This is a genomic window from Allocatenococcus thiocycli (assembly GCF_921292965.1).
GTDB classification, from domain to species: domain Bacteria; phylum Pseudomonadota; class Gammaproteobacteria; order Enterobacterales; family Vibrionaceae; genus Vibrio; species Vibrio natriegens.
Map to the genome: position 1 here is coordinate 115343 of NZ_CAKLCK010000041.1, position 97626 is coordinate 212968.

Here is a 97626-nt window from a genome sequence, read left to right on the forward strand (position 1 = left end):
GCGTTCTCGCTGATGGTCAGTTCTATCGTGTCGGTGGTCACTCGCCAATCAGTGTCGATGTCCGTATCGTTGCCGCAACTCACCAAAACCTGGAAAGACTGGTACATGAGGGTGATTTCCGTGAGGACTTGTTCCACCGCTTGAACGTTATTCGGGTACAAATTCCAGCACTTCGTGAACGTAAGCAAGACATAGAGAAACTGACTCAGCACTTCCTGCTGCGTGCCGCAGACGAGCTTGGCGTTGAAACCAAAACACTGCATCCTTCTACCGTAGAAATTCTCAACCGATTGGACTGGCCGGGCAACGTGCGTCAGTTGGAGAACATTTGTCGTTGGTTGACCGTTATGGCTAGCGGTAGTGAAGTATTACCCAACGACCTGCCTTCAGAACTGCTGCAAGAAAAGAAAACTATCTCAGACTCTACGCAAGGCAGCTGGCAAGAACAATTGGCGGACTGGGCACGTCAATCATTAGCAGCAGGCGATAAAGAACTGCTTTCTTACGCATTACCAGAATTTGAACGCATTTTATTGGAAGCTGCGTTAGAACACACTAAAGGTCACAAGCAAGATGCCGCTAAAGTATTAGGCTGGGGACGTAATACGCTCACCAGAAAATTAAAGGAGTTGTACTGACACTTTGATTAATAATACAGCATAGCTGTCATCTAGTATTAATAAACGTATCAGTACAATATGGCGCACCACCCTTTTGTGATTAGACAATGTCTACTGCTACGACTCAAATTACACTACGTACCGCTGTACTCATCCCATTTGTGATGATTTTCTTATTGGCTATCAGTGTAATGGTCTATGTCCAAAAGCAGAACTACGAAACGGTGGTGACCGATATCAGTGATAAACAACTGTCGGTTTTGACCGAGAGTGTCCACGAGCATCTTAACTGTTTTCTAAATGAGCCTCTGGCTGCCGTGACAACACTCGCCCATAGTGTGAATCATCACAACCTCTTCCACCCTATCGATTCCCATGAGATCCAAACCTACTTACTGAGCACGTTTGAGACCCTTTCAGAGTCTATCCCACAGCTGGATGTGATAGCCTTTGGCTCTGAAAGTGGCGACTTTACCGGTTTTCGTCTGGAGCCTTCTGGCAACTACACTTTAATGCTTCAAAGCCAACAAACCGGTGGTGATCTGGTAATCTACGAAACCAGTCTGATCAGTGACGATATTCGTTCAGTCATTACTTCTTATGACCCGCGCAACCGCCCTTGGTACCAACCGGTAGCCACAAACCAAAGACCAATGTGGTCAGAAATTTATAGTAACTCTGATGAACGCCAAGAGATTACTTTGTCAGCGATGGCACCAGTGTATCTTAAACAAGAGTTGGCGGGAGTATTGGTCGCCGATGTCCGGCTGAATACCTTTAACAAGTTTCTACGCGAAGTAGCACAAAAGACAAAAGCCTCTGTCTTTATCATGGATCAGGAGCATCGCTTGGTCGCACACTCCGAATCCGGCAGTGTCATATCGTGGGGCACACGCTTCTCCGATAAAGGACAGCGTTTATTGGCCTCTGAGAGCACCAATCCAATCATTCAATCCAGCGCCACTCGGGTCCGCTCATTCGATCTTTCCCACACCACGCAAACTTTTACCTTTGTCTTTGACCACAACGGACAACGTATCTTCAGCCGACTCACACCCTATGAAGACCCCAACGGGATTAAATGGTTTATCGGTACCTCTATCTCTGAGGCAGAATTGCTCGGTGTGCTGCCAGACAGTCAGGAAAAAAGCTGGCTTGTGGGCATCATTGTCAGCTTAATCGGCATTGCGATCTGCTGGGTCATTTTCAATCGCATCACAAAGCCAATTAATACCACTGCTGCTGCTGCACTCCAGTTGGCTAAGGGCGATTGGAACAGCAGCTTGCCCAAGCCGGACTATGTGTATGAGACCACGGTGCTTGTTCAGGCATTTAATGAAATGACCGCAAATTTAAAAGCATCATTTACCGCATTACGAGAGCAGTTGGTTTATGACTCACTTACACGTTTATACAGCCGCCAAGGGTTAGTAGAAATGTGTACTCAGCAACGCTGCCTCTGCAACGGAACGCTATTTTTGCTCGGCATCAACCGATTTAGGGACATAAATGACAGTGTCGGCCACCACAATGGCGATCAACTACTGATAGACATAGCGGAAAGGCTGAAACAACAATTTCAAGATGATACTTTGCTGGCCAGGATCGGTGGAGACGAGTTCGCCATTTTTGTATCCAATGTACACAACAGCAATGACGTTCGGCTCATAGAGCGTCGTTTACAGCAACTCTTTGCGACTCCGTTCATCACGCAAGAAGAAGCCGTCATCATGAAAATCTCGCTTGGTATTGTGCAAAGCAAGCAAGGCGAAGATATGTCTTTATGGTTACGTAATGCGAGCATTGCACTGAGTTACGCCAAACAAGATTCTCTCACAAATGTTTGCCATTACAGCCCTGAACTCGCCAGTGCCTCTAAATTCCGCACTCAGATGCTGACTAAGATTCAAACCGGAGTGGAAAACCGAGAGTTCATTCCGCATTATCAGCCGATTATCGACTTGGCAACTGGCAATACCTGTGGTGCCGAAGCTCTGGCGCGCTGGCAGAGTGAGTCAGACATGGTTTCACCGTTGGATTTTATTCCCATCGCAGAAGAGAGCGGGATGATCAAAGCGATTGGTCAACAGATTCTGTTACAAGCCTGTCGCGATACCTACAACGCCATAGAAAATAAGCAGTGGCCATCAGACTTCCAACTGCATGTAAATATCTCGGTTAACCAAATTTCCTGTCCGGACTTTGTCGATAGCGTCACGCGTGTGCTGACAATAACTAAACTCCCAGCCAGTAACCTGACTCTGGAGATCACTGAATCACGCATCATCGATAGCGGCCCGACAACGCTAGATAACATGACAAAACTACGCGATATGGGTATAGGCATCGCGATAGATGATTTCGGTACAGGCTACTCGTCTCTGGGCTATCTGCATACCCTGCCCTTTACATGTCTGAAAATCGATCGCACGTTCGTAAACCAATTAAACCAAGAGAATCTAGAGCGTTCTGTAGTTGCAGCCGTGCTTAATATAACGGCAGGGCTTAAAACCAGCGTTGTAGCTGAAGGGGTAGAAAACGCCTCTCAAGCCCAACTGCTTCGTTCAATAGGCTGCCATCAGGTGCAGGGATTTTATTACAGCCGACCTATGCCACTGGAAGAATGGCCAACACATTTAGTTAACATGGAGTAGAAAAGAGCGAGAATCGTTGAATTCCTGGTCACGCTCTACTGACAATCAACCAAACTGTTAATTATACTTAATTGCAAATCTTCCCAATGTATTGTCACAGATGATGTTTGGGCCTTGTTCCAGTTCATAACTATCCGGATCAACACAATGATAACTAAGAACCTTCCTCTTACCGATTTGCATCGCCACCTTGACGGCAACATCCGTACCCAGACCATTCTAGATCTTGGCCAAAAATTTGGGATGACTCTGCCTGCGTACGACGTTGAATCTCTTACGCCACACGTTCAGATTGTCGAAGCAGAGCCTTCTCTCGTTGCTTTCCTTTCAAAGCTTGATTGGGGCGTAGCGGTACTGGGTGATCTAGACGCGTGTCGTCGTGTTGCGTATGAAAACGTGGAAGATGCGCTGAATGCTCAAATTGATTACGCGGAATTGCGTTTCTCGCCTTACTACATGGCAATGAAGCACAACCTGCCAGTAGCCGGTGTCGTTGAAGCGGTCGTCGATGGTGTTCAGGCTGGTATGCGTGATTTCGGTGTCAAAGCTAATCTGATTGGCATCATGAGCCGTACATTCGGTATCGATGCTTGCCAGCAGGAATTAGACGGTATCCTTAGTCAGAAAGACCACATTGTGGCAGTTGACCTTGCAGGTGACGAGCTAGGTCAACCAGGTGATCGTTTTGTTTCTCACTTTAAACAAGTGCGAGACGCGGGTCTTCACGTGACGGTTCACGCTGGCGAGGCTGCTGGTGCAGAAAGTATGTGGCAAGCAATCAACACGTTAGGTGCAACGCGTATCGGTCACGGTGTGAAAGCGATTGAAGATCCAAAATTGATGGATTACCTAGCAGAAAACCGCATTGGTATTGAATCTTGCCTGACATCGAACATTCAGACCAGCACCGTTGCTTCTCTTGCGAATCACCCGCTAAAACAGTTCCTTGAACATGGTGTTCTTGCATGTCTAAACACCGATGACCCAGCGGTTGAAGGTATTGAACTGCCTTACGAATACGAAGTTGCAGCACCAGCTGCAGGTTTAAGCCAAGAACAGATTCGCCAAGCGCAAATCAATGGCCTTGAGTTGGCATTCTTGTCAGACTCTGAAAAAGCAGAGCTGAAAGAAAAAGTTAAACATCGCGTTTAATTCCGCGAAAAATCATAAAAAAATGCCAGCATTTGCTGGCATTTTTTTATTCGGAATCTCTCGAATTCTAAATCACTCGAGAGAACTGCTGCTGACGAGCCTTTGCACGGAGGTACTTATCGAAACTCATACAGATGTTACGGATAAGCAGGCGACCGCGTAAAGTGACACGAATTTCGTTGTCATCCACTTCGACCAGCTCATCATTAATGAAGGTTTGTAACAGCTCCAAGTCTTCTTTGAAGTACTGATTAAACTTAACCTTAAACTCCGACTCAATGGCTTTTTTATCCAGTTTAAAGTTACAGATCAGTTGCTTAATTACTTCGCGGCGTAGTAAGTCATCCGCATCCAGCGAGACGCCTTTCCAAAGCGCATGACGCAGGTCATTCACCTGAGCGTAGTATTTCTTCAACTCTTTTTGGTTTTGCGCGTAGGCGTCACCAATCATCGAAATCGCCGACACGCCAAAGCCAACTAAGTCACACTCACCCTGTGTGGTATAACCCTGGAAGTTGCGATGCAACACACCTTCTCGCTGGGCAACCGCAAGTTCATCATCAGGTTTAGCAAAGTGATCCATACCGATAAACTGGTAACCCGCATCGGTTAACGTTGCGATGGTATCTTGCAAAATCGCCATCTTTTCTTCGACTTGAGGCAGGTCTTCATCTTTAATCTTACGCTGAGCGGCAAACAGTTGCGGCATGTGGGCGTAGTTAAATACCGACAGACGACCCGGCGACATTTCAAGTACTTGTTCCAATGTCTTAGCAAAAGACTCTTTGGTCTGCTTCGGTAAGCCGTAGATTAAATCCAGGTTTGTCGAGCGGAAGCCCAAGTCTTTCGCACGTGCCACCATATCAAAAATGAACGTTTCATCCTGCTCACGGTTAACCAGTTTCTGCACTTCTTTGTTAAAGTCCTGAACACCGATACTTAAGCGGTTAAAACCTTCGCTGCGCAGGTGATCCAGCATAGTGAGCTCAATTTCTCGCGGGTCAACTTCAATGCTGATTTCGGCATCATCACTGAAGAAAAATTCCTGGCGAAGCAGGTTCATCACACGTGTGATCTGTTTTTCAGATAGGAACGTTGGTGTACCACCACCAAAATGCAGTTGCGTTACGGTTCTGCCCACCAGCAAAGAGGCACGTTGACGAATTTCGTGCTCTAGAACATCGAGGTACTCATCGGCTTTATGCGAGTGACGAGTAATCACCTTATTACAACCACAGTAGTAACAAAGCTTGTGACAGAACGGAATATGGATGTATAACGATAACGGCCGATCAGGGTACTGAGCACATGCCATATCATAATCAGAGATAGTAAATGCTTCGTGAAACTCCAATGCTGTCGGGTACGACGTATAGCGAGGACCGGAATAGTTGTACTTATCCAATACTGCTTGATCCCAAACGATTTGTTGTTTCGATTCAGTGTGTTGATTCGACATGGTGGTACTTTCCGTTAAATGTTAGGGCAACGAAAGCCGTCACCCAATATTCAGAGCTGCTTATTTTGCCACACGACAAAGATAACCGCGGTAATACCTTTTGGCTTTTTAATTATAAAACCAAAGAAGTGCTAGCGTGATCACGATAACCCCAGCTGCCACAAGAGCATAACTGGGGTGAAATTACTGACTCAAGCAATCAAGTAACGTTCTGGTGACTAGATCATCTGAATATTAATTTGATTATTCAGTGGCTGGACGTTTTTCTTCAACAATTCGAGCTCTTTAACGATCGACTCGGTTAAGCGACTTTCCGCTTTCTGACGAGTCAGATTCTGCTGCATACGCTCTTTTTTGGCTAGTTGCTGGCGATCTTCACCGCGCGCCATATCTTTCACAATATGGTAAAGCTCAGAAATTGCAGGATACGTTTTGTCGAAATCAATGCGGTCTTCACCCTGAACATAATCCATGATGCAGTAGACACGAATACTGATTTCCGACAAATCGCACTGGCCTTGAATGCCTGCCTGACACAAGGTATGCACGTTCTCAAAAATGTTGGCGTTACGTTTATCAATCGCCAGTTTTTGATGCTTCAGCTGCAATTCCTTTTGCTTTTTCAATTGAAGCAGAAGGTAACCTGCATAAGAAGCCAGAGCGATAATGATCACCGCCCCTGCAATTGCTAATAAGGTTACGTTCATCGCTTAATTATCCTTTGTAGTCGTCAAAGTTGATATCATCAAAATCCGCAAGAAGATCATCGTCATTACGAGAACCTTTCGCAGCAGGAGCAGTAAAGTCCTCTTCTTCTTCAGGTTCTAACAGACCAAGTTGGTCCATCAACTTCTCGATGCGATCCAGCTTCTCGTCTACGTATTTTTGTAGACCAGTACCCAGATTCTCACCTGCTTCGATACGATCCAACAACACATTCAATTGTGCATCGTTTTCCAGCATCTCCAGCTCTTGTTCTGCAGACAGACGACGCTCTTGCTTGGTCATCTTCTTCGCTGGCTCAACAATCAGAGGGATCTTCTTCTTGCTGCCTAAACGTGGGTCACGATTTTGTGCAGCGGCGCGTTGCTTCTGCTCATTCGCGTCTGAATTACGGTTACCCGTTTTCAAACCTTTGCGCTTTTTCGCACGCTTACGTAAACGGCCTTCCACGTCTGATTCAGTACGGTTACGAGTGACAATAATATCAGGTGCGCCTGCGGCACCCGGCTTTCTAGATTTTTTACTACGGCTCATTACTGGGTCTTCCTCAGTAAAATTACATCATTACCAATAAATTCAAGTTCGAGCTTATCCCGCTCAGCTAGGAACTGGAACGTCTCACGGCTAAAAAACACCACATGCGTTGGGTCGTTCTTATAATGCCACGATTTGAAAGCCTCTGCGTCGATGACCATTTTTGTCATCAGGCCAATCCAGCCCCCTGGCTTAACTAAATTCAACCATTGCTTCCACACCATATCTGGGTGGTAGAGGTGTTCAATCACCTCTGTTGCTGTCATGAAGTCATACTGCTTTTCTAGCACCGATGTATCAGGGTGGTAATAAAGATCATATAACGCCATGCTGTGGCCCGTTTCTTCTAACATCAGAGAAAGTGTCGGGCCCGGACCACAACCAAAGTCGATTCCGTTCGATTGTGGAGAAATTCGCTCTGTCATTGGATCAGTTATTCGCGACAAAAAGCGTCTGTATCCCATATCTTCGGGATTGTTCTCATGCAAATCATAGTGAGCTTTTTCGGTATCTGCATCCAAACGTTGGTCTGGATTTACAAACACCAAACGGCACTGTTCACATTGAAGATACTCGCGACGCTTATCTTCAAAATAATGGTGAGTGTGCTGATTGTGGCATAAAGGACAGGTATGCATGCTGACTTCCTCAAACAGGGATGCGAAACATACCAGAAACTGAACTCAGATTGGAGTGTTACTGAACATTTTTTCAGCAGTTTTTACTAAAAAACTCTGATTCTGATGCGACATCATCTCCTGAGAGAATTTCGACGTCGAATTTATTGTGAAAGAAATAAAAAAAGCGACAGTTAAACTGCCGCTTCCTAATGCCATCTTATGTGGCGAAACTGTGTTGCACGCATTGAGTGCACCAATAATCCTTTTGTTTTTCGAGCTTTCCTTGCCAAAAAGTGTTGTTTTTCATCTTCCTGATGAATTTTGGCTATCCATTAACTTCCTGTCTTCTGGGCAACTTCCTGTGCCTGATCCTTTTCACTGTCTTAACCGTCAGACGAGATGACCATCCTTATCCGGCAGGCTCCCTGCCTACCCAAGTCCTTTTGCAACAACCAAGCATCCCTAGCTTGAATCCCTGAGACCGAAACCTTGGTCTAAATTTCCCTTTGCTCACCCCCCTGTGAACAGCTTCTACTTTACGCCGATCAAACCTTGCGACAAGCCGAGCACAGAAAAAAACTACAGAATTTTTCCTGTTACCAACAAAAGATATTACTAATCATAATCTTAAGGTTAACCGAAGAGAAAAAGGAAACAACAAGTATGGCAAATGTCTTACAAGCTACCGAGCTAGATATCTATTTAGCCACTTACCTCTGGTGTGAGCTAAGTCACCAACAAAAATGCCCCGACGAATTCGCCGGGGCATTTTTGAATAACATTGCTCGAACTATGTAGGGTTATCAGTTATCAGTGCAGACCGCCAACATATTGCGACAGAACTTCAATATCTTCATCTGTCATCTTCTTCGCGATATCACGCATCATGGCATTCATATCGTTACCACGGCTACCATCACGGAATTTAGTAAGCTGAGCTTTGATGTAGTCAGCATGCTGACCAGAAATTTTAGGGAAACCTGAAAGCTCAGTACCGTTACCACGAGCACCGTGACATGCAATACATGCAGTTAGACCACGCTCAGCATCACCAGCGGTGTAAAGCACTTTGCCTTTCTCAACAACGTTTTCAGGTGTTGAGTTCTCTGACGTTGGCAGAGACGCAAAGTATGCGGATAGATCTGCGATGTCTTCATCACTTAGCGGCATTGCCATACCACTCATGACGGGATCGTAACGACCTTGCTTACCACCGCTTGTCATACCTAACTTAAGATCTTGCAACTGTTTTTCAAGATACTTAGCGTGTTGACCAGCGAGTTTAGGGTACATTGCGATTGCACTGTTGCCATCTGCACCATGACAGGCGACACAGGTTTGTGATTTTGCTTTACCAGCCTCAATACTACCTTGGGCCCATACTGAGCAGCTGGCTAAAACACTCAAAATTAGCGCTAATTTCTTCATGACATTCCATTATAATTATCAAGCTTCCAGTACCACGGAATGTGAACATACCGTGTACACTCATGGTACAATAGGCGACCTCATGCCGAGCACGGTTATTTTACACAATTTCACAAAAAAGTAATCAATCGACTACACAAAGTCGAGATGGAGTTAACAGTGAGCGTAAAAATTCATTACCAAAATACGCATTTCATCACCAGCGCACCCGATATTCGCCACTTGCCGGAGGACGAAGGTGTCGAGATTGCGTTTGCAGGACGCTCAAACGCTGGTAAATCGAGTGCACTTAACCGTCTGACTAACCAAAAAAGCTTAGCCAAGACATCAAAGACACCGGGTCGTACCCAGTTGATCAACCTTTTCAAGGTAGAAGAAGGTTGTCATATCGTCGATCTACCGGGATACGGCTTTGCTCAAGTCCCAGTTGAGATGAAGAACAAATGGCAGAAATCTTTGGGCGAATACCTTCAGAAACGCGAGTGTCTAAAAGGCTTAGTGGTTCTGATGGACATCCGTCACCCAATGAAAGATCTCGACCAGCAAATGATTTTCTGGGCTATCGACAGCCGTATTCCAGTGCAAGTGCTGCTGACCAAAGCAGACAAACTGAAAAGCGGTGCCCGTAAACAGACGCTACTGAAAATTCGTAAGCAAGTTGAAACTTTCGGTGGTGATGTAGACGTGGACGTATTTTCGTCTCTGAAAGGTTTAGGTGTTGATCAGCTGCGTACCAAACTGGACACCTGGTTTGCGCCTGCACTGGCACATCTGATTGAAGAAGACGAATTAGAAACGCCAGAGAGCAATGAAGAATAATTAACAATTCTTGTTAAATTTTTGCGATAGCCCTGCCAACCCGTTGGTGGGGCTTTTGTTTATCTAACGAATAAGAAAGGAAATGACAGAAATAAAAATCCCCACCTTCCTGGCAGGGATAACGGGAGAGAAAACTTGGTAGTTGTTATTATGCTGTAAAGCATTACTGAACTATCAAATGATTTCAATAGCATAAAAAGCCTTCAAATTTCCCCACTATAGTCTCCCTGCCATATTCAATTACAATAAAAATGATAAAATTCAAAAACTTAAAATAAATACAACTGTGATTATTACCGACTTAGTTTCTGTGGAGAAAAAATCAGAATGTGACTGGCGTAAATTTACAGGACGTAGAGAACGGCTAAATGCAGAAAAAAGTCAGGTTTTGTAAGGAGTTAAAGAAAGGGGGAGGTTGATGGAAAAGCCAAAAAAACAATAAGTAATTGTTCTTTAACATATTTTTTCTTTGGCCCAATAAAAAACGCCCCAGTCAAAAACTGACTGGGGCGGCTGAATCAGCCTAATCCAATAACGTGAAACAAAAGGTCTGAAAGATAGAACATCTTACCTCTGTACCCTACGAGTATTAATGTACAACAATTGGTCAGAATTGCAAAGAATTTTTGTAGTTTTTTTTCATTAAAGTTTTATTAAATGACAGCAAACCTAAGACTGCTATGTCTTTTTTAATCGTAAAAAAAAGCCAGCGTTTGTGCGCTGGCTCATAATAAATTAGACAAATCGATTTAAAAATGACTAGTGAGCCTGATCCCAGTTGTCACCATGGCCAGCTTCTGCAACAAGAGGCACTTTCAGCTCTGCTGCAGATTCCATCAATTTCTGTACTTTACTTTCAATTTCGGACAATGATGACTCTTCAACCTCAAATACCAGTTCATCGTGTACTTGCATCAAAAGTTTCACTCGACCGTCACCTTCAGCCTGAATCCATTGGTCAACAAGTAACATCGCTTTCTTGATGATGTCTGCCGCTGTACCTTGCATTGGCGCATTGATCGCCGCACGTTCTGCTGCTTTACGACGCATCCCGTTACGAGATTTAATCTCTGGTAGGTGCAAACGACGACCAAAGATGGTTTCAACATAACCTTGATCGGCTGCAGCACTGCGCGTGTCTTCCATATACTGCATCACACCTGGGTAACGCTCGAAGTACTTATCCATGTAGGTTTGTGCTTCTCCACGTGGGATACCTAACTGTTTCGCTAAGCCGAACGCACTCATACCATAGATAAGACCGAAGTTAACCGCTTTCGCTCGGCGACGCTGTTCACTAGAGACTTGATCAATACCCACGCCCATGATTTCAGCGGCAGTGGCTGCGTGAATGTCTTTACCATCGCGGAATGCATCAAGCAGAGCCTGGTCGCCAGAAAGGTGAGCCATAATGCGCAGTTCGATTTGTGAATAGTCGACCGCCAGAATTTTGTAACCCGTCGGTGCAACAAATGCCTGGCGAATACGGCGTCCTTCTTCATTACGAATTGGAATATTTTGCAGGTTTGGATCGGTTGATGACAAACGACCAGTCGCCGTTACCGCTTGATGGTAAGACGTATGTACGCGTCCTGTGGTTGGATTAATCATCTTCGGCAGTTTATCGGTGTAAGTCGATTTCAGCTTTGCCAGACCACGGTATTCAAGAATCAGTTTTGGTAATGGGTAGTCTAGAGCCAATTCTTGCAGGACTTCTTCGTTGGTCGAAGGCGTGCCAGATGGTGTCTTTTTCACTACCGGTAAACCCATTTTCTCAAACAGGATAGCTTGTAACTGCTTTGGTGAGTTCATGTTGAACTCTTGCTCTGCAATTTCGTAAGCTTTTTTCTCAAGCTCTTCAAGGCGAGCGGCGATTTCTACCGACTGAGCGCCCAGCTTCATGTCATCAATCAATACCCCAGTGCGCTCGATACGAGAAAGCACAGGAACAAGCGGCATTTCGATATCTTCGTACACCGATTTCAGCTTTTCGTCTTGCTCAATATTGGCAAACAGACGGTTGTGCAGACGAAGCGTCACATCTGCATCTTCTGCTGCGTATGGGGACGCTTGATCGAGTTCAATTTGATTAAAAGTAAGCTGCTTTTTACCTTTACCTGCAACTTGCTCAAAGGAGATGCAGCTATGCTGAAGGAAACGTAGCGCTAAGCTGTCCATATCATGTTTGCCGCCTACGCTGTTGTATACGTAAGAAGCCAGCATGGTATCGTGCTTAATACCTTTCATCTCAATGCCGTAGCGAGCTAAAACAGATGCATCGTATTTCAGGTTCTGGCCGACTTTCGCTTGCGACTCATCTTCTAAGATAGGTTTTAACTGCTCTAACACCCAGTCGCGGTCTAGCTGCTGCGGTGCATCAAGGTAGTCATGAGCAACAGGGACATAAGCTGCGATGCCTTCGTCTACCGCAAACGAGAGACCAACCAGATTCGCTACCATGTAGTCGAGGCTGTCCGTTTCCGTATCGAAAGCAAACAATTCAGAGGCTTTTAGTTTTTCTAACCAAGCATTAAAAGACGCTTCGTCTAAAATGGTTTCGTACTGACTGCGATCAATCGTCACTGCTGACGTTTCCATCTCAGCATGAGAAGAAGCTGATGATGCGCGTGCAGACCCAGCCATTTCGACCGCTTCTACAGCGCCTGAGCCGCCTTCTAACAGCTCATTGAGCCAAGACTTAAACGTCAGTTGACCATATAACTTGATCAGCTCGTCTTTGCTTGGTTCTGCTTTGAGCAGTGATTCCGGCGTTTCTTCCAGTTCAACATCGAGCTTAATAGTGGCAAGTTCGTACGACAGCATTGCATTTTCTTTGTTGTCGACTAGCTTCTTCGCCATGGTTTTTGAACCACGGAAACCCAGTGGAGCAATATCATCTAAGTTTTCGTAAAGCTTCGTCAGGCCACCGATACCTTGCAACAACGCAGTTGCAGTTTTATCACCCACGCCCGGTACACCCGGAATGTTGTCGACTTTATCGCCCATTAACGCCAGGTAATCGATGATCAACTCCGGTGGAATACCGAACTTTTCAATCACACCTTCACGATCCATCACAACATTGGTCATGGTGTTGATCAGGGTGATATTGTCATCCACCAACTGCGCCATGTCTTTATCACCGGTACTGATCAATACTGGCATGCCTTTTTGTGATGCCTGATAAGCCAAAGTACCAATGACGTCATCCGCTTCTACGCCAGGAACACAAATTAAAGGCAAGCCCATTGCGCGAATCACATTATGTAACGGCTCGATTTGGCAACGAAGATCATCCGGCATTGGCGGACGATTCGCTTTGTATTCTGGATACATATCGTCACGGAAGGTTTTACCCTTCGCATCAAAAACCACTGCAATACGATCAGACGCAAACTGACGCATCATACTGCGTAGCATGTTTACTACACCGTAGACGGCATTAGTTGGTATTTCACCATTACTCATTGTGCCTGGGTAGGCGTGAAAAGCGCGATATAGATAAGAAGAACCGTCGATAAGAATCAGCGGATTTTCAGGAATACTTGCCATAATTGTCTGTATCCAAGTCAGTACTTAATAGATCTGCTTAGGATGCCATGACTACTGATCCGAATCTATCTTGTTCGCTCGATCCAGATCGCGTAAATATTTCGAGCTGATACACTAAAACTCAACCCCTCCTGTGGATAACTCTGTTTATATTATTTATCCACTGGTTATACAAGATTACAAAACAAAGAAAATAACCAAGTTAAGTTACTAATAATATTAAATAATTTTATTTTAAGATGAAAAGATCAACGATCCAAAAATGATCATCAAATGTGGAAAAGTTATGAATCGTGGCGTCAAATGAAATCGTAGAAAAGAAAAAAGCGACCCAATTGGGTCGCCTAGCAGAAGTGGTAAAGCAATTTTTTATCAAGCTGCTTAACCAAGAAGCTATAAATTACACTGGAAGCAATGTGAGCAATGTCGTGTCAAAAAGAGTTCGTGCAAGTTCTTGGAAACTGTTTCATCACCTTCTCAACACCAGTTAATCAACTTCTGTTAATCAACAACTATTAATAAGTAAATCAACGTCCTTGTGAACCATTCCTCATTCCCTAAGACAGGATTAATAATAATGATTCTCATTTAACTGTCAACAATTAAATGAGAAAAAATCTCATTTAATTTCACATTGCTTTAATGAAGTGTACTCTAGATTCGCGAAGATTAACGTTTTCATCAAATTTTTCAATGAGATAACCATTTCGCAATAACAATCTAAGCATAGCTGGGAATTGGTTACGAGACTTCACTTTAAGGGTTTTATAACCTTGCTCAGCCACCCACTCTTCTTGGGCCTCTAACAGCATTTGTGCAACCCCTTCATTACGAGCCTGAGGAGCTACGCCACCAAACCAGCTGTAAAAAGTATCATCATCCAATTCATAACCAATTTTGAAGCCTAAAATCGAACCGTTCTTCTCAGCCACTAGAATTAAGCTGTTTTTATCGCCGAGACGCTGTGCCATAGACTCCATTGTTTCTCCATTGGCAAACTCTTTTACGTGAGTTACCACCTGAAGTGCCTCTTCCAACGTGCCTTCACGAATCAGCATTGTCATTGTTCTCTCCCCAGAAATTTAATACCCAAGCACCTTGGACTGCTGCTATGTAAATAAGCCATATTTGATCCGCCAGAGGTTACTTGGGTATATACAGACGAACAACTATTGTCGGTCTGGTTTTTCTCACTAAGCGATAATTACTCTTCTGTCGCTTCCTGAGACATATTTAGATATTGAGCCGCTTGAGCGTTTTCTTCCGCTAACCACTCCGCCACATCTTTGGCAAAGTAAGTCAGGATGCCATCAGCGCCCGCACGTTTGAAACATAGCAATGATTCCATCACCGTTTCACGCTCTTTTAACCAACCATTTAGAATCGCTGCTTTATGCATCGAGTACTCACCCGACACTTGGTAAGCAAATGTCGGCACCTGCAACTCAGTCTTCACACGGCGTACCACATCCAGATAAGGCATCCCCGGCTTAACCATTACAGAATCGGCACCTTCATTGATATCCAGCGCGACTTCGTGAATCGCCTCATCAATATTCGCCGGATCCATTTGGTAGTTTTTCTTGTTGCCACCTTTAAGGTTAGACGAAGAACCGACCGCATCACGGAATGGCCCGTAGTAGTTCGAAGCGTATTTCGCAGAGTAAGCCATGATTTGAGTATGAATATGGCCTGCTTCTTCTAGCGCTTCACGGATTTTACCAATACGTCCATCCATCATGTCTGATGGCGCAACAATATCAGCACCCGCTTCTGCGTGAGACAACGCCTGTTTAACCAACACTTCAGTAGTTTCATCATTCATTACATAGCCGTCTTCATCAATGATGCCGTCTTGGCCATGCGTGGTAAATGGATCCAGCGCAACGTCGGTAATAACACCGATTTGAGGGATATGCTCTTTAAGAGAACGCACTGCACGCTGAACTAAACCTTCTGGGTTATAGGCTTCGGTCGCACATAAGCTTTTCGCATCCTGGTTTACGACAGGGAAAAGCGCGATTGCAGGTACACCTAGATTTGCAAGGTATTGCGCTTCTTCTAGCATTAAATCAATAGACAAACGCTCTACACCCGGCATGGACTCTACGCTTTCACGACGATCTTTGCCCATCAAAATGAACATTGGGTAAATCAAATCATTAACAGAAAGTTGGTTCTCAGCCACTAGACGGCGGCTAAAGTCATGCTTACGTAAGCGACGCATACGGCGTGCAGGGAATGGACCTTGAATTGATACAGACACCATTTTCTCCTTGTCTGGACGGTTATGATGATCAAATCATCTGGTGGATAAAATCATATCACTCTTGATGCACCTTGCGGGTGACAATCTGGAAAAAGGCGCGGAAAAAAACTGAAAATGACCCCGCCCTCACACTCAAGTATACTTCTCACAAGACCTAAAAAACGAAGCACAGAGACGAACCATGATCGATACCCACGCGCACATATACGCCAGCGAATTTGATAATGACCGCGATGAAGTAGTAAAACGCGCGCTAGAACAAGGCATTAATAAGATTCTGCTGCCAAACATCGATCTGGAGTCGATTGAGCCGATGCTGCAAACCGAACAGGCTTATCCTGAAGTATGCCATTCGATGATGGGCCTTCACCCATGCTATGTGGATGATAATGTTGAACAAACGCTGGAAATCATTCGCGGCTGGTTTGAGAAGCATAATTTCATCGCTGTGGGAGAAATTGGTATCGATCTGTACTGGGATAAAACCTACCGAACTGAGCAGGAAATGGCATTTATTACCCAACTTAACTGGGCAAAAGAGATGGACTTACCTGTTGTGATCCACACTCGTGATTCCATCGAAGAAACATTAACTCTGCTACGCCAGGAGCAAGATGGCCGCTTGCGTGGCGTATTTCATTGTTTTGGTGGCAGTTTAGAAGAAGCAAAAGCGATTAACGAGTTGGGCTTCCACCTCGGCTTAGGTGGCGTATCAACGTTTAAAAATGGTGGGATGGACAAAGTTATCCCTCACCTCGATATGCAGTGGGTCATACTGGAAACTGACTGCCCTTACTTAGCGCCAGTCCCACATCGCGGGAAACGCAACGAGCCAGCCTACACTTCTCTCGTTGCCCAGCGTATTGCTGAACTGAGAGACTTAACCATTGAAGAAGTAGACACAGTGACGACAGCGAATGCCGAATCTTTGTTTAATTTACCTTCAACTCAATAAGTTACTCAGCAACAAACTAAAAACTTTGCGATAGCTATTGCTACACTGATACAAAGTTGTTCAAAAATCAGCATGACGTACAAGGAAGTACTTATGGATTTGGAGCGTATCTATTTTGTTATCAGCATTCTCGCAGGGATTGTTTTCTTATATACCCTGATAGCAAAGCGCATCGAAAATTCCGCAATATCTGGACCGATAGTTTATGTCGCTCTGGGATTGCTGCTAGGTGAATATGGTCTGGGGATAATCGGATTATCAGCAGAAGCCAATGACTTAAGACTGCTAGCCGACCTGACGCTGGCTTTAATTCTTTTCTCAGATGCCGCTCACTCCAATCTCACCGTATTAAAACAAAAAGCCGTTTATCCAGTCCGAATGCTCATGTTTGGACTGCCAGGCGCGATTATCTTGGGAACATTCGTCGCGGTTATTCTGTTTGACGTATTGTCGGTTATAGAAGCTGCCATCCTCGCTACTATGCTCGCGGCAACCGACGCGGCACTGGGCAAAGCCGTCATATCAAACCCGAAGGTACCGACTCCCGTAAGCGAAGGACTCAATGTAGAGAGCGGACTTAATGATGGTCTGTGCGTCCCAATCCTGTTGCTTCTCATCGCCGTAGAAACCAGTACTACACATGCTGACATCAGTACGCATCATGCTTTGATGGTGTTTGCTGAAGAGCTGGGTATAGGCACATTGGTTGGATTGTCGCTAGCCTACATTGGCGCCAAGCTACTCTACTGGAGCGCGAAGAAAAAATGGCTCAGTGAAATTTGGGTTCAGCTGACAGTGGGCGCTATTGCCCTTACCAGCTTCGGTTTAGCGCAAACTCTACACGGCAGTGGCTACATTGCGGCATTCACAGGTGGGCTTCTGTTTGGTCATCTTGCTTCTCGCCATACTCACAAACTGGTATTGACCACAGAGAGCCTCGCAGAGCTATTAGCCATGCTGACTTGGATTCTTTTTGGCGCGGCTGTTGTGGGGCAAGTTCTCGGGCTTTTCTCCATCAACATGATGGTATACGCCCTCATCAGTTTAACGCTGATTCGAATGATCCCTATCTATCTCTCATTTATCGGCACTTCCGTACCCGCCCGTCACCGTTGGTTCATGGGATGGTTTGGTCCGAGAGGTTTAGCGAGTATTGTATTTACCATCATCGTCTTAGATGCGGAGTTACCAGGGGGACGCTTTATTGCATTAACCGTAGCTTGCACCGTAATACTAAGCCTTGTTTTACATGGCATCACGGCAAGGGCACTGTCAGAGCGTATTGGAGCCGATTAGCATTAACAGAAAAGAAAAAGCGGCTCTATTGAGCCGCTTTTTTACTGATAATTTTACGAACCAAAGACTACTCTTCTGCTTCGTCTTCCTCATCTTTACGTGTGTAGAAACGCGCAAACAGCAAACCGACTTCAAACAGCAAACACATGGGAATAGCCAGCAGAGTCTGCGAAATCATGTCAGGTGGCGTCAACACCATACCAACAACAAACGCTGCCACGATGATGTATGGGCGTTTTTGCTTTAGATCTTGTGGTGTCGTTGCACCCGTCCAGCACAGTAGAATGATCGCGACCGGTACTTCAAAAGCAATACCAAACGCCATAAACAGCGCCAGTACAAAATCCAGATAGCTGGAAATGTCAGTGGCAAACTCTACACCACCAAGCGAAATCGCGGTGAAGAAGCCAAACACGAGCGGAAATACAACAAAATACGCAAACGCCACACCGCAGTAGAACAGCAAAGAGCTGGAAAACAGCAACGGCATGATCAAACGACGTTCGTGCTTGTATAAGCCCGGTGCCACAAATGCCCACACCTGATACAAAATAAATGGCACGGCAACAAATACCGACGCAATCAGAGTCAGTTTAAGTGGCGTAAAAAATGGTGACGCAACATCAGTTGCAATCATCGTCGCCCCTTCAGGCAGACGTTCTACCAAAGGTGCTGAGATAAACTCGTAAATATGGTTAGAGAAATAAACTAGCCCGACAAACACCACCAACACTGCCAATATTGAACGCAGTAGTCGGTTGCGAAGCTCCAACAAGTGACTAATTAAAGGTTGTGTCTGCTCGACGGTAGACATGGCAAACCTCTTTGTAAAAACCAGATCAAAAAGGAGCTACTTATCCTAGCAGCTCCTCCTAATGAGACTATTCGGCTTTTTTATCTGCCGCTGTAACCTTGATATCTTCCGCTTTCTCTACCGACTCAACGACAGGCTCTGCTTTCACAGGTTTAGCGTCGGACTCAGTTTTTTCCGCGTAAGGGCGGTTTACAGATTGCGCAGCTTGTTTAAGTTCTTCCACAGAAGACTTCAATTCAGGGGATAAATCTTTCATCCCCATTTGCTCAGCTTTGCGCAAGTTCTCTTGCAGCTCTTGGACTTTCAGCTCGTGTGACAATTCGTCTTTGACGCTATTTGCCATACTCTTAGCGGCACCGACAAAGCGGGACACGCTACGAATAGCATGAGGCAAACGCTCCGGTCCAAGAACGACCAGACCAACAACAGATATTAATACCAGTTCCCAAAAACCGATATCAAACACGTTTTACGCCTGCTCTTTGTCTTTTTTCGTTTCAGGTGCAGCTTCTTTTTGTTGCTGCGTCTCTAAACTTTTTGGCTCGAAGTCTGCGTCTTTAGCGTCTTTAGCATTTTTCGCAGCATCTTCGTCATCGCTCATTGCTTTTTTGAAGCCCTTAACGGCACCGCCTAGATCACCACCGATACCACGTAGCTTCTTGGTTCCGAATAGTAATACAACAATTACAGCAATGATTAGAAGTTGCCAAACACTGATACCACCCATTCTTTTTACCTCGGGTCTTTAAACAAAATGTATTTCAAGAGTTTACCGTCTATCGACGATAAGCTCGCCAACTAAACAGCCAGAATGTGACACCTGCAATCCCACAGGCGAACGATAGCTGCTCATAAGCGTTATCCACCAATATTGCCGAGCATACGACTAAAGTGGCGCCAACACCAAATAAAAACTTACCTGTCGCCTGCTGTCGCTTACTTTGACGGTAGCCCTGATAAAGCTGATCCATACGTTGGTTCATCGCCTTACCTTGTTTGAGACTATCATAAAGCAGCTCTGGCAATTCCGGTAACTTCTCCGCCCAAAATGGTGCGCGATCTTTAATGGCATTCACTAAAGCTTGCGGACCGACTTGGTTCATCATCCATTCTTCAAGGAACGGTTTTGCGGTTTCCCACAAATCAAGCTGCGGATAAAGTTGTCTGCCAAGCCCTTCCACGTACAGCAAGGTTTTTTGCAGCAATACCAGTTGAGGTTGAACCTCCATATTGAAACGACGTGCAGTATTGAACAGATTCAATAGCACGTGACCAAAGGAGATTTCACACAGTGGCTTAGCGAAAATTGGCTCACAAACAATGCGAATCGCAAACTCAAATTCGTCAACATTGGTATCTGCTGGCACCCAACCTGAGTCCACGTGCAATTCCGCCACTCGACGATAATCACGATTGAAGAACGCAAGGAAGTTTTCCGCCAGATAACGTTTGTCTTCACTATTAAGTGTACCAACGATCCCACAATCTAACCCAATCCACGTTGGGTTTTCCGGGTGATCAGGTTTAACGAACACATTACCGGGATGCATATCGGCATGAAAGAAGCTGTCTCTGAACACCTGAGTGAAGAACACACTCACGCCGCGTTCAGCCAGCAGTTTCATATTGGTGCCATTTGCTATCAAGCCTTCTATATCAGAAACTTGAAAGCCATATATTCGCTCAGAAACCATGACAGTTTCATTACTGAAGTCAGGAAAAACTTCAGGAACGTATAATTCTTCGCTATCTTCGAAATTTCGACGCAATTGAATCGCGTTAGCCGCCTCACGACGCAGGTCGAGTTCATCGAGAAGCGTTTTCTCGTATTCACGAACAACTTCGACCGGTTTTAAACGACGTGCTTCAGGCATTGCCCCCGCGACTATACGTGCCATTCGGTGCATCAGTTTTAGATCGGAATCAATAACTGGACGAATATCTGGGCGAATGACCTTTAATACCACTTCTTGGTTAGTGTCTTTGAGTCGTGCAGTGTGCACCTGAGCAATAGACGCAGAGGCCAGTGGTTTAATATCAAACTCGGTAAACCAGTTTTCGAGCGGACCACCTAACGCCTTTTCCATTTGCTGTTTTGCCAGTTCACCATCAAATGGGGCAACCTGGTCCTGAAGCAACGCAAGGGGATCGGCGATATGAGGGGGGAATAAGTCACGGCGGGTCGACATCATCTGACCGAACTTGATCCAAACCGGACCCAGCTCTTGTAACGCTAAACGAAGTCGCTCACCTAGAGGCTTCTCGGGGTGTTTATTTTTAATCCAGAACAGGCTTTTGCGCATCCAAAGCGGCGCTTTCGTCAGTTGATGCTCCGGCAACAACTCATCCAGCCCATATTCCAGTTGTACTTTAACGATGTGATATAAGCGCTTTATTTCTGCTGGAGTCATGGTTTCTCCAACGCAGGCTTATCCGCATCTAATTTATCAAGCAGAGCATTCAGACGAGCTTCCACTCGTGATGCCTGACTGCGTACTTCGTCCACTTGATCGCAAAAATGCGCGACTTCGAGCGGCGCTGGCGCGAATTTCCACTCTTCTGTCACCACCTGCGCTAGATGTCGCTGGTGTTTTTCTGCTTGAGAAACGAAAAAGTTACCGACGTTTTTTGAACCCTGCACGACCGTATGGGCTACGACATCTCCAGTCACTCGCGACAGCCATTCTTCAATGTCTGGTTTGCAATCTACCATCAACTGAGAGAATTTTTGTGCCAGTTGAATATCGCCTTCCAACTCAAGCTTATCTTGCTTGATAAGACGGGTGATGTTGGCTTGATCTCGCAGTTCCGGCAACACACTCTGGTTGAGAGACAAATAACAGTCAGGATGACCTTCATAGTTACCCAAAACATCAATCTGCTGACTGAAAACAAAGGTCAGCGTCTTATTGATTTCTTTCAGGTGAACTTGAATAACCTGGCCTTTCAGACGTGCTAAACGACGACCCAGAGCAGGATCGTCTTTAATCAGTGTGTTCAGCGACGTTTCAATGACGGCAGTAATAAGAGGTTCAAATGGCATGCCGTTAACCCTTAGAATTTGTAGCCGCGGTGCAGCGCCACAATACCACCCGTTAGGTTGTAGTATTTGGTGTTTTCGAAGCCCGCTTCTTGCATCATGCCTTCCAGAGTGTCTTGATCTGGGTGCATGCGGATAGATTCTGCTAGGTAACGGTAACTTTCTGCATCGTTCGCGACCAATTCGCCCATTTTTGGCAACAGGTGGAACGAGTATGCGTCATAAATTTTCGATAATGGTTCGATGACTGGTTTCGAAAATTCCAGTACCAATAGACGGCCACCCGGCTTAAGAACGCGGAACATCGAACGCAGCGCTTTGTCTTTATCCGTTACGTTACGCAGACAGAAGCTGATAGTAATCACATCAAAATAATCATCTGGGAACGGCAGTTCTTCTGCGTTCGCCTGAACGTAATGCACATTGCCCACAATACCATTATCGCGCAGCTTATCGCGGCCGACATTCAGCATTGAGTTGTTGATATCCGCCAGAATCACATGGCCCTGATCGCCGACGATTCGCGAGAATTTTGCTGTCAGGTCACCAGTACCACCGCCAAGATCCAGAATGCGCTGCCCCGGGCGAGCACCACTACAATCGATAGTGAAACGCTTCCACAGACGGTGAACGCCTCCCGACATCAGGTCATTCATGATGTCGTACTTTGCTGCCACGGAGTGAAAAACTTCGGCAACTTTAGTTACTTTTTCTTCTTTCGCCACGGTAGTGAAACCAAAGTGGGTGGTTTCGTTCTCTAATGCATTATTGGATTGCAAGCTTGTGTCCGTCATTCTAATTCCTCTTAGGCAGCACGTTTCACTGCTGGGCGGTTGCTGACAAATAGAGTCGCCCAATGTACTGCGGGCGATTAGTTTACTTTATCCTCAGCCGGATGTCTTTCAACTAACGATTCATTTTCGGAAAATGCTTCACTCTGTGCCAGTTGTGCAAGATCAGAGGAAATTGGGCGCTTAATCTCGACACCAAGTTGCTTGAAGCTTTCTGCCTGTCGAATCACATTACCGCGACCTGTGGCAAGTTTGTTCATCGCGCCTTGATACGTTTGATTGGCTTTATCCAGCGCCCCGCCCAAACCTTCCATATCATCAATAAACAAACGTAGTTTGTCGTAAAGTTTGGTCGCTCGCTCTGCAATCAGTTTCGCGTTTTCATTCTGACGTTCATTTCGCCATAAATTATCAATGGTACGCAGCGCCACCAGCAAGGTAGTCGGGCTAACCAAAATGATGTTCTGCTCCATCGCGTCTTTAACCAAACTCGGATCAGCCTGAATAGCGACCTGAAAAGCGGGTTCCACCGGAATAAACATCAAAACGTAGTCGAGGCTTTGGATGCCTTTGAGTTTGTGATAATCCTTCATGCTTAAGCCCTTGATGTGCGCACGCAGCGCAATAAGATGGGCATTCAACGCTTGATCTCGCTGTGCATCGGTTTCCGCGTTGAAGTAACGCTCATACGCCACCAAAGCCATTTTCGAGTCGACTACAACTTGCTTATTTTGCGGAAGGTGAACAATCACATCAGGTTGATAACGCTTACCTGCTTCATTTTGCAAATTCACTTGCGTCTCGTATTCGTGCCCTTCTCGCAAACCAGATTCTGCCAGCACACGGGCAAGAACCACTTCGCCCCAGTTGCCTTGCTGCTTGTTGTCGCCTTTCAAAGCTTGGGTCAGGTTCACCGCTTCACGCGTCATTTGCTCGTTTAAACGTTGCAGATTTTTTAGCTCATGCACCAGTGTATAACGCTCTTTGGCTTCCTGACTAAAGCTGTCATTGACTTGTTTTTTGAAGCCATCCAATTGCTCTCTTAGCGGAGAAAGCAAGCCTTCTAAGCTCTGACGATTTTGCAGATCCACCTTCGCGGTTTTCTCTTCAAACAGCTGGTTGGCAAGATGCTCAAATTGCTGCTTCAAACGTACTTCTGCTTGTTCCAGTATTTGCAGCTTTTCCGCATTCGACTGATTTACTTGCTCATGGCGCGCTTGCTGCTCTCGTAATTGGGTTTCCAAACGCGATTTTTGCTCACGCATTTTCCCGAGCTCATCGAAATACTGCTGACGCTCTTGTTTGACGGCTTCGAAATAACGAAGCTTTTCCATTGCTGCCATCAACTTGCCGTGTGACTGACGCACTTCAAATGCCGCTTTATCGCGCTCGTCATCCAGTTCATCCAGCTCTTGTTGCGCTTCAGCCAGACGCTGACCCACTTGCTCAAGCTGTTGTTGGTGAAGCTGTTTTTCAGCAGAAAGTTGCTGTTCTAGAAGCTGAGTTTGAGTGATAAAGCGCTGTTTTACCCACCAACCGACCGCCGCTCCGCTGGCTGCAGCGGCACATAGAGTAGAGAGAATGAGAGATTGATGCTCAAGAATCCATTGCATAATAGCGAGTTAGCCTGTGTTTTATATCTATAACAATGGTATTTAGACACTGGATAAATGTCCAGTTTGTTGGATGAAAAATCCTCGCATACACTACCTGCTCAAAATAATATCCTTTGGCTCGCTCAAAATCTTATCGCCGAGCCTTTGAACACGATACAGAGGCATCATGAATGAGCGTCGCGCCCTAGGATTTGGGCTCTCAGCAGTATTACTTTGGTCGACAGTGGCGACCGCATTTAAACTCACATTAGCCGAGTTCACTCCTATTCAGATGCTGTGTATTGCCAGCATCGTTTCTGCTATTGCTCTTATCATCGTATGTGGTGTCCAAGGTAAGTTAAATCAGCTCAGCGATACCTTTCTGTCGAATCCTTGGTATTACCTACTACTTGGCCTGATTAACCCATTAGCCTACTACCTGATCCTGTTTAAGGCTTATGACTTGCTCCCAGCCTCTCAGGCCCAGGCCATCAACTACAGCTGGGCTATCACGCTGACGCTCATGGCAGCGGTATTTCTCGGGCAGAAAATTCGTAGCAAAGACTGGATTGCTTGCGCGTTTAGTTACCTAGGTGTGATTGTGATTGCCACTCAGGGCAACGTGTTAGGTATGGATTTTGAGAGCCCGCTTGGCGTTGGTTTAGCTCTGCTCTCTACATTGCTATGGGCAGGATATTGGATTCTCAACACCAAAAACAAAGCGGATCCGGTCGTGGGCGTGTTACTTGGTTTTCTGGTTGCGATTCCTTTTACTGTTGCGTTAAGCATCTATGAAGGACAAAGCTGGAATACCATCTCGGCCCAAGGCTGGGCTGCGGTGACCTATGTGGGTCTTTTTGAGATGGGGATTACGTTCGTCCTTTGGCTAAGCGCGCTCAAGTCAACACAGAATACGGCTCGCATCAGTAACCTGATTTTCGCTTCCCCATTCATCTCCCTGATGTTACTGGCGACGATTATTGGTGAAGACATTCATCCCTCTACGCTGATCGGGCTGGTATTGATCATCAGTGGTCTGGTGATTCAGCAAGTCAAGTTTGGCAAAAAAGAGAAAACCGCCAATGCCTCTCACTAACAGATGTTATCAATTCGTATTTTTATGAACTGAAGCGTCTTCTACCGCTTGGAATTATTTTATGGTCGGATAGGATACAGCCAAAGCCCAATAGCCATCTCAGCTATATTTTTATAAACACATCATTGGGCGATTCAGGATACCGTACTAATTATGTTTCGCTTTGATATTCCATCTTCTTTATTAGCAGACTGGCAAGATGCCCTGCAACAGTGCTGTAATGCCAACCATGCACAGGGACAAGTCTACGCCTTCAATGACAACGAACAGTGGCAACACAGTGCGTTGTCGACCGCAGAGCAGAACCATGATGCGATTGTTGCCGAGATTGAGCAGATCACCGCTCAATTTACCCCTTTTCAATTAGAAACCGTCAACACAGCTTACGAGCAGCAGATCCTCAGCATCTGTCCGGTGTGGCTACCTAACGGTGATTTGTTTGCCGCGATTACGCTGACTTACACAAACGCACAAAGCCATCACGTGCCAGCGTGGCTGAGCGCCCTTGCGGGTCGGTTTAGTTTTGATGTGAGCCGACGTTACCAACAAGAACAACAACGCCATCTGCGGTATCAGCAAGATCAAAGTCAAATCCCAACATTACAAGAGTTTATCGACTGCCTTGAAGACCATATCTGGATCAAAGGCACCGATGGCCTGTATGCAATGACTAACCGAAGCGTCGAGCAAGCCTGGCAAAAAACCAATCAGGAAATCATTGGTAAAAATGATTTTGACCTTTTCAGCGAACAGCGCGCTGAAAAATTCATTCAAGCTGATATTACAGTGGTTGAAACTGGCAATCAGAATATTGTTGAAGAGTGCCGACAAATCGACTCGAACAATAATCCAACCTGGCTCGAAACCATTAAGTCTCCTGTACGCAATCAAGCAGGTGAGCTGATTGGTGTTATGGGCATGACGCGAAACATCACACGTAGAAAAACCATAGAAACCCAACTAACGTTGGCGTCGAAAATATTCAATAATTCGCAAGAAGGGATGATCATCACCGATCGTGATGCAAACATTATCGATATCAATCCTGCCTTTACGAACATCACAGGATACAGTGCAGAAGAAGTGATTGGTCATACACCGAAAATCCTTCACTCTGGACACCACGATAGCAGCTTCTATCTAAATTTATGGTCTGAGCTACAAGTTAAAGGACAGTGGAAAGGCGAGTTCATCAACCGCAAGAAAGATGGCAGCTTTTACCCTCAACTGGCCACCATCAGCGCGGTAATGGACGACAAAGATCAGCTGATCAACTATATCTGTGTGTTTGAAGACATTTCGGTGCGCAAAGCACATGAAGAAAAGCTGCAGCGAATGGCGTTTTATGACCCGTTGACCAATCTGCCAAATCGTACTCATTTACTTGGATTGCTCGAGCAGCACATCGAAACTGGTCAAAAGAGCCAGCAAAGCTTTGCGACCCTTTTCCTGGATATCGATCACTTTAAGCACATCAACGACAGTATGGGGCATTTTTGCGGTGATCAATTGCTGACCAAACTGGCAATACGTCTGCAAGACACCTTGCATCTCAATGCCCATGTCGCACGAATCAGCGGCGACGAATTTGTAATTATTCTTCCAGAGGCGCAAAGTGATGTCGCGCTGTCCGAAACGGTGGACAGCATCTTAGGTGTATTCCATCAACCGTTTAAGCTGACCAGTCACGAATCATTGCGTGTCTCAGCAAGTATCGGTATTGCCCTGTATCCAACCGATGGTCAAGACAGTGAAACACTGCTGAAAAATGCAGATACTGCCATGTACTTAGCGAAAAAGAATGGCCGTAACGGCTACGCTTTTTATTCACCGGATCTGACTCACAAGTCCATTTCCCACGTGCGAATTCAATCAGCGCTGCACGAGGCAATAGAGAAACAGCAACTGCGTTTGGAGTATCAACCCCAATATAACCTAGAGCAGAACTCTATTGTTGGCGTGGAGGCCCTGTTGCGCTGGCAGCACCCTGAATTTGGCTTAGTGTCCCCTGCTGATTTTATTCCAATTGCAGAAAAAACCGGGCTAATTCAAAGCATCGGCGATTGGGTTATCAGGCAGGCTTGTATTCAGGGCCACGCTTGGCTGGAGTCAGGAATTAATTTCGGCAAAATAGCCGTCAATGTATCCGCACTCCAACTGCAGCAATCGAACTTTATCGACCGGCTTCAGGTGATACTTCAAGAGACTGGTTTTTCCGCGCAGCATTTGGATATCGAAATCACCGAAAGCTTTTTGTTGATCGATCCACAACAGGCCATTGCGTCGTTAAATCAACTGCGAGAACTGGGTATTGAAATATCTTTGGATGATTTTGGTACTGGCTATTCCTCGCTTTCTTACTTGAAGGGCCTACCGATCAACAAGCTGAAGATCGACCGTTCATTTGTGAAAGATGTACCGAGTCATAGCGACAGCAATGCCATCGTTAATGCGATCATCGCTATGGGCAAAACCTTATCGCTTAAAGTCGTCGCAGAAGGGATTGAAACTCAAGAACAAGCACAATACCTGTCAGACAAAGGATGTATTTACGGGCAGGGATTTTTATTTAGCCCATCCGTTACTCCCAACAAGCTATTTCTATAGCGGACCGCCATCAACAGCAAAAGCCGAGTAAGAAATACTCGGCTTTATAACTGCGTCAGAAATTAAAAATCCAGCGTAAAAGAATATATTTGATAGCGATAGGTAATGGATACATGGTTTTCCACATACCGATAATCATCACCAGATAGCTCATTGGTAATGAGATCCCCATTAAATACGATGTGATGCTTTTTATATTTAGCCTCAGCATAAATACCAGTTGATAAACCCAGTTTGGAGTGATTAATTTTTCTCACCTTTCCGTAATTAGGGTGCTCTCGATTGGTGATTAAAAACTCGCCGTTATGATCCTGGTATCCCAACCCAGCCCCAACACCGACTCTATATTGCCAGCCCTCAGGTTTTTCTCGCCCAAATTGGTAGTAGATGATGGGAGTAAAATACAGAGATAAACCCTCTATTTTGGTGCCTTTATTTTTAATAACGCGGTTATTGTCAGCGCCGATGTAAAAATGACCCACTAACGCCGATTTAAAATTGACCCACCTGAGTCAAACTATCCGTTCGTAACATGGACAAAGCGGCGGATTATGATCAATCAGGAGCAACTAGTGGAAATACACGTTTTACATCAGCAAGGGTGCAGCATCCGCCGTATCGCAAAGGAGCTGGGGATCTCAAGGAATACCGTTCGTACTTATCTGCGAGATAGAAGCAAAGCACCCGTGTACCCCGAGCGTCAATCCCGACCAACTAAACTTCAGCCCTACCATGACTACTTGTGTACGCGGATTGAAGCCGCAAAGCCTTATTGGATACCCGCAACCGTCTTACTACGTGAGTTAAAATCACTTGGTTATGAAGGCGGTATAACGATGCTTAAGGAGTACATCAAACAGTACAAACCAAGTACGCCTGTCGACCCTGTCGTTCGGTTCGAGACATTGCCAGGTGAGCAGATGCAAGTGGACTTTACGACCATCACCCATTACGGAGTCCGTGTTAAAGCCTTCGTGGCAACGCTTGGTTATAGCAGAGCGACGTTCGTTCGCTTTAGTGAACGAGAGCGCCAAGAAGACTGGATAGAAGGTCTTGAAGAAGCGTTTGAATACTTCGGTGGCGTCCCCAAAGAAGTTCTGTTCGATAATGCGAAAGCCATCATGATAGAGCGTGATGCATACGGTGAAGGTGAGCACCGCTGGAACCCTGCACTGCTCACCGCAGCCAAGAAGTACAATTTTAAACCGAGAGCCTGTCGTCCATATCGCGCAAAGACCAAAGGAAAAGTGGAGCGATTTAACTCCTACTTGAAGAATAGTTTCGTCACTCCTCTTGCGGCGACACTCAAGCAACACGGACTTAAAATCACCGTCGATGTTCTTAATGGACATATCGGCGCATGGCTAGAAACCGTCGCTCACCAACGAACTCATGGTACGACAGGTGCAAAGCCTCAGGTTCTCTTAGATGAAGAGCGCTTTACACTTCAGTCGCTACCATCGCCGACACGCCCAGTCACACCACTAACAATAAGCGATAGTGTGATGCCACTTGAGAGCTTCCAGCACCCACTCTCGACGTATGATGCGTTGTTGGAGGTACGACCATGAACCTTCAAATGAGTCGTATCGAGGCTGCCTGTGCAACGCTGAAGTTACAAGCTATCGGTCAGGAGTGGCCGAGACTGGCAGAAGCAGCCAACAGTCGTGAACTGAGTCTAGCCGATTACTTAGAGTCACTTCTGAACGCTGAACTGGAAGCGCGAGCAGAACGCACAAGAGCCACACTGACTAAGTTCGCCAGCTTCCCAATGGAAAAAACGTTCGATGACTATGACTTCAAGTTCGCAACGGGTGCCCCAAGAAAACAGCTCAAGGAGTTAACAGGGTTAGCCTTCATTGAGCGAAAGGAAAACGTGGTATTACTCGGCCCAAGTGGCGTTGGTAAGAGCCACCTTGCAGTGAGCCTTGGCCAAATAGCGGTTCAAAAGGGCCTAAAGACACGGTTCATCACCGCAGCAGACTTGATGCTTCAGCTATCTACAGCAAAAGCTCAGGGTAAGCTTGAAAGCTACTTGAGACGAAGTGTACTCGCACCTAAGCTACTTATCGTCGATGAAATCGGCTACTTACCGTTCGGCAGAGAAGAGGCCAACTTGTTCTTTAACGTCATCGCCAAACGTTATGAGCAAGGCAGCATTATCGTGACCAGTAATTTGCCGTTCTCTCAATGGTCAAATGCGTTCGCCGATGATACAACGTTGACGGCGGCATTACTCGATAGACTTCTTCATCACTCGCACATTGTACAAATCAGCGGTGAAAGCTATCGATTAAGAGGAAAGAAAGCGGCTGGAACCATACCAGCGGTTCTAGAAAGTCTATCTGAAGGCAAAAGTTAATTGTATGGGTGGGTCAATTTTACTTCGGCGATAACGTCGATAAGTGGGTCAATTTTAAACTGGCGTTGACAGAGGCACTCCGATTCCAATTTCAAACTCTCTTGGGGGGTATTTACGAGTTGAACTTAAATAGTAAACTGATTTCGAAAATGCCTCTATCAACTGATTTATATGACTAAAATCAACTTTCTCACAGTCTAGACGAAAGTCTTTAACTGTCATTTCGACTTCCTCCGCAGAATCTTGGAGGATATATGTTCCAATAGGAGCGTCAGCATCAAGTGATTGCAAAAAAAGGTATGAACATCCAAATTGTTGAACCTCTATTTCCTGAATTACTTCAGCATCTAAGCCGTTCTGGAACACCTTGAATCTAACAGAAGAACCATCTTCCCAACTTAATGTAAAACTCATTCCAGGTTTGTTATTATGAGCAAGTTCTACATGGGATGCACCTCTAATCGACTCACTTGTATAGTCCAGTATCGACGATTGATACATGGGTACTTCACTTTTTTTAAAACTATCTGCAAGTAATAATACTGCTCGCAAGATCGAGCTTTTTCCTGAGTTGTTGTACCCGAAAAGCAAGGAAACAGGGGATATGTCCACTTGTTGGAAACTTTTAAATGCCTTGAAATTGCTTAATCCGATTCTTTTTAATGCCACCATAGTATCCCCGTTATTTTAGTTTTTATCTCAAAATATTAGTCAATAGCCACCGAGTCAGTAGACACTGTTGGTCTTCTCTCATATTGCTTCTCATACTCTACAGGTGACAATTGATCATTGGAACCATACCTACGTTTTATGTTGTAGAGCATCTAAAACATTCAAAGATATCCTTGCGAGTATCTTCTAGCGTAGAGTAGATTTTACATTTAATGATTTCTCTTTCCATAAACGATGCATGTGATTGCTCCCACAATATTCACCGTCATCACATAGCTCACTGTCTACTTTCGATAGCCAGAAATCCCAAATGAGGCTAGTCCGATGGGGGATTATCGGTACTTTGATCGCTGAGACAAAGACTTAAAGATACTAAGCATTCTCACCTGAATACGAAAACATTATTCCTTATAGCTACACCAGCAATAGTCTCAACAGCGACACCGTCTACTTCAATTCGCCTAAGTTCAGGTTATTCAAAGTAGGTGGGTTTGAGCCAAATAACTAAATCAAAAAACATCCAATAGCCTGTTTGTAGTAACAATAACTATCGTGCGCTCGCCAGCCAATTCTAATATCGTTAAAGCGATATGCAGTACCAACGTATATCGCTTTAACGATTACTTAATCGAAAATTCGACAGGGCTCCATGGTAAAGAGTTGCTATGATTGAAATCATACCCTTGTTCACGCATAACTTTTACCAGAGAAGATGACTCCAAAATAAAATCCTGACAAACATTGGATTCATCAAGCTCCTGATAATTGTCTTGGCTAACAAGACATTCATGGGAATTAGGGCATTTATCACAACTAAAATTATTTGGAACCATAATCATTTCATGAAGTTGGCCTCTAAATCCTATCGGTTGACGAATAATCATCATGTTTTCTAAGAGGTAGCCATATAACATTTCAACATCGTCACTGAAAGCTTTAACAAATAGCTCCGATTGCCCTAGATTAAAAGCACGCCTACTCCCCTCCTTATACCCCTCTTGCAACGCTCCAGCTAGAGAAAGCCAATCAACCTCACTGTATTCAGGCGTAATCGTTTCAAGTTCAAAAGCATATTCACGAATAAACCAGCCAAAGTCATTAAGGGTACAAAGTGTTGGTTTGACAGGAAAAATAATTCCTTGTTTCACTCGCTCGATGGGAGCCCCCATAGTGCCGGCAACGTTAAGCTCACCAATAGATTCACCCCTTAGGATACTGTTGAGTTGAACAATTGTATTCGACCGACCTTTAACCTTCAGTTGATTTAAAGGGGACGAGTGTTTGTCACAAAAAGTCCTCGAAATCCAGTCTCGATGAAAGTATCCAAAACCAAATTCAGCAATATATTCGGTAACACATTCCTGACAAAATCTAATCGGTATTTTTCGAGATAACTGACCGTAAACTTTGCGACCATAAAACGTTTTGCCTAGCGCTCCATAAAGCCAATTGTAGGTATAAACCAATGAGTCATTCTCAATCCTAATCATGCCAGCTTGAAGTAGCTTAGTAATCAAAAAATCGTCAGTCATATCGTTAAAAACAAAGCCAACCTCTTTGGCTAAACAAGGATCTTTATACCAATAGCCATCAGAAGATATGAGATCATGGTACGCATCTACCTCAAGCCCCCACAATGCAAGCCTTCGAAACATAAAACTATGTAGTGATTCATCTTTTAAGTAATCCATTTACTATAAAGCACCTCATTGCCAGACAATAAAACTTGTATTCAAAAAGCGACTAACCGTAGACACATAAATCAGTGCGATTTCACAGCATAAAATTCATAATAAGCCTCTAACGTTAACGGTAGTTTATCTTTTTTGGATGTTAGCCATCCGTGTGAACCAAGCATTCTATCCAGTTCAGTTCGAGAAATAATCCGATCAGATAACTCCAAAATTGCAGTTATCTGCTGTGATATTAGCTCATCCCTTTCATTCCAATTAACTCTATCAACACGCCTAACTTTTTGGGACTCAGGAAGGTGACTCTCCAGCCAATCAGGACAATGAAAATATAGCCAGAAAAAAGCTGCCTCACATGATTGCTTGATTTTCTGGCGATTTGAACTTGGGTGAAGTCGACAATAACGCAGTATTTTACATTGGTGGCGTCGTTTCAAAGAATCATATCTACACTTCTTCCGCCACGCTACGAGCCTATCAGTCGCAGTTATGATCTGTTCAACACTACCAATTGAAATGCCTATTGCCTGAGCAATAACTGCTCGGTGAAAGCCTTTATACGCCATATTAACAACCTTTCGTTGAACCTTAATTGTGATTTTATTAGGTTTCAGGTTCACGGGAATATTATTCTTCAAGGCAATACTCTTAACATAGCACCTGCTTTTTTTTATTCTTCTACTTACCGCCGCCATTGATAATCCAGCTTTCAATAAGCCACAGCACAGCTCTTCTTTATGTACTGAGGCACTCGAAACGCTCTGAAAGGAACCTTTAAGCTCATTAATTGGATCACAACAAGATAGATAAAACTCCAACATTAAGTGCTTGAAAGGGTGTTGTGGATACTGGCCCGATAGTAATGAAGATACAAAACGATAGTCTTTCTGTGACCGAAGAGACAAACCAGACTGTGTAAGAAAGAGCTCTTCTGATAGTTCAAATAAATCATTGGTGAGCTTCTTCCGTTTGATTCGACCACTTTTCGTCAAACTACCATTAGAATTTAATTTTCGTAAATAGCTGGTATTTAAGTCCTTAAGGCTTAAATTGTCAGGTTGTAGTGTTTGGACTTTATTCGCTACGAACGCTGAGAAATTATGTGCCAACTCACTACAATGATTAGTTGGATGACTTACATCGGGAAGCAAGTGATCATTGACATGGCTGCGAGTTGGTAGTTCATTGTGCACCAACCATATTTTATGCTTAGCGCAAGCTTCAACTCCAGGGACTTGATGAACAAGATGCCAATAAGCGGCACCATATTCATAAATATCGTCTTTTGCACATAAAGGACAATGCTTCACAGCTAAGCGTTCCTTACTACGAAAAGTAGATAGCTGACTAGCTCTTATGATGTCATTTGAACGTGAAGAAGTATTCTCGATGTCATTTCGATATTTAGGTAGATAATAGGAAAATAGTGGCCGAAGAGTTTGACGTAACAAAAGAGTTTTTGGCGATTCACTGGTGAATTGGGCGATAACGTCTAGATTAGACGTAAGGTAAGGGTGAATCGCAGCTCTTCCCTCACCCATAAGCTGTTGCTGAGCTTGCTTAGAGGACAGTTCACCAATGGCTAGATGACGGCATATACGGCTAAACAGAGACTCATCAGGTAGTACGGTTGGTAGTTGCATGATGAGCCTCACACCTAAAATTACTCTGGCTAAGTATAGGATAACTCTGAAAGTGGATCTTCTAATACAACATTTCGAGACTTTAAATAACGGATAGGGTTTTCAATACTAGCGGCCTGCTGAAACAAGTCAGGATCTTTAATTCGGCTAATCAAATCTACGGCTTCAACCAACTCAACAAGCTGAGGGGCAAATTCAGGGTGCTGAGGTTTTGTTATATCTCCGGTCCTATCGACAGTTTTAACCGCAGGTTTTTCCTTTCGTCGAGTATTGCGCTGGTTACCTCTAGGTAAAGAAATTATTGTTGATTTTAGTACATTTACTTCTTCAGTTTGTCTTGAAAGCCCACATGCAAGCGCATTACCCGCTTCTAACGTTGCTGGGGTAATTCGTTCATCGTCAGAGCCAATCACTAACCGTTGTGCCTCTCGATATGTTCGACTCGCCATATCAATATTGCCAACTGAGAGTGAGTGAAGCTTATCATTCAGGTCTTTCGTTAAATCTGTATAAACACTAGTCCACTGATAATTCCATAACTGCTCTACAAAAGCATTCCATGAGACACTATCTCTCTTTAATACAGACATTGTATGATGGTAACCACTTTCAGCCCTACGAGCAGCCTTAAGCTCTTTAATTAATGAGTCATCAAAGGGAGGATTAGCAACAAAGAAAATAGGCACGCCTAGTTTATTCATTAACCTATGTAAGAATTTCAATAGGTTGTTTTCTCCCCCAGTTCGCTTGAACTTAAGGTTCTGCATTTCATCAATGACAAGCATACCGAGAAAACTAGACTTCATACGCTGCTCTAACTGCCGAACTAAAGCACCTATTGTACCCGCTGGTTTTGTTTTTACTCTATCCAGAGTAAGATCCAGTGTTGACAGAATTTCTTCACACAGGTCCCTAACGCTTGAGTTGCTTGGACAATCCACTTTGACCCAAACAACTTGCTTCTTAAATTCTAATAATTGCCCTTTATAAGACCCATGTTCAATAACGTTCGGAAAATAGCCAAGCACTTGCTCAACCATTGAAGTTTTACCTACACCACTTTCACCGATTAAAGTAAGCCCATCTCCTTTCGGCTGAAAGAATCCTGTGCGAGGTTCAATATCAGGCCTTTCATCAACCAAATAGTGTAAGTATTGAGCGGTGGTTGGACTAAGTGGGTTTTTAGCGGAGTAACCCTTTTTTATAGCCCTTTCAACAGCTCTAAAACACGCTTGATAATCAGTTAGTGGCTGTCTAATCTCTTCAATACGATTCAAGTATTCATCGCGAACTAATGGATCTGGGTGATCAGCTATTTCTTCTGAATAGTCAGGGTAATTACTAAAAACTTCCATGACACTTTCCCAAGCTTTCTTAGCCGGTAGCGCTTCTATAAGGGGGTTCCCTCGATGCTCGGGCAGAATTGCATCCTGATATATAGCAGATTCAACTCTCATGCTCCGCCTCCATTCGTTCTTCTTTTTCTACCTTTTGGCAACGGAATAACCTTATTACCTACGAAGAAAGTATCAGGAGCATCATTGGTAACGGAAGTCTCAGGCTCTGGTGTAATCATATTTGTTGTCGCTTCTAATTCTTCCTTACGACGCCTTCGGATGTTTCGCGTCTTATCTCTAAAAGAGACTTTTTCCGCATTTTTACTTCTATTCTTGGCTTGTCTTGTTATGTCCTGCCGATGCTTATGAGCCTCTATTGAGGAAGTTGAGATTGGAGCCTGTTCCTTCTTAGTATCAAGCCAGTCTCTAATAAAGTCTGATTCAAACATAGATTTATCACTCAGCATTCGACTTCGAGGCAACAGATCACATCGGATAAATTCTTTGTTTTTATCAAATCGAACATAAATATAATTCGTTGTATTTTCATCAATTCGAGCGTCTAACCTCCAACGTCCTGATGACCTAGCGACAGATGCTAAATTAAGCTCTTCAACTTTTGAACACGAGTAATACATGCCATTAAAGTAAATTCCGCTTCGAGTCATGCTTACTTCTGCTGAAGGCAGCAATCTAGCTACAACTTCATCATAATTAGCTAACTGAAGTTCGTGCCGATGTTTTGAAAGGTGTATTTTCCAATAGTTCTGAGGGGTAGGAGACAGGTCATGCGCTATGAGTAAAGGGCTAGCAAAGGCTAAATCGTCAAGAATAGAGCGATTATGTTCTAGCACCGCTTTTATTATTTCAGCTGTAAGTTCTTTGAGTGTATAAATCGCGTATTTTCTAGGATCTCGGTCACCCCGAACAACCTGACCACCTCTTGTAGTACCTAGCAACTCATGGAGTACTTCTTTGTTGATGATGTCAAAGCGCTTCTCTACAACACCTTTACAATCGGGTCTATAGGGTGGAGTAAACGATAATTTTGTCATAGGAGTCAGTTTATTTTTTGGCTGTACCCCAATCATTTCTCCATTATCACAAACTAGTTCTTTAGGAATATGCGCACACGGCCACTCAGAGTCATCAATATCTATGCCGAAGCTCTTACAGTACGATGACTTAGGTAAGAAACTATTTGTCAGAGCCTGACGCGCAGCGCGCCACGAAGCATGATAAAGCGATACATGCATACCAACGATCATTCGGCTTGCTCTATCAGCTACAATATAAATCGTCGGTCGACCCAAAACATATTGAGCCCCTAGCTCAGACACAATATGTACATCCGCGACTGTTGCATCAATTTCGAAACAAGCACCGGGAAGATAACTTCGATCTGTAATGCTACCTAGAGCACTCCTTTTGTTTCTGAGGTAGTCACTCTCGGACGTTCGTTTCTTAATAATCTGCTCTTTACTAAATAGCTTTGTTCGCCAGTAACTAAACTGCTTTTTAGTTGGCACTAAAGGAGGCCTACTGCACGCTTTAGCCAAGTTTATCTCTTTCGAATAACTGTCTTTGAGCAAGTTTTCATAGGTTTTTGTCAGCGTCAACCCTGACTCTTTGAGGAAATACTTCTTTAATGCTTTTTTGAAGTTACGCTTATCATCATCACTCACAATAAACTTAGCTGCTCTATCAACAGCTATGGTTCTTGGTTGTTTCGGTGCTCCCAATGGTTTCGTTGTGGGTGTTCGGTCTAGCCCAGAACCTCCGCTGTTCGAGAATGCAGGTAACATAGCCATTCTATCCTGCCCATTTCGCCAATACTGGGTAAGTAACCTAGCTAAAGACTTACGGTCTACGCCAACTCCTTTTGCATATTTCGCAAGTTGAGAGGCACGTTTCTTAGTTGCATAATCAAAAATAAAGCAGCTATCAAATACAATACCTTTGATTAGGTCATAATTTTTATCTCGACGCCTAATATGACTATTTGGGATGTTTTCCTCGTCAACTAAAAGATAAGCTGGCAATTCATATTCTGCCTTTTGGGCTTTACTGCTAGAAACAAGTTCAATGAAACCTTCTAAAGAGACGGCAATAGGCCTTACCGTCGTGGAATTATCGCTTAGCGAGAATAAAATGACAGCCTCTACATCCTGCATGATATCCAACAGACGATAATTTCCTTCTTCAAGCAAGTTCGACTCATTCACATTCCATACACTGTTCCTAGCAAGCTCCATACACATTGCCTCCGCCGCTTTCTCGCACATACTTAATATCAATCAGTCCTGACTCAGCGATATTAGCCGATAGATTAACGTCAATATATTTGTCTGCTATGAGGTATCGAACCAACAACAATGCATCTTCATTCGATGTGATATTCATTGAGATGAGCTGTTCACAAAGGTTTTCAATAAAGTATTGTCCGACAGCTAAGACAGAGAGAGCGCAATTAACTTGGTCAGAAGAAAAGTTTATCGGGTTCTCACGAAAAGGGGATGTAGCCCAATGAATATTGCAGCTTTGAACTCTGGTTAATTCATTGCCCGTGAAGTAACTGAACTTAACTCCAAGTAGTTCCCAGCAAACTCTCTCGATATCTATTTTCTCGAGCACCCGTTGATTACTGGAATGATCTTCAGGTTTTATTGAAATTGCATGATATGTAGTGCCTTGAGGAGAATCTATTGTGAGCAACTGATCCGTTGTCATAATGATAGGTTCTTTCGTACTAGGATGTGTAGGGTGATCAACTCCGAGGGTTTTGGCGACTTTTTGCGTAAAGTTTAGAGGGAAAATAGGAAATTGTTCTCTGATATCAATCACTCTGCTTGAAAACTCAGCAAGGTAAAAATGCTCACTTTCAATCGAGGACATCATGTGATGCTCTCTTTGAGATTTCCTACCATAAATCAGTGAACGTGTTCCCTTTGACTTTACATCCTGAATACAGAGCCAAGGCTTGTAATCTGAACCTTGACCAATCCCATACTTATTCTTTAATGCTCGCTCGAAGTCTTTCCAAGACTCCAGTTTTCGTCCACGCCCCATGACCAGTCCAATCGCGTTCACCTTAATTCATCATAGTAATCAGAGTCATTGCGGGCAAACTTTATTGTCTCAAAATGCTCTTGTGGGCAAACTTTAGTGCTTGCGGACAAACTTTTTTGTCTCTGCACAAGACTACACCCACTGCCCGGCAACGAAACCTGAGCTCCAACACCACTGGAAGTTGTAGCCGCCTAACCAACCTGTCACGTCCATCACTTCGCCGATAAAGTACAATCCTTTGATAGTTTTGCACTCCATGGTTTTAGAAGAGAGATGGTCGGTATCCACACCGCCAAGCGTCACTTCCGCCGTGCGGTACCCTTCGGTTCCGTTCGGAGCCACGTTCCAGTTTTCTAAACGCGCGACAATATCAGCCAGCTCTTTCGGGTTAAATTGCTTCAGTGGCTTGTCGGTTAACTCTTTACGTTCGATCAACACTTCCACCAAGCGTTTTGGCAGGACTTTCGCTAGTGTATTCTTTAGTGATTGATTTGGGTGTTTTTCGCGGCTGCGTTCCAGAAGCACCGTAACATCTTCATTCGGCACCAAATTAATCGAAACCTTTTGCCCTGCTCGCCAGAATGAAGAGATTTGCAAAACAGACGGGCCAGACAAGCCTCGGTGAGTGAAAAGCAGTGCTTCTTTGAACATGGTGCCGTCTTCAGCCGTGATTTCTGCTGGCACGGCAATCCCAGACAGATCGGCGAAGTCCTCTTTGTCTTCTTTATGCAGCGTAAATGGCACTAAGCCTGCCGTCGTTGAGATGACTGGAAGCCCGAACTGCTCGGCAACTTTATAGCCAAAGGGAGTCGCACCCAATTTTGGCATCGATAGACCACCCGTTGCGATAACCAAAGAGTCACACTCAACCATGTCGGTATCAGCATGCAGTCGGAAGCCGCTGTCCGTTTTCTCGATCGAGTGAACATCGCACTGATAGCGCTGCTGAATATTCGGCATATCGCATTCCGCGAGTAACATTTTTACGATGTCTTTGGCGGTGAATGCATCCACACAGAACAGCTGCCCATGGTCACGTTCTTCAAACTCGATACCGTGCTTGCTGACCATCGCAATGAAATCCCAATTGGTGTATTGAGACAATGCCGATTTTACGAAATGAGGGTTTTGGCATAAGTAGTTATTTGCCGACACGTCATAGTTGGTGAAGTTACAACGGCCACCGCCAGAAATAAGAATTTTACGCCCAGGCTTTTTCGCGTGGTCGAGCACTAATACACTGCGGCCTCGCTTACCAGCTTCTGCAGCACACATCAAACCCGCAGCGCCTGCGCCAATTACTACTACATCAAACTTCTTACTCATCGGTAACTCTTAGGCTCTATCCAAAATCCAAAACAATAAAAAAAGGATGTGCTCAGTGCACATCCTTGCTTTGTTCGGGCGACATTCTACCGAGAAATGTTTTCCGGGAAAAGCGCTTAAATTCCAAGCGCCGAACGAAGGGCTTTGTTTATCCAACTTATAGAATAAAAGCCGCGAGCAACGTGACGCCAAGTAACGCAGTTGAAAGGACGAACAGCTCTCGTACGCGCTCACACTTACCCGTAAATATCTCATCATGGTGATGATGGTACTCTTTACTCTTGATGTAGTGAAACAAACGCACTTGTTTAGTGACATTTCCATGAGTAGTGAAAAACCCATTGCCATCCACTTGTTGATATAACAACGGATGGGCTTCACGCATGATGTGAATTAAAGAACGAAGAGCAGTCAGATACCGGACCATATTGACTCCGGTGACTACCATTAGCGCAAATAAGATTGTGTCTCCACTGATCATCTTTTCCTCCCTACATCTTCAACAATGCTCAAGAGAAAAAGACGATCACTGCTTTGTCTTTTAATCGCTACTTATCGCGCTGGGGAACGCTTTATGCAGCTGGAGCATCCATGATTGAAGATGAACCTTCTTTCGCCATTTGTGCTAGATCTTTATCGATGAAGAACAATGCCTTACCATCTTCACCAACAAGTTCGATCTTATCTAAGATCCCTTTAAACAACTTCTCTTCTTCGTGCTGTTCAGCCACGTACCACTGTAGGAAGTTAAATGTTGAGTAGTCTTGGCTTGTAAAAGCACCGTGTGCCAGCTTGTTGATTCTCTCAGTGATCATTTGTTCGTGTTCGTAAGTCTCACGGAAAACATCACCTAGGCTAGCAAAGTCATGCTTTGGTGCATCGATCGCGCCTAGAATTGGCAATGCGCCAGTTTCACTTACATAGGTGAAAAGGCGTTGCATGTGCTCCATCTCTTCTACTGCGTGCTTACGTAGAAATTCAGCAGCGCCTTCAAAACCTTTGTCTTCACACCAAGCACTCATTTGTAAGTATAGATTGGATGAGAAAAATTCTAGGTTAATTTGATCATTCAATTGATCGACCATAGTTTGAGACAGCATGTTAGCTCCTGTTTATATTCCTGCATTTCATACAACTATAACATGATTAACACATTAAGACTTTCTACCTAGAATATTGATATGAGATCACTTTAGCAAAATTTATTGGGGGTTAGTGCTAATCTGAAACTATACCCAAGTGACTTCAAGATACATTAAGTCAGAGCCTTAGCCCTGGGGTCAGTTCGAGGTTACTTGGGTATATGACCTTACAAGGAGATAGCAATATGAGTTACAAACACATACTTGTGGCAGTAGACCTGTCAGACGACAGTAAAGTGTTGATTAAGAAAGCCGTATCTCTGGCTAAACCTCTGGATGCGAAAGTCTCTTTCATTCACATCGATGTGAACTATGCCGAGCTCTACACCGGGCTTATCGATATCAACATGGCGGAAGCACAGCACCAAGCCATGGAAGCCTCGCGTACTCAACTCGCCAATTTTGCGGAATACGCAGAATATCCGATCACCCATACTTTAGTCGGTAGTGGTGATTTGAGTAATGAGCTTTGCGATACCATTCAGGACTTCAACATTGATTTGGTGGTTTGTGGTCATCATCAGGATTTCTGGAGTAAGATTCTGTCTGCGACACGCCAGCTAATTAATCGCTCACCCGTCGATATGCTGGTCATACCGCTAAAAGACTGATTGGCGCGTTAAGAAAACTTGGTTAGACTGCGGACATATTTGTTATTGATAAAAGTTCTCATCCATGGCTTATTTATCTGCAGTCACCCTGCTCTGGGCATTTTCATTTAGCCTGATCGGCGTATATCTCGCTGGTCAGGTTGATTCTTGGTTTTCGGTATTTATGCGTGTGGCGCTCGCCAGCATCGTATTTATTCCGTTTCTGAAATTCCGTGGCGTACCTAAATCGCTGATCGCCAAATTGATGATTGTCGGCGGCTTTCAGCTCGGTTTGATGTACTGCTTCTACTATCAGTCTTTCTTGCTCCTTTCGGTACCAGAAGTCCTGCTGTTCACGGTTTTCACCCCTATTTACGTCACGCTAATTTACGATTTTCTCAAAGGTCGTTTTTCGCCTTGGTATTTGGTCACGGCATTGATTGCGGTTGTGGGAGCTGCTTGGATTAAGTTTGCAGGCATCAATGAAAACTTCCTGCTCGGCTTTTTGGTCGTCCAGGGCGCGAACCTCTGTTTTGCCATCGGTCAAGTGGGTTACAAATACATCATGGAAAGTGAGCCAGTCGACCTGCCTCAGCATACCGTATTTGGTTACTTCTACTTGGGCGCATTGTGCGTGGCAACGGTCGCATTTGCATTGATGGGGAATGTAGACAAGCTGCCAGCCACCGCTACTCAGTGGGGCATTCTGACTTACCTTGGTTTGATCGCATCAGGCTTTGGTTATTTCGCATGGAACAAAGGCGCAACCTTAGTCAACGCAGGCGCACTTGCTGTAATGAATAACGCGCTGGTTCCGGCGGGCTTAATTGTAAACATTGTGATTTGGAACCGAGATGTCGACATTGTACGACTGGCCGTCGGCGGAGCCATCATTATGTTCTCGCTTTGGGTTAATGAAACCTGGGTGAAAAAACGCGTTGAGATGAGTTACGCAAATAAGTAACAAACCACAGACAATAAAAAACGCTCTCCAGTTGGAGAGCGTTTTTTTATTTATTCGATTAATGCACTTTCGCTTGCTGGCTTTCACTCATCACAGCCGTTAATGGCGTGGGCAACATCACTTCCAATTTGGCATTGCGTGCCTCTAACTTGCGCTGGCGTTTAAGCAGTTTTTGCTGCTTCTTGGCCAATTTAAGTAGCTTCTTCTGTTGCTTGTAATGCTTCTTCAGCGTCTTCTTGGCTTTCTTGAGTGATTTTTTGTCGGCTAAGTCAAATAGGTCTGGCGCTTTGAGAGCGACAGGCGGTGTCACTTGAGCAGCCAGTTTTTTCTCTTTTACTCTTTCGACCACACGTTTAACGATCGCCGCTTTTTCTGCGCTTTGCTTTGGCGTCACTGCAATAGGCTCTGCTGGAAGCGCTTCAGCCAGCAGACCACAGGCTTGCTGCTCGTGAAGTGGCTTATCTTGGCAAGCTTGTGGCGGAATAGCCGCGGGCTTGCACAACGTATTTTTAGAAGCAGAAGAACGCGCGCACGAGCGACAGACAAATTTTGGCGCGACCACCAAACGGTGGATATCACCCAGATTAGTTGCGATCTGTTTGCGATTCATTTTACATAAGCGTTTAGCCATACGACGACTCCAAATAGCTAATCATTATTTCATCGATGTGTGAAATAATAATAATTCTTACTTAGATATACCGTCAGTATGCCGAATTAGCAAGTGGAAAATGTCGTTCGTTGTCACGAAAGAAAAGCGGGATCACAGCGCGAAATTTCGCGCTATGAAGTGAAAGAGTTAGGAGTCAAAACCTTACGCCATTGAGGCTTTAACATAAACGTCGAAGCGGTTCTTTTTCGTCTCTATCGCCATACTTGGTTTTTCGTCATGCAACCAGTTGGCGTAATCCGGACGCTTCACCACAACACGCTTGGTAGCCAGTGTCATTGCAGGCTCTAGCAAATCATCCGCATCCAAATCAGCGCCAACCAAAGACTGAAATACACGCATCTCTTTTTTCACTAATGCGGATTTCTTTTTATTCTCCGGATGCGGGTACATAGGGTCGAGGTACACCACATCTGGCTTTACAAAATCACTGTCCTGCGCCAGTTTTTCTAGCGCATCATGGCTTGAAGCGTGAATCAACGACATTCGCTCCGAAACCCAAGCTCCAATTTCTGGGTCTTGTTTTGCGCGAGCCAAACCATCATCCAACAGCGCGGCAACCACAGGATGACGCTCTACCATCTGTACCTTGCAGCCCAGAGAAGCCAATACGAATGCATCTCGGCCTAAGCCAGCCGTTCCATCCAGAACCGTTGGCGTTGCGCCTTTGTTTAAGCCAGCCGCTTTTGCGATTGCCTGACCTTTGCCGCCACCGAATTTACGACGATGCCCGACCGCTCCACCAATCAAATCGACAAAAATCGCACCCAACTTAGGCTCATCCACTTTACGCAGCTCCAAACGTTCAGCAGTCAGAACTAAAGCAAAGTCACTGTCGTCAGAATGGGTCAACTGCCAGCGAGCAGCAAGCTCATCAAGATGGGACTGTTGAGACGGGTCTTCACAAATCAATTGCAGTTGCAAAAGGAGGCTCCAATAAAAAATCGCGATAACTGGCGCTGAGTTTACCTCACTACTGGCTTTCTTGCAGTAAATGCGAAGCCGGTTAAAATAAACCCATAACAAAGACCATGGAACAAATCGTATGAATACGAGCATGCCGAAACTCGATGACCTCGATCGCGCAATTTTAAAAACCCTGATGGCCGATGCCAGAACGCCTTATGCGGAAATGGCCAAGCAGTTCGATGTCAGCCCAGCCACGATTCACGTGCGGATTGAGAAAATGAAGTCGGCGGAGATCATCGAGGGAACCGAGGTCATCGTTAATACTAAGAAGCTTGGCTACGATGTGTGTTGTTTTATCGGTATCAACCTTAATGCGGCTCGTGACTATCACTCTGCACTAGAGAAGCTCAACGCACTCGATGAGGTGGTTGAAGCTTACTACACCACTGGTGCGTACAATATTTTCGTTAAGCTGATGTGTAAGTCGATTGAAGAGCTGCAATTTGTCCTGATCGATAAGTTGCAGGCGATTGATGAAGTTCAGTCCACCGAGACGTTAATCTCGTTGCAAAACCCTATCAACCGCAACGTAAACCCTTAATTAACTTTAATATCCAAAAAGTATTTCGCACAAAAAAGGCCAACCGGATGGTTGGCCTTTTTGTTAGTTTTTACGTTTATGCAGCAATGCCTGAATGGCGCAGAAGCGCATCAATTTGTGGTTCACGACCACGGAAGCGTTTAAACAGCTCCATCGGCTCTTCACTGCCGCCCATCTCAAGGATGTTATTCAGGAAGCTTTGGCCTGTGTCTTTGTTAAAGATGCCTTCTTCTTCAAAGCGTGAGAAAGCATCTGAAGACAACACTTCTGCCCACAAGTAGCTGTAGTAGCCTGCGCTGTAACCACCAGCAAAAATATGCGCGAAACTGTGCGAGAAACGCGCCCACTCTACCGCAGGAACAACCGCCACTTTCTGCTTCACTTCCGCTAGGGTTTCCAGCACACGCGCGCCCACTTCTGGGTCGTATTCCGTGTGAAGAGTGAAGTCGAACAAGCCGAACTCAAGCTGACGAAGAATGCCCATCGCCGACTGGAAGTTCTTCGCCGCCAGCATCTTGTCCAGCATTGCTTTTGGTAAAGGCTCACCCGTTTCGTAATGACCAGAAATAAACGCCAGCGCTTCTTCTTCCCAACACCAGTTTTCCAGGAACTGGCTAGGCAACTCAACCGCATCCCAAGGCACACCGTTGATGCCCGATACCGCACCAGTGTCCACTTGCGTCAGCATGTGGTGAATACCATGGCCGAACTCGTGGAATAACGTCACCACTTCATTGTGAGTAAACAGTGCAGGCTTATCGCCAACTGGACGGTTGAAGTTACAAGTCAGGTAAGCGACCGGCGTTTGCAGTTCGCCAGACAGCGTAATGCGACGACCACGGCAATCATCCATCCAAGCGCCACCACGTTTGTGTTCACGCGCGTACAGGTCCAGGTAGAAGCTGCCGCGCAGTGTGCCTTGTGCATCAAAGATATCGAAGAATCGAACCGATTCGTGCCAGGTATCCACACCTTCGCGCTCTTCGACTTTCATGCCAAACACACGGTTTAGGACTTCAAACAGACCACTTACGACCTTAGATTCTGGGAAGTAAGGACGCAGCTCTTCATCTGAGATTTGGAACAGGTGCTGTTTTTGCTTCTCGCTGTAGTATGCGATATCCCACACGTTTAGTTCTTCAACGCCAAACTCACTCTTCGTGAATTGACGTAGCTCTTCCACCTCACGCTCACCTTGAGGTTTAGCACGAGTGGCCAAATCGTTCAGGAAGCCTAACACCTGCTCTGGCGTTTCTGCCATTTTGGTTGCCAGCGACTTCTCACTAAAGGTGTTGAAGCCCAACATACGCGCAATTTCATGGCGCAGCTTCAGCTGTTCGATAATGATTTCAGTGTTATCCCACTGGCCTGCATTTGGACCACGATCTGACGCACGAGTCACGTACGCTTCGTACACTTCTCTGCGCAGTTCCTGATTGTCACAGTACGTCATCACTGGAAGGTAAGATGGAATATCCAGTGTGATCAGGTAGCCTTCCAGCTCTTTCGCTTCTGCCGCTGCTTTGGCTGCAGCCAAAGCAGACTCCGGCATACCTGCTAATTCTTTTTCATCAGTAATATGTTTGGTCCAGCCCATTGTCGCATCTAACACGTTGTTAGAGAATTTTGAGCTCAACTCGGACATACGCTTGCTGATTTCACCGTAGCGGTGCTGTTCGTCAGATGGCAGGCCGATACCTGACAACTCAAAATCACGCAGTGCATCAGTAATGGTTTTTTGCTGGGCACGAGTCAGCGTTGCAAATTCGTCGCTGGCTTTGATCGATTTGTACGCTTCGTACAGACCTTTGTGTTGACCCACCCACGTACCGTATTCCGATAAGATTGGCAGACAACTTTCGTACGCTTCACGCAGTGCTTCGCTGTTTACCACTGAATTCATGTGGCCGACAGGTGACCAGATACGGCTTAAGCGGTCATCCGTTTCTTCCATCGGTGCAATGATGCTTTCCCAAGTTGGATGCGTGCTTTCTTTTAACACCGCTTCAACTTTGGCGCGGCAATCCGCTATCGCCTGCTCCACCGCAGGTTTAATGTGTTCTGGTTTAATTTGCGAAAACGGAGGCAGGTCCGTAAACGTCAGAAGTGGATTAGACATGAATAATTCCTTTTGTGTTTTGGCTGTGTGACTACCTATAAAATAGGTTCACTCAAGGTACAGGAATGCCAACAACATGGATGGAGAGATATCCGTTCCCTTTCTCTATGCAGCGATGACCACTGTGATCAGCGAGAGCAACTCTGTCCTTGAGTTTCGTTATGCCTAAATGAGGCTAACTCTATTGGAGTACTGGCATTCACTTAGGTTCAATATGTTTACTAAGTATGGGTGACTTAAAGATATTTCAATAGTGATGAGTTCATTAGTTATGCAAAGCCGAAAGCATAGTCTGCATATTGGCTTTAGTTGGGTATATAATGCGCTTAATTATTTTATCTGACATCACAGACCACACTCAGTTACAGAGTGTTTCGAGAGTTTAATTTGTTAAGTTACCGCCACAGCTTCCACGCAGGCAACCATGCTGACGTGGTCAAACACATCGTTCAAAGCCTCATTCTTGATGCGCTGAAACAAAAAGATAAGCCATTCGTTTATCACGATACCCACTCGGGTGTGGGCCGTTACGATCTGACTCACGAGTGGTCTGAAAAAACGGGTGAATACAAACAAGGCATCGCTCGCATTTGGGATAACCCGAACATTCCTGAAGACATCAAAAGCTACATCGACTCTATCAAAGCACTGAACAATGGTGAGAACCTGCGTTACTACCCAGGTTCACCTCGAGTAGCTCGTGCCCAAATCCGCCCACAAGACCGCATGGTACTGACGGAACTTCACCCTGCCGACCATCCGCTATTGGAGCAAGAGTTCCATCGCGATCGTCAGGTGAGCATCTACAAAGAGGATGGCTTTCAGCGCCTAAAAGCGAGCCTACCGCCGCAAGAACGTCGTGGCTTGGTGCTGATTGACCCACCATACGAGCTAGCAAAAGAGTATCGTGATGTAGTACGCGCTATTCACCAGAGTCACAAGCGTTGGGCAACAGGCATCTACGCTATCTGGTATCCGGTGGTTAACCGCATCGACATTGATGACATGATCGAAGGATTGGAAGCGCTAGGGATTCGTAAGATTCTGCAAATTGAACTTGGCGTCTCTCCTGACACCAACGAGCGCGGCATGACCGCATCAGGCATGATTGTGATTAACCCCCCATGGAAACTGGAAAGCCAGATGAAAGAGATTCTGCCGTTCCTGCAAGAGGCGATTGCACCTGCGACTGGTCACTGGAAAGTCGACTGGATCGTACCAGAATAAGACGTTCTGCTTAGAAACCTCGAAGCGCAATGACGACCTCGTTGCGCTTTTCTTTTGCTCCTCGCAATCCATAAATCCTCATTTTTGTGCCTCTCATCGCTATTTGTCATAAGCATTGTCACTTTTTCCCATTTAGGTATTGGTCAGATTCGATTTATCATAGGCAGACTTCTTAACAAAATGTTGCGGCGATATTGAGTTAACATCTCATCACCCCAATGTATTTGTTAACCAGAAATTCATACGCTCTTGGAGAAAGTAATGGCGACTCATTTTGACTATATCTGTATCGGTGGCGGCAGTGGCGGCATCGCATCTGCAAACCGTGCAGCCATGTACGGCGCGAAAGTAGCGCTGATTGAAGCACAAGACCTTGGTGGCACCTGTGTAAACGTAGGTTGTGTACCAAAGAAAGTGATGTGGCATGGCGCGCAAATCGCAGAAGCAATGAACCTGTACGCGGAAGACTACGGGTTTGATGTCGACGTGAAAGGTTTCGACTGGAGCAAGCTGGTAGAGAGTCGTCAGGCGTACATTGGTCGTATTCACCAATCTTACGACCGTGTTCTAGGCAACAACAAAGTAAATGTAATCAAAGGATTTGCTAAGTTTGTTGACGAAAAAACCGTTGAAGTAAACGGTGAACACTACACGGCCGATCATATCCTGATCGCTGTTGGTGGCCGTCCAACTATTCCAAACATCCCGGGCGCAGAATACGGCATCGATTCAAACGGCTTCTTCGACCTGGCTGAGCAACCAAAACGTGTTGCGGTTGTTGGCGCTGGCTACATCGCGGTTGAAATCGCGGGCGTACTACACGCACTAGGTACCGAAACGCACCTGTTCGTACGTAAAGAATCGCCACTGCGCAGCTTCGATCCAATGATCATCGAAACGTTGGTTGAAGTGATGGACGCAGAAGGTCCAAAACTTCACACCCATTCTGTACCAAAAGAAATCATCAAAGAAGCAGATGGCACTCTGACTCTGCACCTGGAAAATGGTGAAAGCCAAAACGTTGACCAGCTAATCTGGGCAATCGGCCGTCACCCAACAACAGACGCTATCAACCTGGCATCAACTGGCGTTGCGACCAACGACAAAGGCTACATCAAGGTAGACGAATACCAAGAAACTAACGTGAAAGGCATCTACTGTGTAGGTGACATCATGGAAGGTGGTATCGAGCTAACACCAGTAGCAGTGAAAGCAGGTCGTCAGCTTTCTGAGCGCCTGTTCAACAACAAGCCAAACGCAAAAATGGATTACGACCTCGTTCCGACTGTCGTATTCAGCCACCCACCAATCGGCACCATCGGTCTGACTGAACCAGAAGCGATTGCGAAGTACGGCGAAGACAACGTGAAAGTGTACACATCAGGCTTCACAGCAATGTACACCGCCGTCACTAAGCACCGTCAGCCATGTAAAATGAAGCTGGTATGTGCTGGTGAAGAAGAAACGGTTGTTGGTCTACACGGCATCGGTTTCACGGTAGACGAAATGATTCAGGGCTTTGGCGTAGCAATGAAGATGGGTGCAACTAAAGCAGACTTCGACTCTGTTGTAGCAATCCACCCAACGGGCTCGGAAGAGTTCGTGACCATGCGTTAATCGCAAGCAAATCAATCACAAAGGGTCATCTTCGGATGGCCCTTTTTGTTTGCTCGCTTTCATTATTTACTTGGTATTCTCCAACAAAGAGCGGATAAACTCTGCCTTAATGGCACTCTCCTGCTTGTTATCGTGAATCAAACACAGATCCGCACGCAGTGATTCTTTGAGCTTAATAAAACGAATCCCACGCCAGTGATGTTGAGAGAAAGTCGATGGTACCAGCGTCACCGTATTGCTGTTCGCTACGTAAGCCATCAAGGTATTTGGCTCGACCACCTGCTTGCTGACGTTAGGTGAAAAGCCCAATTGCTGACAAGCATTGATAATAAAATTCGCCGATGCTGAATTAGCCAAACTCATAAAAGCAAATTCGCATTCCTTCAAATCTTGCAGACGCAGCAAAGCCTTATTCGCCAATTCATGTTGCTCAGACACCGCAACCACAAACACATCTTTCCCCAATGATACCGATTGATACGGATAAATATTGAGCGCATCAGCAAAGCGTACTATGCCTACATCAATTTTCTTCTCACTTAAATGCTTTTTCTGCGTCTCTGGATTCAGGTCGAAGATGTCCGCATGATAGCTACCATGCAAAGCATGAAAGCACTGTAAATGATGATCAAACCCACCCCAGAATGCGCTGCTGACCACACCGACACGCAATATGTTTCTCTGATTCAAGCCAACCTGCTGGACCTGATTGAGGGAGACATCCAGCGTCTGAAAAATCAGTCGGCATTTCGATTCCAGCAACAGCCCGGCCTCTGTCAGGGTGACATTTCTTGAGTCACGCTCGAACAGTTTTACATTGAGAACCTCTTCCAATTCCTTAATGCGATTGCTTAGTGGCGAATTGGTGATATTTAAATTCTCGGCAGCCTGAGTAAAGTGTTTGGTCTGGGCTACTTCGTAAAAATAACGCAGCATCTTCAATGTCACCCGATCAAATGAGTCATACTTCATAGGTAGAATCCTAGCGCATCTATTTATCCTCTTTTTGAGGATGATAGTAGCGAATAAAACAAAGATAACCAGCACAGAAAGTCACACAATGAAGCAAACATAACCATAAGGTGACGAACATGAATCACGATCCCGTAATCGGTGCATTAAAAACCATTCACGAACGCAAACCAAACTTTCAACCGAAAGCGGCATTTATTCTTGGCTCCGGCTTGGGAGTATTGGCAGACGAACTGCAAGACAAAGTAGTCATTCCATACCAAGAGCTAGAAGGCTTTCCGGTCAGCACTGTGCAAGGGCATTCTGGTGAACTGGTACTCGGCACAATGAATGGCGTCGACGTGGTTTGTATGAAAGGTCGTGGGCACTACTATGAGCACGGCTCAATGAAAGTGATGACCACACCGGTTCGCACTTTTAAGAAGCTGGGTTGTGAGTTTTTGTTGGTAACCAATGCCGCAGGTTCACTTCGCCCGGAGCGCATTGATGTCGGCTCATTGGTGGTATTTAGCGATCACATCAATACCATGCCGGAATCACCGATGGTTGGGCCGAATGACGATGAATACGGTCCGCGTTTCTTCAGCTTAGCCAATGCGTACGACAAAGACCTGCGAGCCGAAGCGTTTGAAGTCGGTAAAGCAAACAATATTCACCTTAACGAAGGCGTGTTCGTCTCTTACACCGGGCCAAACTTTGAGACGGCGGCAGAGATTCGCATGATGCAGGTGATTGGCGGCGATGTCGTGGGCATGTCCGTTGTGCCGGAAGTGATTTCTGCGGCGCATTGTGGTTTACCGGTATTAGCGGTGTGCGCGATTACCAATATGGCTGAAGGCTTAGGCGATGTAGAACTGTCTCACGAGCAAACTCTGAAGTGTGCCAAGTTGGCGGAAGCCGATTTCATCCACTTCATTAAGAGCTTTATGAAGCATCACTTCTAACGTGTCTTAACGCCGAAAAACAAAAGGGTCATCAAATATATTGATGACCCTTTTTCATATCCCGTATTAAAACGTTAGGGGGAGCTGTGGAGCAGTTTGAGTTTGTTAGTGCGAATTAGTTAACCGCGCGAACCAATTCAGCCAAGCCTTCCCAGTCGCCATCATCCATCAGTTTCGTTGGTACCATCCAGGTACCGCCACATGCGATCACCGACTTAAGTGAAAGGTAATCTTCTACGTTAGAAGGGCTAACACCACCCGTTGGCATAAAGTTTACTGGGTAAACCGCAGTCAGTGCTTTTAGCATGTTCACACCACCCGATGGTTCTGCCGGGAAAAACTTCAGAGTACGCAGGCCCATTTCCATCGCTTGCTCAACCAAGCTTGGGTTGTTCACACCCGGTACAATCGCGATATTACGCTGCTGACAGTATTTCACTGTCGTTGGGTTAAAGCCCGGGCTAACGATAAAGTCCGCACCCGCATCAATAGCAAGATCAACCTGCTCGGTCGTCAGTACTGTGCCTGCACCAATTAGCAGGTCTGGATACGCTTCGCGCATAATACGAATTGATTCTGCCGCCGCTTCTGTACGGAAAGTCACTTCGGCACATGGCAGGCCGTTTTCTACTAACACTTTCGCCAGTGGCAGTGCGTGAGCGACATCGTTAATAGCGATAACTGGGACGATTTTGATTTCTTTTAATCGTTGTTCAAGAGTTGTCATGGGTAACCTCTAAAGAATAAAGCTTAATGTTGCGACGATAATAAACGCGATACCGCCAAGTAACGTTTCCATTACCGTCCAAGTTTTTAATGTGGTTTTTTCATCCATCTCCAGCAAGCGAGAAACCAACCAGAAACCAGAGTCGTTGAAGTGTGAAAGCACTGTTGCACCACCAGCAATCGCAATCACGATAAAGCATAGATCAAGCTCGCTCAAACCCGTGGACGCAGCCACAACAGGCGAAATAAGAGCGGCAGTTGTCGTCAGTGCCACGGTTGCAGAGCCTTGGGCAACGCGCAGACAGGTTGAGATAACAAATGCCGCAACAATAACAGGCATACCAGTATTGGTTAATACACCAGCAAGTGCATCACCAATCCCACTTGAACGCAATACACCGCCGAACATGCCGCCTGCGCCTGTCACCAGAATAACACCACAAATCGGTGCCAGTGACTCACCACACAGTTTTTCTAGCTTCGCCATACCGTAGTCTTTAGCAAATACAACAAGACAAACCGTCAGCGTGATCAGTAGCGCTACCGGGGTTTTACCCAGCATACGCAGGAACGAAACCAGTGATGAATCGCCATCAATAACTCCAGCAACCGCAAGCGTGTTAAGAACCGTGTCTAAACAGATGAGCAAAACTGGCAGGATAAGCAGCGTCATTACCGTCGCAAATTTTGGCGCTTTGCTTTCATCTGCGAACGCATCACGGTCAAAGAATGCTGTGGAAAGTGGAATCTCAAACTTCTTACCAGCATAAAGGCCAAATAAGTAAGCGCCAAGATACCAAGTCGGAATCGCGACTAAAATACCGACCACTAACAGCAGGCCAATGTTGGCACCAAGAAAGTCTGCTGCGGCAACCGGACCTGGGTGCGGGGGAACAAACGCATGCATCACGGCAAACGCACCTGCGGCCGGTAAAGCGTATTTAAGTGGTGAGCCACCGAATCGAGCCGCGACGCTCAGGATGATTGGCATCATCACAACTAAACCCGCATCGAAAAAGATTGGGAAGCCAAACATCAACGACGCCACGCCGAGTGCAAGTGGTGCACGCTTTTCACCAAAGCGGCCAATCAAAGTGTCTGCCAGTACTTTCGCACCACCAGTCACTTCTAAAATTTTACCAATCATCGCACCAAGACCAACCAGCAAAGCAACCGAAGCTAACGTGCCTCCGAAGCCACTCATCATGGTGGGTACGACTTTGTCAGTCGATACGCCCGTGGCGATTGCTGTCCCCAAACTCACCATAGTCAGGGATGCAAAAGCATGGACTTTTAATTTAATGATTAGAACGAGTAACGCTGCAATAGCAAGGCCTGCAATCGTTAGTAAGTATGTAGGATCTGGGGCTTGGGCTAGCTGCTCCATAGGTTCACCTTTAAGAATTATAGTTTGTGTTTTGGTTCACATTTATTTAAGTTACCGGTAACATGTTACCGATAACATGAATAAGATAAACCCATATTTTAAAGTGAATTCAAAAATTGAGATCACGCGCAACTTTAGTTATGAGGATAAGTTATGGCTGGTAGTAGTGTCATCGTTATGGGCGTTTGTGCGAGTGGAAAAAGTACAATCGGCGAGCAACTAGCGAAAAAGCTAGGACGAAAATTCATTGATGGTGATGATCTTCACCCACGAGCGAACATCCAGAAAATGGCATCAGGCCAACCTCTGAACGATGACGATCGCAAGCCATGGCTAGAACGTATCCGTGATGCCGCATACAGCCTGGAAAGTAAAAACGAACACGGCGTGATCGTCTGTTCGGCTCTGAAAAAGATCTACCGCGATCAAATCCGAGAAGGCAACAACAACGTGACTTTCCTGTTTTTGGATGGCGACATGGAATTGATCCTTAACCGCATGCGTCTTCGTCAAGGCCACTTCATGAAAGAAAACATGGTGAAAAGCCAGTTTGAAACCCTTGAGCGCCCAGATAATGAACCGCAAACCCTAGTGGTAAGCATTGAAGGTGACATCAGTGGCGTTGTGGAGCGCTCTGCAGCAGAACTCTTAAAACAGCAACCGGTTGAGGAGGCATCATGACCCACTCCGTTATTCTCAATGTAACCGAACGTCTTATCGAACGAAGCCGTGAAGCTCGCGCCGAATTTTTAGCACATACCCGTATGCAGTCGGAAGCGGGTAAAGGTCGTACCGGTTTATCCTGTGGAAACCTAGCGCATGCGGTGGCTGCGTCATGTTCTTCCGAGAAAGAAAATATTCTCAACTTTACACAGTCTAATATCGCGCTCATCAGTGCCTACAATGACATGTTGAGTGCCCACCAGCCTTACCAAGAATACCCGACGCAAATTAAACAAGTACTGGCGCAATATGGGCACACCGCTCAAGTAGCAGGCTGCGTACCCGCCATGTGCGACGGCGTGACTCAAGGTCAGCCTGGCATGGATATGTCGCTATTTTCTCGTGACTTGATTGCTCAATCGACGGCGTTATCTCTGAGTCATAATGTTTTTGACGCTACCCTGCTGCTTGGTATCTGCGACAAAATCGCACCAGGACAACTAATGGGCGCGCTCTCTTACGCTCACCTGCCAACGGCCTTTGTACCTGCTGGTTTAATGGCAACCGGCATCAGCAACGAAGAAAAAGTCGATGTACGCCAAAAATACGCGGCTGGCGAAGTAGGCAAAGAAGCGCTATTGGACATGGAGTGCCGTGCTTATCACTCTCCTGGCACCTGCACTTTCTACGGCACCGCAAATACCAACCAACTGGTCTTTGAAGCCATGGGTCTAATGCTACCGGGCTCTGCGTTTATCCACCCGCATAGTGAACTGCGTAAAGCGCTAACAGACCACGCGGCACTGAAGATAGCGTCCATGACTGCAGGCTCCAGCAATTTCCGTCCTCTGGCTGAAGTGGTAACGGAAAAGAGTTTAATCAACGGTATCATTGCGCTGCTGGCATCTGGCGGCAGTACTAACCACACCATTCATATGGTCGCCGTCGCTCGCGCAGCAGGCATCTTGCTTACCTGGCAAGACATCAGTGACTTGTCTGAAGTGGTGCCTCTGCTTGCGCGTGTTTATCCAAACGGTCCGGCGGATATGAATGCATTTCAGGCCGCTGGCGGCGTTCCAGCCTTGTTGCATCGACTGAATGAATCCGAGCTACTGCACCGCGATGTAAAACCGGTTTTCGGAGAGTTCTCTGATCAGATGACGATTCCATCTTTGAACAATGGCCAGTTGGTATGGACAGCCTGTCAGCGAAGCCTAGATGGCGATGTCATCGCTGCCCCGGAAGCAGTATTCCAAAACACTGGTGGTACACGTGTTTTAGATGGCAATTTAGGTAAAGCGGTCGTGAAAGTCTCGGCAGTAAAAGAAGAACAACGCATTATCGAAGCACCTGCGGTCGTTTTCCAGTGCCAGCATGAAGTGGAAGCGGCATACAAACGCGGTGAGCTCAACAAAGACTGCATTGTCGTTGTAACGCACAACGGTCCAGCTGCAAACGGCATGCCAGAGCTGCATAAGTTGATGCCAATTTTAGGTAATGTGCAAAAAATGGGCTTTAAAGTGGCGCTGGTAACCGATGGTCGTTTATCTGGCGCATCCGGCAAAATTCCATCCGCTATCCATGTGTCTCCTGAGGCAATTCGCGGTGGTGCAATAGGTTTAGTCCGTGATGGTGATGTTATTCGCGTGGATTGCCAAACGGGTGAGCTGAACAACTTAACCGACACCAGTGGACGTGAAGTCATTCAGCTTGATACTGAGTCAACCCAGAAAACATGGGGACGTGGATTTTTCGAAGTGATCCGCCACAACGTTTCCAGTGCCGATCAGGGCGCGAGCTTTATTGTTTAGGGCGTAAAAATAGACAAGCGGAGTACTGTTCACTCCGCTTGTCTGTATTATTCAACAAAGTATTACACACTCTCACCCGCAGTAATGTCATAGCCCATATCGACCACTAACTCTGGCTGCTCTTCGCCTTTTAATCGCGCTATCAGCAGTTCTGCACTCTTCTTGCCAATCTCAAAACGTGGCGTATCCACACTGGTCAACTTCGGACTGATCGTCTGACCGATGTCTAATGCGTTATAGCCAACCACTGCCAGTTGCTCAGGGACGTTAATCCCACGCTGCTGGGCACTGAGTATCGTACCAATCGCGATATCATCGTTGGTACAGAACACACCGTCCAGATCAGGGTAAGTCTCCAATGCACGCTCAAGTAACTCATGCGCAAGAGAGAAGCTGGAGTGTTCGCCGGTTAATACGTGTTTCGCTTCTAAGCCTGCTTCCGACATCGCACGGCCATAGCCTTGCATACGTAGCTTAGTTCGCGTATCCAAACGAGCACCAAAGTAGACAATGGTACGCTTGCCAGAATCCAACATACGTTTTACTGCACTATACGATGCATCTTCGTGGTCCAAACCAACCGCCATATCAATGGGTTGTTCCGGCAATTCCATGGTCTCTACCACCGGTACACCGGCATTTTTGATCATCTGTAATGTACGCGGAGTATGGTTGCTTTCCGTTAAGATCAACCCATCCACTTGGTAGGAGAGCAGTGAGGCGATCTTGCGCTCTTCTTCTTCTACGTCATAGCTAAAGTGGGCCAAAAGCGTCTCATAGCCATTCGCTTTGGTGACCATCTCAATGCCCTGCACAAAAGAAGCAAAAATTTGGTTAGATAGCGAAGGAAGCAAAATACCGATCGCTTTACTGGAGGATTTGGACAACATCGCCGGAGCGCGGTTTTCTATATAACCCAGCTTTTCTATCGCAGCGGCGATTTTAACCCGAGTCTTTTCAGCAACGGATTCCGGATTACGCATGTAACGCGAAACCGTCATCTTTGTTACGCCAACCTGGTCAGCAACATCCTGTAATGTCGCACGTGTTTTCTTATTCTTTTGAGTCATAAATATGTGAATTATCAGCAATGTTACTAGTAACATTATGGCCAATATACGGCTTGCTCACAAGCTTAGTATAAATAATCCATAAAATCAGACCCTTATCGATCAAATAACAACCAAACTGTACAATTAACACTGTTATAAAGGCCAATAAACATATGAATTAATACCAATTTTTATATAAAATGACGCACCTAAAAAAGTAAGACATTAGGCACCGTGCAGTTAGGTTACAACGAAACCCAGGTTTATTATCATCTGCTTGATCTGGATGACTCTCAAAAGCAGCAATACCTTCAAGCATTACAAAAAAATCAACCTACGCTTTTTCAGCAGCTTATCCCTCTTTTATCGGACGAGATACCCGCAGAACACCTGACTGAATTACTTTATTTTGGCGCTCAGCAGGCAACAAGTCGGGACATTGATCTTAGCGGACAAGTTATTAGTAAATACCGCTTAACCCATGAATTGGGTCGTGGTGGCATGGGTGTCGTTTATGCAGCGGAACGTGCTGATGAAACGTTCGAACAAGATCTCGCGATAAAATTGATTCAAAGCAACTTGAGCAATGTGCTAGGACAACGTGCTCTATTCGATGAAGCCCAGCTTCTCGCTCGATTAAACCATCCTTACATCGCTAAAGTCTTTGATGGCGGCTTGCACAATGATTCGGTTTACATCGTGATGGAACGAGTATTTGGCCAAACCTTAAATAACTACCTGTCCGAAAATGAATTGGAAACAAACGAGAAATTGTTACTGTTTAAGCAGATTTGCCAAGCGATAGAACACGCTCACCAACATCAAGTTTTACATGCAGACCTTAAACCGGAAAATATTCTTATCGACCGCTGCCTACGTCCTAAGTTACTCGATTTTAACTTAACTCAAAAAGTACACTCGAATCGAGGTGACTCTCCGGCAACGCTGATCGCTTTCAGCCAGCACTTTGCCAGCCCGGAACAACAGTCGGGACAATGTCTGACCGAGCAAAGTGATGTTTATTCTTTGGGTAAAATTCTCGCCTTAATGTTTCCATCTCCAGCGATTTGGTCGGATATACATTGGGTGATAAAAAGTGCCACGTGCAACGCCATGACTCAGCGCTACCAGAACGTCACTGCCTTAAAAGCCGAGATAGAACGAATCCTTGAACGTCGCCCTATCAAGCAGAAGATGCATTGGCCTTTTTATAGAGCGCTTCGCTTAGTTCAGCGACGACCACTCGCGTCTGTATTATCCACTTTCATTGTGCTCTCAGGTTTGCTTTTTGGCGGCGCCATGATGCAAAAGAATATCCAGCTGCAACAAGAGAAAAAAGTAACTGAAAGCATTATGTACGAGCTTACCCGTCTTATCTTCCACGCAAAAGGTCAGAACATCGAGAAAATGCCTGTAAACGCCATGATGGAGTTAACACGAAGGCGGATATTGGCCAACCCAGAAATCCCCAAACAGGTAAAACAGAAAATGATATTGGCGATAATGACACCTGTACCTGAGAAGCACCTAACCAGCGCACCAAAGTGTCTTTCAAATTGTACATCTGAGTACAGTAGTGAGCAGTGAGGCTGAAGCAGGATGGATACACGTTTAGTGACACTAGGGTTATTGGCATGTGCTGCAGTGACAGCTTTAGCCACAGCACCATCTACCGCAAATCAAAACCAACTTATACCCGAACTCAAACAGGGCTATTTAGATGATCCAGCGAACATGCTAGATATTGATTGGTTTTCCAGTCAAGACGCCATTGAGCGTCTCAATGAGAGCCAGGCCTATATTGAAAAGCACTTCACATCCGATGAAATTATCTTCCAGCCACGCGGCACAACCTTCAAACACATCATCATCAAAAAGAAAGACTGGCAAGGTCGCGTCTGTGCGTATGATCTACGCTACCGTAATTACCCCGAATATCGCCCTCCCTTTACTGAGATAACATATACCATTACGGACGACGCTCTTATCCAGCATCCGAGTACAGGGGATCATTTTCAGGGCTGTTTTCTCTCTCTCAACCACCAAGTAGCCAAAGACATCATCGAGCCACTCAGTCACTTTTCTAATTGGCATAACTTGGTCGGTTGCTCACTAACAGGTTGTACAAGAGCCGATTTAAATGGATTCTCTATCGAAGACTTTGATGATAACGGTGACAGGGAATACCGTACTGCAGCCATGAACTTCGACTCACGTACCAAACTATTAATGGAGAAAGTACAAGGCTTGGGGTTCAGCGAATATATTCAACACAGTAATCGCGCCGAAATACTGTGGTTTACTTACCCACAGTCGGATGACCATTATATTAATTATCATGGTATCTGGCAGCAGACTCAATATCACGGTCAAACCATAACGCAATCCTGCCTACTAATAAGCCACCAGCAAGTATTGAGCCTACCACTGTCGACCAAAACCTGCCCAACAAACCCAAGTTTATACACAGTGGACGTTACTTGGGAATATGGCGATATGTGGTGGATTGATAACCCCACTCCCAAAGCAGACCTCGCACAAATGAATGTGATGGTTCGTTGGTCTCAGGCGCTCACAGACATTAACTACACAACCTGGGAATATCTGCCTGCAGGGAAAGCTTGGGAGCAAGGTATTTTATATCGCTACCAACAAGATGTTCATCGTAATCTAGATGGTTCTGACAGCATTGAAACCCACACAATTTCTGAATTTGTCAAAGTAAATAAGGATGTATAACGATGACAAAACCCAACGCACTGACTCAAATTATTCATCAATGGCAATCCGGCAACAAACAAGCCGAAAGTGAGTTGTATCAGTTCGCCTACCTGCAATTGCGCAAGATTTCCCAGCAAGAGCGAAAGAGAAACGCAGAAAAATACGGCCCTGAAAATAAAGTGTTAATCGATAGCGTCAACAGCACCACGGCATTGATTCACGATGCCTACCTAAAAATATCCAACTACAACAGACGTGATATTAAAACCAAACGTGATTTCTTTTTGATGGTAGCTAAAGTCATGCGCCAAATACTCATCGACCATGCACGCTCACACCAAGCTCAGAAACGACAACATTGCACTGTGATGAACGAAGAAGAAGATCGTTTCGAGCAACTGATCATCATGGATAAAACCCTAGACAGCTTCAGTATCCGTTACCCACGCCAGTCCAGCGCCTTAAAGCTCAAGTACTTGATGGGAATGAAAAGCCAAGAAATCAGCGAACTGCTCGAGTGCAGTGCGAGTTTGATTGAGAAAGATCTCAAATTCTCTCGCAGTTGGTTACAATCACGTCTGGCATTGAAATAAAAAAGCAAGTGGACATTGAACCAATATCTGCGTGCTAATCCCCATTGAACCCAATGAGTGGGAGAGCTCAAATTAAACCTAATCTACCTCCCACCATTAGTACACTCAGAATTTCCAAAGTGCTTGTAAGCCTGTGCTCCATGTCAGCATTTCGGATTCAGGCAGTGTGGCTTTGTAACTTTCAGTCACCTGCTCCTGACAAATACCATCGGTCATAGTCTTGCAGTATGAGGTACTTACAATGTGGGAATCCGATTCCAGACGTTTTTCAAATCCAATTAAGGCAAACCAACCTAAGTGCAAACCTTCAAAAACCTCATAGCTCACCGTACCCTCCAAACTGGTACGAATACTGTGGCTATCAAAATCGACATCACTAAACTGAGTAGAAGAGGTTTTGCTATATAAAGGAAAACCAATTAAGGCTTTACCGGAAACATGCCATTTATCATCGGCGAATAGCGTGCCATCATCATAAGCCAGTCCTATATCAGCAAACACACTCGTGTTGGTTTCCTCCCATGTGCCCTTAAAGAACTGATTACCCTGTTCGGTATAGTTTTTGACACTAAAACGAGTAAACGTTTGATACATTAATGAAGGGCCAGCGACCAAACGCCAGCGATTATCCAGCTTATAGTGCAGTAGGATATTGGTGGCAGTTTTCAGGTACTCCGCTTCGTTATTTTGAATAACTTGGCCGTTCCAACGCCACTCTTCCTCACCATTAACTGGTGAGAACGTTGCAAGTGCATCGATAGAAAAATCGAAGTCTTCATTAATACGGTATAAGCCACCAGAGTTAATCACCGGATTCAGTAAGTTCACACTGGAACTTGCTACGCCAGTTTCCTCATACACTACGTTCTCTAACCCGAGAGTAAAGTACGAATAGCCATACCGATCTTCCATCTCGCTCGCTGCCGCTGTCGAAGCCATACACATCAACGCAAAACCCACGCAAGTCTTCATTATTATTGTCCTTTTTATCCTTTTTCTGCGGCAGATAATAGCGTTGCGCTACACAATTCCAACCCTGTTATTGATAAAAAAAACAAAACATTTTTTACGGTTTTTTCGCTGTTTTTCGTACCTTGAAATGTCGCCATATTCACTGATACAAATCACCCACCTGTACCTAAAAAATGTTCACAAACAAAAACTTATTCCCTCAGAGTGATGAGAGTTTAATTCAAAGAAAGGATGTAGAAACACATGAAAAAACTTAGTTTACTAGCAGCGTCAGTGGCTATCGCCCTTACTGGATGTGGAGGCTCTGAGGGAGGCTCATCCGACAGCGGCACACCACCAACTCCGGGCGGCTTGATTATCACAGCTATTGATGGATACCTACAAAACGCTGAAGTCTGGGTAGATAAAGACGGTAACCTAAGCAATGGTTGTGAATTCAATACTGATGAAGTAACCGATGAAAATGGTCAAGCAACCATCAGTAAAGCTGACTATGCGGGTATGGATGTTTGTATCAAAGCAATCGCAGGAAAAACCATCGACAAAGACCGTGGTATTATCGCGTCTGACTTCGAACTTGCTTCTCCTTCAAGTGATGGTGACCAGGTGATCGTCAACCCAATGACCAATATGGTAATTGAAAAGGTTAAGACGCAGCTAGCCAGTGACTCAGCTCTAGATGTGGTGGAAGCGAAACAAGTGGCAGCTGATGAGGTTGTTGCTGCCGTAACACAATCGGGCTTAACCGCGAGCGCTGAGATGATTTTCGGTGATTATATCGCTAGCGCAGAAACCTCGAAAGATGCTAAAGCACTAAAAGTAATTGGTGAAACGCTAGTTGACCACCAAGATCAACCTGTTGAAAAGCAGCTAGAAATTACGACTAAAGTGGCGGAAAAAGCACAAGAGATTATCAGCAGTACCACACCTGAAGATATTGATAACTTCGCCCCAGTGGTTAATGTACCTAGCGATGGTGACGTCACTGTAGTGCAGAACAGCCGTCCTGTGGTAGAGACCGATCTACAACCTGTTACCATTCAACTTGGTGATACATTCTCCGCAATTAATGCCGCTGATTACTTCAGCGATGCGGAAGGCGATGCACTGACTTTCACCATGAGCGCTATTGGCGGTGAAAAAAATGGTATCGATATTGATGACCTTGGCATGATCACGGGTACACCAAAAGCGGCTGGCGAGTTTATCTACCAAATCTTTGCTGAAGATGCGAAAGGCTCACTCTCTTACCCTGCGACCTTGACAGTGACTATTGAAACGCCAAATACAGCGCCAACAGTCAATGACACCACAAAAACAGACCTTCAAGCAGAAGTGAACGGCTGGCAGTGGGTGAAAGGCGAGCAACCACAAGACACCCTTAATATTTCAGCGCTGTTTACCGATGCTGACTCAGATGTAATTACATACAAAGTGGAAACCTCACTGAGCAAAAATGGTGGTGTAGACACAGGCTTCCAGGTACTTATCGATGACAGCGGTACGATTTCATTCGACGGCCTAGTGCCATATGTTGCCAATGCAGGTGCTGAGCATATTTATGTGTACGCGAACGACGGGGTGAATTCTGAAGACGCTTTAGTTACCTTTGCGCTACCGAAAATCGCAGAGGGAACGGTGGTTGAGCCAACACTACACCCACTGGAAGGCAAAACTTGGTACCGTCTTGAATACGGTAGTGGCACAGAAACTGAGAGCTTTAACTATTCTCGTGTCTGGTGTGACACATTGAGCTTTAACAATGGTGAAGTCAGTGGTAACACACGCACTCTGAGCAACCTGACAGAATGTAGCGAAATTACTAGTGGAACAAATAGCTTCTACTTTGGTAGTTATGAAGCACAAGAAGATAAAATCCTTGCATCTTTTGTTGGTGATGAAGGTACAGAACGGGCTGAACTGACCATAAAAGATGCTGATGAAATTTCACAAGGTGCGAAAACGCTGTACTGGTATTTCCCTGAAAGCGGCGAAACAGAAATCTACACACTGTTCAGTGTAAAAGCCGATGCTGAAGCACGTATCCAGATTCAGTCAGACGATATCTCTGATAACCGTATGTTCCCAATGACGCTACCAACTGCAGTTGAAGGTGAATATGCAACGGGTAAAGCGTCTGTATCATTGCTAGAAAATAGCAACACCGGTGATAACGGCTCAATGGATGCGAACCTAATTCTAGAGTTTGATAATCAAGACTTTACCTGTGCTGACGTGAGTGAGTTTTACCGTAGTATGACGTTCACAGGGGAAGGACTGGGTTATGGTGTCGATTCTGTCGATGCTTACGCGGGTGGTTTTGAGTGCTACAACAAAGTTGAAAACAATATCACTCACGCAGCCATCGATTTCGACTTACCAGCATTAACTGTAGGCAACGTTTACAGCTTTGTAGGTAAAGTCAAAGAGAGCCAGGGAGCTTACATTGAAGCTGTTAAGTTCAATGTAACTTGGACTGGTTCTGGCGACAACGAGTAATCGTAAAAACAAAATAGCCCCGGATAACGGGGCTATTTCTTTAGTTCGCAAGATCACTTCACACACATCACATTCAGCAACGAAGTGCCGGTTAATTGATTCGGTTCGCGATCGGTAAACAAACCTTTCTTACCTTTGCCCCAATACGGGAGTTGTAGCGGCCAGTTATTTTTTTCCATCACTCCGGAAGATCTCAAGGTCTTGAACTCGTCCGAGCCTGACAACGACATCCCCAATTGCTGGCAAATCTGTGTTGCGCTTTTATAGTTGAGTCGGTTCCATGGTTTGCCATATTCCATGTAGAACTGGTTATTATTCTCTATCAGATATGGCACGACATAAGTTTTGCCCTGAAGTGCTGTTTTTAAGCGAACAACAATGCCATCTTGATTGGAGATTCTCTTTTCTTGCTGAGCTTTAGCGACGGGTTTCGCGTCAACGTGTTTAGCTGCGACAGGCTTTGGTTGAGAAGCCGTAGTTGAAGGTTTAAACGCATCAGTGTTAGGTCGCACATTCGGAGCCGTTGGTGTTGTCCCAACCATTGCCTTCTTCACTGCTTTGGGTTGTTTCGAAGCTGAGGACCCACCTTTGCCAACCACACGAATAAACGCTTCTCTATAGTTCGGTAAAGTTTTCACTCCACGTAAATCAGCCGCGGCTTTCACGGGATCGGTATACGGACCAATCAGACATCGATAGCCGTTAGGTTCAGATTTCATCCAAACATCCGTGGTAATTTGATTATAGAGGGGCTTGGATTTGGCCAGTGGCATCGGCTTAGGCAGCAAACCACATTGAATCCAGTAAAAATCACTGCCACCCTGCGGCACTTTCTTTCCCCATACTCCGGTTCCGATAGGGCAAGTTTGCTCAAGCCTTGGTAACTCTTTGGCGCTGGCCTGAGTCGCCTGACAAAGAAATTCTTCAGCCAACACGGCTGGAGAAAACTGAGCGCAACCCAAGACTAAACCTAGGCTGAGGCTTAATTGGATATGTCGAGATGAGTGTTGTGCCTTCTTCAATTCCATACGCTTCATTCTAAACTAGTGGGTAAGGTCATTATGGCGAAAGACCGCCAAAAATCGGTGAACAAGGAATAACTAGCAAAAAAAGAGCCGGAAATTCATCCGGCTCTTAGTTTAGGAAGGAATTAAGTGATTTAACAACACTTAATGTTTAGATTCTTAACCTTTATACAGTTTCGGGTTAAATACATCACGTAACCAGTCACCCAATAGGTTGATGACCAGTACCAATGTCACCAACACAATGCCAGGGAAAGCAGTAATCCACCAAGCGCCAGAGAAGATGTAGTTAAAGCCGATACTGATCAATGCACCCAGAGATGGCTGATCCACTGGCAGACCTAAGCCAAGGAATGACAGCGCCGCTTCCGACATGATCGCGTTTGCGACCTGAACTGTCGAGATAACCAAGATTGGTGACAAACAGTTAGGCAGAATATGACGGAACATAATACGTGGTGCTTTAAAGCCCATTACACGTGCTGCTTCTACGTACTCTTTCTTCTTCTCAGCCAGAACCGATGCACGGATAGTACGTGCGTACTGTGGCCATTCTGCCACACCGATGATCACCACCAGCATGACCACCGCATATTGGCTATAGAAGTCACTACCAAAGCTGGCTTTGAAAATCGCCGAAACGATGATAGCCACCATCATGGTTGAGAACGAAAGCTGAACATCTGCAAAACGCATTAGGAAGCTGTCAATACGGCCGCCGAAGTAGCCTGCTGACAGACCAATGATGATCCCAAGAATCAGCTGCAGACCCACTGCCAGAAAACCGATGGTCAAAGATAAGCGAGAACCGTAAAGAATCGTCGATAAAATGTCACGACCTTGCTCATCGGTACCCAAAACAAAGCGCTCATCGCCGTCTTCCATCCATGAAGGAGGAAGTTCCGAGTCCATAATGTCGATAGACGTTAAGTCATACGGATCGGTTGGTGCCAGAATAGGCGCAGCAAGTGCCAGCACCAAAAAGACCATGAATACCGTAAAACTCGCCATCGCAACTTTGTCACGCTTAAAGTAATACAAAAAGTCCGAGTTTTTAAAGCGCTCCCATGCAGAAGGAGCTGCCGCTGCATTTGATTGGCTCATGATTAAGCTCCTTTTCCAGTTAGGTTCACAGTTGGGTTGATGATGCCGTACAGCAAGTCAACGATGGTATTGGTTACCACGAAAATCAGACCAACAAAGATAACGTAGGCAGTGATTAGCGGTGTATCTACACGGTTAATCGCCTCTAGGAAAAGGAAACCCGTACCCGGCCATTGGAATACAGTTTCGGTTAGGATGGTGTATGCCACCATAGTACCAATTTGCACACCACCCACTGTCAGTACTGGCAGCATGGTATTTTTCAGTGCATGTTGGTAATAGATTTTTTGTAAGTTCAAGCCTTTCGCTTTTGCGAACTTGATGTACTCAGAGCTCAATACTTCCAGCATTTCTGAACGAACCAGACGAATGAACAGCGGCAACATGATAGAAGCCAGCGCAATACATGGCAGGATCAGGTGCTTGATACCATCAATGGTAAAGAAGCCAGATTCCCAACCAAGAAGGTTCGATGTTTCACCCCGCCCGTAGGAAGGCAGCCAACCGAGCTCAATGGAGAAGACGTACATCAGCATGATTGCGGTCAGGAAAACCGGAATCGAAATGCCGACACTACTCATCGCCATAACAAATTTGGTAAAGATACTTTTTGGGTGAATCGCGGAGTACACCCCAAGTGGTATTGAGAAAGCAATAATAATGAGCGTCGCGCCAAACACGAGCTCTAGCGTCGCCACCAGCTTGTCAAGAATGACATCAACCGCTGGGCGCTTGAAAAAGTATGAAGTACCTAAATCACCTTGCAGTGCATTACCAACAAAGCGAGTGTACTTTGTGATAAAGGGATCGTTCAGGCCCAGTTCATCACGCAGCGCTTGACGCTCCGACTCCGAAACCGATTGACCTACAAGCTCACGCAGCGGGTCACCCAGGTTGTCCTGAATGGCAAACGCCACCAAACTGATCACAAACATCACTATCAGTGCCTGAAACAGGCGCTTGACCAGAAACGAAAACATTCCTTGCCCCTTAACTATCCATAGATCTCTAAATTTAGAGAGAAAATTCAGTCTTTAAAACGAGCTCAGTCCGACTGAAATAAAACTGAGCCTGGTATTGAGCCCCACAATAATTCACTTGTTATGGGGCTCATTCAGGAGGGAACGAATTCCCTCCTAAGCACTACTCAATGTGATTATTCAACCACTAGGTCGCCAAAGTAAGGCATAACCATTGGGTTCACGATGTCTGCTGCTTTCACGTTAGACTTCGCGCCCCACGCTTCACTTTGCCAGTGTAGCGGTACGAATGCTGCGTCGTTGTATAGCGTTGCTTCTACACCTTGTAGCATTTCTGCACGTTTCGCTGGGTCTGTTTCAACGTTAGCTGCTTCTACTACTTTGTCCATTTCTGGGTTTGAGTAGTGACCACAGTTGTACTGACCACGGCCTGTCTCTTCGTTACGAGTCATGGTTAGGAATTCGTTGAAGTTTGCAGAATCTTCAGTATCTGAGTGCCAGCCGATCATCAGCATGTCAGCAGAACATAAATCAAACTCAGGCCAGTATTGCGCTTTAGGCATTGTCTTCAGATCAACCTTGATACCGATCTTAGACAACATAGCCGCCGCTGCTTGTGCAACTTTTGCATCGTTCACGTAACGGTTGTTTGGCGCAATCATCGTTAGCGTCAAGCCGTCTTCGTAGCCCGCTTCTTTCATCAGCTCTTTTGCTTTCTTCAGATCGTAGCGAGGAACTAACTTGTCGTTATGACCAACGTAACCTGCTGGGCTTTGCTGACCAGCTGCCGTTGCGAAGCCTTTCATGATTTTCTTCACGATGCCTTCGTTGTTGATGGCATGCACAATCGCCTGACGAACACGAACGTCTTTCAACGCTTCGTTGCTGTTTTGGTTCATTTGTAGCGTGATGATACGAGTACCAGGCAGAGTTACCAGATCGATACCTTCAGCATCTTTCACACGTTGGTGATCGTTTGGCGCAACTGGGTGAATCATATCTACGCCGCCAGAAAGTAGTGCTGCAACACGAGTCGCATCTTCTTTGATCGGTACTAGCGTTAGCTTATCAACGTTACCTTTTGACTCTTTGTCCCAGTAGTCTTTGAAGCGTTCAAATTCTACTTTTACGCCCTGCTCACGTGATGTCACGATGAATGGACCAGTACCAGAAACGTGAGTTGATGCAAATGAGTTACCGTGCTTCACTAGCTCAGATTTGTCTTTGCCGTCTTCAGTCTTACCAGTGTAGAACTTGCTGTCCATTGGGAAGATGTACGTTGCAGTTTGTAGAACAAGTGGGTATGGACCTTTAGTCACAAGATCAACCGTATTGTCATCAACTTTAACGATTTTTTCGTATGGGTCGAAGATAGCTTTAAAGTCTGGAGAGTTTTGCAGACGTTCGAATGTCCATACAACGTCATCTGCAGTCATTGTGTTACCAGAGTGGAATTTCACACCTTCACGTAGTTTGAAGCGCACTGTCGTATCGTTAATACGCTCCCAGCTTTCTGCTAGGCGAGGTTCAAAATCCATTTCCTGAGTGAAACGAACTAGTGGGTCAAATACCATGTGTGACATTTGCAGTGTACCACCAGATAGCTGCTCGTGCGGGTCAAGCGATACAGGGTCAGCAGCGTAGCCAACTTTAATGTCTGCTGCCAACGAGTTAAAACTTAGTCCCGCAGCGATTAGCGCCACTGCTAATTTGCTTTTCATGGTTTTCATTTGCATAACTCCTTCATGCTGGGATCAAAGTCCCTTGTTGTGTTTGCGTCTGTTTTTATTTCAAGATCAGCCAAGCAAAAAACTTGGTTTATGCCGATTTAATCTCTTCTCTTAGCCCAGTAAATTCTGGCATCAGAGAGATCAGTTTCTTACTGTATTCATGCTGAGGATCGGTAAACAACTGCTCAGTTGGTGCCACTTCAAGTAGCGTACCCATCTGCATTACACCGACTCGGTCACACATCTGACGAATTACCGGTAAGTCGTGACTGATAAACAACATAGTCAAGTTCAGCTCACTTTGCAGATCTTTCAGCAAGTTAAGGATCTGTGCCTGTACCGAAACATCCAACGCTGATGTTGGTTCGTCACAGATCAAAAGACGGGGCCTGGTTGCCAGTGCACGCGCAATAGAAATACGCTGACGCTGACCACCTGAGAATTCGTGTGGATATTTAAGACCAGCCATACGACCCAAACCAACGTGATCAAGCAAGTCATTCACGATTTGGCGTGTTTCTGATTCGTTCTTAGTTAGCTTATGGAAACGAATAGGCTCGGCAATGATATCCGCCACCTTCATACGAGGGTTCATCGACGTGTAAGGGTTCTGGAATACCATCTGCATTTGACGACGAACTGGGCGACGCTCTTTTTCTGACTTCATTGCAGTCAGGTCCAGGCCTTCAAATTTTACCTGACCAGAGTTTGGTTCATACAAGCCTGCGATCACACGTGCGATTGTCGACTTACCAGAGCCAGATTCACCCACCAAACCAAAAGTTTCACCTTCATGAACTTCAAAGCTGACATTATTCGACGCTTGTACGTACTCACGGCGGCTTTCAAACAGAGAGTCTTTGGTTACGAATCTTAGGTTTACGTTTTTCACGTCCAACAACGGACCTGTGTACTCACGTTGATCCTGACTTTGTCCTAACCAGTGATTCTTAATGTCTAGCGACTTCATTTCTGTCGCTTCTTCGATGTAACTTACCAGAGGGAAGCGATCGAGCTTTCTGTCTGAGCGAGGAACCGCTGAGATCAAGCTGCGAGTATATGGGTGATCAGGGTTGCCCAGCACTTTTGCAGTCGGACCAAATTCAACCAGGTCACCACGATACATAACTGCCACACGGTCAGTAACGTTCGAAACCACACCCATATCGTGCGTCACCAACATACAACCTACGTTGTTTTTGATGCACAACTCACGAATCAGGCTAAGGATTTGGTCTTGGATGGAAACGTCCAATGCCGTCGTTGGCTCATCGGCAATGATCAAATCAGGTTCACCTGCTAGCGCGATGGCAATAACCACACGCTGACGCATACCACCTGAGAATTGGTGAGGATATTGTTTGAGACGGTTTTCCGGTTGAGGGATGCCCACTTGCTGCATCAGAGAAAGCGCACGTTGATAAGCCTCTTCATCCGACACTTTCATGTTGGCATGAATGGTTTCTTTAAGCTGCTGCTCAACCGTAAACAAAGGGTTAAGAGAGGTCATTGGGTCTTGGAAAATAAAGCCTATCTTCGAACCACGAACCTTACGCATCGCTTCCGGAGATAAACCGGAAATCTTTTCTCCATCCAGAAATACGTCGCCACTGGCAACGCGTCCCGGAGGACTAAGCAAATCAATAACAGCGTTACCAACGGTGGATTTACCCGCACCTGATTCGCCGACAACACCCACAATCTCACCACGTTCAATTTGGAACGAAAGAGATTTCACGGCTGCGTGAACACCGTGTCGGGATGGATACTCAATACGAAGGTTTTTCACTTCTAATAGTGACATTTCAGACCTCTACTACCTTGTCTGTGTGGTATTGAATCTCGCCCACCTAGGGCGCTATTCATCACCTGAATGAATCCGTTCAAATTCAGAATAATGCTCTGAAATTTTAATGCGGACACAATTTGGCAAAAATCACACAAAAAAGCAACAATTAAAGTATATTCCGCCATGAAAATGTTAATTAAACGCATATCTGGCGAATAAAAATGCATTAACAAGTATTTAACCATTTTCATATCAACCTATTTTTGTGCGCTATGCACCAATAAAAGCAGAAAAATGCTCTAAATTTAGGCAGAAACCCAACATTACAAATAGCCACATTATTCACAGGTCATTGTTAACATTTAGCAAACAATATCTGGCATGAAATCGATCTCTTAGGCATAAAATTTCATCTAAAAATAGTAGAGAGAAATAAAAAACCAAGTATCAATAACAATAGGCTGAAGTAAAACGTGAGCGGTCCTGCAAAAAAGATTAATATTCTATTTTAGGTCAGTTATTCGAATTTGGTGGCCAAACGTACAATGAATGGCTCTGAAATCGTCCATTCTGTTTGAATCGATTGATAGCGGCGGGCTCTGCCATACTTTGGTTTTAAGGCTTTACGATACTATCGAGCATGAGATAATAGATTAAATAGAAGCCCCAGTAGCAAAGTTGTAAATGATAGGAGCCCCTGTGCTTAAAGCGATTTTTTTTGATATGGACGAGACTTTATGTGGCACATCTCAAGCCGATAAAGTAGCAGGACAAGAGTTTGCAACTTGGATGAAAGAAACCTATCCACAGCTCACTGACCCTAATGCATTCTTACAGCGCTACTTACAAGGCGTGTATAAAAAGCTCAATGCAGAGTTCCCTCAGCTTGTAGCCTTACTGCCGGATGAAAATGCATTCCGTTGTGGCCTGATAAAAACCATCCTTGCAGAACAAGGGATCGAAATAAGCGCAGAGCAAGCTCAACAGGCACAAAGTTTTTTTGACTCTGCACGCATGAATGCATTCTCCTTTCTACCAGGAGTAAAGGAAATGCTGGTTGAACTGCGTCAACACTACACTCTCGTTGTCATTACTAACGGTCCGATCTTCTCTCAACATCCAAAACTGGCGGCGACAGAGATGAGTGAATGGGTCGATCATATTATTGTTGGTGGTGAAGAACCTGAAGAAAAACCTGCGGCAAGCATCTTCCATAAGGCTCTTAAGCTAGCAGACGTTAAACCAGAAGAAGCGCTTCATATCGGTGACTCTTTAGCAGCAGATATTGCGGGCGCTAACGATATGGATATTCTCAGCGTTTGGGTGAATCCAAAAGGTACCGATAATCAGACGGATATTGAGCCTGACTACGAAGTAAAAGACACCGTAGAGCTAAAAGAAATCCTCAAAACGCTCGCTCAGTAGAATGGATTGAATGGTAAAAATACAAAACCCCAGCCACTGCGCTGGGGTTTGTTTTATCGGCTGAGAAAGCTTTTGGGTTACTGGTGGTCAAAAGCTTTTTGACCTGACAGTTAAGACTTTTTGAATGATGGTCGGTGAAGAGGGATTCGATCGAACTGGCGATCCAGCCCCCGATCCTTTGCAATCAATGACTAAACTCAGAATGCAAAAAAGCCTCGACATTTCTGTCGCGGACGGCTAGTTGGGGCTTTCTAATAGTGGTCGGTGAAGAGCTAGAATTTGAACATCAGGCGAACCCCCGCCCGCCCCTCTGGTCCGCTATATTTCAAAGAATGAGATGTGCTACCAAGCTGCTTTATTCACGATCTTCAGACGTAAAAAAGCCCCGATATTTCTATCGAGGCTTTCTAATAGTGGTCGGTGAAGAGGGATTCGAACCCCCGACCCTCTGGTCCCAAACCAGATGCGCTACCAAGCTGCGCTATTCACCGAGCATGTATTCTTTAAAGAAAGAATGGGGTGGCTAACGAGACTTGAACTCGCGACAACCGGAATCACAATCCGGGGCTCTACCGACTGAGCTATAGCCACCATCAAATTGTCATGTTTACCGCTTACTTTAAGCCATAAACTTTAATAGTGGTCGGTGAAGAGGGATTCGAACCCCCGACCCTCTGGTCCCAAACCAGATGCGCTACCAAGCTGCGCTATTCACCGACTTATGTTTTATCTCGACTCTAAATCAAGACAGGAAGCAATGCTACCTTGTTCTTCCTAAAAAAGAAAGAATGGGGTGGCTAACGAGACTTGAACTCGCGACAACCGGAATCACAATCCGGGGCTCTACCAACTGAGCTATAGCCACCACTGAGTTTTACCGACTTATCCTCCGGGGTAATGGTACGCCCGAAAGGATTCGAACCTTCGACCTTTGGCTCCGGAGGCCAACGCTCTATCCAACTGAGCTACGGGCGCATGCCCTATCGGCGGAGTGGAATAATACGGATATCACACTATGCCGTCTAGTACTTTTTTTACTTTTTTTATCGTTTGGTCTCTTTTTCGACAGTTATATGCCTTTAAAGAGAATTTTTGATGTGATTCACGCCCTGTCATCGATAACTTGTTGTTTAATGCAACAAGCTATCGGGATATAATCACTCATTATTTACATTGATTTAACAGCTGCAACCAAGTTGTCTAATCATTCTATGCCATTGAAGTGGTTTTATCGGGCTTCTTTAATCGGTATCAATACTCTAACTATATAAATAGGTAAGTCACTTACCTCGGGAATGTGAAGTGGGTTTAATGGATATGTCTCGACAAATGATTAGCGTTTTGTTCGCTGCCTTAACGTTTTCTACGGCAGCTTTAGCTTCTGACATCAGCCAAAGTGAATACGATGCGATCGCAGAACGCATCAAACCTGTCGGCGATGTTTATCTAGCAGGCTCTGAGCCTGTAAAAGCAGAACCAACCGGTCCTCGTGATGGCGCAACAGTTTACGGTACTTTTTGTATTGCTTGTCACGCATCTGGTGTAAATGGTGCTCCAAAGATTGGCAATGCTGACGAATGGGCGCCTCGTATCGCTCAAGGTAAAGATGTACTGATCAAGCATGCTCTTGAAGGCTTCAACGCGATGCCAGCTAAAGGTACATGTATGGACTGTTCTGACGATGAGATCACGGCCGCTATCGACCATATGATTGCAGGTCTGTAATTCGTTTTGAATCAAAGCTTTAAAAGAGAAAGGCTTGCCACTTGGCAAGCCTTTCTATTTGCTGTTTGATGATTTGGATGATGCTACTTCTTAAACATTGAGCGTAAGTTGGCAATGTGAGCCTGGCCTTTTGCCATTCTCTCCTCTTGCGAAACGGGCTTTTTGTTGACTTCCCATTCCACATCATCGAAAGGCAATTCATCAAGAAAGCGACTTTGTGTCGGCTTGATTAACTCACCATACTGACGGCGCTCTTTACACATCGTAAAAGTCAGCTCTCTTTGGGCACGAGTAATCCCCACGTACATCAGGCGACGTTCTTCTTCTACGTTGTCTTCATCGATACTGGTTTGATGTGGCAAAATGCCTTCTTCTGAGCCAATCAGATAAACGTACGGGAATTCCAGACCTTTTGACGCATGCAATGTCATCAATTGTACCGCATCGCTGTCTTCGTCCTCTTCCCCGCGCTCCATCATGTCACGCAAGGTTAAACGCTGAACCACCTCTTTTAATGTCTTCTCTTCCTGGTCGTAATTATCGCCTTCTAAATCAGCCACAATCCAGGAATAGAGATCTGACACGTTCTTCATGCGCATCTCAGCCGCTTTCGGGCTAGCGGAGGTTTCGTATAGCCAGTCTTCGTAATTGATGTCACGAACCAGTGAACGGACCGCAGTCACGGTATCGCCTCTTTCCGCCTGATCAGCAATAGCGACTAACCACTGAGTGAAGCGGCGTAAATTCTCCAGACCACGCCCTGTTAAATGCTGTTCGAGCCCCATTTCAAAGCTGGCTTCAAATAAGCTCTTGCCACGCATATTGGCGTAACTGCCCAGTTTTTCTAGTGTAACCGGTCCAATTTCACGTCGAGGCGTGTTTACGATGCGCAGAAAAGCATTGTCATCATCCGGGTTCACCAGAACTCGAAGATACGCCATGATGTCTTTGATCTCTGAACGAGCAAAGAAAGAGGTACCACCCGAAATTTTGTATGGTACGCGGTTTTGCATCAGCGACTTTTCTATTAAGCGTGATTGATGGTTACCACGATACAAAATCGAGTAGTCTCGGTATTCGGTGCGATTGAGGAACTTGTGTGCGATCAGCTCACCCGTAACACGCTCCGCTTCATGCTCTTCATTTTTTGCCAGCAGTACTTTGAGTTTTTCACCGTCAGGGATCTCAGAGAATAGCGTCTTCTCATACACGTGCGGGTTGTTGGCAATGAGAATATTGGCAGCACGAAGAATACGACTAGTAGAGCGATAGTTTTGCTCTAGTTTAATCAGGCGCAAGTTCGGGTAGTCTTCACCCAGTAGCACCAAGTTCTGTGGCTTTGCACCACGCCATGAATAGATAGACTGGTCGTCATCCCCTACTACGGTTAGGCGGCCACGCTCACCGACAATATGTTTTACCAGCTCGTATTGGCTGGTATTGGTATCTTGGTATTCGTCCACCAATAGGTAGCGGATGCGGCTCTGCCAACGCTGACGTACGTCTTCATTAGTACGTAACAACAGTACTGGCATCAGAATCAAATCATCAAAATCGAGCGCGTTGTACGCTTTCATCTGCTTCTGGTACATGTCGAAGCAGAAGGCAAACAACTGTTGTTGCTCACCCTTCGCCTGAGCTTTCACCTGCTCTGGCGTTAACATGTCGTTCTTCCAGTTAGAGATTGAACTCATCAGCTGACGCAGCAGATCTTTATCGCCGTCGAGCTGCTTTTCCGTTAGCTCTTTTAATAACGCGAGTTGGTCTTGGTCATCAAACAATGAGAAGCCTGCTTTTAAACCAAGCTGCTTGTACTCGCGCTTAATAATGTTCAACCCCAAGGTGTGGAAGGTCGATACCATCAAACCTTTAGATTCCGCTTTACCTAATGTCTGACCCACCCGCTCTTTCATTTCTCGTGCGGCTTTATTGGTAAAGGTTACCGCTGCAATATTTCGCGCTTTGTAGCCACATTGCTGAACCAAATAAGCAATTTTATTGGTGATAACACGAGTTTTACCCGAGCCAGCACCTGCCAGCACCAAACACGGACCAGATACGTACTTTACGGCTTCATCTTGACTAGGGTTCAGCTTCATAGAATTTCTCAGCGGGCAATAAACGTGGCGCCTATGATAATAGTGAGTATGAACGATTACCACGTTTATCAGCCCTCAGTTTGTCAGTGTTGGCTAACTCCATTTATAGCAAAGTAAAAATTTAATTATTTTTTATTGCACACTCGTATAGCTTTAGATCTATAATGAATGAACGTTCATTCACTAGAAGTGGAACTATGTCGAGTAATACAACTTTAGATAAAAAAGCTCAGATTCTTTGTGCGGCGGAAAAACTGATTGCTGAGCTGGGTTTTCAGGGATTTTCGATGCAAAAGCTAGCCAAAGAAGCGGGTGTGGCGGCTGGCACTATCTATCGTTACTTTTCCGATAAGAACCACCTTTTAGACGAAGTTAGATTAAACGTCGCAAAGCGCATTGCAATAGAAGTGCAAGCGGGCGTGAGCGACGATATGCCTTTAAAAGAACGTTATACAAAAATGTGGCTTAACATTTGGTGTTTAGCTGGCTCAAATGTGGACACATTGAACAATAGAGTTCAATATCAATCCCTGCCCTATGCAAGCAATAGAGTAACGCTGGAACTTGAGCGTAAAATGTTTGATCAGGTAGACCGACTATTTGACCAAGGTAAAGAGCAAGGAGTGTTTAAGCCACTCGACAATATGATCCTTTCGGGACTGAGTTTCGAGGCGACCGTTGCACTCGCCCGACACCATGCTCTGGGGTTTTATCAACTGGACGAAGCAGCCATAGAAGCTGCCATTGAAGCCAGTTGGGACGCAATCATTCAACACTAATTGGAGTTCTGACCAGAATGAAAAAGTGGACTTTTTTTATGTTACTTATCGCAATCTTGCTGTTTGGCAGTGTGATAGGTTTCAACTTATTCAAGCAACAGAAGATTGCCGAATACATGGCGAATCGCCCGGAACCTGAATTTCCCGTAACCGTAACTGACGTACAATCAGTTGATTGGGTACCGGTGATTGAGGCAATTGGCTTTATCGAGCCTAACCAAGGGGTAACGGTAGCGAACGAGACAAGTGGCGTCATTGACCAAATCGCTTTTGAATCTGGCACTCAAGTGAAAGAAGGCCAGGATTTGGTACTTCTTGATTCAGCTGTTGAGAAAGCCAACCTGAAAAGTGCACAAGCGAAGCTGCCAGCTGCTGAAGCAAAATACAAGCGTTACCAAGGCCTGTACAAAAAAGGGTCGATTTCTAAAGAGTCTTATGATGAAGCAGAAGCGAATTACTTTTCTCTTAGCGCTGACATCGAGAGCTTGAAAGCGGCGATCGACCGTCGTGAAATCAAAGCACCGTTTTCAGGCGTGGTTGGTATCCGTAATGTTTACCTAGGTCAGTACCTGCAAGCGGGTACCGATATCGTGCGTCTTGAAGATACCAGCGTTATGCGTCTACGTTTCACCGTGCCGCAGACCGATATTTCTCGTATCCACATCAGCCAAGCTGTCGATATTTTTGTCGATGCGTACCCAGAAATCGCCTTCAAAGGTTCAATTACAGCCATTGAGCCAGCGGTTAATGTACAGAGTGGTCTAATCCAGGTACAAGCAGATATTCCAAATAACGACGGCAAACTACGTAGTGGTATGTTCGCTCGAGCGAATATCATCCTGCCTAAACTTGAAAACCAGGTGACTCTTCCACAAACCGCGATTACTTACACACTTTACGGTGACAGCATTTACATCGTATCTGAAGAAGATGGCGAAAAGCGTGTAACACAGCAAGTGGTTAAAGTGGGTGAGCGTACAAAAGACATCGTACACATTCTTGAAGGCGTTAAACCAGGTGATGTGGTAGTGACCTCAGGTCAGATTCGTCTGAGTAACCACGCTAAAGTCCGTGTCGTAGAAAGCGATGCAACGACTCCACCAACTGAAACACCAATGCTGTAATCGGAGGCTTCATGCGCTTTACTGATGTTTTTATTAAACGTCCAGTTTTAGCGGTATCAATCAGCTTTTTGATCGCATTGCTTGGTCTGCAAGCAATCTTCAAAATGCAGGTTCGTGAATACCCTGAAATGACGAATACGGAAGTAACGGTTTCGACCAGTTACTACGGTGCCAGTGCCGACCTAATCCAGGGCTTTATTACTCAGCCATTGGAACAAGCGGTCGCACAGGCTGATAATATCGATTATATGACTTCTCAATCGGTGCTGGGTAAATCCACCATCACCGTGAAAATGAAGTTGAACACTGACCCGAATGCGGCACTCTCGGATATTCTGGCAAAAACCAACTCGGTTCGCTCGCAGCTACCGAAAGAAGCCGAAGACCCTACCGTTACTATGTCGACTGGCTCGACAACAGCGGTACTGTATATCGGTTTTACCAGTGATGAGTTGTCTTCAAGTCAGATAACCGACTACCTTGAGCGTGTAATCAACCCACAGTTGTTTACCGTTAACGGTGTGTCGAAAGTCGACCTATACGGCGGTATGAAATACGCGCTACGTGTTTGGCTAGACCCTGCAAAAATGGCAGCGTTTAACTTAACCGCGACTGACGTGATGGGTGTGTTAAGTGCCAACAACTATCAGTCTGCTACGGGTCAGGCTATCGGTGAGTTCGTACTTTATAACGGCAGTGCAGATACACAGGTATCCAATGTTGATGAGTTGAAGAACCTTGTTGTTAGCAATGATGACGGCAATGTCACTCGATTAAGCGATATTGCTAAAGTGACTCTAGAAAAGAGCCACGACTCATATCGAGCGAGTGCAAATGGTCAGGAGGCGGTTGTTGCTGCAATTAATGCTGCACCAAGTGCCAACCCAATCAATATCGCAGCAGACGTACTTGATCTATTACCTCAGCTAGAGCGCAACTTGCCTAGTACGATCAAGATGAATGTTCTTTATGATTCGACTATCGCAATTAACGAATCTATTAACGAAGTAATCAAAACCATCGCTGAAGCTGCAGTGATCGTACTGATTGTTATCACTATATTCCTTGGTTCATTCCGTGCCGTAGTGATCCCTATTGTAACTATCCCACTCTCTTTGATCGGTGTGGCGATGGTAATGCAATCCATGGGTTTCTCGTGGAACCTGATGACCCTACTGGCAATGGTTCTCGCCATTGGTCTGGTGGTAGATGATGCGATCGTTGTACTGGAAAACGTTGACCGACATATCAAGCTTGGTGAATCACCATTCCGAGCGGCCATTATCGGTACGCGCGAAATTGCAGTTCCGGTTATCGCGATGACACTAACGTTGGGTGCGGTATACGCGCCGATCGCGTTGATGGGTGGTATCACGGGCTCATTATTTAAAGAGTTCGCGTTAACCCTAGCGGGTGCGGTATTTGTATCAGGTATCGTGGCACTGACGCTATCACCAATGATGTGTTCAAAGATGCTTAAAGCTCATCAGGCACCAAGCAAGTTTGAACAGAAAGTGCATAGCGTGTTAGAGCGCATGACCAGCCGTTACGCCAAAATGTTGGGTGCGGTCATGCAACACCGTCCAGTTGTGATTGGTTTTGCGTTGATTGTATTTGCCAGCTTACCGATGCTGTTCAAGTTCATCCCAAGTGAACTGGCTCCGTCTGAAGATAAAGGCGTGGTTGTATTGATGGGTACTGCTCCATCTAATTCGAACTTAGACTTTATCCAGAACACCATGAACCAGGTAAACAACATTCTGTCTGAACAGCCAGAAGTTCAGTTTGCACAGGTTTTCTCAGGTGTTCCAAACTCTCACCAAGCGTTCGGTATTGCCTCTATGGTGCCTTGGAGTGAGCGTGAAGCAAGCCAGGCAGACGTAACGGGCCGTGTAGGCGGATTGGTTGCAGACGTACCGGGAATGGCGGTAACGGCGTTCCAAATGCCAGAGTTGCCAGGTGCAGGTAGTGGTCTTCCAATTCAATTTGTTCTGACCACACCAAACGCATTTGAGAGTTTATTCTCTATCGCGACAGACGTATTAACGGAAGTGAAATCAAGCCCAATGTTCGTTTATTCGGATCTTGATCTGAACTACGACTCAGCGACGATGAAAATTAACATCGACAAAGACAAAGCGGGCGCATACGGCGTAACTATGCAAGACATCGGTGTGACTTTAAGCACCATGATGGCAGATGGCTACGTAAACCGTATCGACCTTAATGGCCGCTCTTACGAAGTTATCCCTCAGGTAGAGCGTAAGTGGCGTCTAAATCCAGAGTCGATGAACAACTACTACGTACGTGCAGCTGACGGCAACGCGGTTCCACTGAGTAACCTAGTGACGATTGATGTGATTGCAGAGCCACGCTCACTGCCTCACTTCAACCAGCTGAACTCAGCAACGGTAGGTGCGGTACCAGCTCCGGGCACGGCAATGGGCGATGCGATTAACTGGTTTGAGAACATCGCTGAAACGAAACTGCCAAGCGGCTACAACCATGACTACATGGGTGAAGCTCGTCAGTTTGTGACTGAAGGTAGTGCGTTATATGCGACATTTGGTTTAGCACTAGCAATCATCTTCTTGGTTCTGGCGATTCAGTTTGAATCTGTGAAAGATCCACTGGTTATCATGGTGTCTGTGCCATTGGCAATTTGTGGCGCGTTGATTGCGCTTGCCTGGGGCGCTGCATCGATGAACATTTACTCTCAGGTTGGTTTGATTACTCTGGTTGGTCTTATCACCAAGCACGGTATCTTGATTTGTGAAGTAGCGAAAGAAGAACAGCTGCACAACAAACTGGGTAAAACAGAAGCAGTAATGGAAGCGGCGAAAGTTCGTCTACGTCCTATCCTGATGACAACTGCAGCGATGATCGCAGGTCTTATCCCACTGATGTACGCGACTGGTGCAGGTGCGGCTCAGCGCTTTAGTATCGGTATCGTAATCGTTGCTGGTCTGGCGATTGGTACTCTGTTTACCCTATTCGTACTGCCTGTTATTTACAGCTACTTAGCTGAAAAACACAAACCACTTCCAGTGTTTGTTGAAGACAAAGATCTGGAAAAGTTGGCCCGTGTTGATGAAGCAAAAGCAGCACAACGAGGATTAGCGGACAACCACTAATTCCCTGCCAAGCTAAAAAGGTCACTTCGATGGCCTTTTTTATTGCCTTGCGTTTGCCGTACCTATCTCGATTTTTTGCATTCCAACTAGCGACTTTCCCGTATCAATTACTTAAAATGAGCACAAATCAAAAGGAGTTTTAACCACTATGTTTGATCCAAAGAAACTAGAGCAAATCGCCAAGCAGATTCATGACTCTATGCCAGCACCAGTGAAAGAGCTAGGTGCAGATGTTGATCAGAAAGTTCGCCAAGTGATTCAAGGTCAGCTGAACAAGCTTGATGTTGTTAGCCGTGAAGAGTTTGATGTTCAGACTCAGGTTCTGCTTCGTACTCGTCAGAAGCTCACTGAGATGGAAGCAAAACTGGCAGAGCTTGAAGCGAAACTGGCAGACAAATAAACATCGTCTTTCAATAATGTTTAAAGGCTGACACTCAGGTGTCAGCCTTTTTTGTGCTCCAACCAAACGAGCCATAAATAAAAAAGGCTTGGTCAACGGCGACCAAGCCTTTTGATTAGATGTTGTGTTTTGTATTTATTGACCCCAGTCTGCTGGAGTTCTTTTACTGCGTTACTTTAGAGTATGTAAATTACGCAGTATTAAGATTTCATTTCTAGGAGAAGGCGCGGAGTTTACGATAGTAAATGAGCACCTTCGACACCGAAATGGAACCTTAAGGCCAGTAATTTAGCCGCCTACAGCGATACGCTTCATATCAGTCATGTACCCGCGTAGCTCTTCACCAATGTACTCAACTGGGTGGTTGCGAAGCTTCTCGTTAACCGCGATAAGTGTTGCGTTATCAACTTGGTTTGAAGTCTCACCTAGGCCTTTACCGATAACATCAGTACCTACTGAAGGCATGAACTTCTCACGTAGTAGCGGCGTTGCTACGTTTGCGAATAGGTAGTTACCGTATTCTGCAGTGTCAGAGATTACTACGTTCATCTCGTATAGGCGCTTACGTGCAATTGTGTTTGCGATTAGCGGTAGTTCGTGTAGTGACTCGTAGTACGCTGACTCATCGATGATGCCTGATGCAGTCATTGCTTCGAACGCTAGCTCAACCCCTGCGCGAACCATCGCAATCATTAGAATACCGTTGTCGAAGTACTCTTGCTCAGAGATTTCAACGTCAGTTTCTGGGTAGTTTTCAAATGCTGTTTGACCTGTTTCTTCACGCCAGCCTAGTAGGTTCACATCGTCGTTCGCCCAGTCAGCCATCATAGTGCTAGAGAAGTGACCAGAAATGATGTCATCCATGTGCTTGTTGTAAAGTGGACGCATTAGATCTTTTAGCTCTTCAGAAAGCTCAAACGCTTTGATCTTAGCTGGGTTAGACAGACGGTCCATCATGTGCGTGATGCCACCGAATTTCAGTGCTTCTGTTACTGTTTCCCAACCGTACTGAAGTAGTTTACCTGCGTAACCTGGGTCGATACCTTCCGCAACCATCTTCTCGTAACATACGATAGAACCAGCTTGAAGCATGCCACATAGGATAGTTTGCTCACCCATTAGGTCAGATTTTACTTCTGCAACGAAAGATGATTCTAGACAACCTGCGCGGTGACCGCCAGTTGCTGCTGCCCATGCTTTCGCGATTTCCAGACCATCGCCTTTAGGGTCATTCTCTGGGTGAACCGCAATTAGAGTTGGAACACCGAAACCACGTTTGTATTCTTCACGAACCTCAGTACCAGGACACTTAGGTGCAACCATTACAACCGTTAGGTCTTTACGGATTTGCATGCCTTCTTCAACAACGTTGAAGCCGTGTGAGTAACCTAGTGCCGCGCCTTCTTTCATTAGAGGCATTACTGTCTCAACAACGTTAGAGTGCTGCTTGTCTGGAGTTAGGTTAACCACTAGATCCGCTTGAGGGATTAGAGTCTCGTAGCTGCCTACTTCAAAACCGTTGTCTTTTGCATTTTTAAATGACTGACGTTGCTCGTCGATTGCAGCCTGACGAAGTGCGTATGACACATCCAGACCAGAATCACGCATGTTTAGACCTTGGTTCAGGCCTTGAGCACCACAACCTACGATGACAACCTTCTTACCTTTTAGGTAGTCTGCTTCTGAAGCAAACTCACTGCGGTCCATAAAACGACAACGACCTAGTTGGTCCAATTGCTCACGCAAGTTTAGAGTATTGAAATAGTTAGCCATTAGGGTGCTCCTTTAAGATTCTTCCGTAGAGGTCGGTATTGGTCTTACCGAATGAGTTCATACTAGAACAGACATTTAGTTGCTTAAAGTGATATATTCACAATTAGTAATTGCAAAAAATGCAACACGGTAATTTCATGAATATAAAAACCATCCGACTGTTCCTTGATATCTGTGACAGCAAGAGTTTTAGTAAGACAGCAGCCACTATGCACGTAAGTCCATCTGCTTTGAGTCGTCAGATTCAAAAATTAGAAGAAGAGATAGGCCACCCGCTTTTTGTCAGGGACAACCGGAGTGTGGAGTTGACGCCCGCTGGTGAAAAGTTTCAGCCAGTAGCGATGAAGATGGTTCACGACTGGACACAATTCCAATCTCAAATAAATGTGCAAGACGATGTTCTTAAAGGTGAAGTTCGATTGTTCTGCTCCGTGACCGCCAGCTACAGCCACTTACCTCAACTGCTCAACTCGTTTCGCTTAAAGCACCCTTACATTGAATTCAAGCTTTTGACAGGCGACCCGGCTCAGGCCATCGATAAGATAATGAATGATGAGGCCGATATTGCCATTTCAGCCATGCCAGAGCACCTTTCATCTAAAGTGGAGTTCACCACCATCACTGAAATTCCACTCTCCGTGATAGCTCCCATAGGCATCAGTTCTTGGGTTGAAGAGCTACACAAAGAACATCCCGACTGGAATAAGATTCCTTTCATTGTGCCTGAATCTGGTACCGCCAGAGACAGAGCCAATGCCTGGTTTAAAAAAATGAAAATTAAGCCCAACATCTACGCGCAAATTTCTGGTCATGAAGCCATTGTCAGTATGGTGGCGTTAGGTTGTGGCGTCGGAATCGCGCCAGATGTGGTGATTAATAACAGCCCTGTACGAGATAGCATTCAGCGTCTCTCGTTTGCCCCAATCAAACCATTCCAACTCGGTGTGTGTTGCAAACGATCGCAATTGGAAAACTCATTAGTCAAAGCGTTGTGGGAGTTAGCCGAGGGAAGTTTTATTGCTCAGTAAATACATTAACGATCTTTAATCTTTCCAAAAGGTCTGCTCAACAGAAGGTTGAGTAGACTCCCCATGACAATTTATAGATACAAACCGACAAAATATTAACGATTTATCCCCCTAAATCGTGTTGGCTCGCATTAGTCACGCGAGCCTTCTTTTTCATATTTCCCTCTCTCTGCTTCATCAGTAAAGTACCAGCCAAAACAGAGGAATCCCCGTGAAAATACTCATCATTGAAGATGACGCAACGACCAGAGAATTCGTCAGTAAAGGCCTGACCGAGCACGGTTATATCGTTGACCAAGCCGAAGACGGCAAGAAAGGGTTAATGATGGCTCTTAGCTCAGAATACCAGCTCATCATCCTGGATAGGATGCTGCCATATCTTGACGGAATGAAAGTACTCGCCGCCATCAAAGCCGCGGAAGAACAGCTTCCAGTTCTGATTTTAAGCGCGATGGATAGCGTAAACGATCGAGTGGACGGTTTGCAGGCTGGCAGTGATGACTACCTAATAAAACCATTTGCCCTTGCAGAGTTAATTGCCCGAGTCGATATCATCATCAATCGCACTCAGCGGCCAACATCAAATCAACACATTCTTAATTATCATTGTTTGCAGGTGGACCTAAAAGCTCACAAAGTCACCTGTAATCAGCAGGAGATCGTTCTCCAACCCAAAGAGTTTCAGCTTATTCAATACTTTATTGAGCATAGTGAGCAAGTGGTATCACGCATGCGCCTGTTCGAAAATATTTGGAGTTATCATTTTGATCCAAAAACTAACGTCATCGATGTCCATGTCGCTAACTTGCGCCGTAAATTGGAAGAGGCTGGATGTACAGAGCTCCTGCACACAGTAAGAGGAGTCGGCTATGTCCTTCGTCGATGACTATGCTTTAACCCGTTCTTCGGTATTTAAAACATTGGCGAGCCTTTTTTTAATTGTCACTATCACCAACATCGTCGTCATACATCAACTGTATCGGGATTCTAACAACTTTCATCAAAAGCAACTAACACGGCAGCTCAATGAAGAAATTCTGGAATTCAACTTTGCAGCCAACCAGAGCCAAGAGGATGTCGAGCAACTGTTAAGAACCAAACGAGCAACGGAGACACCTTTCTACTACAGACTGATCGAAGCTAACGAATCAGACCATCTTCAGCATTACTACCCTATCGACCTGCAAGCAAGCAAACATAATATTCTGGTAGGAAATAACCTCCAATTAGAGATAGGGGTAGATAAAAGAGCCTTAGAAGAGTACAGGAAGTCACTTACCCCAATGGTTTTCTCTGGCATCATTTTTCCTACTGCAGTCATGATCATTTCTGCACTATTTTTTACGGTGCTCATTCTCAAAAAATTAGAAAAAGTAAATCACGCCATGAATCGCGTCCTATGTGGCGAGCCCAATGTAAAGATTGCCGTTTCTCGCCAGGATGATGAGTTTGATATTTTAGCCATTCATCTCAATTTCATGATTGAGCAAATGGCCAAAAACGAGTCTAGCCTCAAATCGCTGACCACTGGGCTTGCTCATGACATGAGAACACCAATGGCTAGGTTGAAACTTCGCTTAGAAGACATTCTAGCTCAAAGCGATTTATCACCATCCCAAGTAAGCAGTTTTTCAGCTTGTTATGATGAATTAGAGCTAATTTTGTCACTATTCAATAGCATGCTTGAAATTGCAAAGCTCAATAGTGGCCAGGTGAATATCGACAGTAATAGTGTCGATTTAGGTAAAGTCACCCGAGATGCCCTTGATTTTATATCTCCCATCGCCGACGAAAAAAATCAGAGAATAACGTTTAGACAAGATACCCCCTGTGTTATCACAGGCGATCGTTCTCTGCTTTTTCGAGCGGTGTTTAACCTATTAGAAAATGCGGTTAAGTACACACCTAACGGAGGACAGATCGAAGTGATTGCGGACTGCTTTGGTGTTGCTATCGCCGACTCTGGCATCGGAATTTCTGATTACGACAAAATGTATGTTTGCCGCCCAATGTATCGTGCGGATCAGAGCCGCACGGAATCAGGTAATGGTTTAGGGTTGTCTTTGGTCGATGCCGTGGCCAATTTGCACAATGCGCACTTGTTTTTGCGTGACAACAATCCAGGGTTACGTGCTCGACTCTATTTTGAGAGTTAAATAAATACAAAAAAAGCTGAGTAGATACTCAGCCTTTAACTTAATTAGACATAATTTTATACAGATAAACTAGGAACGACGACATCCGAGAGATCTTGCGTCTCTGGAATTTGCTGCATCGCATGAGCGATTTGTTCCGCTTCAGTACCAACAATAACTTGTAGGTTATTCGCGCCAATTTTCACGACTCCCATTGCGCCAATGGCTTTGAGCGTGCGTTCGTCAACAGCAGACGTATCATTCAGAGTTAAACGCAAACGTGTAATGCATGAGTCGATAGAAGCAAGATTACTATGGCCACCCAGCGCTTTCAGATACTGAGCTGCTCTCGTATTAGTAGAAGTCTCATTCTTTACTACGGCCTCCACTTCTTCACGACCTGGCGTTTTCAAATCGAACTTAATAATCGCAAATCTGAATACCGCATAGTAAATAAATGCAAAGCAAATACCCTGTACGATAAGCATATAAGGCTTAATCGCTAGAGGTAAGTTATAAGACAAGATGAAGTCAATTAACCCGCCGCTAAATGTGAAACCCGCGAACCATTGCATGCTTGCTGCAATATAGAGAGAAAGAGCTGCCAATAAAGCGTGCACAACATAAAGAGCAGGAGCCACAAACATAAACGCAAATTCAATCGGTTCAGTAACACCAGTCAAAATTGCCGTCAACGCTGATGCACCAAGAATACCACCAACTCTTTTCTTATTTTCTGGCTTCGCACAGTGGTACATCGCTAGACATGCGGCTGGTAGACCATAACCCATAAATGGGAAGAAGCCACCTTGGTACATACCCGTAACACCCAACTCACCCGTACCAGACCAGAATTTAGAGATATCGTTAATACCAACAAGATCAAAGATGAATACTTGGTTCAAAGCATGGTGTAAACCGATAGGAATCAGCAAACGGTTGAAGAAACCATAGATACCTGCCCCAGCAGCTCCCATTTCAGAAATGGATATACCAAAGTTAACCAGCGAGCCATAAACTGCAGGCCACACGTAAACCATAACAATACTGATGAGAATCGAAGCCAGTGAAGTCACAATAGGTACAAAGCGTTTACCGCCAAAGAAGCCTAATGCCGCCGGCAATTTGATAGTGTGGAAACGGTTGTAAAGAGTGGCAGCCACTATCCCCATCATGATCCCTGTAAATGCACTTACAGCGGCTCCAGATGCGATAACCTCTGAAGAGCTCATATCAGCAACAGGAACTCCGGTAATCTGCGAAATCACTGCCGTGTTCCCAACAATCATTTCAACAATTAATAGACCGAGTAATCCAGATAAAGCAGCGGCACCGTTATTATCTTTCGCCAATCCATAAGCCACACCAACGGCGAATAACCAAGCTTGGTTATCCATAATACCTTTACCACCATACACCAGTATCGTAGCTAATGGGCTATTCGCTCCCCAGCCAGATGGGTCCAAGGCATAACCAAGGCCAAGCATTAAACCGCCGGCTGGTAGCACAGCGATCGGTACCATGAGTGCTTTACCGATTTTCTGTAAATATCCTAAAATGTTCACGTTGTATCCTCTTACTTTTTGATTCTAGAGAGAGGATACGTGATTGATAATTAAGGGGTGGTTGTGCGTAGATTAAGTTTTATTAATCTTATGAAGCATATTTTGGAAAGCGTAAATAACAAAAAAGCCCGCTATTTCTAGCGGGCTTTTTTGCAAATTTAAAGCCTGGCGATGTCCTACTCTCACATGGGGAAACCCCACACTACCATCGGCGCTATTTCGTTTCACTTCTGAGTTCGGAATGGAATCAGGTGGGTCCAAAACGCTATGGTCGCCAAGCAAATTCTTTAATCTGGAAAGCTGTTTTTAATTCTCGTTATTACACATTCAACGTTCTTTCATTGAGTCCATCAAAACCCCTTGGGTGTTGTATGGTTAAGCCTCACGGGCAATTAGTACAGGTTAGCTCAACGCCTCACAACGCTTACACACCCTGCCTATCAACGTCGTAGTCTACGACAACCCTTTAGGATACTTAAAGTATCAGGGAGAACTCATCTCAAGGCTCGCTTCCCGCTTAGATGCTTTCAGCGGTTATCGATCCCGAACTTAGCTACCGGGCAATGCGTCTGGCGACACAACCCGAACACCAGAGGTTCGTCCACTCCGGTCCTCTCGTACTAGGAGCAGCCCCTTTCAATTCTCCAACGCCCACGGCAGATAGGGACCGAACTGTCTCACGACGTTCTAAACCCAGCTCGCGTACCACTTTAAATGGCGAACAGCCATACCCTTGGGACCGACTTCAGCCCCAGGATGTGATGAGCCGACATCGAGGTGCCAAACACCGCCGTCGATATGAACTCTTGGGCGGTATCAGCCTGTTATCCCCGGAGTACCTTTTATCCGTTGAGCGATGGCCCTTCCATTCAGAACCACCGGATCACTATGACCTGCTTTCGCACCTGCTCGAATTGTCATTCTCGCAGTCAAGCGGGCTTATGCCATTGCACTAACCTCACGATGTCCAACCGTGATTAGCCCACCTTCGTGCTCCTCCGTTACGCTTTGGGAGGAGACCGCCCCAGTCAAACTACCCACCAGGCACTGTCCGCAACCCCGATAAGGGGTCGACGTTAGAACATCAACACTACAAGGGTGGTATTTCAAGGACGGCTCCACGAATACTGGCGTACTCGTTTCAAAGCCTCCCACCTATCCTACACATGTAGGGTCAATGTTCAGTGCCAAGCTGTAGTAAAGGTTCACGGGGTCTTTCCGTCTAGCCGCGGGTACACTGCATCTTCACAGCGATTTCAATTTCACTGAGTCTCGGGTGGAGACAGCGTGGCCATCATTACGCCATTCGTGCAGGTCGGAACTTACCCGACAAGGAATTTCGCTACCTTAGGACCGTTATAGTTACGGCCGCCGTTTACCGGGGCTTCGATCAAGAGCTTCGACCGAAGTCTAACCCCATCAATTAACCTTCCGGCACCGGGCAGGCGTCACACCGTATACGTCATCTTACGATTTTGCACAGTGCTGTGTTTTTAATAAACAGTTGCAGCCACCTGGTATCTGCGACTCTCAATAGCTCCATCCGCAAGGGACTTCACCGTCGAGAGCGTACCTTCTCCCGAAGTTACGGTACCATTTTGCCTAGTTCCTTCACCCGAGTTCTCTCAAGCGCCTTGGTATTCTCTACCCGACCACCTGTGTCGGTTTGGGGTACGATTCCTTACAATCTGAAGCTTAGAGGCTTTTCCTGGAAGCATGGCATCAATGACTTCACACCCGTAGGTGCTCGACGTCGTGTCTCAGCCTTAGAGAGAGCCGGATTTACCTAACTCTCAAGCCTACGCACTTGAACCTGGACAACCGTCGCCAGGCCCACCTAGCCTTCTCCGTCCCCCCATCGCAATTGTAAGAAGTACGGGAATATTAACCCGTTTCCCATCGACTACGCCTTTCGGCCTCGCCTTAGGGGTCGACTTACCCTGCCCCGATTAACGTTGGACAGGAACCCTTGGTCTTCCGGCGAGGAGGTTTTTCACCCCCTTTATCGTTACTCATGTCAGCATTCGCACTTCTGATACGTCCAGCATGCGTTACCACACACCTTCAACCGCTTACAGAACGCTCCCCTACCCAATATACAAAAGTATATTGCCGCAGCTTCGGTTTACTACTTAGCCCCGTTACATCTTCCGCGCAGGCCGACTCGACCAGTGAGCTATTACGCTTTCTTTAAATGATGGCTGCTTCTAAGCCAACATCCTGGCTGTCTGAGCCTTCCCACATCGTTTCCCACTTAGTAGTAATTTGGGACCTTAGCTGGCGGTCTGGGTTGTTTCCCTCTCCACGACGGACGTTAGCACCCGCCGTGTGTCTCCCGGATAGTACTTACTGGTATTCGGAGTTTGCAAAGGGTTGGTAAGTCGGGATGACCCCCTAGCCTTAACAGTGCTCTACCCCCAGTAGTATTCGTCCGAGGCGCTACCTAAATAGCTTTCGGGGAGAACCAGCTATCTCCAGGTTTGATTGGCCTTTCACCCCTAGCCACAAGTCATCCGCTAATTTTTCAACATTAGTCGGTTCGGTCCTCCAGTTGATGTTACTCAACCTTCAACCTGCCCATGGCTAGATCACCTGGTTTCGGGTCTATATCCAGAGACTGAACGCCCAGTTAAGACTCGGTTTCCCTACGGCTCCCCTAGATGGTTAACCTTGCCACTGAATATAAGTCGCTGACCCATTATACAAAAGGTACGCAGTCACAGGACAAAGCCTGCTCCTACTGCTTGTACGTACACGGTTTCAGGTTCTATTTCACTCCCCTCACAGGGGTTCTTTTCGCCTTTCCCTCACGGTACTGGTTCACTATCGGTCAGTCAGTAGTATTTAGCCTTGGAGGATGGTCCCCCCATATTCAGACAGGATATCACGTGTCCCGCCCTACTCGATTTCACTGAACACACATCGTCAACTACGGGACTATCACCCTGTATCGTCGGACTTTCCAGACCGTTCGTCTAACGCGTGTAAAGCTTAAGGGCTAGTCCAATTTCGCTCGCCGCTACTTTCGGAATCTCGGTTGATTTCTTTTCCTCGGGGTACTTAGATGTTTCAGTTCCCCCGGTTCGCCTCCTGTTGCTATGTATTCACAACAGGATACTTACTTATGTAAGTGGGTTTCCCCATTCGGAAATCCCAGACTCAAATGGCTTTTACTGCCTAATCTGGGCTTATCGCAAGTTAATACGTCCTTCATCGCCTCTGACTGCCAAGGCATCCACCGTGTACGCTTAGTCACTTAACCATACAACCCGAAGGAGTTTCGAATTGATGTTAAACAACCAAAGTTGCTGTCTCATTATTTGAATGAGCGAGACAGCTTTCGATTTTGCCGGACTCAAATTCCAAGAACACTTGAATGTGTTTTTAGTTGTATTCAAATACATGAATACTTTGAGAACTTTACAAATAATCTTAAAGATTATTTTGTCAGCTTTCCAAATTGTTAAAGAGCTATGTTTCTTCACAAGGAAGTACATTTTCTAAAGACTTTCAGAGTCAAAAATGCCAACCAGTATCAATTGCTTGCTCTGGTTTGGACGTTTTATTCCAAAAATGCTTAGAGAATGGTGGGCGATACCGGGCTCGAACCAGTGACCCCCTGCTTGTAAGGCAGGTGCTCTCCCAACTGAGCTAATCGCCCACATAAGTTTTAATTCTTCGTGGAGAAGAATGGTGGGTCGTGCAGGATTCGAACCTGCGACCAATTGATTAAAAGTCAACTGCTCTACCAACTGAGCTAACGACCCAATGGTATCCCGTAGGGGAGTCGAACCCCTGTTACCGCCGTGAAAGGGCGGTGTCCTAGGCCTCTAGACGAACGGGACACTAAGTTGAACATCTTGGGGGATGTTCTATCTCTTAAACTTCATAAACCATATCAATCTGTGTGGACACTCATCGTGAATAATCATCGTATAAGGAGGTGATCCAGCGCCAGGTTCCCCTAGCGCTACCTTGTTACGACTTCACCCCAGTCATGAACCACAAAGTGGTAAGCGTCCCCCCGAAGGTTAAACTACCTACTTCTTTTGCAGCCCACTCCCATGGTGTGACGGGCGGTGTGTACAAGGCCCGGGAACGTATTCACCGTGGCATTCTGATCCACGATTACTAGCGATTCCGACTTCATGGAGTCGAGTTGCAGACTCCAATCCGGACTACGACGCACTTTTTGGGATTCGCTCACTTTCGCAAGTTGGCCGCCCTCTGTATGCGCCATTGTAGCACGTGTGTAGCCCTACTCGTAAGGGCCATGATGACTTGACGTCGTCCCCACCTTCCTCCGGTTTATCACCGGCAGTCTCCCTGGAGTTCCCGACATTACTCGCTGGCAAACAAGGATAAGGGTTGCGCTCGTTGCGGGACTTAACCCAACATTTCACAACACGAGCTGACGACAGCCATGCAGCACCTGTCTCAGAGTTCCCGAAGGCACCAATTCATCTCTGAAAAATTCTCTGGATGTCAAGAGTAGGTAAGGTTCTTCGCGTTGCATCGAATTAAACCACATGCTCCACCGCTTGTGCGGGCCCCCGTCAATTCATTTGAGTTTTAATCTTGCGACCGTACTCCCCAGGCGGTCTACTTAACGCGTTAGCTCCGAAAGCCACGGCTCAAGGCCACAACCTCCAAGTAGACATCGTTTACGGCGTGGACTACCAGGGTATCTAATCCTGTTTGCTCCCCACGCTTTCGCATCTGAGTGTCAGTATCTGTCCAGGGGGCCGCCTTCGCCACCGGTATTCCTTCAGATCTCTACGCATTTCACCGCTACACCTGAAATTCTACCCCCCTCTACAGTACTCTAGTCTGCCAGTTTCAAATGCTATTCCGAGGTTGAGCCCCGGGCTTTCACATCTGACTTAACAAACCACCTGCATGCGCTTTACGCCCAGTAATTCCGATTAACGCTCGCACCCTCCGTATTACCGCGGCTGCTGGCACGGAGTTAGCCGGTGCTTCTTCTGTCGCTAACGTCAAATAATGCAGCTATTAACTACACTACCTTCCTCACGACTGAAAGTGCTTTACAACCCGAAGGCCTTCTTCACACACGCGGCATGGCTGCATCAGGCTTGCGCCCATTGTGCAATATTCCCCACTGCTGCCTCCCGTAGGAGTCTGGACCGTGTCTCAGTTCCAGTGTGGCTGATCATCCTCTCAGACCAGCTAGGGATCGTCGCCTTGGTGAGCCCTTACCTCACCAACTAGCTAATCCCACCTAGGCATATCCTGACGCGAGAGGCCCGAAGGTCCCCCTCTTTGGCCCGTAGGCATCATGCGGTATTAGCCATCGTTTCCAATGGTTATCCCCCACATCAGGGCAATTTCCTAGGCATTACTCACCCGTCCGCCGCTCGACGCCGTTAACGTCCCCCGAAGGTTCAGTTAACTCGTTTCCGCTCGACTTGCATGTGTTAGGCCTGCCGCCAGCGTTCAATCTGAGCCATGATCAAACTCTTCAATTTAAGATTTTGTTCGGCTCAATGAATACTGAACATTACATAACGTAATGTTTGAATTGACTGTGCTGAATCCGAAGATTCAATGGTCACTTCGTATCATTGAAACCTAATTTGATACCGAGGTATCTAATTGGATTATCATCAACGAGTGCCCACACAGATTGATAGGTCTATATTGTTAAAGAGCTTTCCTATTGAGCTTCGCTCAAATCGGACGGCCATTTTAGCGAGTTAAAGTTTAGTGTCAATCACTTTTTTCAAACTTTTTTCAAGCGTTTCCGCTTGGCTAATCTGGCTTGCTAACTCTGGCTCGTTTCTTTCGAAGCGTTGCCGTGTCAGCGAGGTGGCATTATAGAGATTGCGATCACATTGGCAAGCCCTTTTTGAGGTTTTTTTTGAATTTTCTATCATTCGAATGAAATAGCATCAAAAACACTTAAAAGAGCACGTTATTTCTACAGTTCTTTGAATTTATCCGTGAAAAGAGTCACTTTTTCCCAGTTGGTGTATTCCACCTCTTTCGTTGTATCCGTTTCTCCACCCGTCATCGACATGATGAACTTAATCATCATTTTGTCGAACCATCCGTAGCGCGGATAATAAAGGGCGCCAGCAAACACGCCTATTAACTCTGGTTTCCAAGGTGATTTCATCAAGAACTTACGAATATACGCACTGCCTTCTGGCGTATCTTTACCTTGGTCTTCTTTACGTGCCGTTAGGTTCACACAGAAGAAAGCGACTTTATGCTTTTCCAGTTGGGTAAGGTGGCGTTCAATAAATTGGTACAACTTCTTATTCAAATGCCCATAACGAATAGAAGCTCCAACCAGCACTTTGTCATAGGGTTCGAAATCAATAGTGTCTACATTATGTAGATCCACTAAATCACAATCGAAGTCCGTTAGCTTCTCATCTATATAGTGGAAGATTTTTTTTGTTTGCCCTTCACGAGAAGAGTATAAGAACAATGCTTTTGCCACGATATCCCCTTAGCTACGCCAAAACGTTGGCGTGAGTAGAATGAGTAAGGTAAAGATTTCTAGACGACCAAACAACATGGACACGATCAGAACCCATTTTGCTTTGTCATTTACATCACCAAAATGAAGCGCCACTTCTCCAAGGCCCGGACCAAGGTTATTCAAAGTAGCGGCGACGGCAGAGAATGCACTCAGTTCATCCATTCCTGTTGCGATCAGTCCCAACATACACACAACAAACACCAACGCATACGCAGAGAAGAATCCCCAAACGGCATCAACAACTCGTTGTGGTAGCGCGCTACCACCAACTTTAATGGTGTAGACCGCGCGAGGGTGAACCAGACGCTTCAGCTCACGAGCACCTTGTAAGGTAAGTAGCAATATGCGAATTACTTTCATACCACCACCTGTCGAGCCAGCACATCCACCAATAAAAGATGAGAACAGCAGCAAGACGGGTAAGAACAATGGCCAATCCGCAAAGCCTGTTGTCGTAAAACCAGCCGTGGTTGAGATAGAGACTGTTTGGAAAAGCGCTTGGTCGAAAGCATCATATGTGGACGTGTATGAGTGGTGCTTCAGTAGTAATAAGAAGCAAACAACAAAAAGTATCACCTGTATAAAGATGAATGCGCGAAACTCGGGATCTTTCCAATAGTATTTAGGATGTACCCCGCCGGACGAAAATGCCGCAAAGTGCAAAGTAAAGTTACACGCTGAGATGAGGAGAAATACGACGGTAATGAGATTGATTGCGTAACTGTCGAAATACCCCATGCTTGCGTCATGCGTTGAGAAACCGCCAATCGCGATGGTAGAGAAACTGTGGCTGATGGCGTCAAACGGTGTCATCCCTGCCAACCAAAATGCTGTCGCACATGCAATCGTCAGGCTTAAGTAGATATACCAAAGCGCTTTGGCTGTCTCAGCAATTCGCGGCGTCATTTTGGTGTCTTTTACCGGCCCCGGGATTTCAGCACGATACAACTGCATTCCACCGATACCTAACACAGGCAAAATGGCCACCGCTAATACGATGATCCCCATTCCACCAAACCACTGGAGTAGCTGGCGATAGAACAAGATCGCTTTGGGCAATTCATCCAGACCAACAATCACCGTCGCACCGGTGGTCGTCAAAGCGGAAAATGACTCAAAAAAAGCGTCCGTTACCGATATATTAGGATTATCAGCGATCAAAAACGGAATGGAGCCCGCACTGCCCAATACGGTCCAGAATAAGACTACGATAAGGAATCCATCACGCGCTTTTAGCTCATGCTTATGCCTACGGTTCGGAAACCAGCACACCGCCCCGCAAAACAGCAGAACAAAAAAGGTCGTGACAAAAGGCACACCAGCACCATCTCGGTAAGTCAGCGCGACAAGCGCAGGCGCGAGCATTGTGACACTAAAAAGCGCGAGCAATAGCCCGACGATACGAATAATTGAACGAAATTGCATGGATTGATTGACTAGCGAAGCTGTCCCTGTCGCTTACTGTTTTTCATTATTTTCCGTCTAGTGGGGTAACAATTGCCTTCGCCCCACTTTTATTAATGATAGCTTGGGTAAATCCGCTCACTTCACGAAGCTCAATTTCTACCACCAGCACGACCTGATCGCTGTATTCAGCATCAACTTCAACCGCCCCAAACTGAGGCATAATAGACTGTGCGATAGGCATAAACCCATAGTCTAACGCTAGTCTGAGCTTTGTGGTTATTTTTTTCTCAATAGTTTGAAGCTGCCTGAGTGCTTGTTGTACACCACCACCATAGGCCTTCACTAAACCACCCGTGCCTAATTTGATGCCGCCTGAGTAGCGGGTGACAACCGCCGTAATTTCTCCAACCCCTGAACCAGAGAGCTGCGCGAGAATAGGTTTGCCTGCCGTTCCAGACGGTTCGCCATCGTCACTGAAGCCCCACTTCATCGAGTCTTCTGGTCTTCCGGCGACAAACCCCCAGCAATTATGCCTCGCATCCGCGTGTTTTGTTTTTACTTGCTCCACAAATGCTTTCGCAGCGTCGACACTTGGCGTATGGGCAAGATAAGTAATAAACACACTCTTTTTGATCTCTTCTTCAAATTGAGTCGGTTGTGCAGGAATCAAATAAGGCTGGTCATTCATAGAATTAGGTCGCTTGTCTCTTTGCCTGAAGTCTACCACGAGTGTGATTTACAAGTCGCATAAGATCTGGCCCAGCGCACAATGTTAAACACTTGTTTGAAAAATGTATTGAAATTAAACATCCACCGATCAAAACTAACATCAATGGTCAAGCCAGAATTAGAATAAAACACTTCCTCGATACCTATTTATCCGAAGCTATTTATACGAGGAAGGGCACCATTTTAATAGGTATACAGACAATCCCAGATTGTATGTCATGGAGATAGACAATGATTTACCAAGCCGAAACCCTACAGGTAAAGGAAATACAGGATGGCATTGCAGAGCTGAGTTTCTGCTCGCCAAAATCCGTAAATAAACTCGATTTAGCGACACTAGAGTCACTAGACAAAGCCCTTGATGCACTTATCGCACACCAAGGTCTGAAAGGCGTAATGCTGACTTCAGATAAAGATGCGTTCATTGTAGGTGCAGACATTACTGAATTCTTAGGCCTGTTTGCTAAGACTGATGAAGAACTGGATCAGTGGCTACAATTCGCCAACAGCATCTTCAACAAACTTGAAGACCTTCCAGTCCCAACCATCTCTGTCATCAAGGGCCACGCTCTTGGTGGTGGCTGCGAGTGTGTATTGGCAACAGACATGCGCATCGGTGATAAAACCACCAGCATCGGTCTACCAGAAACGAAACTTGGCATCATGCCAGGCTTTGGTGGTTGTGTACGTCTACCTCGTGTTATCGGTGCTGATAACGCGATGGAAATCATTACACAAGGTAAAGCGCTCCGTGCTGATGAAGCACTAAAACTTGGCCTGTTAGATGCGGTTGTCGATTCAGACTCTCTGCATGCATCCGCTCTGCAAACACTGACGTCTGCAATCAACGAAAAACTTGAT

Annotated in this window: 77 protein-coding genes, 8 tRNA genes, 3 rRNA genes and 1 pseudogene (1 of these 89 running past the window's edge); 32 read left to right on the plus strand and 57 right to left on the minus strand. The window is 45.6% G+C overall.

What is annotated here, in order from left to right; all coding sequences use genetic code 11:
* From glnG to add, 3 genes are all read left to right on the plus strand, one after another.
* Window positions 1–638, plus strand: partial view of a nitrogen regulation protein NR(I) gene (glnG, locus tag L9Q40_RS16880; RefSeq protein WP_014230518.1) — the final stretch only. The gene continues 766 nt to the left of window position 1, outside the view; the window shows 638 of its 1404 coding nt (coding positions 767–1404); its start codon lies off the left edge, out of view; its stop codon occupies window positions 636–638.
* A gap of 89 nt (window positions 639–727) precedes the next feature.
* A complete protein-coding gene (gepA, locus tag L9Q40_RS16885) occupies window positions 728–3274 on the plus strand; it encodes a phosphodiesterase GepA (RefSeq protein ID WP_498794021.1) in 2547 nt (848 codons plus the stop codon).
* A 147-nt stretch (window positions 3275–3421) separates the two neighbouring features.
* Window positions 3422–4426: an adenosine deaminase gene (add, locus tag L9Q40_RS16890; protein WP_065296114.1), complete on the plus strand. Its 1005-nt coding sequence runs from the start codon at window positions 3422–3424 to the stop codon at window positions 4424–4426.
* A 67-nt stretch (window positions 4427–4493) separates the two neighbouring features.
* Here the strand turns inward: add and hemN are convergent, their stop codons facing one another.
* The 5 genes from hemN to L9Q40_RS16915 form a co-directional block, all read right to left on the minus strand.
* Window positions 4494–5885 (minus strand): oxygen-independent coproporphyrinogen III oxidase, encoded by a 1392-nt coding sequence (gene hemN / locus L9Q40_RS16895; RefSeq protein WP_498794022.1) that lies wholly within the window; start codon window positions 5883–5885, stop codon window positions 4494–4496.
* Window positions 5886–6103: 218 nt separating this feature from the next.
* Window positions 6104–6592, minus strand: coding sequence for a DUF2489 domain-containing protein (locus L9Q40_RS16900; RefSeq protein WP_014230514.1), 489 nt, complete (start codon window positions 6590–6592; stop codon window positions 6104–6106).
* Between the two features lie 7 nt (window positions 6593–6599).
* Window positions 6600–7142 (minus strand): Der GTPase-activating protein YihI, encoded by a 543-nt coding sequence (gene yihI, locus L9Q40_RS16905; RefSeq protein WP_014230513.1) that lies wholly within the window; start codon window positions 7140–7142, stop codon window positions 6600–6602.
* On the minus strand, window positions 7142–7780 hold the full coding sequence (locus L9Q40_RS16910) for a class I SAM-dependent methyltransferase (RefSeq protein ID WP_498794023.1): 639 nt from the start codon (window positions 7778–7780) through the stop codon (window positions 7142–7144). Before L9Q40_RS16910 ends, yihI begins: the two co-directional genes overlap by 1 nt.
* 792 nt (window positions 7781–8572) lie before the next feature.
* Entirely contained in the window at window positions 8573–9190 is a 618-nt protein-coding gene (locus L9Q40_RS16915; RefSeq protein ID WP_014230511.1) for a c-type cytochrome, read from the minus strand.
* A 159-nt stretch (window positions 9191–9349) separates the two neighbouring features.
* On the opposite strand from L9Q40_RS16915, the gene yihA reads away from it, so the two are divergent.
* Window positions 9350–10009, plus strand: coding sequence for a ribosome biogenesis GTP-binding protein YihA/YsxC (gene yihA / locus L9Q40_RS16920; protein WP_498794025.1), 660 nt, complete (start codon window positions 9350–9352; stop codon window positions 10007–10009).
* Between the two features lie 518 nt (window positions 10010–10527).
* Here the strand turns inward: yihA and spfP are convergent.
* The 4 genes from spfP to hemB form a co-directional block, all read right to left on the minus strand.
* On the minus strand, window positions 10528–10575 hold the full coding sequence (gene spfP / locus L9Q40_RS16925) for a small protein SpfP (protein ID WP_438356636.1): 48 nt from the start codon (window positions 10573–10575) through the stop codon (window positions 10528–10530).
* Window positions 10576–10768: 193 nt separating this feature from the next.
* Window positions 10769–13561 carry a DNA polymerase I gene (gene polA, locus L9Q40_RS16930; RefSeq protein WP_065299003.1) on the minus strand — a complete coding sequence of 931 codons (2793 nt, stop codon included), beginning with the start codon at window positions 13559–13561 and terminating at the stop codon, window positions 10769–10771.
* 629 nt (window positions 13562–14190) lie between these two features.
* The gene (locus tag L9Q40_RS16935; protein WP_065296111.1) at window positions 14191–14625 is read right to left on the minus strand and encodes a GNAT family N-acetyltransferase; all 435 of its coding nucleotides are present in this window, start codon (window positions 14623–14625) and stop codon (window positions 14191–14193) included.
* Window positions 14626–14765: 140 nt separating this feature from the next.
* On the minus strand, window positions 14766–15827 hold the full coding sequence (gene hemB / locus L9Q40_RS16940; RefSeq protein ID WP_031779279.1) for a porphobilinogen synthase: 1062 nt from the start codon (window positions 15825–15827) through the stop codon (window positions 14766–14768).
* Window positions 15828–16011: 184 nt separating this feature from the next.
* Between hemB and L9Q40_RS16945 the strand changes: the two genes are divergently transcribed.
* Both L9Q40_RS16945 and L9Q40_RS16950 read left to right on the plus strand, forming a co-directional pair.
* The gene (locus tag L9Q40_RS16945) at window positions 16012–16785 is read left to right on the plus strand and encodes a TatD family hydrolase (protein ID WP_329347423.1); all 774 of its coding nucleotides are present in this window, start codon (window positions 16012–16014) and stop codon (window positions 16783–16785) included.
* A gap of 93 nt (window positions 16786–16878) precedes the next feature.
* The gene (locus L9Q40_RS16950) at window positions 16879–18081 is read left to right on the plus strand and encodes a cation:proton antiporter (RefSeq protein ID WP_498794026.1); all 1203 of its coding nucleotides are present in this window, start codon (window positions 16879–16881) and stop codon (window positions 18079–18081) included.
* 67 nt (window positions 18082–18148) lie between these two features.
* Here the strand turns inward: L9Q40_RS16950 and tatC are convergent, their stop codons facing one another.
* The 7 genes from tatC to rmuC all read right to left on the minus strand — a co-directional run bounded on the left by tatC (window position 18149) and on the right by rmuC (window position 24339).
* Complete coding sequence (tatC, locus tag L9Q40_RS16955) at window positions 18149–18895, minus strand: twin-arginine translocase subunit TatC (protein ID WP_498794027.1); 747 nt, start codon at window positions 18893–18895, stop codon at window positions 18149–18151.
* A gap of 67 nt (window positions 18896–18962) precedes the next feature.
* On the minus strand, window positions 18963–19361 hold the full coding sequence (gene tatB / locus L9Q40_RS16960) for a Sec-independent protein translocase protein TatB (protein ID WP_176290552.1): 399 nt from the start codon (window positions 19359–19361) through the stop codon (window positions 18963–18965).
* 3 nt (window positions 19362–19364) lie between these two features.
* Window positions 19365–19622 carry a Sec-independent protein translocase subunit TatA gene (gene tatA, locus L9Q40_RS16965; RefSeq protein WP_065296107.1) on the minus strand — a complete coding sequence of 86 codons (258 nt, stop codon included), beginning with the start codon at window positions 19620–19622 and terminating at the stop codon, window positions 19365–19367.
* A gap of 49 nt (window positions 19623–19671) precedes the next feature.
* Complete coding sequence (ubiB, locus tag L9Q40_RS16970; protein WP_065296106.1) at window positions 19672–21306, minus strand: ubiquinone biosynthesis regulatory protein kinase UbiB; 1635 nt, start codon at window positions 21304–21306, stop codon at window positions 19672–19674.
* Window positions 21303–21938, minus strand: coding sequence for a ubiquinone biosynthesis accessory factor UbiJ (locus L9Q40_RS16975; RefSeq protein WP_498794028.1), 636 nt, complete (start codon window positions 21936–21938; stop codon window positions 21303–21305). The genes ubiB and L9Q40_RS16975 overlap by 4 nt, the downstream gene beginning before the upstream one ends.
* A gap of 11 nt (window positions 21939–21949) precedes the next feature.
* Window positions 21950–22729 (minus strand): bifunctional demethylmenaquinone methyltransferase/2-methoxy-6-polyprenyl-1,4-benzoquinol methylase UbiE, encoded by a 780-nt coding sequence (gene ubiE, locus L9Q40_RS16980; RefSeq protein ID WP_014230498.1) that lies wholly within the window; start codon window positions 22727–22729, stop codon window positions 21950–21952.
* Window positions 22730–22806: 77 nt separating this feature from the next.
* Window positions 22807–24339, minus strand: a complete 1533-nt coding sequence (gene rmuC, locus L9Q40_RS16985; protein ID WP_498794030.1) for a DNA recombination protein RmuC — start codon at window positions 24337–24339, stop codon at window positions 22807–22809.
* 169 nt (window positions 24340–24508) lie between these two features.
* On the opposite strand from rmuC, the gene L9Q40_RS16990 reads away from it, so the two are divergent.
* Window positions 24509–25417: a DMT family transporter gene (locus tag L9Q40_RS16990; protein ID WP_498794031.1), complete on the plus strand. Its 909-nt coding sequence runs from the start codon at window positions 24509–24511 to the stop codon at window positions 25415–25417.
* A gap of 153 nt (window positions 25418–25570) precedes the next feature.
* Window positions 25571–28024 carry a putative bifunctional diguanylate cyclase/phosphodiesterase gene (locus L9Q40_RS16995; RefSeq protein ID WP_498794032.1) on the plus strand — a complete coding sequence of 818 codons (2454 nt, stop codon included), beginning with the start codon at window positions 25571–25573 and terminating at the stop codon, window positions 28022–28024.
* A 62-nt stretch (window positions 28025–28086) separates the two neighbouring features.
* Here L9Q40_RS16995 and L9Q40_RS17000 read toward each other — a convergent pair whose 3' ends face one another.
* A complete protein-coding gene (locus L9Q40_RS17000) occupies window positions 28087–28506 on the minus strand; it encodes a hypothetical protein (RefSeq protein WP_498794033.1) in 420 nt (139 codons plus the stop codon).
* Between the two features lie 69 nt (window positions 28507–28575).
* Here L9Q40_RS17000 and istA point away from each other — a divergent pair, with 69 nt between their 5' ends.
* Window positions 28576–29595 carry an IS21 family transposase gene (gene istA / locus L9Q40_RS17005; protein WP_050935650.1) on the plus strand — a complete coding sequence of 340 codons (1020 nt, stop codon included), beginning with the start codon at window positions 28576–28578 and terminating at the stop codon, window positions 29593–29595.
* Complete coding sequence (gene istB, locus L9Q40_RS17010; protein ID WP_050935648.1) at window positions 29592–30386, plus strand: IS21-like element helper ATPase IstB; 795 nt, start codon at window positions 29592–29594, stop codon at window positions 30384–30386. The genes istA and istB overlap by 4 nt, the downstream gene beginning before the upstream one ends.
* 54 nt (window positions 30387–30440) lie before the next feature.
* Here istB and L9Q40_RS17015 read toward each other — a convergent pair whose 3' ends face one another.
* The 10 genes and pseudogenes from L9Q40_RS17015 to ftnA all read right to left on the minus strand — a co-directional run bounded on the left by L9Q40_RS17015 (window position 30441) and on the right by ftnA (window position 41224).
* Window positions 30441–31058, minus strand: a complete 618-nt coding sequence (locus tag L9Q40_RS17015) for an AAA family ATPase (protein ID WP_498794035.1) — start codon at window positions 31056–31058, stop codon at window positions 30441–30443.
* Window positions 31059–31112: 54 nt separating this feature from the next.
* Window positions 31113–31281, minus strand: a pseudogene (locus L9Q40_RS17020) (IS3 family transposase); the annotation flags it as partial.
* A gap of 397 nt (window positions 31282–31678) precedes the next feature.
* A complete protein-coding gene (locus L9Q40_RS17025; RefSeq protein ID WP_498794037.1) occupies window positions 31679–32749 on the minus strand; it encodes a hypothetical protein in 1071 nt (356 codons plus the stop codon).
* 71 nt (window positions 32750–32820) lie between these two features.
* Window positions 32821–34392 (minus strand): TnsD family Tn7-like transposition protein, encoded by a 1572-nt coding sequence (locus L9Q40_RS17030; RefSeq protein ID WP_498794038.1) that lies wholly within the window; start codon window positions 34390–34392, stop codon window positions 32821–32823.
* Window positions 34393–34421: 29 nt separating this feature from the next.
* Window positions 34422–35849 (minus strand): ATP-binding protein, encoded by a 1428-nt coding sequence (locus tag L9Q40_RS17035; protein ID WP_498794039.1) that lies wholly within the window; start codon window positions 35847–35849, stop codon window positions 34422–34424.
* The gene (locus L9Q40_RS17040) at window positions 35846–37939 is read right to left on the minus strand and encodes a TnsB C-terminal domain-containing protein (protein WP_498794040.1); all 2094 of its coding nucleotides are present in this window, start codon (window positions 37937–37939) and stop codon (window positions 35846–35848) included. Before L9Q40_RS17040 ends, L9Q40_RS17035 begins: the two co-directional genes overlap by 4 nt.
* A 31-nt stretch (window positions 37940–37970) precedes the next feature.
* Entirely contained in the window at window positions 37971–38819 is an 849-nt protein-coding gene (locus L9Q40_RS17045; RefSeq protein WP_498794041.1) for a TnsA endonuclease N-terminal domain-containing protein, read from the minus strand.
* Window positions 38820–38930: 111 nt separating this feature from the next.
* Window positions 38931–40124, minus strand: a complete 1194-nt coding sequence (locus L9Q40_RS17050; RefSeq protein WP_498794042.1) for a BaiN/RdsA family NAD(P)/FAD-dependent oxidoreductase — start codon at window positions 40122–40124, stop codon at window positions 38931–38933.
* Between the two features lie 157 nt (window positions 40125–40281).
* Window positions 40282–40605, minus strand: a complete 324-nt coding sequence (uspB, locus tag L9Q40_RS17055; RefSeq protein WP_264903424.1) for a universal stress protein UspB — start codon at window positions 40603–40605, stop codon at window positions 40282–40284.
* Between the two features lie 91 nt (window positions 40606–40696).
* The gene (ftnA, locus tag L9Q40_RS17060) at window positions 40697–41224 is read right to left on the minus strand and encodes a non-heme ferritin (protein WP_264903425.1); all 528 of its coding nucleotides are present in this window, start codon (window positions 41222–41224) and stop codon (window positions 40697–40699) included.
* A gap of 227 nt (window positions 41225–41451) precedes the next feature.
* Between ftnA and uspA the strand changes: the two genes are divergently transcribed.
* The gene (uspA, locus tag L9Q40_RS17065; protein ID WP_014230471.1) at window positions 41452–41877 is read left to right on the plus strand and encodes a universal stress protein UspA; all 426 of its coding nucleotides are present in this window, start codon (window positions 41452–41454) and stop codon (window positions 41875–41877) included.
* Window positions 41878–41941: 64 nt separating this feature from the next.
* Window positions 41942–42820: a carboxylate/amino acid/amine transporter gene (locus L9Q40_RS17070; protein ID WP_498794043.1), complete on the plus strand. Its 879-nt coding sequence runs from the start codon at window positions 41942–41944 to the stop codon at window positions 42818–42820.
* A 58-nt stretch (window positions 42821–42878) separates the two neighbouring features.
* Here the strand turns inward: L9Q40_RS17070 and L9Q40_RS17075 are convergent, their stop codons facing one another.
* Both L9Q40_RS17075 and L9Q40_RS17080 read right to left on the minus strand, forming a co-directional pair.
* Window positions 42879–43451: a hypothetical protein gene (locus L9Q40_RS17075; protein WP_020336254.1), complete on the minus strand. Its 573-nt coding sequence runs from the start codon at window positions 43449–43451 to the stop codon at window positions 42879–42881.
* A 183-nt stretch (window positions 43452–43634) separates the two neighbouring features.
* Window positions 43635–44414 carry a class I SAM-dependent methyltransferase gene (locus tag L9Q40_RS17080; RefSeq protein WP_498794044.1) on the minus strand — a complete coding sequence of 260 codons (780 nt, stop codon included), beginning with the start codon at window positions 44412–44414 and terminating at the stop codon, window positions 43635–43637.
* A gap of 121 nt (window positions 44415–44535) precedes the next feature.
* Here L9Q40_RS17080 and asnC point away from each other — a divergent pair, with 121 nt between their 5' ends.
* Window positions 44536–45000 (plus strand): transcriptional regulator AsnC, encoded by a 465-nt coding sequence (asnC, locus tag L9Q40_RS17085; protein WP_024372756.1) that lies wholly within the window; start codon window positions 44536–44538, stop codon window positions 44998–45000.
* Window positions 45001–45076: 76 nt separating this feature from the next.
* Here asnC and prlC read toward each other — a convergent pair whose 3' ends face one another.
* On the minus strand, window positions 45077–47119 hold the full coding sequence (gene prlC, locus L9Q40_RS17090; RefSeq protein WP_014230466.1) for an oligopeptidase A: 2043 nt from the start codon (window positions 47117–47119) through the stop codon (window positions 45077–45079).
* A gap of 387 nt (window positions 47120–47506) precedes the next feature.
* On the opposite strand from prlC, the gene L9Q40_RS17095 reads away from it, so the two are divergent.
* Together L9Q40_RS17095 and gorA are read left to right on the plus strand one after the other, a co-directional pair.
* Window positions 47507–48346: a 23S rRNA (adenine(2030)-N(6))-methyltransferase RlmJ gene (locus L9Q40_RS17095; protein ID WP_020336252.1), complete on the plus strand. Its 840-nt coding sequence runs from the start codon at window positions 47507–47509 to the stop codon at window positions 48344–48346.
* Between the two features lie 261 nt (window positions 48347–48607).
* Window positions 48608–49963 carry a glutathione-disulfide reductase gene (gene gorA / locus L9Q40_RS17100; protein ID WP_020336250.1) on the plus strand — a complete coding sequence of 452 codons (1356 nt, stop codon included), beginning with the start codon at window positions 48608–48610 and terminating at the stop codon, window positions 49961–49963.
* A 66-nt stretch (window positions 49964–50029) separates the two neighbouring features.
* On the opposite strand, the gene L9Q40_RS17105 is transcribed toward gorA, so the two are convergent.
* Window positions 50030–50935, minus strand: a complete 906-nt coding sequence (locus tag L9Q40_RS17105; RefSeq protein WP_498794045.1) for a LysR family transcriptional regulator — start codon at window positions 50933–50935, stop codon at window positions 50030–50032.
* 119 nt (window positions 50936–51054) lie between these two features.
* Between L9Q40_RS17105 and xapA the strand changes: the two genes are divergently transcribed.
* Window positions 51055–51879, plus strand: a complete 825-nt coding sequence (xapA, locus tag L9Q40_RS17110) for a xanthosine phosphorylase (RefSeq protein ID WP_498794046.1) — start codon at window positions 51055–51057, stop codon at window positions 51877–51879.
* A 115-nt stretch (window positions 51880–51994) separates the two neighbouring features.
* On the opposite strand, the gene L9Q40_RS17115 is transcribed toward xapA, so the two are convergent.
* Window positions 51995–52606 (minus strand): bifunctional 4-hydroxy-2-oxoglutarate aldolase/2-dehydro-3-deoxy-phosphogluconate aldolase, encoded by a 612-nt coding sequence (locus L9Q40_RS17115; RefSeq protein ID WP_498794047.1) that lies wholly within the window; start codon window positions 52604–52606, stop codon window positions 51995–51997.
* A gap of 9 nt (window positions 52607–52615) precedes the next feature.
* The gene (locus tag L9Q40_RS17120) at window positions 52616–53992 is read right to left on the minus strand and encodes a GntP family permease (RefSeq protein ID WP_014230461.1); all 1377 of its coding nucleotides are present in this window, start codon (window positions 53990–53992) and stop codon (window positions 52616–52618) included.
* A gap of 153 nt (window positions 53993–54145) precedes the next feature.
* On the opposite strand from L9Q40_RS17120, the gene L9Q40_RS17125 reads away from it, so the two are divergent.
* Window positions 54146–54673 (plus strand): gluconokinase, encoded by a 528-nt coding sequence (locus L9Q40_RS17125; protein WP_014230460.1) that lies wholly within the window; start codon window positions 54146–54148, stop codon window positions 54671–54673.
* Window positions 54670–56466, plus strand: coding sequence for a phosphogluconate dehydratase (edd, locus tag L9Q40_RS17130; protein WP_498794048.1), 1797 nt, complete (start codon window positions 54670–54672; stop codon window positions 56464–56466). Before L9Q40_RS17125 ends, edd begins: the two co-directional genes overlap by 4 nt.
* A gap of 62 nt (window positions 56467–56528) precedes the next feature.
* Here edd and L9Q40_RS17135 read toward each other — a convergent pair whose 3' ends face one another.
* Window positions 56529–57536: a LacI family DNA-binding transcriptional regulator gene (locus tag L9Q40_RS17135; protein ID WP_065297607.1), complete on the minus strand. Its 1008-nt coding sequence runs from the start codon at window positions 57534–57536 to the stop codon at window positions 56529–56531.
* 216 nt (window positions 57537–57752) lie between these two features.
* On the opposite strand from L9Q40_RS17135, the gene L9Q40_RS17140 reads away from it, so the two are divergent.
* Genes L9Q40_RS17140 through L9Q40_RS17150 form a run of 3 tightly spaced genes read left to right on the plus strand, consistent with a single transcriptional unit; the run spans window position 57753 to window position 60832 of the window.
* Complete coding sequence (locus L9Q40_RS17140; RefSeq protein ID WP_498794049.1) at window positions 57753–59105, plus strand: serine/threonine-protein kinase; 1353 nt, start codon at window positions 57753–57755, stop codon at window positions 59103–59105.
* Between the two features lie 12 nt (window positions 59106–59117).
* On the plus strand, window positions 59118–60257 hold the full coding sequence (locus L9Q40_RS17145; RefSeq protein WP_498794050.1) for a chromosome partitioning protein ParA: 1140 nt from the start codon (window positions 59118–59120) through the stop codon (window positions 60255–60257).
* 2 nt (window positions 60258–60259) lie between these two features.
* The gene (locus tag L9Q40_RS17150) at window positions 60260–60832 is read left to right on the plus strand and encodes an ECF-type sigma factor (RefSeq protein WP_065301803.1); all 573 of its coding nucleotides are present in this window, start codon (window positions 60260–60262) and stop codon (window positions 60830–60832) included.
* A gap of 105 nt (window positions 60833–60937) precedes the next feature.
* Here L9Q40_RS17150 and L9Q40_RS17155 read toward each other — a convergent pair whose 3' ends face one another.
* The gene (locus tag L9Q40_RS17155) at window positions 60938–61804 is read right to left on the minus strand and encodes a hypothetical protein (protein ID WP_498794051.1); all 867 of its coding nucleotides are present in this window, start codon (window positions 61802–61804) and stop codon (window positions 60938–60940) included.
* Window positions 61805–62047: 243 nt separating this feature from the next.
* On the opposite strand from L9Q40_RS17155, the gene L9Q40_RS17160 reads away from it, so the two are divergent.
* The gene (locus L9Q40_RS17160; RefSeq protein WP_498794052.1) at window positions 62048–64303 is read left to right on the plus strand and encodes a hypothetical protein; all 2256 of its coding nucleotides are present in this window, start codon (window positions 62048–62050) and stop codon (window positions 64301–64303) included.
* A 53-nt stretch (window positions 64304–64356) separates the two neighbouring features.
* Here the strand turns inward: L9Q40_RS17160 and L9Q40_RS17165 are convergent, their stop codons facing one another.
* The 5 genes from L9Q40_RS17165 to L9Q40_RS17185 all read right to left on the minus strand — a co-directional run bounded on the left by L9Q40_RS17165 (window position 64357) and on the right by L9Q40_RS17185 (window position 70946).
* Window positions 64357–65331: an SPOR domain-containing protein gene (locus L9Q40_RS17165; protein ID WP_498794053.1), complete on the minus strand. Its 975-nt coding sequence runs from the start codon at window positions 65329–65331 to the stop codon at window positions 64357–64359.
* Window positions 65332–65487: 156 nt separating this feature from the next.
* Window positions 65488–66432 carry an ABC transporter permease gene (locus tag L9Q40_RS17170; protein WP_014230456.1) on the minus strand — a complete coding sequence of 315 codons (945 nt, stop codon included), beginning with the start codon at window positions 66430–66432 and terminating at the stop codon, window positions 65488–65490.
* A 2-nt stretch (window positions 66433–66434) separates the two neighbouring features.
* The gene (locus L9Q40_RS17175; protein WP_014230455.1) at window positions 66435–67412 is read right to left on the minus strand and encodes an ABC transporter permease; all 978 of its coding nucleotides are present in this window, start codon (window positions 67410–67412) and stop codon (window positions 66435–66437) included.
* 176 nt (window positions 67413–67588) lie between these two features.
* Window positions 67589–69142, minus strand: coding sequence for an ABC transporter substrate-binding protein (locus L9Q40_RS17180; protein ID WP_014230454.1), 1554 nt, complete (start codon window positions 69140–69142; stop codon window positions 67589–67591).
* Between the two features lie 88 nt (window positions 69143–69230).
* Entirely contained in the window at window positions 69231–70946 is a 1716-nt protein-coding gene (locus L9Q40_RS17185) for an ABC transporter ATP-binding protein (protein WP_020336243.1), read from the minus strand.
* A gap of 684 nt (window positions 70947–71630) precedes the next feature.
* Here L9Q40_RS17185 and L9Q40_RS17190 point away from each other — a divergent pair.
* Window positions 71631–72356 carry an HAD family hydrolase gene (locus tag L9Q40_RS17190; RefSeq protein WP_498794054.1) on the plus strand — a complete coding sequence of 242 codons (726 nt, stop codon included), beginning with the start codon at window positions 71631–71633 and terminating at the stop codon, window positions 72354–72356.
* A gap of 414 nt (window positions 72357–72770) precedes the next feature.
* Here L9Q40_RS17190 and L9Q40_RS17195 read toward each other — a convergent pair.
* The 5 genes from L9Q40_RS17195 to L9Q40_RS17215 all read right to left on the minus strand — a co-directional run bounded on the left by L9Q40_RS17195 (window position 72771) and on the right by L9Q40_RS17215 (window position 73331).
* Window positions 72771–72847 (minus strand) — tRNA-Pro (locus L9Q40_RS17195).
* Window positions 72848–72871: 24 nt separating this feature from the next.
* Window positions 72872–72947 (minus strand) — tRNA-His (locus L9Q40_RS17200).
* A 49-nt stretch (window positions 72948–72996) separates the two neighbouring features.
* Window positions 72997–73073: transfer RNA gene (locus L9Q40_RS17205), tRNA-Pro, on the minus strand.
* Window positions 73074–73145: 72 nt separating this feature from the next.
* Window positions 73146–73221, minus strand: a tRNA-His gene (locus L9Q40_RS17210).
* Window positions 73222–73254: 33 nt separating this feature from the next.
* Window positions 73255–73331, minus strand: a tRNA-Arg gene (locus L9Q40_RS17215).
* A 336-nt stretch (window positions 73332–73667) separates the two neighbouring features.
* On the opposite strand from L9Q40_RS17215, the gene L9Q40_RS17220 reads away from it, so the two are divergent.
* Window positions 73668–74081, plus strand: coding sequence for a c-type cytochrome (locus tag L9Q40_RS17220; protein WP_014230450.1), 414 nt, complete (start codon window positions 73668–73670; stop codon window positions 74079–74081).
* An 83-nt stretch (window positions 74082–74164) separates the two neighbouring features.
* On the opposite strand, the gene rep is transcribed toward L9Q40_RS17220, so the two are convergent.
* Entirely contained in the window at window positions 74165–76180 is a 2016-nt protein-coding gene (gene rep / locus L9Q40_RS17225; RefSeq protein ID WP_065298937.1) for a DNA helicase Rep, read from the minus strand.
* A 197-nt stretch (window positions 76181–76377) separates the two neighbouring features.
* Here rep and L9Q40_RS17230 point away from each other — a divergent pair, with 197 nt between their 5' ends.
* The 4 genes from L9Q40_RS17230 (at window position 76378) to ubiK (ending at window position 81617) form a co-directional block, all read left to right on the plus strand.
* On the plus strand, window positions 76378–76959 hold the full coding sequence (locus L9Q40_RS17230; RefSeq protein WP_014230448.1) for a TetR/AcrR family transcriptional regulator: 582 nt from the start codon (window positions 76378–76380) through the stop codon (window positions 76957–76959).
* Between the two features lie 17 nt (window positions 76960–76976).
* Entirely contained in the window at window positions 76977–78083 is a 1107-nt protein-coding gene (locus L9Q40_RS17235) for an efflux RND transporter periplasmic adaptor subunit (protein WP_014230447.1), read from the plus strand.
* An 11-nt stretch (window positions 78084–78094) separates the two neighbouring features.
* Window positions 78095–81217: a multidrug efflux RND transporter permease subunit gene (locus L9Q40_RS17240; protein WP_065298935.1), complete on the plus strand. Its 3123-nt coding sequence runs from the start codon at window positions 78095–78097 to the stop codon at window positions 81215–81217.
* A 148-nt stretch (window positions 81218–81365) separates the two neighbouring features.
* Window positions 81366–81617 carry a ubiquinone biosynthesis accessory factor UbiK gene (gene ubiK / locus L9Q40_RS17245; protein WP_014230445.1) on the plus strand — a complete coding sequence of 84 codons (252 nt, stop codon included), beginning with the start codon at window positions 81366–81368 and terminating at the stop codon, window positions 81615–81617.
* Between the two features lie 288 nt (window positions 81618–81905).
* Here ubiK and ilvC read toward each other — a convergent pair whose 3' ends face one another.
* The gene (gene ilvC, locus L9Q40_RS17250; protein ID WP_014230444.1) at window positions 81906–83390 is read right to left on the minus strand and encodes a ketol-acid reductoisomerase; all 1485 of its coding nucleotides are present in this window, start codon (window positions 83388–83390) and stop codon (window positions 81906–81908) included.
* A 137-nt stretch (window positions 83391–83527) separates the two neighbouring features.
* On the opposite strand from ilvC, the gene ilvY reads away from it, so the two are divergent.
* From ilvY to L9Q40_RS17265, 3 genes are all read left to right on the plus strand, one after another.
* On the plus strand, window positions 83528–84418 hold the full coding sequence (ilvY, locus tag L9Q40_RS17255) for an HTH-type transcriptional activator IlvY (RefSeq protein WP_498794056.1): 891 nt from the start codon (window positions 83528–83530) through the stop codon (window positions 84416–84418).
* A 211-nt stretch (window positions 84419–84629) separates the two neighbouring features.
* A complete protein-coding gene (locus L9Q40_RS17260) occupies window positions 84630–85304 on the plus strand; it encodes a response regulator transcription factor (protein WP_065301796.1) in 675 nt (224 codons plus the stop codon).
* The gene (locus tag L9Q40_RS17265) at window positions 85288–86574 is read left to right on the plus strand and encodes a sensor histidine kinase (RefSeq protein ID WP_243975496.1); all 1287 of its coding nucleotides are present in this window, start codon (window positions 85288–85290) and stop codon (window positions 86572–86574) included. Before L9Q40_RS17260 ends, L9Q40_RS17265 begins: the two co-directional genes overlap by 17 nt.
* Window positions 86575–86630: 56 nt before the next feature.
* Here the strand turns inward: L9Q40_RS17265 and nagE are convergent, their stop codons facing one another.
* The 10 genes from nagE to L9Q40_RS17315 all read right to left on the minus strand — a co-directional run bounded on the left by nagE (window position 86631) and on the right by L9Q40_RS17315 (window position 96724).
* Entirely contained in the window at window positions 86631–88118 is a 1488-nt protein-coding gene (nagE, locus tag L9Q40_RS17270; protein ID WP_065301794.1) for an N-acetylglucosamine-specific PTS transporter subunit IIBC, read from the minus strand.
* Window positions 88119–88281: 163 nt separating this feature from the next.
* A 5S ribosomal RNA gene (gene rrf, locus L9Q40_RS17275) occupies window positions 88282–88397 on the minus strand.
* Window positions 88398–88489: 92 nt separating this feature from the next.
* Window positions 88490–91380, minus strand: a 23S ribosomal RNA gene (locus L9Q40_RS17280).
* Window positions 91381–91703: 323 nt separating this feature from the next.
* Window positions 91704–91779: transfer RNA gene (locus L9Q40_RS17285), tRNA-Val, on the minus strand.
* A 30-nt stretch (window positions 91780–91809) separates the two neighbouring features.
* A tRNA-Lys gene (locus L9Q40_RS17290) sits at window positions 91810–91885 on the minus strand.
* A gap of 2 nt (window positions 91886–91887) precedes the next feature.
* A tRNA-Glu gene (locus tag L9Q40_RS17295) sits at window positions 91888–91963 on the minus strand.
* Window positions 91964–92054: 91 nt separating this feature from the next.
* Window positions 92055–93607, minus strand: a 16S ribosomal RNA gene (locus L9Q40_RS17300).
* Together the 16S, 23S and 5S rRNA genes with 3 tRNA genes alongside form the textbook arrangement of a ribosomal RNA operon.
* 452 nt (window positions 93608–94059) lie before the next feature.
* Window positions 94060–94587: a menaquinone-dependent protoporphyrinogen IX dehydrogenase gene (gene hemG / locus L9Q40_RS17305; RefSeq protein ID WP_014230442.1), complete on the minus strand. Its 528-nt coding sequence runs from the start codon at window positions 94585–94587 to the stop codon at window positions 94060–94062.
* Window positions 94588–94596: 9 nt separating this feature from the next.
* On the minus strand, window positions 94597–96054 hold the full coding sequence (locus L9Q40_RS17310; RefSeq protein WP_014230441.1) for a TrkH family potassium uptake protein: 1458 nt from the start codon (window positions 96052–96054) through the stop codon (window positions 94597–94599).
* 46 nt (window positions 96055–96100) lie between these two features.
* Complete coding sequence (locus tag L9Q40_RS17315; RefSeq protein ID WP_014230440.1) at window positions 96101–96724, minus strand: YigZ family protein; 624 nt, start codon at window positions 96722–96724, stop codon at window positions 96101–96103.
* A 272-nt stretch (window positions 96725–96996) separates the two neighbouring features.
* On the opposite strand from L9Q40_RS17315, the gene L9Q40_RS17320 reads away from it, so the two are divergent.
* Window positions 96997–97626, plus strand: a 630-nt coding sequence (locus L9Q40_RS17320; protein WP_498794057.1) for an enoyl-CoA hydratase-related protein, incomplete at its 3' end; no start/stop codon positions are given.

Coding starts and splice junctions, on each gene's coding strand:
- gepA (WP_498794021.1), top strand. CDS start 728: ATGTCTACTGCTACGACTCAAATTACACTACGTACCGCTGTACTCATC.
- add (WP_065296114.1), top strand. CDS start 3,422: ATGATAACTAAGAACCTTCCTCTTACCGATTTGCATCGCCACCTTGAC.
- hemN (WP_498794022.1), bottom strand. CDS start 5,885: ATGTCGAATCAACACACTGAATCGAAACAACAAATCGTTTGGGATCAA.
- L9Q40_RS16900 (WP_014230514.1), bottom strand. CDS start 6,592: ATGAACGTAACCTTATTAGCAATTGCAGGGGCGGTGATCATTATCGCT.
- yihI (WP_014230513.1), bottom strand. CDS start 7,142: ATGAGCCGTAGTAAAAAATCTAGAAAGCCGGGTGCCGCAGGCGCACCT.
- L9Q40_RS16910 (WP_498794023.1), bottom strand. CDS start 7,780: ATGCATACCTGTCCTTTATGCCACAATCAGCACACTCACCATTATTTT.
- L9Q40_RS16915 (WP_014230511.1), bottom strand. CDS start 9,190: ATGAAGAAATTAGCGCTAATTTTGAGTGTTTTAGCCAGCTGCTCAGTA.
- polA (WP_065299003.1), bottom strand. CDS start 13,561: ATGGCAAGTATTCCTGAAAATCCGCTGATTCTTATCGACGGTTCTTCT.
- L9Q40_RS16935 (WP_065296111.1), bottom strand. CDS start 14,625: ATGACAATGCTGATTCGTGAAGGCACGTTGGAAGAGGCACTTCAGGTG.
- L9Q40_RS16945 (WP_329347423.1), top strand. CDS start 16,012: ATGATCGATACCCACGCGCACATATACGCCAGCGAATTTGATAATGAC.
- L9Q40_RS16950 (WP_498794026.1), top strand. CDS start 16,879: ATGGATTTGGAGCGTATCTATTTTGTTATCAGCATTCTCGCAGGGATT.
- tatC (WP_498794027.1), bottom strand. CDS start 18,895: ATGTCTACCGTCGAGCAGACACAACCTTTAATTAGTCACTTGTTGGAG.
- tatA (WP_065296107.1), bottom strand. CDS start 19,622: ATGGGTGGTATCAGTGTTTGGCAACTTCTAATCATTGCTGTAATTGTT.
- ubiB (WP_065296106.1), bottom strand. CDS start 21,306: ATGACTCCAGCAGAAATAAAGCGCTTATATCACATCGTTAAAGTACAA.
- L9Q40_RS16975 (WP_498794028.1), bottom strand. CDS start 21,938: ATGCCATTTGAACCTCTTATTACTGCCGTCATTGAAACGTCGCTGAAC.
- ubiE (WP_014230498.1), bottom strand. CDS start 22,729: ATGACGGACACAAGCTTGCAATCCAATAATGCATTAGAGAACGAAACC.
- rmuC (WP_498794030.1), bottom strand. CDS start 24,339: ATGCAATGGATTCTTGAGCATCAATCTCTCATTCTCTCTACTCTATGT.
- L9Q40_RS16990 (WP_498794031.1), top strand. CDS start 24,509: ATGAATGAGCGTCGCGCCCTAGGATTTGGGCTCTCAGCAGTATTACTT.
- L9Q40_RS16995 (WP_498794032.1), top strand. CDS start 25,571: ATGTTTCGCTTTGATATTCCATCTTCTTTATTAGCAGACTGGCAAGAT.
- istA (WP_050935650.1), top strand. CDS start 28,576: ATGATCAATCAGGAGCAACTAGTGGAAATACACGTTTTACATCAGCAA.
- istB (WP_050935648.1), top strand. CDS start 29,592: ATGAACCTTCAAATGAGTCGTATCGAGGCTGCCTGTGCAACGCTGAAG.
- L9Q40_RS17015 (WP_498794035.1), bottom strand. CDS start 31,058: ATGGTGGCATTAAAAAGAATCGGATTAAGCAATTTCAAGGCATTTAAA.
- L9Q40_RS17025 (WP_498794037.1), bottom strand. CDS start 32,749: ATGGATTACTTAAAAGATGAATCACTACATAGTTTTATGTTTCGAAGG.
- L9Q40_RS17030 (WP_498794038.1), bottom strand. CDS start 34,392: ATGCAACTACCAACCGTACTACCTGATGAGTCTCTGTTTAGCCGTATA.
- L9Q40_RS17035 (WP_498794039.1), bottom strand. CDS start 35,849: ATGAGAGTTGAATCTGCTATATATCAGGATGCAATTCTGCCCGAGCAT.
- L9Q40_RS17050 (WP_498794042.1), bottom strand. CDS start 40,124: ATGAGTAAGAAGTTTGATGTAGTAGTAATTGGCGCAGGCGCTGCGGGT.
- uspB (WP_264903424.1), bottom strand. CDS start 40,605: ATGATCAGTGGAGACACAATCTTATTTGCGCTAATGGTAGTCACCGGA.
- ftnA (WP_264903425.1), bottom strand. CDS start 41,224: ATGCTGTCTCAAACTATGGTCGATCAATTGAATGATCAAATTAACCTA.
- uspA (WP_014230471.1), top strand. CDS start 41,452: ATGAGTTACAAACACATACTTGTGGCAGTAGACCTGTCAGACGACAGT.
- L9Q40_RS17070 (WP_498794043.1), top strand. CDS start 41,942: ATGGCTTATTTATCTGCAGTCACCCTGCTCTGGGCATTTTCATTTAGC.
- L9Q40_RS17075 (WP_020336254.1), bottom strand. CDS start 43,451: ATGGCTAAACGCTTATGTAAAATGAATCGCAAACAGATCGCAACTAAT.
- asnC (WP_024372756.1), top strand. CDS start 44,536: ATGAATACGAGCATGCCGAAACTCGATGACCTCGATCGCGCAATTTTA.
- prlC (WP_014230466.1), bottom strand. CDS start 47,119: ATGTCTAATCCACTTCTGACGTTTACGGACCTGCCTCCGTTTTCGCAA.
- gorA (WP_020336250.1), top strand. CDS start 48,608: ATGGCGACTCATTTTGACTATATCTGTATCGGTGGCGGCAGTGGCGGC.
- L9Q40_RS17105 (WP_498794045.1), bottom strand. CDS start 50,935: ATGAAGTATGACTCATTTGATCGGGTGACATTGAAGATGCTGCGTTAT.
- xapA (WP_498794046.1), top strand. CDS start 51,055: ATGAATCACGATCCCGTAATCGGTGCATTAAAAACCATTCACGAACGC.
- L9Q40_RS17115 (WP_498794047.1), bottom strand. CDS start 52,606: ATGACAACTCTTGAACAACGATTAAAAGAAATCAAAATCGTCCCAGTT.
- L9Q40_RS17120 (WP_014230461.1), bottom strand. CDS start 53,992: ATGGAGCAGCTAGCCCAAGCCCCAGATCCTACATACTTACTAACGATT.
- L9Q40_RS17125 (WP_014230460.1), top strand. CDS start 54,146: ATGGCTGGTAGTAGTGTCATCGTTATGGGCGTTTGTGCGAGTGGAAAA.
- edd (WP_498794048.1), top strand. CDS start 54,670: ATGACCCACTCCGTTATTCTCAATGTAACCGAACGTCTTATCGAACGA.
- L9Q40_RS17135 (WP_065297607.1), bottom strand. CDS start 57,536: ATGACTCAAAAGAATAAGAAAACACGTGCGACATTACAGGATGTTGCT.
- L9Q40_RS17145 (WP_498794050.1), top strand. CDS start 59,118: ATGGATACACGTTTAGTGACACTAGGGTTATTGGCATGTGCTGCAGTG.
- L9Q40_RS17150 (WP_065301803.1), top strand. CDS start 60,260: ATGACAAAACCCAACGCACTGACTCAAATTATTCATCAATGGCAATCC.
- L9Q40_RS17155 (WP_498794051.1), bottom strand. CDS start 61,804: ATGAAGACTTGCGTGGGTTTTGCGTTGATGTGTATGGCTTCGACAGCG.
- L9Q40_RS17160 (WP_498794052.1), top strand. CDS start 62,048: ATGAAAAAACTTAGTTTACTAGCAGCGTCAGTGGCTATCGCCCTTACT.
- L9Q40_RS17165 (WP_498794053.1), bottom strand. CDS start 65,331: ATGGAATTGAAGAAGGCACAACACTCATCTCGACATATCCAATTAAGC.
- L9Q40_RS17170 (WP_014230456.1), bottom strand. CDS start 66,432: ATGAGCCAATCAAATGCAGCGGCAGCTCCTTCTGCATGGGAGCGCTTT.
- L9Q40_RS17175 (WP_014230455.1), bottom strand. CDS start 67,412: ATGTTTTCGTTTCTGGTCAAGCGCCTGTTTCAGGCACTGATAGTGATG.
- L9Q40_RS17180 (WP_014230454.1), bottom strand. CDS start 69,142: ATGAAAACCATGAAAAGCAAATTAGCAGTGGCGCTAATCGCTGCGGGA.
- L9Q40_RS17185 (WP_020336243.1), bottom strand. CDS start 70,946: ATGTCACTATTAGAAGTGAAAAACCTTCGTATTGAGTATCCATCCCGA.
- L9Q40_RS17220 (WP_014230450.1), top strand. CDS start 73,668: ATGGATATGTCTCGACAAATGATTAGCGTTTTGTTCGCTGCCTTAACG.
- rep (WP_065298937.1), bottom strand. CDS start 76,180: ATGAAGCTGAACCCTAGTCAAGATGAAGCCGTAAAGTACGTATCTGGT.
- L9Q40_RS17230 (WP_014230448.1), top strand. CDS start 76,378: ATGTCGAGTAATACAACTTTAGATAAAAAAGCTCAGATTCTTTGTGCG.
- L9Q40_RS17235 (WP_014230447.1), top strand. CDS start 76,977: ATGAAAAAGTGGACTTTTTTTATGTTACTTATCGCAATCTTGCTGTTT.
- L9Q40_RS17240 (WP_065298935.1), top strand. CDS start 78,095: ATGCGCTTTACTGATGTTTTTATTAAACGTCCAGTTTTAGCGGTATCA.
- ubiK (WP_014230445.1), top strand. CDS start 81,366: ATGTTTGATCCAAAGAAACTAGAGCAAATCGCCAAGCAGATTCATGAC.
- ilvC (WP_014230444.1), bottom strand. CDS start 83,390: ATGGCTAACTATTTCAATACTCTAAACTTGCGTGAGCAATTGGACCAA.
- ilvY (WP_498794056.1), top strand. CDS start 83,528: ATGAATATAAAAACCATCCGACTGTTCCTTGATATCTGTGACAGCAAG.
- L9Q40_RS17265 (WP_243975496.1), top strand. CDS start 85,288: ATGTCCTTCGTCGATGACTATGCTTTAACCCGTTCTTCGGTATTTAAA.
- L9Q40_RS17310 (WP_014230441.1), bottom strand. CDS start 96,054: ATGCAATTTCGTTCAATTATTCGTATCGTCGGGCTATTGCTCGCGCTT.
- L9Q40_RS17315 (WP_014230440.1), bottom strand. CDS start 96,724: ATGAATGACCAGCCTTATTTGATTCCTGCACAACCGACTCAATTTGAA.